A 114,318-nucleotide genomic window follows, 5' to 3' on the forward strand; every position below is an offset into this window, starting at 1 on the left:
CGAAGTCGCCGGCCACGGGCGCGGCCACGGCGGCCGCGCCGAGCGCCGCGGCCCGCCTGAGGCTGTCGGGCCAGGACGCCGACTCCACCAGGCCCAGCGCGAGCCCGGCGACCAGCGAGTCGCCCGCCCCCGTCGGGTTACCCCGCACGGTGTACGGCATGCGCGCGGTGAAGGTGCCCTCCCCGGTGACCGCCAGCAGCCCGTCGGCGCCCATGGACACCACCACGGCCCCGGCGCCCTGGCTGCGCAGCGCCTGCGCGCCCTCGGCCGGGCTGCCGCCGGGAACGGCCCTGGCCAGCTCCTCCCGGTTGGGCTTGACCACGGAGGGGCGGCCCTTGGGGGCGTGGCGGAGCGGGTCGCCGTCGGCGTCGACGATGGCCGGCACCCCCTTGCCGGCGGCGACGGCCGCCAGCGTGGCGTAGGTGTCGGCGGGGACGCCACGCGGGAGGCTGCCCGAGAGGACGACCGCGCCGGCGGCGTCGAGGAGCGTTTCGTAACGCCGGACGAAGGCCGCCAGCTCGGCGGGGGTGACCTCCGGGCCGGGCTCGTTGAACAGCGCGGTACGCGTGCCCGCCTGCTCCGAGACGGCCAGCGTCGTGCGGGAGTCGGCGGCGACGGGGTGCAGGGCGGCGGGCAGGCCGGCCGCCCGCAGGTCGTCCTCGATCGCCCGCCCCGTGGGGCCGCCCGCGAGCCCCGTGACCAGCACGTCCTGGCCCAGCGCGGCCAGGACTCGGGCGACGTTGACGCCCTTGCCGCCGGCGCGCCGGTGCACCGCGCTGACCCGGTTGACCCCGTCCCAGTCGACGTCGGGAACCTGATAGGTCACGTCGAGGGCGGCGTTGAGCGTCACGGTGAGGATCATCAGGGCTCCGTGATCCAGACGCCGTCCTTCATCACCCCGGCCACCTCCAGCGAGTCGGACAGCACCACCAGGTCGGCCGCCTTGCCCACGGCGATCGAGCCGAGCCTGTCCGCCAGGCCCAGCACCCGCGCGGGCGTCAGGGAGGCCACCTGGACCGCGTCGGGCAGCGACATCCCGACCTCCTGGACGCTGCGCCGGAACGCCACGTCCATGGTCAGCGTGGACCCCGCGATCGAGCCGCCCTCGACCAGCCTGGCCACGCCGTCCTCCACCCGCACCCGCATGGGGCCGAGCACGTAGTCGCCGTCGCCGAGCCCGGTGGCCGACATCGCGTCGGTGATCAGCGCCGTCCGGCCGGGACCGGCCACCTCGTACGCCAGGCGCAGCATGGCCGGATGCACGTGCACGCCGTCGTTGATCAGCTCGACCGTCACCCGCTCGTCGTCGAGCAGCGCGGCCACCGGGCCGGGCGCGCGGTGGCCCAGCGGCGGCATCGCGTTGTAGAGATGGGTGGCCACGCTCGCGCCGGCCTCGATGCCCTCGATCGTCGTCTCGTAGTCGGCGTCGCTGTGGCCCACGGCCGCGATCACGCCCTCGGCGGCGGCCATGCGGATGACGTCGAGCGCGCCGGGCAGCTCGGCCGCGATGGTCACCATGCGGATGTGCCCGCGCCCGGCCTTCATCAGCTCCGCGAGCTCCTGCCGGGACGGCTCCCGCAGCAGCGTCGGGTCGTGCGCGCCGCAGCGGGCCCTGGCGATGTAGGGGCCTTCGAGGTGGAGGCCGGCCAGCAGCCCCTGCTCGCACAGCTCGGCCAGCGCCGCCACGGCCCTGGTCAGCCCGTCGAGCGAGTCGGTGACCAGGCTGGCCATCGTCGTGGTGGTGCCGTGGCGGCGGTGCAGCTCGACGGCCTCGCGCGCCTTGTCCTGCTCGCCGGTCGGGAACGAGCCGCCCGCGCCCCCGTGGTTGTGGATGTCCACGAACCCGGGGATGACGTGCCGCCCGCCCACGCTCAGGCCCTGACCCGGGGCGGATCCGCGGCCGACATGCGTGATGCGGCCGTCTTCGATGGTCAGCCACCCCTCGTGGACCCCTTCGGGGGTCACGATCCTGGCGTCGGCAAGAGTAAGGCTCATGAAGAAAGGATCACAGATCGCGTGAGGTGCATGGGCTCGTCCGGGTTCAGCCCTTGGGCGAAGGCCCGGGCGACGGCCACCCGCTGGGCGCGGATCAGCTCGGCCATGGGGTCGAGCGCGGTCTCGAAGAACGTCCCGCCGGTCTCCTCGACCTGCGCGCGCAGGCCCTCGGGCGCGGTGCCGAGCATCCACGTCACGCGGCCGGGAGCGGCGATGCTGATCGGGCCGTGCCGGTACTCCATCGCCGGGTACGCCTCCGTCCACGAGCGGGACGCCTCGCGCATCTTCAGCGCCGCCTCCTGCGCCAGGCCGACCGACCAGCCGGTGCCGAGGAAGCTGAACTGCTCGGCCCGCACCAGCTCGTCGGGCAGCGGCGCGGCCACGGCCGCCTCGGCGTCCTCGACGGCCTTGGCGAGGTCCTCGCCGAGGCTGGCCCGCAGCAGGGCCAGCTGCGTGGTCGCGAACCTGGTCTGCACGACCGACTGCTCGTCGGCGTAGTCGAGCACGACGACCTCGTCGGCGGCCGTCATGATCGGCGTGTTGGGGTCGGCGGTGATGGCCGTGGTCTTCGTGGTCGTCCTGGACAGCAGCTCCAGCACCTCGGTCGTGGTGCCGGAACGCGTCAGCGCGAGCACGCGGTCGTACGAGCGCCCGATCGGGGCCTCAGAGGCGGCGAAGGCGTCGGTCTCGCCGTGCCCGGCCCGCTCGCGCAGGGCGGCGTACGCCATCGCGATGAACCACGACGTGCCGCACCCCACCACGGCGACCCGCTCGCCCCGGCGCGGCAGCGCGTCGGCGGGAACGCTCGCGATGGCGCGGCGCCAGCACGACGGCTGGGACGCGATCTCGGCCTCGGTGTGGGTGGTCACCACTTGCCTCCCCGGCAATTGATTGTTTCTGCTGGTTTTATACCAGGAAAGTGCATTAATGGACACCGGTGGCCCTGGCCTGGCTGCTTGTGCCACGCTTGCCCTTGTCCCCATCGCCTAGGAGGCCTCGTGTCCCGGTACGACCGCTGGAACGCCATCCTCGAGCTGGTGGCCCAGGAGGGCAGAGTGTCGGTGGAGGAGGCCAGCCAGGCGCTCGGCGTCTCCACGGCGACGATCAGGCGGGACTTCGACCAGCTGGCCCAGCAACAGATGCTGATGCGCACGCGGGGCGGGGCGGTCGCGCAGAGCGTGAGCTACGACCTGCCGCTGCGCTACAAGACGGCCAGGCACGCCGGCGAGAAGCAGCGCATCGCGGCGGCGGCGGCCGAGCTGGTGACACCCGGCGCCGTGGTGGGGCTCAACGGCGGCACGACCACCTCGGAGCTGGCGCGCACGCTCGCCACGCTGTCCACGCTGGAGAGCGGGTTCACGATCGTCACGAACGCGCTGAACATCGCGGCCGAGCTGACCGTCCGCCAGCACGTCAAGATCGTGGTGACCGGCGGGGTGGCCAGGCAGCAGTCGTACGAGCTCATCGGGCCGCTGGCCACCGGGGTGCTGGAGCAGGTGACGCTGGACGTGGCGTTCCTCGGGGTGGACGCGCTCGACGTCGAGCTCGGCGCGTCGGCCCACCACGAGGGGGAGGCGAGCGTCAACCACCTGCTGATCAGCCGGGCCGCGCACGTGGTCGTGGTGGCCGACTCCTCCAAGATCGGGAAGCGGGCCTTCTCCCGGATCTGCCCGATCGGGCAGATCGACACGCTGGTCACCGACGCCCAGCTCGCCGACTCGCTGGCCGGGGAGCTGACGGAGGCGGGCGTGAAGGTCATCCGCGCCTGACCCCCCGCGTCGCTGCGTTACAGCCTGACTGCCCTGAGGGTAGGTATCGAGGCGCAGGCGACAAAGCCGTATCAGGGGGAGATATGACGCCGGGAAGGTGCGTGGCTCAACTCGGGCCGGCGGAGCGGACCGCGGCCTTGGAGCGCATGGCCGGGCAGGACTTCGACGTGGTCGTGGTCGGCGGCGGCATCGTGGGCGCCGGGATCGCGCTCGACGCCGCCACCAGAGGGCTCGACGTGGCCCTGGTGGAGGCCAGGGACTTCGCCTCCGGCACCTCCTCGCGCTCCTCGAAGCTCATCCACGGCGGCCTGCGCTACCTGGAGCAGCTCAACTTCGAGCTGGTGCGCGAGGCCCTGCGGGAGCGGGCGCTGCTGCTCCAGCGGATCGCCCCGCACCTGGTCAAGCCGGTGCCGTTCCTCTTCCCGCTGACCCACTACGTGTGGGAGCGGGTCTACGTCGGCGCGGGGGTGGCGCTCTACGACACGCTCGGCGCCGCGGCCGGGACCACCCGCGGCGTGCCGGGCCACCGGCACCTGTCCAGGTCGCGGGCGCTGCGGCTGGCCCCGGCGCTCAAGAAGTCCGCCCTCACCGGCGCCGTCCAGTACTGGGACGCGCAGGTGGACGACGCCCGCTACGTGGTGAGCCTGCTACGCACCGCCGCCACCTACGGCGCGCAGATCGCGCCGCGGGCGCAGGTGCTGGGGTTCCTGCGGGAGGGCGAGCGGGTCACCGGCGTACGCGTGCGCGACCTGGAGCTGGGCGACGAGCTGGACGTACGCGCCCAGCAGGTGGTGAACGCCACCGGCGTCTGGACCGACGACATCCAGGAGCTGGTCGGAGGCCGGGGCCAGATCCACGTACGCGCGTCCAAGGGCATCCACCTCGTGGTCCCGCGGGACCGCATCCACTCGCTGACCGGGATCATCCTGCGCACGGAGAAGTCCGTGCTCTTCGTGATCCCCTGGGGCCGCCACTGGATCATCGGCACCACCGACACCGAGTGGACGCTCGACAAGAGCCACCCCGCCGCCTCCCGCGCGGACATCGACTACCTGCTCGACCACGTGAACTCCGTCCTGTCCGTGCCCCTGAACCACGACGACGTCGAAGGCGTCTACGCGGGGCTGCGCCCGCTGCTGTCGGGGGAGTCGGAGGAGACCTCCAAGCTGTCCAGGGAGCACGTGGTGGCGCACCCGGTGCCGGGCCTGGTCATGATCGCGGGCGGCAAGTACACGACCTACCGGGTCATGGCCAAGGACGCGGTGGACGCGGTGGCGCACGGGCTCGACCAGCGGGTGCCGCGCTCGTGCACCGACCGCATCCCGCTCGCGGGCGCCGAGGGCTTCCAGGCGCTGTGGAACTCCAGGCACCGCATCGCCCACACCTCGGGGCTGCACGTGGCCAGGATCGAGCACCTGCTGCAGCGCCACGGCTCGATGATCGACGAGGTGCTGGAGCTGGTCGAGCGCGAGCCGTCACTGGGCAGGCCGCTGGCGGGGGCCGACGACTATCTGCGCGCCGAGATCGTCTACGCCGCCACCCACGAGGGGGCCAGGCATCTCAACGACGTGCTGACCCGGCGTACGCGCATCTCGATCGAGACCTTCCACCGCGGCCTGGCCGTGGCGCAGGAGGCCGCCGAGCTGATGGCCGGGCCGCTCGGCTGGGACAGCGAGCAGGTGAAAAGGGAGGTGGAATACTACACGAAGCGTGTCGAGGCCGAGCGCCGCTCGCAGGAGCAGGTCTCCGACCAGGAGGCCGACGCGATCAGGCTCGGCGCGCCGGAGATCGTCCCCGTCGTCGCCCCGGAGCAGTCATGAGTGAACCTTCCAAGCAGTCGTCCGACCCCCGCGTGCTGCTGGAGGGCTACCTCGACCACTATCGCGAGGAGATCCTGCGCAAGCTGGACGGGTTTCCCGAGCCCGAGGTGAGCCGGGTGCCGAGCGGGTGGACGCCCGTGGCGATGCTCAAGCACCTGGCGTACATGGAGCGGCGCTGGTTCGTCTGGGACTTCGCGGGCGAGCAGGTCGAGGACCCGTGGAGCGACCGCGACGAGGACGACGTGTTCGTGGCGGCCGAGTCGTTCGAGGAGATCAAGGACTTCTACCTGGCGCAGTGCGAGCGGTCCAGGCAGGCGGTGGCGGGGGCGAGCCTGTCCGACGTGGCCTCGCGGATCGGCCGGTTCCAGCCGCCCAAGGAGCCGCCGACGCTGGCGTGGATCATGTTCCACGTCCTGGAGGAGTACATGCGCCACGCCGGCCACCTGGACATCGCCCGCGAGCTGGCCGAGGCCCAGTAAGGGTCGTCAAGGGAGGGGGCGGCACGCGGCGCTGCGGGATCCGCGTACCGCCCCTATCCAGGGTGGTCTGTCAGTACTGCGTGGCGTCGTGCACGTCGAGCAGGGGCTCCTTGACGCCGTCGCCGGAGTCGTCGGTCCAGTTGGAGTTACCGGTGGAGATCAGCTTGGTCCGTACGGCCAGCGAGCCCGCCCTGGTCGTCGGCTTGCGGGTGCCCGCGGTGAGGATGCCGGCCGCGCCCGCCACGTGGGGGCTGGCCATCGAGGTGCCGCTGATCGTGTTGTAGCCGCCGTTCATCCACGTCGAGTAGATGCAGGTGCCGGGGGCGGTGATCTCGACGGTGGAGCCGTAGTTGGAGTAGAACGCCGAGGTGTCGTCCTGGTCGGTCTCGCTGCGGCACGAGAGCCTGCTGCCGCCCGCGCCGCCGGCCAGGCCGTCGTTGTCGGTCAGCGCCGAGACGGTGACCACGTCGGGGTGGTTGGCGGGGAAGAACGAGGACGTGTTCGCGTGGCTGTTGCCCGCGGCCACCACGACCACGATGCCGGCGTTGACGGCATTGGTGATCGCGTTGCTGATCGCGCTGCTGGTGCAGCCGCTGCAGCCCAGGCTCAGGTTGATGACCTCGATGGTGGAGGCGCGGGCCACCACCCAGTCGATGCCGGCGGCGATCGCGGACAGGGTGCCGGAGCCGGCGGAGTTGAGCACCTTCACGGCGTGGATGCGGGCGCCGGGAGCGACGCCGACCGAGCCGATGGAGTTGTCGATCGCGCCGACGATGCCCGCGACGTGCGAGCCGTGGCCGTTGTCGTCGACGCCGGCGTTGTTCGTGCAGACACCGGACACGCAGTTGGCGCGCGCGACCACGTTCAGGTCGGGGTGGGTGTAGTCGACGCCGGTGTCGATGACGGCGACGTCCGTGTTGATGCGCACGTCGTCGGTGCCGTCGATGTCCAGGTTCGGGTTGCTGGGGCCGAAGATGCGCCGTACGCCGGTGGGCGTGGTCTGCGCGAAGGCGGTCACCTCGGCGTCGGGCTCGACGCTGAGGACGTTCGGGTTCCGCTTGAGCTGCTCGGCCGCGCTCGCGCTCAGGCGGGCGGTGTAGCCCTTGAACGCGTGCTCGTACACGCCGACGAGCTGGCCGCCGGCCTGGGACACCTGGTCCTGGGCCGCGCTGCGGAGCCCTGCCCGCATGGTCGGCTTGAGTTCGACGATGTACGTCCCTTCCGCCGCCTGGGCGTCTTGCGCGGCGGCGGCGGGCGGCGGCGCCATGGCTAACGCCACGGCGCTGACGAGCAATGCGAGCAGGGGGGTGGATGTTCGCATCGGCGTGAGCCCTTCCTGTGTCGCGGACCCAGGAGACCCATGTCATGACAAATCCGCTGAGTCCGACATTACATGGTTAGTAAAGTTTTCATCAGCTATCGGGCATCTGTCCATTAGGAGAAGGGTGCCAATTTCATACGAAATCAGCAGGTTTGGGGGTCAGCGGAGCGGGATCCACGCCTGCTGTGCCAGCGTGGCGGCATCGTTGACCTGGATGCCGTCGTACGAGAGCGTCCAGATCGAGTCGCCGATGACCAGCGCCCGCTCGATCCCGGCCTGATACTCGTCCTTGCCCGGGTGCTTGATCATGCCCAGCTTCGTCACGCCCGAGTCGTCGATCTTCAGGACGAGCCCGCCCGACTCGGTCTGCTGGGTCAGCGGGATCACCGCCAGGCCGGTCTTGGGCCAGTACAGGAACGCGTGCGGGTCCCACTCGGCCGCCGAGCCCGAGTCCTTCTGGAACAGCTGCGACAGCCTGCGCGGAGCGGCCGGATCGCTCACGTCGAACAGCGAGACCTGCGTGCCCAGCGTCCTGCCCTTCTCGCTGGCCTCCTGGCCGATGCCGATCAGCCGGCCCTCGGCGCCGGGGTGCAGGTACGCGGAGTAGCCGGTGATCTTCAGCTCGCCCGTCACCTTGGGCGCCGCCGCGTCGCGCAGGTCGAGCGTGTAGAGCGGGTCGACCTGCCTGAACGTGACGCAGTAGCCGACCGGGCCGATGAACCTGACCGAGTAGATCCGCTCGCCCTCGCCCAGGCCGCCGACCTCGCCGGTCCTGGCCATGGTGTCGGCCTTGAGCACGTAGACGGCGCTGGAGCTGTTCTTGCCGTCCGGGGAGGTGAGCGTGGTGGCGACGCGCAGGTGGCCGTCGTACTCCGACAGCGAGTACTGGTTCAGCAGCCGGCCGGGGACCTTGCCCGAGGCCACGTAGGAGGGCGCGCCGGGCGAGCCGATGTCGAACCGGTGGACCTCGGTCTCCTCGGGCGGGATCGTCGGCTCGGGGCTGGGCGCCGGGGTGTCCGACAGCGGGGGGCTCGTGGGCGTGGGCTCCACGGCCGGGGCGGCCTCTCCGGAGGACGGGGTGGTCGCCGGGCTCTCCACCGCCGGTTCGCTGATCACCACCGGCATCCACCAGCGCGGGTTGCTGGCCACGTAGAGGCTGCTGCCTGTGCCGTACACGATGTCGCCGTCGGCCGCCAGGCTGATCGGGTCGGTGCCCGCGGCGGTCACGCCCTGTGCCAGGTCGATGGTGTGCACGGTCAGCAGCGAGGTGCCGGTGTAGTCGGCCGGGTGGCTGACCCGCTCGCACTTCACCGAGTCCTTCTTGACGGTGCCGGACGCGTCGGTGATCTCGATCTTGGGGAGCCAGGCGTCCGCCGGGGCCTGCCGGACCGCGGCCTGGTTGCGCTGGACGCGCTCGGCCTCGGAGACGTCCTCCTTGAACTCGGGGAAGGCGATGTCCGGCTGGCTGCGGGTGACCAGCCTGACCGTGGAGCCGACCATCCTGGCGTCCACGTACGAGCCCTGCGGCTTGATCGTGCTCAGCACCTTCGGCCGGCCCGACAGGTCGACCAGCACGTACCTGGTGTCGCCCTGAGGGGCGAAGCCGGCCATCCGCTTGTACATGATGTCGCCGCCGCGCATCAGCACCAGCGCGCGGTCGCCCGAGACCAGCAGGTCGGCGGGCACGCCGGGCCCGTTCTCGCCCTCCGTCAGCTTGAGCGAGCCGGTGACCTTCCTGGTGGCGGTGTCGATGATCCGCAGGACGCCGTCCTTGACGGTGATGACCCGGTCGCCGTCGGTCTTGACCACGTCGGGCTCGTCCACCCCGGCCTCGTGCACGTTCGTCGTGGAGTGCTCGGGGGTGCTCGTCTTGGCGTTCGGGGTGACCGAGCGGGCGGAGTCCTCCATGTACGCCAGGGGCATCACGTTGTCGAACCCGTACGGGGTGACGCGCTGGGCGGCGTGCTCGCGCAACCCGGACAGCAGGTCGTCGCAGCCGGTGTAGGCCACCAGGCGGATCGCGCCGAGCGAACTCGTCCTGGGCTTCGGCGGCGCGCCCGCGGTCGTGGAGGTGCAGGCGACCGCGGCCGTCGCGAGCGCCGCGACGGTCGCGGCCGTGCGGATCAGCGTCTTCATGCCCTCATGACGGCTGCCCCGGGCGGATGGTTCAGGAGCCCCTGTTCGGGTTGACGGTGAAGACCGGGCTGAAGTCGATGTCGTCGGGCACCTCGAGCAGCTTGCGCACGAGTTTCCCGGTGAAGTCGACCACCTGGATCTCGTCGTTGGCGCCGTTGTCCTGCTCCCAGCAGTAGAGATGGCTCTCGTCGTAGAAGCCGAGGACCTTGTCGCACTGGGAGGAGAACTTGCGCAGGCGCTCGCCCGACCGGGTGTCCCAGATGCAGTGGTCGCCGTCGCCGCCGTTGGGGCAGTTCGTGACGAACGTCTTGCCGGAGGGCGAGAAGATGTCCTGCGTGCCGGCGGACAGCGTGCCGATCTGGCTCGCCGAGCTCGTGGCCTTGCCCAGGGCGTTGAAGAAGCGCAGGCTGCGGTTCTTCTCGTCGCCGTAGACGTTCACCGCGCCGTCCTCGGTGCCGTCGAAGCCGAAGGCCGTCTGGCGCACGGAGGTGTCGCTGACGTCGACCTGGGTGGCCTTCTTGGCGGCCACGTCCACGATGACGAAGCCCAGGTAGAGCCACTTGCTGCCGACCTTGCGCTCGATGTTGAGCAGGATCTTCGAGCCGTCCCTCGACCACGCCCTGATGCTGCTGATCAGCGGCTCCTTGACGGTCCTGATCGTGGAACGGTCGCCCGTCCGCCGGTCGGTGAGGACGATGAAGTCGAAGTCGTCGGAGCTGTAGCTCCTGCCCCTCTCGGCGAGGTAGCGGCCGTCGGGGGAGGTCCTCGACTCCCAGTTGGCGGCGTACTTCGTGAACGAGCCGCGCAGCGACCCCCTGGCGTAGTCGATCCAGTCGTCCTTCTTCTTGTCGTAGATCTCGTACGAGGTCAGCACGATCGCGTCGCCCGGGTCCTCGTAGAGCGAGATGTTCGCGCCGGGCAGCGCCTTCTTGACGCCCGGCCTCGGCACGGCCTGCCCGGTGGGCGACGGGTTGGCGGTCGCCCTGGTCTTCGTCGAGCTCGCCGCCGGGGTGTTGGCCGGGCCGGCCAGCGTGGAGGACTTGTCGGTCTGGACGTACACGACCACACCGGCGAGGATCAGCAGCGCGACCGCCACCGTGATGCCGGCGACCAGCGGCGCCCTGCTCTTCTTCGACGGCCGCTGCTCGGCCCAGCTCGGGTGCGTGGGCTGGCCGTAGGAGGGCCCGGGAGGCTGCCACGGCGGCTGGGGGGACGGGGCGACGGAGCCGGTGGGCGGGACGGGACCGGAGTGCGCGCCGTGCCCCGGGTACGGGACGGGGCCCGGCGGCGGGCCCGGCAGCGGCCCGGACAGGGGCCCTGACGGCGGCCCCGAGTGCGGCCCGGAGTGCGGCCCGGGGTGCGGACCCGAGTGCGGACCCGAGTGCGGGCCGGGCGGTCCCGACGGCGACGCGAAGGGTGATGACGGCGCGGGGGCGGCCTCGGCGGCGGCCTGCGCGAGGATGCCGGAACCGGCCGGAGGCTGCGGCGCGGCGCCCGGCGCCGGGTGCCGCAGCAGCTGCATGATGACCTGCTCGGCGCTCGGCCGCTGCGCCGGGTCCTTGGACAGGCACGCGGCCACCACGTCACGCAGCTGCCCGTCGAGCATGCCCAGGTCGGGATGCTGGTTGAGGACGCGGTTGATCACCGCGGGCATCGTGTCGCTGCCGAACGGCGCCTGCCCGGAGGCGGCGAAGACCATCGCGCTCGCCCACGAGAACATGTCGGCGGCCGGGCCGACCGTGTGCCCCATGATCTGCTCGGGCGACATGTACGCCGGCGTGCCCACGACCATGCTGCTGATCGTCGAGGTGGCGTTCAGCGCCCTGGCGATGCCGAAGTCGATCACCCGGGGCCCGTCGGCGCCGATGATCACGTTGGCCGGCTTGAAGTCGCGGTGGACGATGCCGGCCTGGTGGATGGCGGCCAGCGCGGTGGCGGTGCCGATGGCCAGGCGGTGCAGGACCGTGCCCGTGCGCGGCCCGTCCTCCTGCACGACCCGGTGCAGCGAGGGGCCCTCGATGAACTCGCTGACGATGTACGGCCGATCCTGCTCGACCCCGGTGCCGAGGACGGCGGCGGTGCAGAACGGCGCCACCTGCTGGGCCACCTGGACCTCGCGCATGAACCTCTCGGTGCTCACCTGGTCGCCCGACAGGTCGGGGCGCAGCCACTTGACCGCCACGCGGGAGTCGTTGTGGCCTTTGGCGAGATAGACGACGCCCTGACCGCCCTCGCCGAGCCGGCCGAGGAGATCCAGGCCCCCCAGCCGCTGTGGATCTCCGGGGCGTAGCGGAGCGAAGGTTGCCATGTAGGGATTCTGTCGCTACGGCGCGAATCCGCAAAAACTACCCGTGGGTAGCCAGGCGGAATATCCTTCTGGCATGCACGTGACGTCCAGCGGTAGGACACGGCACATCATCGCCCCCTTCACCGGCGAAACCCTCGCTGAGCTGCCCGTCTCGGACGTCGATGACGTCCGCAGGGCGTACGAGAAGGCCCGGGCCGCCCAGGCCGAGTGGGCGCGCAGGCCCGTGGCGGAGCGGGCCATACCGTTCCTGCGGCTGCACGACGCGATCCTCGACCGGCGCGCCGAGATCCTCGACATCGTCCAGAACGAGACGGGCAAGGCCCGCAAGCACGCCTTCGAGGAGGTGCTCGACGTCGCTGGCTGCGCCCTCCACTACGCCCGCCGGGCGCCCGGCCTGCTCGCGCCGCGCGCCCGCAAGGGCGTCTTCCCCGGCGCCACCCGCGTCGTGGAGCTGCGCCGGCCCAAGGGCGTGGTCGCGCTGATCTCCCCGTGGAACTACCCGCTCGCGCTGGGCGTCACCGACGCGGTGCCCGCGCTGCTGGCCGGCAACGCGATCGTGCACAAGCCGGACACGCAGACCGCCCAGTCCACGCTGTGGACCATCGACCTGCTGGCCGAGCTGGGCATGCCGCGCGAGATCTGGCAGGTCGTGCTCGGCGAGCCGGCCGAGATCGGCGACGCGCTGCTGGACGACGCCGACTACGTGGCGTTCACGGGATCGACGCGCGGCGGCAGGAAGATCGCCGAGGAGGCGGCCAAGCGGCTCATCGGCTGCTCGCTGGAGCTCGGCGGCAAGAACCCCATGGTGGTGCTCGACGACGCCGACCTCGACGTGGCCGTCCAGGGCGCCATCCGGGCCTGCTTCACGAACGCCGGGCAGCTCTGCCTGTCGATCGAGCGCCTGTACGTGCACGCGTCCGTGTTCGACGCCTTCGCCGAGCGCTTCGTCGAGCAGGTCCGGGGCATGAAGCTGGGCGCGGGCCACGACTGGTCGGTGCAGATGGGCTCGCTCACCTCGCGGCGCCAGCTCGACACGGTCAGCACGCACGTGGACGACGCCGTGGCCAAGGGCGCGCGGCTGCTGACCGGCGGCAGGGCCAGGCCCGACCTGGGCCCGCTGTTCTACGAGCCGACCGTGCTCACCGGCGTCACCGAGGACATGGAGCTGTGCCGCAACGAGACGTTCGGGCCGGTGGTCGCGCTCTACCCGTTCACCTCCGAGGACGAGGTGGTCGAGCTGGCCAACGACACCATCTACGGCCTGAACGCCTCCATCTGGACCTCCAGCCTCCCGCGCGGCCGCGCGCTCGCCGCCCGCGTCAGGGCCGGCACGGTCAACATCAACGAGGGGTACGCCTCGGCCTACGCCTCCTACGACGCCCCCATGGGCGGCATGAAGGCGTCCGGGCTGGGCCGGAGGCACGGTTCGGAGGGCCTGCTGCGCTACACCGAGTCCAAGACCGTGGCCTCGCAGGCGGGCTGGCTGGGGTTCGAGCCGCCGTTCGGGCTGCCGTACGAGAAGTGGGCCGCCACCCTGGCCACCACGCTCAAGACGATGCGGCGGCTGCGGTTGAAGTGACGTCTACGCTGTAAACATGGACGACCAGGGCACGGCCGGGCGCATCGTGGCCGTCGCGCGGCGGATCCTCCTGGAGGACGGCGCCGGCGCGGTCAGTATGCGGCGCGTGGGCGACGCCGTGGGCATCACCGCCATGGCCATCTACCGCCACTACCCCAACCGGGACGCCCTGCTGCGCGCGGTCGCCGACCGCAGCGCCCGCGAGCTGGCCGAGGCGTGGCGGCAGCGGTCTCCTTCGGGGACGTGGGACGAGCGGTGCACGGCCGCGCTGGACGACTTCCTCGACTTCGCGCTCGGGAGCCCGCACCTGTACCGGTTCCTGATCCTGGACGCCTGGGCGGGGGCGCGGCGCTTCCCCGAGGACTTCCGCGACGGGCAGGGGCCGCCGTTCAGCGTCGTCGCCGAGCTCGTGGAGGAGGGCATGCGCACGGGGCGGCTGCGCCAGGACGATCCGCTGGAGACGGCGATGACGATCACGTCGAGCGCGCAGGGGCTGGTCCAGCAGTACCTGAGCGGGCGGATCGGGATGGACGAGGCCGACTTCCGCGCGCTCTGCCACCGCTCGACCGGGCGGATCATCAACGGGCTCGCCGCGGAATAAGCCGTCCTGGGCCGGTGTCGTTGACGTCCATGGAGATTCGTTACCTCGGAGGGCCGACGGCGGTCCTGGAGATCGGCGGGGTGCGCCTGCTGACCGACCCCACGTTCGACGCGCCCGGCGACTACCCGATCGGGAACAGGGCGCTCACGAAGACCGCGGGGCCCGCCTTCGGCGCGGCCGAGCTCGGGGCCGTGGACGCGGTGCTGCTCTCCCACGACCAGCACCCGGACAACCTCGACAGGGCCGGGCGGGACTACCTGGCGTCCGTTCCGCTGGTGCTCTCCACCGGTTCGGCGGCCGGACGGCTGGGGGCTTCCGTGCGGGCGCTGCCCAACTGGACGTCCGTCACGGTGGGCGACGGGCTGCGGGTGACCGGCGTCCCCGCCCAGCACGGGCCCGACGGGATCGAGCACCTGGTGGGCGAGGTGACCGGGTTCGTGCTTGAAGGCGAAGGGCTGCCGACCGTCTACGTGAGCGGGGACAACGCCTCCCTGGACGTCGTACGGGAGATCGCCGGGCGGTTCGGCCCCGTGGACGTGGCGCTGCTGTTCGCGGGCGGGGCGCGCACGCCGCTGGTCGACGGCTACCTGACGCTGACCAGCGACGACGCCGTGGCGGCGGCCGAGATCCTGGGGGCCCGGCACGTGGTGCCGCTGCACTTCGAGCACTGGGCGCATTTCACGCAGGGGCGGGAGACCGTGGAGAAGGCGTTCGCCGGGTTCGGCGACCGGCTCCGGCTGCTCGCTCCGGGCGAAAGCACCCAGATCCCCTGACCGTCGGCCGGATCGGTCGGCTCGTGGCGAACGGCGCCGCCCCGGCCGGGCCCGGCCTGGCAGGGTGGAGCCGTGAGCTGGAACGCGCGCGCCCTCGACGTGCTGGCGGCGGGGGAGCCCACCCCGCTGATCGACTTCCCGGTCCAGGCGCCCGGGATCAGGCTGCTGCTGAAGGACGAGTCCGCGCAGCCGACCGGGAGCCTGCGGCACCGGCATGCCAGGGCGCTGTTCCGGCAGGCCGTCCTCGACGGGCTGGTCACCGAGGGCACGACCGTGGTGGAGGCGACGGGCGGCAACGCGGCCGTCGCGCAGGCCTGGTTCGCCCGGCGGCTCGGGCTGCCGTACATCGTGGTCATGCCGGGCGAGCGCAGCCGGGCGCGGGCCAGGGCGGTGGAGGAGCTGGGCGGGGAGTGCAGGTTCGTGACGCCGCCACTGGCGATCTACGACGCGGCGCGCGGGATCCCGGGCCATTTCCTCGACCAGTTCGGCCGGGCGGCCGAGCACGACCTGGCCGAGGAGCTGTTCGCCCAGGTGCGGCCCGACTGGGTGGTGACGGGCGCGGGCACGGGTGCCACCTCCGCCACGCTCGGGCGGTGGGTACGCGATCACGACGTGCCCTGCCGGATCGCGGTGGCCGATCCCGATAATTCGGCATATTTCCCGGGCTGGACGCTCGACGTGTCCGACTACGCGACCGGGATGCCGTCGCGGATCGAGGGCATCGGGCGGCCCCGCGTCGAGCCGGGGTTCCGCCCAGACCTCGTCGACCTCGTCATCCCGGTGCCCGACGCGGCGAGCGTGGCGGCGGCCCGGCACCTGCGGGCGGTCACGGGGCTCGCGGTGGGCGGCTCGTCGGGCACGGCGCTCTGGGCGGCGCTGGAGCTGGTCGAGCGCATGCGGGCCAGGGGCGAGAGCGGCACCGTGGTGTCGCTGGTCGGGGATGCCGCCGACCGGCATCTGGCGACCTATCACGACGAGGCGTGGGCCGCCGCCAAGGGGCTGGACGCCGGGCCATACGCCGATGAGCTGCGGCGCCGGGTCGCGCTCAGGCCAGGGGGTGAGTGACCCAGACGTTCGGCTCGACGTACACGGCGTGGTCCTGCTCCACGTCGCAGTGCACCGGGGTGAGCGCGCCGGGCACCTCCACCGGGCCCGGGCGGTCGAACGGCAGGTCCGTCCACCGCCGCCACTCCGCCAGCGTGCCCGAGACGACCATCGAGCGCGGTGCCACCTTGACGATCTTCCCGCCCGCCCGCACGTGCACGCGTAACCAGGCGTCGTGGGGCAGGCCGTCGGCGCGGGTCCTGAAGGCGTACTCGGCCATGGGGGTGCGCGGTTCGAGGTGCTTGTTGTTGGGCCTGACCGGCGCCACCAGCTCGCGGTAGCCGAGGCCGGCGGCGCGCTCGCGCATGGCCGCGAGCATCAGGGAGGAGAGTCCCGTGCCCTGGAGGTCGCGGCGGACGGAGATCTCCAGGGCGGAGATGCTGTCGGGCCGCTCGCCGCGCTCGCGGGCCAGCCAGCCCTGCCTGATCACGCCGTCCCACCCGTCGTCGGGCAGCTCGGAGCCCCCGGAGAGGAACGGCATCATGCACCCCCGCGCCGCCAGCCGTCCCGGCTCCTCCTCGAAGTCGGCCACGAGCACGTAGTCGGCGTAGGTCGTGGTGGCGAACGGATAGAACAGGTCCGCGATCGGATCCTCGAGCACGAAAGCGTGCCACGTATGGTCCATCTCGAACAGCGACGGCGCGAACTCCGGACGCTCCGCGAGCGTCGTGATCTTGAGGGCCATGGGAATCATTCTCACATTACGGCCGACCGGTACGCGCTTGTATAAAGCAGGGCGAATGGGGTGCGCTAGCGTCGGCCGCATGACAGAACTTGACGCCAGGCTGCGAGCCATCACCGACCTGATCGTGGCGGAGGCTCGCGAGGGCGGCGGCAGGCACGAGTACGACGGCCGGATCCAGGACCTCTCGCCCGCGGGCGTGCGGTCCGGGCTGGCCCGGCTCGGCGAGGGGTCGCTGCCCGCGGACGCGCATGACGCCGAGCACCTACAGGTGTTCGAGGAGAGCCTGCGCACTCAGTTCGGCGAGCTGGAGCTGCATCGCAAGAACCCGCTGATCCACCTCTCGAACCTCGACCTCGCCTGCTACGACCGCGACTACGCCCCCGAGGAGGAGCGCGAGGCGGCCAAGGCGGCCCACCTCGCGCTCTGGCCCGAGGCGGTGGACCAGGCGATCGCCTCGCTCGACCAGGTCCCGGCCCCCGTCGCGCAGTCCCTGGTCGCCGCGACCAGGGGACTGGCCGCCAGCGTCACCGACGAGGCCGCGCTCAAGGCGCACAGCCTGCTCGTGGCCCACGTCGAGCGGGCCGCGGCCGAGGGCGACCCCGACGCGGCGCTCGGCGGCCAGGCGCTGGCCAGGCTCATGGGCACGGCCGAGGGGCTGCCCGTCGACCTGGGCAGGCTCGCCGAGCGGGCCGACGCCGAACGGGACCGGCTGATGGGCCTGCTCGCCGAATCCTGCGCCAAGCTGGGCGAGCGGGACCGGGCGCCGCTGGACGTCGTACGGGAGCTGGTCAAGGACCACCCCGATCCCGACGGGGTCATCGAGGCGGCGCGGATCGGCACGGAGAAGGCCATCGCGTTCACCCGCGAGAAGGACCTCGTGCCCTACCACGACGGCGAGTGCCTGGTGGGGCTGGCGCCCGAGTCGCGGCGCTGGGCGATGGCCATGATGGCGTGGAACTCGCCCGGCGAGCCCGAGGGCCCGTCCTGGTACTACATCACGCCGCCGGACCCGTCCTGGCCGGAGCAGGACCAGGAGGAGTGGCTGGAGGTCTTCAGCAACGCGACGCTGCCGGCGATCAACGTGCACGAGGTCGCGCCCGGGCACTTCTCGCACGCCCGCGCGCTGCGGCGGGCCAGGTCGGACGTGCGCCGGCTCCTGCAGTCCCTCGCCTTCATCGAGGGGTGGGCGCACTACGCCGAGGAGCTGTGCGTGGAGGAGGGCTTCGAGCCGGACGACCCGCGGTTCGAGATCGGCGTCTGGGTGGAGGCGCTGCTCCGCGTCACCCGGCTGGCCTGCGCGATCGGCGTGCACACCGGGCAGATGACGGTCGAGGAGGGCGCCAGGCGCTTCGAGTCCGACACGCACCTGGCCGGCCCGGCCGCGCTGTCGGAGGCCAGGCGGGCGACCTTCGACCCGACGTACGGGCGTTACACCTGGGGCAAGCTGCTCATCCGCGACCTGCGGGAGCGGGCGCGGGCGGAGTGGGGCGCGGACTTCAGCCTGCAGCGCTACCACAAGGCCCTGCTCGACCTCGGCTCGCCGCCCCTGGGCCTGATCGACCGCATCCTCTAGCTCGGAAGGGGCCTGGGGCGGCGGCGGCAGGTCGGGTAGCGTCGGTCGCGAGCGAGGGGAGGATGATCCTGTGCGGGAGCTCTCCGGCAAGGTCGCCGTGGTGACCGGCGCGGCCAGCGGCATCGGGCGGGCGCTGGCGCTCAGGTTCGCGGCCGAGGGCATGGCGCTGATGCTCGCCGACGTCGATCCCGGCGGCCTCGCCGAGACGGCCCACCAGGCAGGCGACGGCAAGGTGCTCACGCAGGTCACCGACGTCTCCGACGCGGCGGCCGTACGGCACCTGGCCAACCGCTGCTTCGGCGAGCTCGGCGCCGTGCACGTCCTCTGCAACAACGCCGGCGTCTTCCAGGGCGGCCGCATGTGGACCCGCGGCGAGGAGGACTTCGCCTGGCTGCTGGGCGTGAACCTGTGGGGCGTGCTCCACGGCATCCACGAGTTCGTCCCGCGCATGATCGAGCAGGACACCGAGGGGCACATCGTCAACACGGTGTCGGTGGCCGGGCTGTTCACCACGCCGGGATCGGGCGGCTACGCGGTCACCAAGTACGCCGCGATGGCCGCGTCCCAGGCCCTCGCCGAAGACCTGGCCGCCACGGGCGCGAAACTTCGCGTGACCGCGCTCTGCCCCGGCGCGGTCAGGACCCGCATCGCCGACTCCGAGCGCGTCCGCCCGGCCGGGCTGGTCACCACCCCCACCCAGGACGAGGCCGACGCGCGGGAATGGGTCGGCCGGGCGGCCGAGCGCGGCATCGAGCCGGCCGAGGTGGCCGATCTGGTCGTGGCGGCCATCCGCGAGGAGCGGTTCCTGGTGCTGACCGACCCCCGGTACGCCGCCCGGCTGCGCCTGCAGACCGAGACCCTGCTCACCGGGAACCTGCCGCCCTACCAGTGACGCTCGTGGGCCAGCACCCGGTCCACGGCGCCGCTGCGCGGCTTGACCAGCAGCCGGACCTGGTCGCCCGGCAGCACGTCCTGGTAGAGCCCCTGGCTGACCATGAACGAGCGGGCCTTCTCCGAGCTGCCGTCGTGTACCGCGATGTGGAAGACGCATCTGCTGCCCGCCTGGTCGTCGGTCGGCTCGGTCACGACCCAGCGCTTGACGACGTACCCGGAGATCTCCTGCCGTTTGGGGCCGGGCGCGGCGGAACCGGGCGGCTCGATCTCCACGCCACGCCAGCCGCTGCCCGTGAAGATCCACTCGTGGCGCGGGTTGACCGGCGCGGCGCCCGGCTCGGCGATCTCCCGCCCGGCGGGGGTCAGCAGGAACCCCCGCCCGGCCATGAGCAGCCCCACCCCGGCCACGAACGACACCATCGTCGCGATCATGCCCGGCCACGACAGCCCGGCCGCCGAGACCGTGGCGTACCAGGGGACGACGAGCCCGGCGGCGAGCAGCACCGGCACGATCATGGTCGGCCAGCGGCGCCGTGCCAGGCCGAGGTCGATGGCCGTCTGCTGGACGAGCGGGACCAGGCCGCCGTCCAGCTCCGCCCCTTCGGGCATCAGCGCCATCACCGGCGCGTACGGCTTGCCTCCCAGGCGGGCGGCCACCCGGTCCAGGACCCATCGCTCATACGGCAGGAGCGGTTCCTCACGAGGGGACACCAGGGAGAGGCGATCCTCCTCGATCGTCAGGCACCCGCGCCGCTCCAGCTCGAACAGCGTCGAATGGAACACATCCTGCGCCCGCATACCGCGTAAGAGCTCGACCACGGGCTCCGGCGCCTCGTGCCGCGGCGCCCCCTGCGGGCGTTCGCGGCTGGACAGCTTGAAGGCGGCGGCCAGCGTGGCGGCCCACAGGGCCCACGCGGTCACCGGCCAGACAAGATCCATTGTTCTGTGTTAGCACGAGTGCCGGTGGCAGGCCAGGCGTAATGCACAAGGCCGATAGACTGTAGTCACCGCATTTCGCCTTTGGGGGGTTCTCACGGTGTCTGAATTCGACACAGTGCTGGTGGTCGACTTCGGCGCACAGTACGCGCAGCTCATCGCCAGGCGTGTGCGCGAGTGCCACGTCTACTCCGAGATCGTGCCCTCGTCCATGCCGGTCGAGGAGATGATGGCCAAGAACCCCAAGGCGATCATCCTGTCCGGCGGCCCTTCCTCGGTCTACGCCGAAGGCGCCCCGCCGGTGCCGCACGGGCTGTTCGACACGGGTGTGCCCACGTTCGGCATCTGCTACGGCTTCCAGGCCATGGCGCAGGCGCTGGGCGGCGAGGTCGCCCGCACGGGCGTGGCCGAGTACGGCGGCACCGCGCTGGAGGTGCTCAACGAGGGCGTGATCTTCGCCGGGCTGCCGGACGCCCAGACGGTCTGGATGTCCCACGGAGACAGCGTCGCCGCCGCCCCCGAGGGCTTCACGGTGACCGCCTCGACGCGCGAGACCCCGGTCGCCGCCTTCGAGCACCCCGAGCGCGGCCTCTACGGCGTGCAGTTCCACCCCGAGGTGCTCCACTCCGAGCACGGCCAGGTGGTGCTCAAGCACTTCCTCGACGCCGCCGGCTGCCGCCCGTCGTGGACCATGCTCAACATCGTCGAAGACTCCGTCGAGGCCGTGCGCCGCCAGGTGGGCGACGGCCACGCGATCTGCGCCCTGTCCGGCGGCGTCGACTCCGCGGTGGCCGCCGCGATCGTCCAGCGCGCCATCGGCGAGCGGCTGACCTGCGTCTTCGTCGACCACGGCCTGCTGCGCAAGGGCGAGGCCGAGCAGGTCGAGCGCGACTTCGTGGCCGTCACGGGCGTGAAGCTGCGCGTGGTCGACGCCGCCGACCGCTTCCTGAAGGCGCTGGAGGGCGTCTCCGACCCGGAGGAGAAGCGGAAGATCATCGGCCGCGAGTTCATCCGCGTCTTCGAGGACGAGCAGCGCGCCATCATGGCCGACGGGCCGGTGGAGTTCCTGGTCCAGGGCACGCTCTACCCCGACGTGGTGGAGTCGGGCGGCGGCACCGGCACCGCCAACATCAAGTCCCACCACAATGTCGGCGGCCTGCCTGACGACCTGCAGTTCAAGCTCGTCGAGCCGCTGCGCGCGCTGTTCAAGGACGAGGTGCGCCGGGCGGGCGAGGAGCTGGGGCTCCCGTCCGCGATGGTCTGGCGCCAGCCCTTCCCGGGCCCCGGCCTCGGGATCCGCATCGTGGGCGAGGTCACCCGCGAGCGCCTGGCCCTGCTGCGCGAGGCCGACGCGATCGCCCGCGAGGAGCTGTCCCGGGCCGGCCTCGACCGGCAGATCTGGCAGTGCCCGGTGGTGCTGCTGGCTGACGTGCGGTCGGTGGGGGTGCAGGGAGACGGGCGCACGTACGGGCATCCCGTGGTGCTGCGACCGGTGACGTCCGAGGACGCGATGACGGCCGACTGGGCGCGGGTGCCCTACGACGTGCTGTCGCGCATCTCGACCCGGATCACCAACGAGGTCCGGGAGGTCAACCGGGTGGTGCTCGACGTGACGAGCAAGCCTCCGGGCACCATCGAGTGGGAGTAGCGGTAGCTCGCCAGCCGGGGCACTTCAGGGGTTCAAGGGGTTTCGGGGCTCAGGCGGCGACCGCGGCGAGGGCGTCGATGGGGGAGTCGGTCCCGGCGCGGGCGAACACCGGCAGCTCGAACCAGATGGCCTTGCCGCGCGCCGTACGGACGCCGCCCCAGCAGCAGGAGAGCAGGTCGACGAGGAACAGCCCGCGGCCGCTCTCCGCGTCCGCGTCGACGACGCGCATCTGCGGCAGGTCGGGGTTCTCGTCCTCGACCTCGCAGCGCAGCAGGCCGTCCTCGGCGGAGAAGCTGAGGCGGACCGGCCCGTACGCGTGCTCGACCGCGTTGCCGACCAGCTCGCTGACGAGCAGCTCCGCGACCTCCACCTGGTCGTCGAGGCCCCAGCCGGCGAGCTTGTCACGGGTCAGCCGGCGGGCGGCGCACACCGAGCCGAGGTCCGGCGCGAGCCACCACGAGGCCGTGCGGCACGTGGTCTGGCGGCGGCCGGTCACCGCGGTCAGGATGCTGCTCATCGAAAGCCTGTTCATTTCCTACCCCGAGTGGGTCCTCTTCCTGTGAGCCTGGGTTGCTCACACCATCGAGAATGCCTCAGTGAGGTGCCGCAGGAAGAGGTGAAAACTCCCCGTATAGGTACCTATTCCACGTACGTAGGCAGCGCACGGCAGGGACTGGGGATGCTTGCTGATGCCAGGGTGCCTCATGAGGGTACGACGCAGTTGCCGTTCGGGGGCTTTCCCGCCGGCCAGGCGACGCCCTTGAACGCCAGCTTTCCCGAGGCCGGGTCCAGGCGGACGACCGTGAGGGCCTTGTCGTACGGGTTGCCCGCACTGGTCAGGCAGATCAAGCCGCTCGCGCCCTGGATGCGGTAGGCGGCGTGCAGGTCGGCGAGCACGTCCTTGACGTCCTGCCGGGAAGGGACCTCGGTGCTGCTGATCGCGACCGCCTTCGCCAGGGCCCGGTAGGCGGTCAGGACCACGTCGTGGGTGATGATCGTACGCCCGTCCTCGAGTGCCACCGGGCCGACCTTGGCGGTGGCGATCAGGTGCTGGAGCCGGGCCAGCGACTCCTGCGGCTCGGCGAGATAGCGCGGGAGGTCCTCCCGCTTCTTGCGGCTGTTCTTCCCCCACCACTTCTCCACCTCGGCGTTCCAGGCGCCGGGGTGGGCCGGGGCGGCGTACTCGACGGACACGGACGGTCTGCCGCCGCCCGGGTCGCCCCGGATGAGTTCGAGGTCCTCGGCGTCCAGGCGGCGGTCGAGCGTCGTGGCGTCGGAGCCGGTGATCACCGTGTAGGACTTCTTGCCGGAGCAGTAGGTGTTCGCCAGCGTCTTGACGAAGAGCTTCAGATGGTAGGCGCGGCCGGCGAAATAGATGAACCGGGCGTTCGACTGGCAGATGTTCAGGGCGAAGTCCTGGAACCGGTTCGGCGTGCGGCCGGGCTCCTCCAGGCCGGGTGACTCGTACGTCATGTCCTGGACCCCGGTGCCCTTCTTGCCTTTCCGGGCCTCGGTGAAGGCGTCGCGCAGCGACTTGTCGTAGTTGTCCAGCGGCCGGATGTCCGCGACGAGCGCGCTCTCGGCACCCGCCAGCTTCGGGTCGGACCTGAGCAGCGCCTCGGCCTGCTCCTTGGAGGTCGAGACGACGCGGGCCAGGCCGGGGAACGGATCCCGGCTCCGGTCCTGGGTCTCCGGATTGGCGAAGTCGGTCGAGGTGACCAGGCCCGCGACGACGGGGATCCCCAGGTCCTTCGTCAGGTGGTGCATCGCGTTCCACGTGTCGGTCAGGCTGAGATTGAACCCGGCGACGACGCGGAGCTGCGGCTCCCTCGCGGTGAGGTAACCCACGGTCTTCTGCCAGTACCGGTAGTCGCGGCCGGGGTTGGCGAGGACGAGGCGGATCGGAGGCTTGGCGGCGTCGGGGGTGTTGGCCTGCAGCTGGGCCAGATAGGCGCCCTGCACCTCGCTCAGGATCTGCTTGCGCACGGCCGGGATGTCCGACTGCAGAGGGATCATCAACGCCACGGTGGCGTACGGTTTCGCCGCGATCCGGTTGTTCTCCGTCTCGATGCGCGCGAAGACTTCCCGCATGCCGTCGAGATCCGGCATGAGCACGCCGGTGCCGTCCGACACGCCGATGCAGTCCGCGCCCATCACCACGAGCCCTTCACCGCAGCTCGCCGGCTCCGGCGGCGGGAGTATCACCGCGTACGCGACGAAACACAGGACACCCGCGAGGGCGAGCAGCTCGGTGGTGAGGGTCAGCGGTCCGGGCCCCCTGCGGGGCGGGCTCGGTGCCGGGCCCGATCCCAGGGTGACCGGCAGCAGCCGGCTGGGCACCGGATCGGCGCCGCCGGCGATGATGTTCTCGATGGTCTCCTTCCGCCGTGCGAACAGCGCCGGAATCTCTTTGGCGAGCTCGCCCGGGGAGACGGGCGGGTTGGCCCCTCTCGCGACCGGCGCCCCGCCCCGCGCCGAGGTCGCCACGACGACGGGATGGACGCGCAGGCCGCGGGACCCGTGCTCGTACGCGGCCAGGAGGGCGTCCCTGATCTTCCGCCGCGCCGGGACGAGATCGACGTCAGGCAGGAGGATGACGGGACGGCGCACCCGGTTGAGCCGGCGGAGAAGCCCGTAGTGCGCGTCGACATCGGCCAGCAGGGCCTTGACGAGCAGGAGCTCCTTCTCGCCGACGCTGCTCCCGGACGGCTCGCCGCCCGGTTCGATCAGCAGCCGGCGCAGCTCCCTGACGAGCTCCTCGGTGGTCCCCAGCGGCCGCTTGAACGCCTTCTTCCGGTACCAGCGCAGGGTCCAGTGGGCGCGGACCCGGAAAGCGCCGAACACGCCGATCGCCAGGCCGACGATGCCGCTGGCCAGGTTTCCGAGGTAGGAGTTCGTGACCACCTTCTTGATCGCCTTGCGGACCTCCCGCAGGATCTTCTGCCGGGCCCTGTCGATCGCCTCCTTGACCTTCTCCTCCAACTCGGCGTCCAGCTCGCCCAGCTCGGCGAGGCGCTTCTGGTCCGGGTCCCGCAGGTCCCAGGTCGCGAGCGCGTACGCGGCCTCGAAGCGGGGGAAGACGAGGGGAAGCCGGTAGGCGGGACGCGAGAACCTGTGTGCGACGGCCCGCAGTTCCGCCGCGAACCGCGCCAGGTCGGCGGTCCCGCACGGCTCGTTGATCGGCAGGACGCTCGCGTACTCTTCGTAGTACTCCGCGGGCCACGACCGAATCGCCTCGAGGTCGGCCGCGTGATCGGCGGCGTCATCATCTGGGGGCTCCAGCTGGAAGACCAGAGGCCCGGTCCGGCGGCCGAAGCGGACCTTCCTCCGGCGGAACCGGCGGAGGATCACCAGCTCCGCCAGCGCCGCGTTCAGGTGCTGAGCCACCTCGGCCCCCATCGTCGTCATCCCTGCGCCAGCGAGTGGGTTGGACTTTAACCGGTCGTGACCGCGTCGTAACGGGATTTGGGGAAATGTCGAGGCCCGCGGTTCTGTACGGCGGCGGCGTCCGCCGTACAGGACGCGGGTTTTCCGGGGTCAGCCGGCTTTCTTGTCCTTGTCGGCGAGCGTGCCGCAGGTGAAGCCCTTTTCGCGGTCGGGGTCGAGCTGGATGTCGACCAGGATCGTGCTCTCCGAGAACTTGCGGAAGGTCATCAGCTTGTCGCAGTCGTAGAAGGCGTACCCGCCCTCGAACTCGCCCAGCAGCATCATCCAGCGCCCGTCGTAGAGCGTCTTGCCGCTGCTGTCCTGGAGCCTCGCCCACTGGTCCTGGAAGCCGAGGCTGTCGAGCAGGGTGTTGGCCTGCCCGGTCTCCTGCACCTGCACGGCGCCGAAGACCATCTGGATGATGAGCAGGTATCCCAGCCCGACGCCCGTGAAGGCCCCGATGAGGACCTTCATCCCGGCGCGGCCGATCGCCTTGCGGCGCAGCAGCCGGAAGGGCACCACGTAGGCCAGGAAGCCGAGCAGGATCGCGAAGACGACCTCACCGCCGCCCAGGTGCTCTCCCGATGCGGTGTACACGTAATAGAGGAAGCCCAGGTAGGACAGACCTGCCCAGATCGCGGCGATCACGGCGACGATCCACGGGCGCTTCCGGACGGCCTGGAACACGCGCCCGGCCCAGCCGCGGGTGATGCGGTCGAGCAGCCAGCCCAGGCCGATGAGCAGGCCGATGAACGAGGCGGTGATCAGCATCAGCGGCAGCAGGGTGCCCAGGAGCCGCCCGAAGAGCACGGACTGGTCCATGCCGGCCTGCTCGGGCGTGATGCCGAAGACGCTGTACATCTCCTTGAAGCCCATGTACAGCAGCGCGTACAGCGTGACACCGGCCGGGACCACCACCGAGCCGATCTTCTCGAGTACGTCGAGGACGCCGCCGCTGTCCTCCTCGGCCTCTGCGGTCGCCGTCACGGGCTCGGCCGGGGGAGCGGCCGGCGTCGGGGGCTGAGCCGGAGGGGTCTGGTCTAACGGATAAGACTGATAAGTCATGATTAATCGGAATCCATGCCTGTTTGAAGGATTATGGGGGTAATTGCAAGATCATTAGCCGCTGGAGGGCAGTGCTGATTGGTCCCATCCCGATCGCCCTAATGGCGATCCAGCACAAAGCCCTCAAAGCGGGCGAGCCAGGGTCTCGGCAGGAGTAGAGGGACGCGGCGAGGCCGCGGTCGTCACTTCAACTTCTTTCGAAATGTCCCCTGGTCTTCGCTGATCGTCCGAGGTCGCCGCCTCTGCGGCGGCGCTCAGCCCCATACCGTAGCGGTCGAGAGGGCGCGGCCGCGACAGAACCCCCGCGATGCCGATATATGCCTGTAAGTCGCCCGAAACGGCCACGAGCGCGCGGTATTTTCGCCGACTCGCACATTTACCTGACCCGTCCTGTGGTCAGTCGGAGCCATTCGCGTCATGACGTATTCACGGGCAGGGCGTGTCGTCCACATGTTCGCCGATCAGAGGGACGAACCGGGCGGGTGTCAGCAGGCGCTCCTGGACCAGGCGGTCGTGCCGCTTGCCGAAGAGCACGACGGTCTCGTTCAGCTCCTCGTGGATCGGCATGACCAGCCGTCCGCCCTCGGCGAGTTGCTCGGCGAGCGGGGCGGGCACCGTACGGGCCGTGGCGGACACGACGACGGCGTCGAAGGGCGCGTGCTCGGGCAGTCCGGCGGTGCCGTCGCCGACGAATACCTCGGCGCCGGTGATCCCGGCTGCGGCGAGGTTGGCCCGCGCGTGCCGGGCCAGGTCGGCGTGGCGTTCCATCGAGTACACGCGGCGGGCCATACGGGCGAGCAGGGCGGTCTGGTAGCCGTACCCGGTGCCGATCTCCAGGACCGTCTCCGTGCCGGACAGCCGCAGGGCGTCGATCATCTGCGCGATCAGGGACGGCTGCGAGGTGGGCTGGCCGTGGCCGATCGGGATCGGTTCGTCGAAAGGGGCGCGGTCGGCGTGACGCGGCGGCACGAACCGGTCGCGCGGTGTGGTGGCGAGGGCCGCCAGCAGCCGGGGATCTTCCACCCCGGCCCACTGGGCGGCCTTCACCAGCGTCTCGAACTCCATCGGCAGTCACCCGCCGACGCGCTGCTCCGAGCCATGCCCACCTGCTTCCCCACAGGCCGGGCACGATGCTGTCGGTGTCAGCAGTTCTTGCCGTTGTTGATGCAGCGGACGACGGTGTTCATGAGCCTGTGCGACATCACGCCGATGGCGCCGGCGTGGTCGGTGCTCGGGTCGTTCTGCTCGCTCGCGAATCCGTCCACCGCGAAGGGGGCGTCTCCCGAGGTGGGCACGTCGTCGTAGGTCAGCGTCATCCGGAGCTGCGGCACGGCCTCGGTGCCGCTGGGGCAGGCGCCGGTCTCGTCAGGGAAGACGAGGTGCGTGCGGTGGTCGGCGCTGTCGAGGTTCTGGCCGTCCCAGCAGCTGGGCATGTCGAAGACGCGGACCAGGTCGCTGCCGGAGGGGCAGATCGGGTACTTGTCGGTCAGCCGGTCGGTGAAGCCCGTGCAGGTGAACGTCGGGCGGGCGTTCTCAGCGCCGTTGCTGGCCGCCCTGGCGTCGCCGGAGATCATCCTGAGGAACCTCGGCGCCGCCGTCACCTCTGAGGTGAGGTTGCCGCGGTACTCGAGCTTCACCGACGTCGGCTGTACGGGGGTGCCGACGTTGTTCGTGTCGCCCTCGGCGTTCGTGTCGCCCTTGGCGTTCGTGTCGCTCCCGGCGTTCGTGTCGCTCCCGGCGTTCGTGCCACCCTCGGTGTACGTGCCACCCTCGGCGTTCGTGTCGCCCTTGGCCGCGGATTCGTCGTCGGATCCGCGTACGCGCAGGGTCGGCCAGAAGTAGGCGGACCGGTCGTCGCGGGTGCGGCAGGTGGTGTCCGCGGCGGCCAGGCTCTCGTTGGTCGAGAACGCGTCCGTGGACAGGTTGCCCACGTAGTCCTGCCTGAGCTGGGCCCCGTCCGACATGCCCGGGGCGAGGATGAGGTTGTCGGTGTTGGAGTGACCCTGGCGGTTGGTGCCGCACTGGGAGGTGTACGTGCCCATCGAGGCGTTCTCGCCTGCCTGCGGCTGCTCCGCCTTGGGCACGTCACGGATGTCGACGTAGTCCGCGGCCGACAGCCCGGCGTCCGCCGAGTTCTGGCCGGAGTCGCCGAGCGAGCAGGTGGCGAGGTCGTCGAGGCCGGTGGGGCGTTCTGCGACGCGTCCGATGGCTATGGCGATGCGGTCGATGGCGGCGGCGCGTTTGTCGGCGAGCGGGCCGAGGATGGCGTTCTGGACGAAGTTGGGGCCTCCTTGTCCTTCTGAGGTGGCGAGCCGGTCGTTGGCCTCCTGGAGTTGCTTGTCGAGTTGGGCGAGGTTGCGGTCCACCTCGGCCTTGGCGGCGGCGGGGACGTCGGACAGCTTGTCCGCCACGTTCGGGCAGACGATGGTCTGCGCCGCCTGGCCACCGCCGGGATCAGGCGTGGCGGACCCGGTCGGTGGCGGCGCGGTGGTCTGTTCCGGTGGGGTGGATGGGGTGGCTTGGCTGGATGGGGTTGCCTGGTCGGTCGGGGTGGCCTCCTGGGATGGGGCCGCGGAGTCGCCGAGCGAGCAGGTGGCGAGGTCGTCGAGGCCGGTGGGGCGTTCTGCGACGCGTCCGATGGCTATGGCGATGCGGTCGATGGCGGCGGCGCGTTTGTCGGCGAGCGGGCCGAGGATGGCGTTCTGGACGAAGTTGGGGCCTCCTTGTCCTTCTGAGGTGGCGAGCCGGTTGTTGGCCTCCTGGATTTGCTTGTCGAGTTGCGCGAGGTTGCGGTCCACCTCGGCCTTGGCGGCGGCCGGGATGTCGGGCAGTTTGTCGGCCACGTTCGGGCAGGCGATGCCCTCAGCCGCGACCGTGCTCAGATAGACATCCAACCCGGCCTGCGCGTACGGCGGAGAGCCCGACAGCACGAGCGCGACACTTCCGCTCAGGCAGACCGCCCCCAACCACGGCCTGAAACGTCTTTCCCCCGATGGACTCCACATGCGACCACTCCCTCCGGTTTTGTCGTGGGCAAGGAAAGTCCGATCTTCGACAGGTACGGGGGTGTTCACGGCAGGGTTCACCGCCTGCGCCCGGAGGGAGCCGCCAGACCGCCTTCTACCAGGGCGAATGCGTATTTATACACATTCGCGGATTGAACCCGGCGCGCGACGCGGGTCGTATGCTCGCCAGGATCGCGAACAACCCCAAGGGCTGGTACGCCAACCTGCACACGGGCGAGTTCCCCGGCGGCGCCGTCCGCGCCCAGCCAGCTGCTGCTCCACAACGGCGGCTGTTGACATCCACTCCGCCCTAATGGACAGAGATTCCCGTCTGCCACGCGTGTGGCCCCGGGTGGGTTACTGCTTCCTCGCGCGGTGCCGGAACAAGTCCCGGTCTTACCTGCGCTCCACAGTCGTTTAGCCTCTCCGCCTGCCCGGCGGCGAGGACGTTGATCGCTGCGTTGACGTCCCGATCGTGAGCCGCCCCGCACGGGCAGGTCCACTCCCGGATGTTCAGCGGCATCGACTCGGCGATGGTCCCGCACGCCGAGCACAGCTTCGACGAGGGGAACCAGCGGTCGATCTTGCCGAAGTGGCGGCCGTACCTGACGGCCTTGTACTCCAGCATGGCGACGAACTGGGACCAGCCCGCGTCGTGCACCGACTTCGCCAAGCGTGTGCGCGCCAGGCCGGACACCGCAAGGTTCTCCACGTACACCGCTTGGTTGTCGCGGATGATCGTGGTGGAGAGCTTGTGTGCCCAGTCTCGGCGCGTGCTGGCCACTTTGGCGTACGCCTTGGCGACCTTCACCTTGGCCTTGGCCCGGTTCGCCGAGCCCTTCTCCTTACGGCTCAGTGCCTTCTGTGCCTTGCAGAGCTTCTTCGCTGCCCGGCGCAAGGTACGCGGGTTGTCCACCTTCTGGCCGTCCGACATCACCGCGTAGTGCGTCAGGCCCAGGTCGATGCCGATCTCGGAACCCGTCTCGGGCAACGGCTCGTCCGAAGTCTCGACCACGAACGACGCGAAGTACCGGCCCGCCGAATCCTTGATCACCGTCACCGATGATGGATCGGAGGGCAACGAACGCGACCAGCGGACCGGCACGTCTCCGATCTTCGGTAACCGCAGGCGGCCCGACTCGGTGACCTTGAACCGGGCGTTCTTTGGTGAACCGGATGCTCTGCCGGGAGTCCTTGCGTGACCGGAACCGGGGCGGGGCGACCTTTCGGCCCTTGCGCTTGCCTGTCAGGGAGGCGAAGAAGTTGCGGTAGGCGGTGTTCAGGTCCGCGAGCGCCTGCTGCAGGATCACCGCTGAGACCTCGCCCAGCCACGCCCGCTGCGGCGTCTGCTTGGCCGCAGTGATGACCTGTTTGGACAGGTCCCCGTCCGAGAGGTACGGCAGACCCGCCGCGCGGGCGTCGCTCCGCAGGCGCAGCGCGTCGTTGAACACCACGCGGGCGCAGCCGAACGCCCGCGCCAGCATGGCACGCTGGTCGGCGTCGGGATACAGCCGGTAGTTGTAACGAAGCTGCACCCACTGATCATACTTTTTGGTTTATGGCCGAGCATGAAGTCATCAGAACCGGCAGGCACTGTGTTTTCGCCCTCCATGCGCATTTGGCCTTCGTGACCAAGTTCCGGCACGAGGTGTTCGCCGACGCCCACCTGAACAGGCTGGAGGAGATCATGCGGGACGTGTGCGCCGACTTCGAGACCGAGCTGCGCGCGTTCAACGGCGGGAACAATCACGTCCACCTGCTGGTGAACTTCCCACCCAAGATCGCCCCGTCCAACCCGCGTGGGCCTTCACCGCCGGCCTGAAGGCCAGAGCACTGGCCCGCATTCTGGTAGTAGCGCATACGAACGCGCCGCGCGGGATCTCGCCCGCGCGGCGTTCGCGTGTTCCGGCTCAGACGAGGATCGAACCACCCATCACCGCCGTGTGCCGGACGTTCTGCAGCCCGGCATCACCCAGCTCGGGAAGGCGCTCGCAGCCGCCTTCAGCAGCGCCGGCACGTCGATGCGCCGCAGCATCGGGTCGCCCCTTGCGCTCGAAGGCCTTGCGCGGTCTCGTGGCCGCCGGCGTCGAAGTTGATGTTGTGCTCTTTCAGGACGCGGTCGGGGACGCCCTGACGCTCCAGCTCCCGCTCCGCGACCATCCCCGCCTCGCGGCCGTAGCGGTGGCGTACGAGGGGGATGCCCACGAAGGCCAGAGCGATGAGCAACTGCGGAACGGCGGCGAAGGTCATCATGGTGGTGCTCCTCATCGGGGCATCGGGGGGTGCTTGTCCATGAGGAAGACGATGCCGACCACCGCTGCTCCCAGGCTGACCGCGCGCTGTCACGGCCCGGCCGCCACGTATCAGCGCCATCTCACTCCCGGAGTCGGATGGTGGCCGCCCGCTCTTGTTACCGGAAGGTGCGGCTGCCCAGGCCGTCCAGCGGGCGTCCCGTAGGTACCTACGTAGTCCGGAATAGGTGCCTATATGGGGATTTCTCACCTCTTCTCCAGGTAGCACGCCGAGGCATTCTCGTGTTGTGAGCAATCCACGCTCACCTGAAGAGAGGACCGAAGGGAACCGGACGGCAGCCACCTCAGCTGCCACACGGGGTGCAAGGGCAATGAACAGCGTTTCGCGGACCAGCATCTACACGACGGCCACCGGCCACAGCCCGGCGACACGCCGCACGGCCGCGTGGTGGCTGTCGGACGACCTCGGCTCGGTGCGTACCGCACGCCGGCTGACCCGCGACAAGCTCGCCGACTGGGGCTTCGACGACCAGATCGAGGTCGCGGAGCTGCTCGTCAGCGAACTGGTCGCCAACGCGCTGGACCACGCCCACGGACAGGTCCACCTCGGCCTCTCCGCCGAGAACGGCCTGCTGCGCTGCGAAGTCGAAGACGAGAACCCCCAGCTGCCCACCATGCGCACCGTCGACCTCGACGCCGAGCGCGGACGCGGACTCTTCCTGGTCGACACGCTCTCCGGCTCCTGGGGCGGTACCCCCACCCCTCGCGGCAAGGCCATCTGGTTCGAACTGCCGACCTTCGCCGACACCGAAGCCGATCCCCTCGACACCCTCACCGCGATGGCAGCCTGAACCCTGCTCCACCCGCCGGGCCTACTCCCGATCACCCTCTCGCCCAAGCGCCCCCGACCCGCCCGCCCCAGCCCCGTCACCCGCAGCCCCGTCAGCGGCAGCCCCGTCAGCGGCAGCCCCGTCAGCGGCAGCCCCGTCAGCGGCAGCCCCGTCAGCGGCAGCCCCGTCACCGGCAGCCCCGTGACCCGTGGGCTCGTCAGCTGAAGGCGCATCGGGCGCGGTGGCCGGAGGTGCGTCCGGCGCAGGGGCGGCGTTCCCTAGCGGGGTCCGGGGCTCGGAGGGTTTGCGGCGTAGTGCGCGCCCAGCCCCCCGTGCCGAAGCGACCACCACCCGCCCCAACCCTCCCACCAGCAGCGGCACCAGCAGCACCCCCACGAAGATGGGCGTAGCCATGTACCGGAAGTCCTGCGCCGAGATGTTGGCCAGCACCGTGAGCTGCTGCCCCGCCACCACGGCCGCCACCCCCAGCACGTACCGGTTCCGCAGCGCCAGCGCCCCCAGCGCCACGGCCAGGTACGACACGTACGCCCACAACGCCCCCCGCCACAGCACCCAGTCGTACTGCGGCGCCAGCGCCCCGGTCAGCCACGGGTCCGCCACCTGGTTCAGCTCCCACGACTGCGGCCGCAGCGAGAAGACCCACCGTCCGGGGAAGTCGGGCACCTTGTTCGGCCCGACGTAGGTGTCGGCGTTGGGCCGCAGCGAGAACCGGTACGTCATCCCCCCGACGGCGAACTCGTCCTGCACGGGCCGCCACGCGATCGCGCCCCGGCACAGCCGGGTGTCGATGACCATGCGGGGTTCGGAGATCAGCAGCCGCTTCCACAGGTCGAGCAGCTCGGAGGCGTGCGCGTCGGCCTGCTGCCAGCTGAAGTCCCGCCGCCAGATCAGCGGGTTGATCGTGTAGCAGGTCCCGCCGTCCCACCACCGCGTCAGCGGCGCCACGTTGGCCATCAACGCCTTGTCCTGCTCGGTGAACAGCTCGGGATGGTCCCGGTACGCCACCGCGATGTCGCCGAAGGCCGTGTGGTACACGTACGTCTTGGCCGGGGCCATGATGCCGAACTGCGGGAACACGAGGTTCGTGAGCACGAGCGGCAGGGCCGCGGCGAAGGTGCCGGCGAGCAGCAGGCGTACGCGCATGGTCGTGACGATCACCAGCAGCGCGAGGACGGCGACGCCCACGACGAGGAAGCCGTTCGCCCGAAAGAGCCCCAATGCGGTGAAGAGCAGTCCGAGCCCGACGAGCGTGGGCACGGTGACGGCGCGTCTGGCCGCGATCCGGGCGCACACGCCCGCGACGGCGACCGCGCAGATCGTGAACGGCACGTCCTTCCACAGCGTCACCGAGAACGCCCCCACGGGCGGCGCCAGCGGCATGAGCATCGCCACGAGCGTGGTCGGCAGGCGTGGCGCGCCGAGCGCCTTGAGCGACTGCGCCAGGTACGTCAGCGCCGCCGCCATGGCGGTGGTCTGCGCGAACGTGACCGCGCCCAGGTCACCCGTCTTGGTGAAGCTCAGCGACAGCAGCGCGTCGTAGAGCACCGAGTGGTCGCTCACCCAGGGGCCGACGACGGTGTGGCTGAGGTAGAGGACCGAGTCGCGGCTGAACAGGCCGGGGTAGAAGGCCGCCCACCAGCAGGCGAGGACGGCCTGGATGATCAGGAAGGTCGGGATCGCGACCCACGGCCTTGGCTTCGCGGTGCCCATGGCCGGTCAGGGGTAGCTCACTCCGGGCTCGGGTTTCTTGCCGCGTAGCAGGGTCGGCACCGTGACGAGGTGGTAGCCCTGCTTCTTGAGCTCCTTGAGGATCGCGGGCATGGCCTTCACGGTCGCCGGGACCGTGTCATGCATGAGAATCACTCCGTCGCGCTTGGCCAGCCTGAGCACGGCCGCCTTGATCTTCTTGGCGTCACGCAGCTTCCAGTCGAGCGTCGTGCCGGTCCAGAGCACCTGCGCGAGCTCCACCTGATTGGCCAGCCCCAGCACGCGGTCGTCGGTGTGCCCGTACGGCGGGCGGAACATCGTCGGCCGCAGCCCCGTGGCCTGCTGGATGGCCTCCTGCGTGGTCTTGAGCTCGTCGAGGATCTGCTCGTCGAGCAGCGTCGGCAGGGAGGCGTGCGACCAGGTGTGGTTGCCGATCGCGTGTCCCTGCGCCAGCGTCTGCCTGGCGATCCGTGGCCGCCGCTCCACCTGCTTGCCGACCAGGAAGAACGTGGCCTTGACCCCCTCCTGCTTGAGAATCTTGAGCAGGGTCGGGGTGCCCTCGCCCGGACCGTCGTCGAACGTCAGCGCCAGGCACTTGACCCGGTCACAGTCGACCGTCGCCGCCTGGGCGGGCAGCGAGGTCGTGGCCAGTGCGGCCGCCAGCAGGGCATGAATCACCACGGATCACAGCCTAGGGCCAATGCGCGCACACCGTGGAACACCCCTACGTCTCGGTCTGAACACGCTCATCTCCCGAGCCGGGCCCGCAGGAACAGCGTGACGCCCTTGAGCGACTTGACCGGCAGGTAGCGCTCGGCCCGCACGACCGCCGACAGTCCCGCGTTGACCAGGAGCGGCACCTTGCGCAGGTCGCTGCCCCTGGATCGGCGGCGGTGCCGGGCGACGAGGGGGCGGAGCAGCACGTTCCAGCTCCAGACGCGATCGACCTTCAGCCCGGCCTGCTCCACCACGACGGTCAGCGACTCGCGGGCGTATCGGCGTACGTGCCCGACCGCGTCGTCATGGGCCGACCACAGCGCCATGTCGCACGGGACCGCGATCAGCGCGTGCCCGCCGGGCGCCAGCACCCGGGCGATCTCCTCCACGACCAGGTGGTCCTCGCGGACGTGCTCCAGCACGTCGAACGCCGTCACCAGGTCCAGGCTCCCCGGCTCGAACGGCAGCGCCCGCGCGTCGGCGCGCACCGCCTTGAGCCCGCGCTGCCTGGCCACCTCGACCGCCGTCGCGCACGAGTCCGTCGCGGTCGCCTCCCAGCCCGCCTCGACCAGCACTCTGGTGTTCCCGCCGCCGGCCGCGCCGATGTCCAGCGCCCGCCCGGGGCGGCCCAGCCCGCGCAGCTCCCTGCGCAGGATGGCCCGGCGCTCGCGGTACCACCAGTGGGTGTCCTCGAGCGCGATCAGGCGGCGGATCTCAGTGGTTTCCATGATCAGTTCCTCGTACGGGAGAAGGCCCGGCGGTCCAGGGCGGTGAAGCGGATCAAGGTGAGCAGGCAGTACGTGCCGGCGACCGCGCTGACCTCCGCCAGCCGCCCGGCGCCGCGCGGCAGCGCGAGCACGGCCATGGTGGTGAGGGCGTAGTGGGCCAGGAAAAGCGTCGCCGCCCGCGCGTGCATGGCGGTGCGCCGGTGGAATGTCCAGCGGCGGTTCGCCTCGGTGCTGACGACTCCGGCGAGGACGAGCGCGGCGAAATTCGTCAGCGCCGGCGACCAGACATCGCGCAGCGGCAGATAAATGAGCGCGTACAGAATCGCGGAAACAACGCCTGCCACGGCGAACGACGTGAATTTCGCCGTCGTCACCGTGAGGGGCCGCGCCACGACCGCGTCCGGATGCGTGGGCGTCAGCTCGGGCCGCGCCACCTCGACGCGGGCCCGGCCCATCGACATCGACCAGGCGACCCTGGCCAGCCCCTTCAGGTCGTCGACGGCCGTCCTGACGATCTTCACGCGCGAGTCGGTGTCCTCGATCCAGTCCACGGGCACCTCGTGCACGCGCAGGCCGTTGTGCTCGGCCAGCAGGAGCAGCTCGGTGTCGAAGAACCACGAGTCGTCCTCGACCTTGGCCATCAGCGGCCTGACCACGTCGGCCCTGGCCGCCTTGAAGCCGCACTGGGCGTCGCTGAAGCGGACGCCGAAGCCGTACCTGAGCAGGGCGTTGTAGGCGCGCGACACCACCTCCCGGCGCAGCGAGCGGCGGGTGCGCGCGCCGCGGGCGAGCCGCGTGCCGATGGCGATCTCGGAGTGGCCGCCGGCCACCGACGCGACCAGCGGGAACAGGGCGCCGAGGCCGGTGGACAGGTCGACGTCCATGTACGCCACGATGTCGGCGGGGCTGTCCTGCCAGGCCGCGCGCAGCGCCGCGCCCCGGCCCCGGATGTCGAGCCGGCGGACGTGTACGCGCTCGAACTGCCCGGCCAGCTCGTTCGCGACCGGCCAGGTGGCGTCGGTGCTGCCGTTGTCGACGATCGTGATGCGCCACGGCAGCGGGAAGCCGTCGCCGAGGAAGCGCGCCAGCGTGCGGACGCAGCCGGGCAGCGCGCGTTCCTCGTTGAGCACGGGGATGACGATGTCGACGCTCGCCAGCCGGGCCGTGGTGTCGAGAACGCGGGGGCTCGGCTCCGTCGCGGCACGCGTTTTCATGGGAGTCCCTGATCCTGATTGGTGGCCGTACGTCCACGGAAATGGTCCTGGGGCCGTCCAGCGTGGCGCGGGCCGTTTCTCCGCAGCATTCCGTGAGGGGGCGAGACTTTTACCGGGCGGTGAGCCGGTAAACGGAGAAGGACGAATTACGGAAGCGCAGCCGCGCGTATTTCCCCAATTCCGGGTTCATCCCGGTGAAGAGCCACTTGACGCCGTAGTCCTCGGCGAGGCGCCGGACGTTCTCCGCCGTGGGCGTGCGGAAGGCCGCGTCGTTGGCCGTCAGCCGTACGGGATCCGCGAAGGGCACCTCGAGATACGGCAGGACGAACAGCTTCGCCCGCGACAGCGTGCTCTCCGCGTACGCCCACCCCTCGACCAGCACCCGCCGCTCGGTGAACCCCGACACCCAGTAGTGCCGGCTGTCGCACCCCGGCGCTTCGACGGGACGGCAGTGCAGGTCGGTGGCCACCACGTCGCCGGGCGAGGAGTGCGCGCGCAACCACCGCCCCGCACTCAGCGCCCCCGCGGGGATCTCCACCTCCCGGCCCTCGGGCACCACCCGCAGGACCAGCTCGCGCGCGGAGGCCGGCACCGCGTACCCCGCCAGCAGGGCCACCACCGCCAGCACGGCCCCGCGCCGCCACAACAGCACCCCCGCCACCACCACGAGCACGAGGTACGGCACCACCACCCGCACCGCCGCGTCGCCGGGCACCTCGATCCACGCGGCGAGCAGCGCGACCCCCGCCCCCGCCGCGACCATGGCCCACGGCACCCGCCGCCCGGCCACCCCGCACACCGCGGCGACCGACAGGTAGGGCCGGACGCTCTCCAGGAAGTAGAGCTGCGAGTCCGACGGATGCCCGAGCACCACCGCCGCACCGATCCCCGCCGCCCCCATGCCGAGCAGCAGCGACATGGACGGCTCCAGCGCCCGCCGGCCCAGCGCCGCCACCCCGCCCCACACGCAGAGCAGGCAGAACAGGTGCACGACGGTCAGGATCAGCAACGGCGTCACCGGCACGGCGGCCAGCTCGGGCGCCGCCACCCCCGTCACCAGCCCCCAGAGCCCCCGCATCGTCGCGAACGGCGCGATCGTCGTCCCCTGGGACCCCCGCCCGAACACCACGAACTGCGCGACCAGCAGGCACGCCAGCGTGATCCCGGCCGCGCCGAGCCACGCGCCCGGCACCCGCCGCTCCACCGCCCACCGCACGGCCACCACGACCAGCAGCCCCGCCAGCAGCAACGGCAGGAACGTGGCCTTCGCCCCGGTCAGCGCCAGCATCAGCACGACCAGCGCCACCCAGCACCCCCGCCCGCCGGTCACCAGCGGCCCGCCGGTCAGCAGCCGCCCGCCGGTCACCAGCGGCCCGCCGGTCAGCAGCCGCCTGCTGGTCAGCAGCAGCACCACGGGCGCGAACAGCAGCGCCCCGAACGTCTGCGTCGGGCTGGCCCAGGCGGTGAACATCGGCCGCGTCGTGAAGACCACGCCCTCCTGTAGGACCGGGCCCAGCAGGAAGTACGCGACCCCGACCGCCGCGACCCCGGCGCCCCAGCTCCCGCCCAGCCGCCGCCCGAGCACCGCCACCAGCACCACCAGGGCCGCCGTCATCGGCAGCGTGGCCAGCCGGTAGACCAGCGTCACCGGCTCGATCCCGGTCACCCAGCTCGTGGCGGCCAGCTCGGCGTAGACGAACCAGTGGTAGGACAGCCGCTCGCCCAGCACGGACGGCAGGGTGGGCGGCACGTGGTGCTTGACCTCGCCGACCAGCGCCAGGTGGTAGGGCAGGTCCACGTACGCGGCGGAGACCGGCACGCGGTAGAGGTTGAGCGTGCTCCACGCGATCAGGTAGGCGACGACCCCCGCCAGCGCCCACGCGCACCACGCGGGCAGGCGCTCCCTTTCGGCCTCGCCCGCCGACGCGCTCCACGCCGGCGTGCGCTCCCTTTCGGCCCCGCCTCGCCAGTGTCGCCGCTCCCTGGGGGCCTCGCCCCGCCAGTGCCGCCGCAGCCGGGGCACGCAGGTGAACGCGCAGAGCACTCCCGCGGACGGCACCAGCACGAGCAGCGGCGCCCCGGCCGTCCTGGCCGGGAGGTAGGCCAGGACCTCGACCGCGTACCCCAGCGCCAGCCCCGCCGCGACGTCCTCGGCCACCGACCTCCCGCCGCCGGTCAGCGCCCGCCACAGCAGCGTCCCGGGCAGCGCCACCCCCGCCCCCAGATAGGCCGCGAAAACGGCCAGGTCACGGGCGGAGACCCCGCACCACAGGAACACGGCCACCGCACCGGCGCACAGGACCCCCGCGGGCACCCACCCGAGCCACCGCCTGGACGACGCCGGCCGCCGGGCGAGCCAGGCCGCGGGGGGCGCGAACGTCATCTGATCACGGTCACCAGTCGCGTGAACTCGGCCGGGAGATCGAACCCGTCCCACACCCGATGGAAGCTCAGCGCGCTCCCGATCGGCACCATGCGATCGACCCCGCGCCCGCCCAGCTCTCTGGCCAGCCGCTCCAGCTCGCCCCTGGCGAACCCGAAGTGCGTCATCGTCTGGTCGCGCCGCTCGACCAGCGAGCCCAGCTCGGCCAGCGACCCGAGCCTGGCGTGCGCGAACGTACCGGCGCCCAGCCACTGCCTGGGCGCGGCGGCGGCGGCCGACAGCGTCACGTTGGCCAGCGCGTTGCCCCGGAACTCGATGCTCTCGGCCAGCCCGTCGGCGGCCAGGCCGTAGGTGGAGACCCGCTTCTCCACGGCCATCGCGGCGTCGACGCCCCACCCGCGGACCGCGACCACGCGCGACACGTGCTCGCAGAAGTCGGTCCGCGCCGCGTCGCAGTCGCCCTCCGCGCCCACCCAGAACACCGTCCGGGGTGAGGAGCAGGCGGCCTGGTCGAACCAGTAGGTGTCGTTGACGAAGCCCTCGGCCACGGTGACCCGCGCGGCCCGGGGCGCGCAGAGCCAGGCCGCCGCCCCCACGACGGCGAACGAGGAGCGGTCGGGGAAGACCAGGTCGCGGGCGTGCGGGGCGAGCGGGTGGCGCCGCATCTCCTGCACGGTACGGTCGCCGCCCCACACCACCCGCAGGTCGCAGGCCGCGGAGAGCGCGGCGGTGACGCTGTCGCTGCGGCCGTAGGAGACGATGCGCTGGGTCGCCGCTATGACGGGGTCGGCGTCGGCCAGCGCGTCGTGCAACGTCTCCAGGATGACCTCGGCGACCGGGCCGGAACGCGGCGACAGGCGCACGATGTTGCGGTTTCCCATCAGCGCCGACAGGGCCCAGGAGTAGACGAAGACGGTGTCGACGTTGGCGGGCGGGACGTGGAAGACCAGGCCGCGCGGGACGCGTACGTGCTCGTTGGCGAGGCCGTCGACGGTGCGGGCCAGCTCGCTGGGGCGCAGGAAGAAGCCGAGCGAGCCCAGCTCGGGGTGACGCCGCGCCAGCACGGGCCGCAGCAGCCGCCTGCCGAAGGCCGACAGGAACTCGCGTACCCGCTCGTCGCCCACGTCGAGCCCGCCGCGCAGCTCGCCCAGCAGGTCCTCGGCGGAGGCCGGCGCGGCGGCGGGGAAGCGTACGTCGAGCTTCGGGTCGTCCAGCATCAGCCCCGCCCCATGGTGTCGCTGCAGCCGCGCGCCTCGGCCCTGGGCAGCCTGCCCAGCACCTCGAACCGCTTGCCCGGCCAGCACCCGTCGTCGACGCCGCGCACCACGCCCAGGTCCTCGGTCAGCAGGACATGGCCCGGGTAGGAGGTGGGCAGCGTGCTGACGACCTCGATCAGCCCTGGCTCGCCGACGGGGACCTCCTGCCAGGTCTCCGGGTCGCGGACCACGACATCGGCGAAGTCGGGGCAGTAGAGCCCGTCGCCGTCGGGGCCCTCCAGGAAGACGGTCCCGATCTGCTCGACCATCCCGTAGAAGTTGTGCACCCGGGTCAGCCCGCACTCGGCCGCCAGCCGCCGCCGGAACTCGGCGTTGTCGACCGCCTGCTCGGCCAGCCGCTTCCACCCGCCGGAGTGGACCAGCACCCCCTGCGACAGGTCCGCCCCGAGGTCGCGCAGGTGGAGCCAGACCATGAACGTGAATCCGAAGATCAGGAACCGCTCGCCGCCGTAGCGGGCCAGGAACCCCTTGACCGCCTCGGCGTCCACGCGGCCCCGCTCGTCGAGCACGAACGTGTGGTCCCTGCCGAAGTTCATCATCCCGAGCACCCCGGCGCCGCGGGCGCTCAGCGTGGGGTCGCGGACGACCGAGCGGCTGTCCACGACCAGCATCGGCAGGCGCCGCCCGCCCAGCACCTCCCTGAGGGTGGCCGCCAGCATGCGCGGCTGCGTCGCGGCGGCCTCGCGGTCGAGGTAGATCCGGCTCGGCCGCTGCCCGGTGGTCCCGCTGGAGGTCAGCACCCTGAACACCTGGTCCTCGGGCACGCTGCGCAGCTCGTGCGTCTTGAACAGCCGCACCGGCAGCCAGGGCAGGTCCGAGAGCCGCTCGTACGGGGGTCTGGCCTGGATGGCGTCGAGGACCCGCCGGTAGGGGGCGCACGCCCGCCGATGCCGCTCGGTCAGCGCCGCCAGCTCGCTCACCAGCGCCACCTCCCGCTGAGGCTCCGCCAGACTGAAAACGCTCATCATGTGCGGGACTCCAGGGCGCGGTAGTCGATCTTGCCGGTGGCCAGGAGCGGAAGGCTGTCGACGGCACGCACGTCGAACCCGCTCCAATGCACCCGCAGCTCGGCACCCAGCTTGCGGGCCAGCCCCGCCCGGCCGGCCGCGTCGAGACCCTCGGCCCACACCGTCACGCGGTCGTCGCCGCTGGTCACCGCCACCGGGACGGAGCCGCGCAGCAGGCGTTCGACGTCGTCGAGGTTGACCCGCACGCCGAAGATCTTGGCGATGCGTTTCAGCCGCCCGGTGATATAGAGGAAGCCCTCGGAATCGAGCCGGCCCAGGTCACCCGTGCGCAGCACCCCGCCCAGGTCGTCGCCCCTGGCCAGGTCGGCGGCCGTCTCGGCGTAGCCCATCATGACGTTGGGCCCGTGGTAGACGACCTCGCCCTCGTCGACGCTCAGCCGCCCGCCGGGGATGGCCAGCCCGGCGGAGCCTGGTCTGTCGGCCAGCCGGTCGGGAGGCAGGACGGCGATCCGGGCCGTGGCCTCGGTCTGACCGTACATCACGAAGAACCGGTCGGCCTGCCCCGCGAACTCCTGGACCAGGTCCTGGCTCAGCCGCCCGCCGGCCTGCGTCAGGGTGGCGAGCGCGGGGTGCTCGGAGCGGTCGTAACGCAGCCGCCGCAGCATCTCGTACTGGTAGGGGACGGCCGCCAGCGACGTGCACCGGTGGGCGTCCAGATGCGTCCAGAACGAGCGCTCCAGCAGCCCCGCCTCCGTCAGCATCACCGTGGCCCCGGCGACCAGGTGGCTGTTGAGCACGGACAGCCCGTAGCTGTAGTGGAGCGGCAGGCTGGTGGGCGCGATCTCGTCGGGGGCGATGGCCAGGGCCGTGGCGATGGCGGTGGCGTTGGCCAGCACGGCCTGGCGCGACAGGCGTACGAGCTTGGGGTTGCCGGTCGAGCCCGAGGTGGCGAGGAGCACGGCGAGGTCGGGATGCGGCTCGGGCGCCTCGCGGCGCGGCGGCGGCGAGCCGTCGGCCGCGTGCGTGAACCCGAGCAGCGCCGCCGGCCTGAACCGGCCCACCAGCTCGGCCAGCGCCCCGGGAGTCAGGTCGGGGTCGAGCAGCGCGATCGGCCGGCCCGACCGCCAGGCGGCGAGGTAGCGCAGGACGGAGGTGAGGTTGTTGCGCATGCCGCAGAACAGCGGCCCCGGCCGCAGCCGGGTCAGCGCCTCCGCGGTGCGCGCGACGTGGCCGGCCAGCTCGTCGCCGCCGAGGCCCGCCGCCTCTCCCGCGACGACGAGCCGGGCCTGTGGGTGCGGGAACATCACAGCACCAGCCCGCCGTCGACGCCGATGACCTGGCCGGTGACGAAACCCGCGTCGGGCGAGAGCAGGAACGCGGTCACGCGGGCGACGTCGGCGGGCGTGCCGAGCCGCCCGAGCGGGGTCGCGGCGACCGTGGCCGCCCGGCTCTCCTTGTCGAGCGTGGCGAGCAGGTCGGTCTGGATGTAGCCGGGGGCCACGGCGTTGATCCGGATGCCGGTGGGCCCCAGCTCCTTGGCGGCGGCCTTGGTGAGGCCGATCACGGACGCCTTGGTGGCGGAGTAGACCGCCTGGCCCGCGCCGCCCATGCGGCCCATCATCGAGGAGACCAGGACCACCGCCGGGGAGCTGCCCCGCCGCAGCAGCCTGAGCGCGGACTGCAGCGTGTACGTCGCGCCGACCGCGTTGACCTGGAAGAGCCGCTCGACCGTGTCGTGGTGGGCCATGCCGAGCGGACCGGCCGCGTGGACGCCCGCATTGATCACGAGGGCGTCGAGGCGGCCGTGGCGCTGGTAGATCTGCCGCATCATGGCCGAGACGGCGGCGGGGTCGCCGACGTCGCAGGCGACCGAGTCGGTCACCCCGCCGGTCTCCTCCGCGACCTCGGCGGCGGCCTTCGCGGCACGCTCCTCGTCACGGCCGTGGAGCACCACGTCGTGGCCCGCCCCGGCCAGCGTGACCGCCACGGCCCGGCCGATGCCCGCCGTCGAGCCCGTGACCAGGACGACCCTGGCCTCAGATGGCGGCGGCGCCGACGCCATGCTTCTCCAGCAGCCCGGCCGCCTCGGCGAACGAGCTCATGTCGATCATCTCGTCGGTGTCGATCATGACGGAGAACTCGTCCTCCATCGCGGCGATCAACGCCATGTGGGCCAGCGAGTCCCACTGGGGGATGGCGCGGTATTCGAGCCCGTCGACGTCGGCGTCGGCCGGAAGGTTGAGCGCACTGCGGAAGACGGCCCGCAGGCGGTCGAGATGACTCATGATCACTCACTCTCTGTCCTCAAGCCACGACGTAGTGTAGCGGGAATTGCGAGCCAGGAGAAAACCAAGGCCCCCTCTCGGGTAATGGAACCGTATAACGAGGCGTGGCACCCGTTGAGGGCTGGGAATGTCGGACGGGACACGGTCCACCGTACGGGGGGAATGATGGACGAATCCAATCACTGGTACGGGCACTCTCGCATAATCGGCCGATACTGCGGCCTTCCGGATGAGACGCCGAAACGCATCCAGGGCTTCCTTCAGCACGGATGGAACTATCTCCACGGATTTCCGCCCAACGACCACTGGTGCAGCCCTGGTTATCCCCGTTTCATCTGGTCTGACGTGCTACGTCGCCGGGGCTGGTCGATGGGCCGCCGGGGACACTACCTCATCGGCGCGCCGTGGATATACCTCCTTCATCTGGAGCCTGAGCTGGGCGTGGTCCCTGAGCGCAAGGGTACGATCTGGTATCCCTTTCATGGCTGGGAAAAGCATTCCGTCAGCGGTGACCACGCCCGGTTGGCCGACGAAATCCGAAATGTCGAGACCGGTCCGGTCACGGTCTGTCTTTATTGGCTGGAATTCGCGAATCCGGACATTCGGCGAGCGTACGAATCGAGGGGATTCCGGGTCATCTGCCATGGCGAGCGCGGCTCCCGGTGGGAGGGAAAGGGACGCGACTTCCTGCGCAAGCAGCTGGTCCAGTTGCGACGCCACCGCAGGGTGGCCTCCAACCGGCTCGGCAGCGCGCTGTTCTACGGCGCCTCGGTGGGATGCGAGGTGGCGGTGTACGGGGATCCGATGCAGTTCGAGGACGAGCGTCCCGAGTACGGGGGGACGGCGCGCCGCATGCGGCTCTGGCCGGAGCTGCACGGCACGCACGTCGACCGCGAGCTGGCGTCGGAGGTGGCGCGGCGCGAGCTGGGATTCGAGTATCAGGCGACACCGGAGGAGCTACGGCGAATGTTCGGATGGAAACGGGGGGCGCGCACGTGATCACCGGGGAGGCGCCCGAGAACGTTCGGTTGATCGGCGGGGAGATGCTGCTGTGGTCCGACATGTCCAACATGGGCGGCATAACGGACTGGAGGGGCGCGGCGCTGGAGCTGGTCGGCCGGCTCGTCCCCGACAGCGGCCGGGTGCTGCTGGTCGGCCCGCATCCGCAGGTGCTGGTGGACGACGTGGTCGCGCGGGCCCCGTCGGCGGCCGTGCTGCTGCGCTCCTACCCTGACGCCTGCGCCCTGGGCGAACGGCACCCGGGGCTGGCGGTGTTCTGCGGGCGGCTGGAGGTGTTCGCCGCGGAGCAGCCGTACGACCTGGTGCTGGCGCTCGACGGGCTGCTGCGCACCCACTCCGCGGAGGCGCCGGCGGCGGCGTGGAGCGAGTCGCTGGCGGCGCTGGCCGGGCTGGTCGCGCCCGGGGGGCGGCTCGTGCTCGGCGTACGCAACGACCTGGGCGTCGATCGGTTCCTGGAGGCCAGGCCCGCGGACCGGGAGGGCGCCGACGACCAGTGGGCGCCGCACGGCTTCGACCCGAGCTACCCCAGCGGCCCCGAGGCGCTCGACCGCGGGCTGGAGTCGGCGGGGCTGCGCGTGCGGCGGTGCTACGCGGCCTACCCGGGCAGGCAGGCCCCCCGGGCGCTGCTGTCCCGCGAGGCGCTGGCCGCCGACCTGCCGGACGCCCTCGCGTTCCCGCTGAGCGCGCGCGGCGGCGACCGCATGCTGGTGGCGGACCCGCTCCGGCTGACCCGCCTGGTGTTCCGCCACGGCCTGGGCGAGGAGCTCGCGCCGCTCTGGCTGGCCGTGGCCACCACCGCTTCAGACGATGATGACCCCGTGGAGCTGCCGCTGGGGCTGGTCGAGGAGGGCTCCGCCGTGTACGAGCTCACCAGCGGTGGCGCCAGGCGCCTGCCGGACGGCGAGGAGCTGCCGATCCCGGCCGGCCGGGTCGTCGAGGAGATCCTCGTCGAGGCGTGCGCCCGCGAGGACGTCAGGACCGTGCGCGAGCTGCTGGCCCGGCTCGCCGAATGGCTGGAGGCGGGCGGCGACGTGACGGCCGCGACCGACAGCCTGGTGTACGACGGCGAGCGGTTCGCGGCCATCAGCCCCGCCCCCGGCCCGTCCACCCCGCCCGCCCCGAAAGTCGTCCTGTGCCGGATCCTGTGGCGGTTCGCGGTCAGGCTGCTGGCGGCCGGTCACCACCACCCGTGGCCGTGGCCGCTGGAGGCCGACCAGCTCGCGCTGACCCTGTGCGGCATGGCCGACCGGCCCTGCGAGCAGGGCGACCTCGACCGCGCCCGCAAGCTGGACGTGGAGCTGGGCTGCCCCGCCGAGGTGGCGGAGCACGCCCCCACGTACCGGGATCTGCTGGGGGCCCGGGACCGCCTGGCCGACCAGCTCACCGCCGCGCTGGCCAGGATCTCGCGCCTGGAGACCAAGCTCTCCTACCGCGAACGCGAGCTGGTCAGGGCGAAGGCCAAGCTACGCAGGACCCAGCGCAAGGCCAGCGCCTTCCGCAGGACGCTCGGATATCGCCTCTCCCGCCGCCTGGCGCGCCCCCGCAGGGTCGCCCGCAAGGTCATCCGCCTCCTGTCCGGCTGACACGTGCAGCAAGAAGGACGTAGGACAACAGGAAGAGGAATAGGTGTGCCGGTCCTTTCGGTGATCGTTCCGTTCTACAACGTCGAGAAGTACATCGGACCCTGCCTGGATTCCATCGCCGCCCAGACGCTGGGCGATCTGGAGGTGATCTGCGTCGACGACGGCAGCCTCGACGGCGGCCCGGCGGTCGTCGAGGCCAGGCAGGCAGACGACAGCCGGGTAAGCCTCATCAGGCAGGACAACATGGGGGTGGGCCGCGCCCGCAACGTGGGCGTACGCCGGGCGACCGGCCGCTACCTGGCCTTCGTGGACGGTGACGACACCGTGCCGCGCGACGCGTTCAAACGGCTGGTGACCTCGCTCGAGTCCACCGGCTCCGATCTGGCCTGCGGCAACGTCATGCGGCTCTACCGCAACCTGCTCATCCCGTCGTGGGCCCACCGGGAGGCGTTCGCCAAGCCCGTGAAGAGCACCCACATCACCCGCCACCCGCTGCTGATCCGCGACCGCATGTTGTGGAACAAGGTCTACCGCCGCTCCTTCTGGGAGCGCCTGGGCCTGAGCTTCCCCGAGCGCATGTACGAGGACCAGCCGGTCGCGATGGCGGCCCACGTGGGAGCGAGGTCGGTCGACGTGCTGGCCTCGATCGTCTACCACTGGCGGCAGCGCGACGAGCCCGGCAGCTCGATCACCCAGCGCTGCCTGGAGCCCGACAACCTGCGCGACCGCCTGCTGTCGGTGCTGGAGACCGCCTCCCTGCTGGGCCGCGGGGCGCCGGCGCTCAAGCCTGACTTCGACCGCGACACGCTGGACATCGACATGGCCGTCGCCGTGGAGGCCATGGCCGCCATGGGCACGACGGCGGACCCGGCCCTGCTCGACATGATCGTCCGCTACCTCGACGGCGTGTCGCGCGAGGCCTGGCACAGCATCCCGTTCGCGCAGCGCCTCCAGGTCCACCTGCTTCACCAGCGGCGCCTGGGCGAGCTGGCGTACGTGTTCACCCAGGACCGCTGCGGGCAGCTGCAGCCGCGCGTGGGCGCGGCCGGGCTGCTGCGCAGGCGCTGGTACGGCAGGCACCCGTCGATGCCGCCGCACCTGTCGGAGGTCTCCGGCGAGCTGGCCCTGGTCGCCCGGCTGGTCGACCTCGACTGGCGCGACAGCGTGCTCTGCGGCGCGGGCCGGGTGGCGTTGGGCCGGTTCGACGTGGGGGAGCTGCGCCGCATGCGGGTGCGGGTCTGGCTGGAGGAGCGCAGGACCGGCGCGACCATCCCGCTGTCGGACGAGGAGAGCGCGCCCACCTGGGAGAACGTGGTGCAGGAGGACGGCGGCGCGCTGCCGGAGCACGCGTTCCCGTTCCGCTTCGCGTTCGACCCGGCCGTGCTGACGCCCGCGCAGCTCGCCAGGCGCGGCCGCTGGGACCTGCGCGTGCAGCTCAGAGGGCAGGGGCTGCGGCTGGAGGGCCGGGTGGCCGGGCCGCGCTGGCTGCCGCCGCTGATTCCCGCGCCGAGGCGCAGGTCGGGCGTGTGGCTGGTGCCGGTCCGCAGCGCCAAGGGCGCCTGGGGCCTGCGCCTGCGCAAGGCGCGGGCGATCATCGGGGAGTGCCGGGTGGACGGCGGCGACCTGGTGTTCTCGGGGGAGATCACCGACATCGGCGACGGCGAGCCGGTGCTGCGGCTGCGGCGCAGGAGCGACGGCGAGGAGATGTACTTCCCGGTGGCGCTGGCGGGGCGCGACTTCCACGCGCGGGTGCCGCTGGCCGACATCGACGAGAGCGTCGGCCACGAGTCGTGGTGGGAGGTCGTCATCGACCAGGGCACACCCATCCGCCCGCTGGTGCGGACCGGGCAGCGGCCGATCGCGACCGTCGCGGCCAGGCGCTTCCTCGTCGACCGGGGCGAGGACGGCTGCCTGCTGCTGGCGGAGCGCTAGCGCAGGACGGCCGCCAGGGTCTCCGCGACCCGGTCCTGCTGGGCGTCGGTCAGGTCGGGGAACAGCGGCAACGACAGCTCCTCGGCGTAGTACGCCTCCGCCCGCGGGCAGAGCCCACGCCGGTAGCCGAGGTCCTCGAACACCGGGTGCCAGTACGCCGGCAGGTAGTTGACCTGCACGCCGATGCCGGCGGCGCGCATGCGTTCGTAGACCTCGCGCCGCCGGCCGTCGCGGACCCTGACCGGGTAGAGGTGCCAGCTCGGCCGTACGTACGCGCGCTGCGCGGGCAGCGTCAGCCCCGGCACGCCGCGCAGCAGCGCGTTGTAGCGCGCGACGAGCTCGGAGCGCCGCTCGCGGAAGCGCTCCAGCCGCCGCAGCTGGCTGACGCCCAGCGCGCACAGCACGTCGGGCAGCCGGTAGTTCAGCCCGAACTCGTGCACCTCCTGGTGCCACCCGCCCACGTCCGGGTCGCGCTGCTCGGCGGGCTCCCTGACCAGGCCGTGGTTCCTGAAGCGGGCGGCCCGCCGGAACCGCTCGGGGTCGGCCGCCGCCACCGCCCCGCCCTCCGCCGTGGTCACGGTCTTGGTCGGGAAGAACGAGAAGGTCGTCAGGTCGGCCAGCGCCCCCACGGGCCGGTCCTTGTACGCGGCCCCGATCGAGTGCGCCGAGTCGGCCATCAGCACCGCCCCGGCCTGGTCGGCGACCGCGCGCAGCTCGTCGTAGTCGGCGGGATGGCCCGCGTAGTCCACCGCCGTGACGACCCGCGTCCTGGGGGTGACCAGGGCGGCGACGGCGTCGGGGTCGAGGTTGCCCGTGTCGGGCTGCACGTCGGCGAAGACCACCCGCGCGCCCAGCAGCGCCGCCGCGGCGGCCGTGGCCACGAACGTCAGGGGCGAGGTGACCACCTCGTCGCCCGCCCGCACCTCGGCCGCCACGTAGGCGACGTGCAGCGCGGCGGTCCCCGACGTGACCGAGACGCACGGCACGCCGCCCGTCCAGCGGGCCAGCTCCGCCTCGAACCTGCCGACCGCCGGCCCGGTGGTCAGCCAGTCGCCGCGCAGCACCTCGGCGACCGCCTCGATGTCGGACTCGGCGATCGACTGCCGTCCGTAGGGGAGCATCAGCGGGCCACCATGGCGCGCAGGTCGTCCACCGAGAGCCATTCGTCGTTGGTGTCGGAGCGGTAGGAGAAGCCCTCGGGCAGCGGCTCGCCGGTCTGCGGCGGCGTGTAGCCCCAGGTGGCGATCGTGGGCAGGACGATGTAGCGGTCGGCCAGCCGGAGCGTCCTGCGGCCGTCGTCCGGCCCGATCATCTCCTCGTGCAGCTTCTCGCCGGGCCTGATGCCGATCTCGTAGATGGGGCTGTTCGGCGCCAGCGCCTCGGCCAGGTCGGTGATGCGCATGCTCGGCAGGCGCGGCACGTAGAGCTCGCCGCCGCTCATGAGGTCGAACGAGTCCACCACGAACCGGACCGCCCGGTCGAGCGTGATCCAGAACCTGGTCATGCGCTTGTCGGTGATCGGCAGGCTGGCGCCCTGCTCGGCCAGGCGCAGGAAGAGCGGCACCACCGAGCCCCGGCTGCCGACGACGTTGCCGTAGCGGACGACGGAGAAGCGGGTCTCGTGGGCGGCGGCGTAGTGGTTGGCGGAGACGAAGAGCTTGTCGGCGACCAGCTTCGTGGCCCCGTACAGGTTGATCGGGCTGGAGGCCTTGTCGGTGGAGAGCGCGACCACCTTGCGCACGCCGCTGTCGATCGCGGCCTCCACCACGTTCTGTGACCCCGCGACGTTGGTGCGGACGTACTCGAACGGGTTGTACTCGGCCGTGTCCACCTGCTTGAGCGCGGCCGCGTGGACCACGTAGTCCACGCCGTGCATCGCGCGGGCCAGCCGGTCGCGATCCCTGACGTCGCCGATGAACCAGCGCAGGCGCTCGTCGTCGCCGAAGAGCTGCCTGGTCTCGTACTGCTTGAGCTCGTCGCGGGAGAAGACCACCAGGCGCCGCACCCCCAGCGAGTCGAGTGCGTTGCGGATGAACGCCTTGCCGAAGGACCCCGTGCCTCCGGTGATCAGAACCGACGATCCACTGAGAATGCTCACGTGGCCCCCTGGGTTCGCGCTTACGCGCAGTAGTCGTTCGAGCAGGGCGGTAGCATAGCGCGATCGATCTGCGACACACGGTCACACGGGGGATTGGGGCATCGGTGCGCATTGTCGGGATTGTTCAGGCACGGATGGGCTCGACACGCCTTCCGGGCAAGGTGCTCCGGGAGCTGGGCGGCCGGTCGGTGCTGGAATGGGTGGTCCGCGCCGCCCGCGAGGCGGGCACGCTCGACGAGCTCGTGGTGGCCACCACGACGGAGCAGGCCGACGACGCGGTGGTGGCCGAGTGCCGCCGCCTCGGCGTGTCGTGGCACCGGGGGCCGGTGGACGACGTGCTGACGAGGTTCATGGAGACGCTGGCCGGGCGGCGGTGGGACGCGATGATGCGGTTCACGGCGGACTGCCCGTTGCTGGACCCGGCCGTGATCAGGGAGGCGGCGCTGGTGTTCCGCGCCGTGCGCGGGCTCGACTACCTGAGCACCGCTCTGACGCGGACTCTGCCGCGCGGGCTCGACGTGGAGATCGTGGGCAGGGGAGCGCTGGAGCGGGCCGACGCCGAGGCCGCCGGGTTCCACCGCACCCACGTGACCTCCTACGTCTACTCGCATCCGGAGGACGCGCGGCTGCTCGGGCTCGCCTACCAGCCGGTCGCCGGCGATTTGCGGGTGACGCTCGACACCGAGGACGACTGGCGGCTCATCTCCCGGGTCGTGGACGGTCTGGGCGACCGGTGCGTGCCGTTCGGGACGCTGGTGAGCTGGCTGCGGGAGCGTCCCGAGGTCTGCGGGCTCAACGCCCATGTCCAGCAGAAGGAGCTCCAGGACGCGTGATCCGGGTCGGCTTCCGGTGCGACGCCGGGGTGCGCAGCGGGGTCGGCCACCTGGTGCGGTGCGTGGCGCTGGCCGAGGAGCTGCGCGGGCGGGGCGTCGAGGTGGTCTTCCTCGGCGAGGTGCGCGGGTCCGCCTGGGCGCGGGCCCAGTTGCGCGAGCGCGGGCTGCCGCTGGTGCCCGCCCCCGAGGGGCCGGCCCGGCTGGCGGCGCTGGGCCGGGAGCTCCGGCTGGACGCCGCGGTCCTCGACTCGTACGACCTGCCGGAGGGGACGGGGGCGGCGCTGCGGGGCGCGGGCCTGACCGTGCTGGCGATCGTGGACGGCGACCCGCTGGGCCAGGAGGCCGATCTCTACCTGGACCAGAACCTCGGCGCGGAGCTTCGCCCCTTTCCCGTGCCCGCCCGCCGCCTGGCCGGGGCGCGTTACGTGCTCCTGCGTGACAGCGTCCGCCGGCTCGGACGGGCACGCTCGGCGGGGCCGGCGGGGGCGCTGCCGCGCGTGCTGTGCTTCTTCGGCGGCACCGACAGCGCCGGCGTCGCCCCCGCCTGGGCGGGGGCGCTCCTGGCGGCCGGGGTGCCGTTCGAGGCGACGGTCGTCAGCCCCACGCCGTTCGAGGCGGGCGGGCCGATCGCCGTGATCCCGCCGACGGACCGGCTGCCCGAGCTCATGGCCGGGGCCGACCTCGTGGTCACCGCCGCCGGCTCGGCCGTCTGGGAGCTGCTCCACCTCGGCGTACCCACCGCCCTGACCTGGGTGGCGGACAACCAGCTCATCGGCTACGAGGAGCTCGTCGGCCGGGGGGTGGCGGCCGGGCTCGGGCGCGCGGCCGACGCCGCGGCCGCCGGCGTGCTCGCCCGCCTGCTCACCGACCCCGCCGCCCGCGAGGAGCACGGGAGGCGGGGCCGTGGCCTCGTGGACGGCAGGGGCAGGGAACGCGTCGCCGACGCGCTCCTTAGATCAGATCCCAGGTGAACGGCGTGCCGTAGGGCACGTCCTTGGTGAACTGGCGCCCCATGACCACCGTGGCCGTGTCCGGGGGCAGGCCGCCCGCGGGCCGGATCGACCGTACGTTGTCCGGGGTCACCAGGTCGCCCTTGCGCACGTCCTGCACCACGTAGAGCGACCGGCGGAACCGCAGCCCCTCGCGCTCCGACGGCCGGGGCCCGATGATCACTTCGCCCAGCGCCAGCCACGCCCGCCGGCTCTCCACCACCAGCGCCGCCAGCTCGTCCGGCTCCAGCGAGAAGGCCGCGTCCACCCCGCCGTCGGCGCGCGACAGGGTGACGTGCTTCTCGATCATGCACGCCCCCAGCGCCACCGCGGCCAGCGGCACCCCGATCCCGGGCGTGTGGTCGGAGAGCCCGACCTCCACGCCGGTGAGCGCGCTCAGCGCCATCAGCGACCGCAGGTTGCTCTCGTCGGGGGAGGCGGGGTAGCTGGCCGTGCAGGACAGCAGGGCCAGCTGGGTGCAGCCCGCCTCCAGCGCGGCGGCCAGCGCGGCGTGGATCTCGCCGAGCGAGGCCATCCCGGTGGAGATGATCACCGGCTTCCCGGTGGCGGCCGCGAGCCTGATCAGCGGCAGGTCCACGATCTCCGACGAAGCGATCTTGTACGCCGGCACCTCCAGCTTCTCCAGGAACTCGACCGCCGTGGGATCGAAGGGCGTGGAGAACGCGGTGAGCCCGTGCTCGCGCGCCCGCTCGAAGATCGGCTGGTGCCACTCCCACGGCGTGTGGGCGCGCTGGAAGAGCCGGTAGAGGCTCTCGCCGCCCCAGAGATCGTGCCCGTCGCCCACGCGGAAGGCGGGCCCGTCGCAGTCGATGGTCAGCGTGTCGGGCCGGTAGGTCTGCAGCTTCACCGCGTGCGCCCCGGCCGCGGCGGCGGCGTCCACGATGGCCAGGGCCCGCTCCAGGCTCCCGTTGTGGTTGCCGGACAGCTCGGCGACGATGAACGGCGGGTCGTTCCGCCCGATCGGCCGCCCCTCGATGGAGATCATGCCTGCTCCTTCACGAGCCGGATGGCCACGACGTCGCGGGACTCGCCGTCGATGTCGCGCAGGTAGGAGCCGACCTCCAGGAAGCCGAACCGCCGGTGCAGCCGCCTGACCGCCTCGTTGCAGGCCAGCACCTCCCCGCGCAGGGTCGTCAGGCCGAGCGTCCCGAAGGCGTGGTCGATCGCCGCCCGCTCCAGGCCGATCCAGGCCCGCAGCAGCTCCCCCGACTGCTCCAGCCCCTCCAGGTCCAGGTAGAAACCCCACGAGGCGCTCTCGGACGACAGGCCGAAGAAGGTCACCACGCCCGCGGGGCTTCCCTCGTGCTCGTAGATCAGTACGCGCTTGCGCGTGTCGGCCCGGGTGGCCTCCCACCACTGGGCGTGCTCGTCCTCGCCGATCTTGTGCGTGGCGAAGCTGGCCGCTCGTACGCGTGGATGGTTGCGCCATCGCCGCATGGACGGCAGGTCTTTGTCCTCGACGCTTCTCAGCACCGCTCCCCCTACTATTGGTGTCCAATCAATTGCTCAACGTAGCCGATTATGCGTCCGGTAAAGAGCTGATCAGGGACACGGAATCCGCGGAGTGGTCAAGGCATGCTGCCCTCGAACCCACATCCCGAGAGCCAAGGAGCACATCGGATGATCCCCCTGCTCAGCGTGGTCGTCCCGATCTACAACGTCGAGCCGTACATCACGGAATGCCTGAAGTCGCTGGCCGCCCAGACCCTGGACGACCTCGAGGTCATCCTCGTCAACGACGGCTCCGGCGACGGCAGCCGGCGCGTCGCCGCCGACTTCGTCGCGCGGGACGGCCGCTTCGTCCTCATCGACCAGCGCGACAACCTGGGGCCGGGTCCCGCGCGCAACGTGGGGATCCGGCAGGCCCGCGGCACCTACCTCGCCTTCGCCGACAGCGACGACGTCGTGCCGCCGGAGGCGTACGCGCGGCTCGTCGGCACGCTCGCGGAGACCGGCTCCGACCTGGCGTGCGGCGCGGTGGCGCGGCTCGTGGACGGCGTGCTGGAGGAGTCGACCCTGCACGAGAAGGCGTTCAGGCGGCCGGAGCTGTGCACCCACATCACCGACAAGCAGGTGCTGGTCAGGGACCGTACGGTGTGGAACAAGGTCTACCGGCGCGACTTCTGGGAGCGCAACGCGCTGGCCTTCCCCGCCGGCATCTACGAGGACGTGCCCGTCGCCATGCAGGCGCACGTCCTGGCGGGCAGCGTCGACATGGTCGGCGACGTGGTCTACCACTGGCGCAAGCGGGACGCGGGGGAGACCTCGATCACCCAGCGCCGGGCCGAGCTGCCCAACCTCTGGGACCGGCTGGCCGCCATCCGCGCGGTCCGCTCCTTCCTCGACGAGCGCGCGCCCGAGCTGCTCGACGGCTTCGACGCGCTCGTGCTGGAGAAGGACATCGTCTTCCTGTTCCAGGCGCTGGAGGGGAGCGACGAGCCGGGGGCGCTGCTGGAGCTGGCCGACGCGTGGCTGGCCTCGCTGAGCCCGAAGGCGCTGGCCACCGCGCCGTCCCTGCGCCGCCTGGAGCTGCACCTGCTCAGGCGCGGCCTGGTGGCCGAGCTGCGCAAGGTGCGCGAGTTCCGGCGCACCTGCGAGGACGGCACCCGCATCGTGCCGCGCGGGCTGCGCGTCACCAACTGGTACGGCGACTATCCCTTCTTCCGCAAGCGCCGCCGGCTCCGGATCCCCGACGAGGTGTTCGACGCCCGCGACGAGCTCAAGCTGGTCGCCAGGGTCGAGGAGTGCGCGTGGACCGGGTCCGAATACCGCCTGCGCGGGCAGGTGGCGATCCACCGGGTCGAGCGCAGGGTCGGCAAGGTCAGCCTGTGGCTCAGCGACGGCCGTCGCCGGGTGCCGCTGGAGGTGCGGCGCGCCGGCCGCCACGGCGTCTGCGCGTCCTTCGACCCCAAGCGGCTCGAAGGCGGAGGGCCGACCTGGCGCCTCATGGTGCGCGCCGAGACCCGCGGCCTCGTGCTCAAGGGCTGGTTCAGGGACGGGGACGCGAACTCCGCGTGGCGGTTTTCCGTGCCGGGTTGGTCAAGAAGCGGCATGGACATCACCCAGTAGTTCCAGAGAGTAATCGATCAGGCGCGCCGCGTGGTCATGCTGGAGTCCATGAGGACCTATTCGCTCGATGACGTCTTCGAGACACGCAAGCGGAGAGATTCCTGGTGGACCGTCTATTTCGTGGACCCGGTCGCCTGCCGGGTCGCCCTTCCCATCGCCAACCACACCCGGCTGACACCCAACGCCCTCACCGTGCTCTCGCTGGTCCTCGGTGCGGTGTCGGCCACCTGTTTCGCCCTGAACCACCACGTAGCGGGCGCCGTGGTCTTCTATCTCAGCTTCATGATCGACTGCGTGGACGGCAAAATCGCCCGGCTGAAGGGCACGGGCACGCCGTTCGGCCTCTGGCTCGACTACGTGGGGGACCGGGTCAGGGTGGTCCTGTGTGCCGGGGGGCTGGCATACGGGCAGTACGCCCTCACCTCGGACGTGCGCTACGTCGTGCTCGGGGCGGCGGTGGCCGTACTGGACCTCTTCCGGTACGTCAACGCGCCGCAGATGAAGCGCGTCCGCGAGGCCGTCAGGGAGGAGCGGGGGGAGCGCGGGCCGGAGCCCGAGTCCGATGAGGACATCGACTCTCTCGAGCGGGTGGCGCTCGTCCCGAGGGCACGCCGTCCGCGCAGCTTCCCCAGGCGGTTCAACAGGTTCCTGGCCCGGCACCGGGTCCGCTCTCACCTGATCAGCGGTATCGAGTTTCACGCGGCGGTGTTCGTGGTCGCGCCCCTTGCGGGGGCATGGGCGCTGATCCCGCTCGCCGCGGCGGCCGGGGTGCTGCTGCTGGTCAACGAGGTCTTCCTTGTCTACCGGATGTGGCGCTTCACGCGCAGGCACGGCGTGCCCTCCTCTCAGGAGAGCCGAGAGCACGTTCTCGTCTAGTTTTCGGGGGTTACTACGAAATGTCCGACCGGCCAGTCTTCGTCATTGGATGTCCGCGGTCCGGCACCACGATGCTCCAGCTCATGCTCCACTCGCACCCCCGCATGGCGGTGCCGCCGGAGACGCGGTTCCTCATTCCCGCCTACTTTCGCCGCCGGACGTGGGGCGACCTGCGGATCGTCGCCCGCCGCCGCGCGCTGGCGCAGTGGATCGCGACCGACCGCAGCACGAAGTTCCGCGAGCTCAAGATCGACAAGGACGACTTCGTCAGGCAGGCCGTGGAGGGGCCCGGCTCGCTGGGATCGGTGATCGGGACGGCCTTCCGCATGTACGCCGACCGGTTCGACAAGGTCCGCTGGGGCGACAAGCGGCCCAGCTACGTCAAGCAGGTCGACCTGCTGCTCAGGCTCTTCCCCGACGCCCAGTTCATCCACCTCATCAGGGACGGCCGCGACTGCGTGGCCTCGCTGAAGGAGATGCCCTGGTACACGCTGGACTCCTTCCACGCGGTCTCCACCTGGGCCGAGGCCATCGACGCGGGCGGCCGGCTCAAGCGCACGCTGGGCGAGGACACCTACTACGAGCTGCGGTACGAGGACCTCACCGACGACCCGATGACCGAGCTGAAGAAGCTCTGCCACTTCCTCGACGAGGAGTTCTCGGCCTCGATGATCTCCCCGCGCGAGGCGGCCAGCGTGGCGGTGCCCCAGCACAAGGTCTGGCACAGCAACACGCACGGCGAGGTCATCCGCACCCGCGTCGGGAGCTGGGCCAACCGGCTGGACGACTGGGAGATCGCGCTGTGCGAGCACATGCTCGGCGACCGCCTGGAGTCCATGGGCTACGAGCTGACCGGCGCGCCCAAGCCGGCCAAGGAGCACGTGACGGCCTGCCAGAAGACCATGCAGAAGCGCAAGGCCAGCCGCATGCGCAAGCAGATGCGCGACCGGTTCAACCGGCTGCGCGAGCCGAGCCCCGTGGCCGCGATGCTCACCGAGCGCCAGCGGTCCCTGGCGGGCGTGCCGCAGCAGCGTACGGAGCTGACCGAGCCCGTCTAGCGCCGCGACGGCCCTGGTCAGCCCGTCTAGCGCCGGATGTGGGCGAACAGCCGCTCCCAGCCGTCGAGCACGTGGTCGAGGCGGAACGCCTCGGCCCGTGCGCGGGCGCCGGCCCCCAGCCGCCGCCGCTCCTCCCGGGAGGCGACCAGCCCGCCCAGCGCGGCCGCGAACGCGTCCACGTCCCCCGGCGGCACCAGCAAGGACCCGGCGGAGCGCACGCCGCCCGACACGTCGAACGCCACCGACGGCACCCCGTGCGCGGCCGACTCCAGCAGCACGACGGGTAGCCCCTCGTGCCCGCTGGTCAGGCCCAGGACGGAAGCGTTCAGGTATTCGGCGGGCATCCGGTCGCTCGGCACCAGCCCCTTGAAGACCACGCGGTCGCCGACGCCCTCCCCGCGCGCGTGCTCGCGCAGCCGGTCCAGCTCGGTGCCGTCGCCGATCAGGTGGAGCTCCCACGGGGGCGGTGCGCCCGAGCGGGCGAACGCGCTGATCAGCCGGTCGAACCGCTTGACCCCTTCCAGCCGGCCCACGCCGAGGACGCGGGGCGCGTCGAGCGCGGACAGCTCCGCCGGCCAGTGGGCCAGGGGGTTCGGCAGGGCCCAGGCGTTGGGCAGCAGCGCGTGCTCGGAGAAGAGCCGGGCGTCGTCCTCGCTGAGGAAGACCGCCTGGTCGAGCCCGGGGTAGTGCCGCTTGATGGAGCCGAGGTGCCAGCAGCCGCGGGCGTGGTCGTACGAGCCGTGATACTGCCCGATCCGCCGGAACGCCGCGGGCAGCAGCCCCGCCATCCGGGCCACCACGGCCGGGGAGGTCATGACGGCGTAGCCGGGTCTGATGTCCCCGAGCAGCTTCCTGAGCCGCCGGCCGGCTCTCCTGCCTGCGAGGAGGCCCCGCGACTCCATCGGCCGCCGGCTGATCACGTGGTGGTGGTAGAGCGGGCGGTCCACGTACCGGAACGGCGTCGCCGCCCGGTGCAGCCCGATCACGTGCACCTCGTGGCCGCGCCCGGCCAGTCCCTGGGCGAGGGTGTGCGTCACCCGCTGGACGCCGCCGAGCGTGTCGGCGTCCACGCAGGCGAAGACGACGCTCATCGCGCACCTTCGAAGAAGTCGTCCACGATCCTGGCGGCCGCGTCGCCCCGCTCGTCGGCGCACCACAGGTCGCGGAAGGCCGCGTACCGGCCGGCGTAGGCGGCGTGCAGGCCGGGCAGCCGCCTGAGCGCGTCCACCAGCTCGGCGGTGGTCGTCACGCACGGGCCCGGCGCGATGGCGGGCAGGTCGTGGTAAACGCCGCGCTCGGCCAGCCGGTAGTCGTCCCAGTCGTCGATGTAGAACAGCATCGGCTTGCCGGTGAGCGCGTAGTCGCACATCACCGAGGAGTAGTCCGTCAGCAGCGCGTCCGAGGCCAGCATCAGGTCGTTGATCTCGGGGTACGAGCCGGCGGACCGGACGAAGTGCTTGAGGTGCTCGGGCGGGCTGTAGCGCTCGACCGGGTGCGTACGCAGGATCACCACCCACTCGCGGGCCAGCTCGTCGGCCAGCAGCTCCAGATCCACCCGTACGGACTGGCCGCTGCCCTTGGCGTGATCCCTGTACGTAGGCGCATAAAGCAGGATTTTTCGCCCGGGTGGGATCTCCAGCCGCTCCCGCACGTGATCGGCCGGCTCGGCCCGTACCAGCGCGTCGCACCGCGGCGTCCCGCACCGGTAGACCTTCCCCGCATAGCCGTTGGACGGCAGGAACACCCGCGAGAACTCGGCGCTCGGCGAGACCAGCGCGTCCCACCGCGCGACCGCCGCCCGCCACTGCGCCCGCGGACCGTCGAAGTCGGTACGCAGGTCGGGCGCGTCGAACCCGATCGACTTGATCCCCTGCCCGTGCCAGGTCTGCAGGTAGCGGGTGCCGTGCGGCTTCGGGTAGTCCAGCGGGAACCCGTGGCTGTCCACCCAGATCCCGGCCCTGGCCATCGTCCAGACGTAGGCCCAGCTCCCGCGCCGGACGAGCCGCGCGTCGGGCGGGAAGTTCCGGCGGCCCCTGGCCACCGACCAGACCACGTCGATCGGCAGGTCGCGGCGGCGCAGTTCCTCGTAGATGGCCCGGGGGCTGCCGCTGTAGCCCTTGCCGACGTCGGACTCGAACAGGGCGAGGTTCTGCCGGGGCGGCACCACCTTGATGAGCAGCTTGTAGGCCCGCAGCTTGTTCGCCGGCGTGTTGAGCCGGCTCATCAGGGCCCGCTTGACCCGCCGCAGCGCCGAGCGGGTGACGGAGTCGGGGCGTACGCACAGGTACGCGGCGTACCCCTCGGCCTTGACCGTGCACCCCGGCAGCTCGACCGGCCGCAGCCGCGGGTCGGCGAGGATGCGGTCGGCCGTGGTGTGCCCGTCGGAGGTCCTGGTGAAGACGATGCGCGGCTCGCACCTGCCCGTGGGCCTGCAGACGACGTCGGTGACGTACCCTCCGCCGCCGGACGGCTGCGGCTTTATCGGGATTTTTAGGGATCCGAGCGCCAAGTGCGCCGTCCAGCCCAGCGGCAGCGCCCCGAACGGGTCGTACGTGCGTATGGTCATCCGCACCCGGTCGCCGTCCGGGATGATCTCTGTCAGCTCGTGCCGCAGCCTGGACTCGGAGAAGGGCAGCTCGGCCAGCCGCAGCTTCGTGATGTCCATGCCGGGCGAGACCGTCGTCCCCCAGTACGTGCGCCCGTTCAGCCGCACCGCCGACCGCGGGGCGGCCCTCGGCCCGGTCAGCGAGGCCGCGGCCACCCGCAGGTCCTCGGCCCGGTCGTCGAGGATGAGCTGGCAGCAGACCCGGTCCAGCGGCTCCAGCTCCTCCAGCACCCAGCGGGGCATCTCCTCCAGGTACGGCCGGACCACCGCGGCGAACTCCTTGATCCACACCAGCTCCCGCGCCGGCAGCGGGTTGAGATAGACCCGCAGGTCCTGGCGCACGAACCGGCGCTGCCGCTGGGGCACCAGGTCCCCGGCCCCCTGGGCGCGCAGGACGTCGTCGCTCCGCCGGGCCGCGATGACCCGCTGCCGCACGTTCTCCAGGTCGTCGACGCCCAGCGAGATCGAGTCGTTCGTCGCCGCCCGGTGCCAGAGGTAGACCGTCCACGGCACGATCGCGAACCTGCGCGAGAGCGCGTACAGCCCGGTCGAGAAGACGTGGTCCTCGTAATGGATGTCCTCGGGGAAGCGCAGCGCGTGGTCCCGCAGCCAGCCGACGTCGTAGAGCTTGTTCGTGCTGAAGCAGTCGAGGAACAGGTCGGGCTCCTGGCGGATCCCCGCCACCACCCTCCGCCTGGCGAACAGCCCGGGATAGTACGGTCTCAGCCGCCCGCTCGACTCGAACAGCCGCGAGATCTGCCCCGACACGAAGTCGGCCCCGGTCCGCTCGATCTCGGTGAGCAGGCTCTTGCAGGCGTGCCGGGGCAGCTCGTCGTCGCTGTCGAGGAACATCACGTACGGCGAGGCCGCGGCGTCGAGCCCGTCGTTCCTGGGCGCGCCGCAGCCCCCGCTGTTGACCTGCCTGCGCAGGTAGAGCACGCGCGGATCGCTGTCCATGAGCCGGGCGGCCACCTCCGGCGTGCCGTCCGTGCTCGCGTCGTCCACGATGATCACTTCGAGGTCGCGCAGGGACTGCCCGAGCACCGAACGCACGGCCCTGGGCAGGCGGGCCGCGTCGTTGTAGGAGATCACGACCACCGTGCAGTCCGGCATCCCACGTCCCCCCGCTGGTCCAACCACCTGCGGAAATGGGACTTCCCCCAGCTCGGGCGAAGTGTCCGGACTTGATGGAGTATTTGCTGAAAATCAGCCCTTCAAGGCGATCAGCGCCGCAGCCGGCGGATCACCCACACGATCACCAGCAGCGCCACGAGCGCGCCCGCGACGGGCGCCAGGCGCTTCACCAGCGGCTGCCCGGCGATCTCCAGCAGGTCCAGCGCCTCCTCGTCGGCCGTGCGGGAGGTGCGGGTCGTGCCCGCGGGACGCGACTCCGGCTCTGGCGGCGCCGGCACCGCGGTCAGGTGCCGCTCTTCCTCGTGCCGCTCTTCTTCTGGGCCCGGCGCGGGAGTGACCTGCTCCACCGTGGGCTCGGACAGCAGGTCGGCCAAGTTGGCCGCGAACTTCTCGATGAGCCTGCCGCCGACCTCGGCCATCACGCCGCGCCCGAACTGGGCGGGCCGGCCGGTCACGTTGAACGACGTCTCCACGGTCACCTTCGTGGCCTCCTCGACCGGCGCCAACCGGGCCTTGACCGTGGCCGAGGCCGTGCCGGAGCCCCGGGCCTCCTTGCCGGACGCCTGGATGGTGAGCGTGTAGGAGTCCTTGTCGACGTCCTCGAACCTGGCCGAGCCCTTGTAGGTCACCACGATCGGGCCGACCTTGACCTTCATCCGGCCGGTGAACTCGTCACCCTCGAAGATGTCCAGCGTCGCCCCCGGCAGGCAGGGCGCGACCCGTTCGACGTCGAGCAGCACCGCCCACGCCTGCTCGACCGGAACTGGAACAGTGAATTCGTGCTCGAACCGCATCGCCATCGATCCGCTCCTTTTCCCGCTGGTTGCGACACTACGTCGAGGCGGGGGCGCCCCGGAAGAGGCGCCCCCGCTGACCTGGGTGGTCAGGGAGCTCCGGCCGCCGTGCGTACCGCGCGGTGGGTCAGGACCCTGGCCAGATGCCGCCGGTAGTCGGGCTGTGCGTGCAGGTCGGACGGCGGCGAGGTGCCGGCCGCCGCCTCCTCGCACGCCTGGCGCACCTGGTCGCCCAGCTCCACGCCCTCCAGGGCGGACTCGGCGGCGTGGGCGCGCAGCGGCGTCGAGCCCATGTTCGTCAGCCCGATCCTGGCCTCGGCGATCGACCCGTTGGAGCGCCTGACGGCGGCGGCCACGCCGACGATCGCCCACGCCTGGGCGGTCCGATGGAACTTCTCGTAGTGGAAGCCCCAGCCCGCCCCCAGCTTCGGGAGCTTCACCCCGGCCAGGATCTCGCCGGGACCCAACGACGACTCCCAGTAGTCGACGAAGAACTCGGCGGCCGGGATCTCCCGCTCACCCTCCTGCGACCTGGCCACGAACACGCCGTCCAGCGCCAGCACCACGGCCGGCAGGTCGCCCGCCGGGTCCGCGTGGGCCAGCGAGCCGCCGAACGTGCCGAGGTGCCTGATCGCCGGATCCGCCACCTGGGCGGTCGCCAGCGCGACCAGCGGGCAGTCGGCCCGGACGACGCCGGAGTGCAGGACCTCGTCGTGCGTGGTCATCGCGCCGATGAAGACGTGGTCGCCGCGGTCGTGCACGCCCTTCAGCTCGGGCAGCCGGCCGACGTCGACCAGCTTCGACGGGTACGCCATCCGCAGCCGCATCAGCGGCAGCAGCGACTGCCCGCCCGCCAGGACCTTGGCGTCCTCGTCGGAGGCGAGCTCCTGGCAGGCCTCGGCCAGCGAACCCGGCCGCACGTAGTCGAACTGCGCGGGGATCATCGCCGTGCTCCTTCCAGCGTCCGATCCTGCGGCGCCCGATCCTGTAGGGCCCTCCAGACGCGTTCGGGCGTGCACGGCATCTGCACGTCGCGGATGCCGCGCGGGCGTAGCGCGTCCACGACGGCGTTCACGACGGCCGGGGTCGAGGCGATCGTGCCCGCCTCGCCCACCCCCTTGACGCCCAGCGGGTTGCTGGTCGCCGGCGACTCGGTCCGGTCGAGCTGGAACGCCGGCAGGTCCGCCGCCGACGGCAGCAGGTAGTCGGCCATCGTCGTGGTCAGCAGGTTGCCCTCGGCGTCGTAGACGGCCTCCTCGAACAGCGCCTGCGCGATGCCCTGCGCGATGCCGCCGTGTACCTGGCCCTCGACGATCAGCGGGTTGACGACCTTGCCGACGTCGTCGACCGCCACGTACGAGCGGATCTTCACCATGCCCGTCTCGGTGTCCACCTCCACCGCGCACAGGTGGGTGCCGTGCGGGAAGGAGTAGTTCTCCGGGTCGAACGTGGCGTCGGAGTCGAGCCGCGCCTCCACGCCCTCCGGCAGGTCGTGCGCCGTGAACGCGGCGTAGGCCAGCTCCTGGATGGTCTTCTGCGCGTCCGTGCCCCGTACCTTGAACGCCCCGGCCGCGTACTCCAGGTCGTCGGGCGAGCACTCCAGCACGTGCGCGGCGAGGCGGCGGGCCTTGTCCTTGACCTTCTCGCACGCCTTCAGCACGGCGATGCCGCCGACGACGAGCGAGCGCGAGCCGTAGGTGTCCATGCCCTTGTGCGCGATGGCCGTGTCACCGTGCAGCACCGTGACGTCGTCGAACGGCACGCCGAGCGCGTCGGCCGCGATCTGGCTCCACGACGTCACGTGGCCCTGCCCGTGCGGCGAGGTGCCGGTGATGACCTCGACCTTGCCCGTGGGCAGCATGCGCACCGAGCCGTGCTCCCAGCCGCCGGCGCCGTAGTTCGCCTCGCCGAGCATCCTGGACGGGGCCAGCCCGCACATCTCCGTGTACGTGCTGACGCCGATGCCGAGCTGCACCGGGTCGCCCCGGTCACGCCGGTCGGCCTGCTCCGCGCGCAGCTTGTCGTAGCCGAACAGGGCCAGCGCCTTGTCCGTGGCCGCCTCGTAGTTGCCCGAGTCGTACGTCAGGCCGGAAATGGTGGTGTACGGGAACTCGTCGTGCTTGATCCAGTTGCGCCGGCGCACCTCCACCGGGTCCAGCTTCAGCTCGGCGGCCAGCTCGTCCATCACCCGCTCGATGCCGAACGTGGCCTCGGGCCGCCCCGCGCCCCGGTAGGCGTCCGTGGGCATCTTGGTGGTGAACACGCCCGTGCAGCCGAACTCGTACGCGTCCATCTTGTAGATCGCGTTGAACATCGACGCGCCGAGCAGCGGGATGCCCGGCGTGACCAGCATCAGGTACGCGCCCATGTCGGCCAGCAGGTCGACCTGCAGCCCGCGGATGCGCCCGTCGGCCTCGGCGGCCAGCCGGATGTGCTGGATCTGGTCGCGGCCGTGGTGCACGGTCAGGTTGCCCTCGGAGCGGGACTCGGTCCACTTGACCGGCCTGCCGAGCTTGCGGGCGAGCAGCAGGCAGAGCACCTCTTCCGCGGTGACCTGCAGCTTCGAGCCGAACCCGCCGCCCACGTCGGGCGCGATCACGCGGATCTTGTGCTCGGGGATGCCGGTCACCACGGCCAGCATGACCCGCAGGACGTGGGGGATCTGCGTGGCCGACCAGATCGTGAACGCGTCGCCGTCGGTGTCGGCCAGGACCGCCCGCGGCTCCATCGCGCTCGGGATGAGCCGCTGCTGGATGTAGGTCCGGTCGATGACGACGGGGGCGTCCCTGAACGCGGCCTCGATGTCACCGGAGTTGATCTTCACGCTGAACGCCTTGTTGCCCGCCTCGTGCACCTTCGGGCTGCCGTCCGTCAGCGCGTCGTTCATGTCGAGGACCGCGGGCAGCTGCTCGTACTCGACGTCGATGGCCTCGAGCGCGTCGGCGGCGCGGTAGCGGTCGGTCGCGATCACGCAGGCCACGGCCTCGCCGACGTACCTGACCTCGGACACCGCCATCGGCGGGTGGTCGGGGATGACGATGTCCTCGCTCACCGGCCACGCGCACGGCAGGCTGCCCTGCTCGGCGGCGAAGTCCTGGCCGCTGAAGGCCGCCACGACCCCGGGCAGCTCGCGCGCGCCCGAGACGTCGACCCTGGTGATCCGGGCGTGCGCCATCGGGCTGCGCAGGAACATCACGTGCAGCAGGCCCGGGCGGGACAGGTTGTCCGTCCACTGCGTGCGCCCCGTGAGGAGCCGTGCGTCCTCCTTGCGCCGGCGCGGCCTGCCCACCTCGGACGTGCCCGCGGGCTCGTTGATCTGATCGCTCTGCTCTATCTGCTCGGCGACCATGCCGGTGTCGATCTCGCTCATGGCGCCGTCACCGCCCGCCCCATCTCCTGCGCGCCCCGGCGCACGGCCTTGACGATGTTGCAGTAGCCGGTGCAGCGGCAGAGATTGCCCTCCAGGCCCTCCCTGATCGCCTCCTCCGAAGGCTCGGGATCCTCCCTGAGCAGGTCTATCGCGGCCATGACCATGCCGGGGGTGCAGTAACCGCACTGCAGCGCGTGTTCTTCGTGGAAGGCCCGCTGCATCGGGTGCATCGACCCGTTGACGCCCAGGCCCTCGATCGTGAGGACCTCGCAGCCGTCGGCCTGCACGGCGAGCACGGAACAGCTCTTGACGCTCTTGCCGTCGAGCATGACCGTGCAGGCGCCGCAGTTGCTGGTGTCACACCCGATGGGGGTGCCGGTCTTGCCCAGCCGCTCTCGTAGCAGATGTACGAGCAGGAGCCGCGGCTCCACGTCCTCCTCGTACTTGATCCCGTCGACGGTGACGGTGATTCGGGGCATACGTCCTCCCTCAGGAGCAGGGGATCGGCGGACACACCCGAACCTACGCCGGTGTCTTTCCCGGTCAAGGGTTACTTACCGCGAACCACCCTGGCGATGATCGCCACCAGCCCCGCGAACGCCAATCCCAGCACCAACACCCCGATCAGGACCAGCGGATCCGTGATCGCGCGTGTCACTATGAGAATGCCCAGAACCACGAAGAGCACACCGCTGAGCAGGGCCATCCAGTCGGTGCGGTGGAGGCGTCGCGGCCTGTCGACCTCACGCGGCACGCCGCACCTCCATGTCGCCGAGCCCGCCCCGCAGGTTGAGGACGATGGTCGAGACCTTGCCGTCCGGCTCGACCTCCGGCTCCAGCACCTTGTCGTACCGCACGTCCACGCCGCCCCTGACCGAATGGTCGAGCTTGATGTCGCCGACCTTGTTCGTGGCGTGCACCTCGATCCTGGCCGTCGGCGGCACGACCACCACCAGCTCGCCCATCGTCACCGCCGCGTTGAACGTCACCTCGGCCCCCGGCGTCAGCTTCAGCTCCGACAGGTCCAGCCGCCCGTCGCCGACGCCGACGTCGTACAGGATGCTCGACTGGGTCACGCTGGTCGGCGTCCAGTCCGACTCGCCGATGTTCCTGGGCACGCCCCCGAGCACGAAACCCAGGGCCACGACGACCGCCACCAGCGTCCCCGCGGCCACCAGCCCGGCTCCGCGGCCCCACCAGGCGGCGACCAGCAGCCCGGCGCCGATCGTGATGAGCAGGGCGCCGCCGACGATGGTCGGGCTCACTCCGGCGGCCGACCTGGCTTGGACCGCCACGACGATCCCTCCAATGATGATTGCCAGCAGGATGGTGATGGCGCCGATGAACGACTTCGGGCGCGGCTTCCGTTCCTTCTTGGGGACCGGACGGCCGTACAGGACGGGGTCGTACGGCGAGTAGCCTGCTGCCCGCTTGGCCGGGTCGAGCGGCTGGTAGGGGCCCTTCGGCGCGAACGGCTCGCCGTAGGGGGAGTAGTCGGCGCGGGTTCTGGGCTGCGGCTGGTACGAGGGGACGCGGTGCTCGGCGGTGACCTTGGTGTCCTCACCGGTGGGCGCCGGCGGCACGGCCTCGTGCATCCGGGTCGGCGGCTCCGGCCCCCGCTCCTCACCGACCTCCCGAGCCGTCTCCGCTTCCTGGACCGGCTCCGCTTCCTGGACCGTCTCCGCTTCCTGGACCGGTTTTGGAACGGCCGGCTCCTTGACCGGCGGTGGCGCCGCGGCGGGCGTGGCGACCGGGGGTGGCGCCGGCCGTGCTCCCTCCGGGGAAGGCATGGACGCGACCGGCGAGGGCCCTGCCGGGGGCGTGGGCCTGACCGGCGGGGCCTCGGTGGCAGCACTCGTCTGCCTCCTGCTCAACCGTTCGGGCATCGAACGGGCCAGCCCCAGCAGGTCCACCCCGCTGGAGTGGGCGGCGAGCAGCGAGACGGCGAGCAGCACGGCCACCACCAGGGTGCCGGTGTCGAGCCACACCGTCGCCAGGTTGAGCGCCAGCCCGAACGCCATCACCGCCGTCATCAACGCCATCACGGTTTCGGCGTCGAAGTCCCGGCGCGTCCACTGCTCGATGATCCCCGGCTTGCCGTTCGGCTCCTTCATCAGCAGGAACGCCGCGAGATAGAGGAACAGGCCGATGCCGGAGCCGAGCAGAAGCACGGCGAAACCCACGCGGAACACCACGGGGTCGATGCCGGTGTGCCGCCCGAGACCGGAACAGACACCCATGAGAATGCGCCCCTCGCTGCTACGTTGCAGCGACCGGGGCGGGGCGGCCGGTTCTCTGGGTGGAGCTTCTGTCATGTCACCATCGTGGACCTACGCGTGGTGTGCTCGCATCCGGGACACCCCTGACCCGACCCGGGGGTTGTTCCCTGATGCCCGAAGTGCCCCCGACATGTGACTATGGCGATGTTATGGCTGACCAGAAGACTCTCGCCGAGCCGACCGGCGACGCGCCCTATCGGCGCCTGATGCGCCCCATGGAGGGCCGCCTCCTCGGCGGTGTCGCCCAGGGCCTCGCTACGCAGCTCTCGCTCGATCCCGTGGTGATCAGGCTGATGTTCGTGCTGCTCAGCGTGGTCGACGGGGCCGGCATGGTCGCGTACGCCGTGTTGTGGATGGTCACGCCCCGGCAACCGTACGAGGGGCAGCCGCCGCAGCGGGACTGGAGCCAGCTCGCCGCGTTCAGCGCGATCGGGGTGGCGCTGTTCGCGTTCAGCTGGCTCACGGGGGCGTCCAAGGGCGGGATCGGCATGCTTCCGTTCGCCGTGGGCGGGATCGGGGCGCTGATCCTCTGGCAGCAGGCCGACCCGGAACGCCGCAAGAGCTGGGTCCAGGGCGCTACCACGAGCATCAGGAAGAACCGGGTTCGCACGCTGCTCGGCGTGACGCTCGTGGTGATCGGCGCGGCGGGCTTCCTGTACGCCGAGGGCGAGCTGGCCCAGGCCAGGCCCGGTCTGATGTTCACCGTCGTGGTGGTCGGCGGCCTGGCCGTCATCGCCGCTCCCTGGCTCGCCGGCCTGTGGAAGGAGCTGCAGCTGGAGCGGCGCGAGCGCATCAGGCAGGAGGAACGCGCCGAGGTGGCCGCCATGGTGCACGACTCGGTGCTGCACACGCTCACGCTCATCCAGCGGGTCGCCCACGACCCGCGCGAGGTCACCCGGCTGGCCCGCTCCCAGGAGCGCGACCTGCGCAACTGGCTCTACCAGCCCGCCCAGGACGCCGACGCCACCGTGGCGGCCGCCGTACGCCGGATCGCGGCGGAGGAGGAGGATGCCCACGGGGTGCCCATCGAGGTCGTCTGCGTGGGGGACATCGCCCTCGACCCGGCGGGTAAGCTGGCCGCCCAGCTCAAGGCGGCCCGGCAGGCGATGGTCAACGCGGCCAAATACTCTGAGAGTCCGGCCATTTCCGTCTATGCCGAAGTAGAGGGTGAAGAGGTCACGATTTTCGTGAAGGATCGTGGCAAGGGGTTCGACCTCGACGCGGTGCCACTCGACAGGATGGGCATCAGGGAGTCCATCATCGGGAGAATGGAACGCCACGGAGGCACGGCCCGGGTACGCACCTCCGTCGGTGAGGGCACGGAAGTGATGTTGACCATGAAGGTGGAGAAGGCATGACGCGCGTGTTGATCGTCGACGATCACCGGCTGTTCCGCTCCGGCGTACGCGCCGAGCTGGGCGACTCGATCGAGGTGGTGGGCGAGGCCGAGGACGTGGAGACGGCCGTCAAGGCGATCGCCGAGCACCAGCCCGACGTGGTCCTGCTGGACGTGCACATGCCGGGCGGCGGGGGCCAGGAGGTGCTGCGCCGGGTCCTGGGCGCGGGCTCCCAGGTGCGCTTCCTCGCCCTGTCGGTCTCGGACGCCGCCGAGGACGTCATCGGCGTGATCCGGGGCGGGGCGCGGGGCTACGTGACCAAGAACATCAGCGGCAAGGAGCTGACGGACGCCATCCGCCGGGTGGCGGAGGGGGACGCGGTCTTCTCGCCCCGGCTGGCCGGGTTCGTCCTGGACGCCTTCGCCTCGTCGGAGGCGCCGTCCATCGATCCCGAGCTGGACTCCCTGACGCAGCGGGAGCGCGAGGTGCTGCGCCTGATCGCGCGGGGGTACGCGTACAAGGAGATCGCCAAGGAGCTCTTCATCTCCGTCAAGACCGTGGAAACCCACGTCTCGTCGGTCCTGCGCAAGCTCCAACTCTCCAACCGCCACGAACTCTCCCGCTGGGCCACCGCCCGCCGCCTCGTCTAACCCACCCACCCCACCAACTACCCACCCAGCGCCTCCACTCCACTCACCCCAGCGCCGCACCTCATCTCACCCAGCGCCGCACCCGACCCAGCGCCCCACCCCATCGACCGCTCCACCCCCACTCCCTCCGCCCCTCACCGGGCAGCCCTTCACCTCTCCACCACCGCTGCCCCGCGCCCGTCGCCACGCCCACCGCCGTGCCGCGCTGTCCGCCCGTCCCGTACACCGCGTCGCGCGCGGGTTCCCCGAGGGGCAGGAGTTCATCCGTGCCAGGTTTGGAACGTTACGGGATAGTTATCGTGGATACGCCCACAAAACTCCCGCCTCAGTTGTCACACATTAAGGAGAAAAAGCACATAGCCCAGGAGTAGCCCCCTTGAATCGCGTCCCCCGGATGCTGCCGGCCCTGGTCGCATTGGCCGCCATGACGGCCTGTGCGGCGGAGAGCGGCCACGTTGTTCCGCAAACGCAGCAAGCCTCGGTGGTCCGGGCCGCCGGCGCGGCGAGCGTCACGGCCCCGGTGCAGGTCACCGACCCGGCTAAGCCGGAAAAGAAGGTCAAGCTCGATATAGCCGACATAACCCCGATGGGGGAGAAGTCGGAGAAGGTAGGCGTCGGCTTCCCGATCATCGTCACGTTCGACCGCGACGTGAAGGACCGGGCGGCCGTGGAGGCGCTGCTCGAGGTGGAGGCGGAGAAGCCGGTCGACGGCGCCTGGCGCTGGGTGTCGGCGCGCAAGGTCATCTACCGGACGAAGACGTACTGGAAGCCTCACCAGAAGGTCCTCTTCACCGCCCGCCTGTCGCAGCTCCCCGGCAACACCGGCACCAAGGACGTCTCCCGCCGCTTCGCCGTCGGCGCGTCGCACATCTCCGTGGTCAACACCCGCAACCACCAGATGAAGGTCTACCGCGACGGCAAGCTGGCCAAGAAGATCCCGATCAGCGCAGGCAGGGGCGGGCTGATCAAGAACGGTGTGGACGTCTACCTCACCACCAGCGGCGTCCACCTCACCATGGGCAAGAAGGCCGTGGAGACCATGACCTCCTCCTGGATGGGCGTGACGGATCCCAAGGACCCGCGCTACTACAAGGAGGAGATCCCGTGGGCGGTCCGCATCTCCGACAGCGGTGAGTACGTCCACCAGAGCGCCGGCTACTACCAGTTCCTCGGCCGCTCGAACCAGAGCCACGGCTGCGTGCGGGCCACCCCCGCCGGGGCCAAGTGGTTCTACGGCATCGCCCAGCGCGGCGACGTCGTCAAGATCACCGGTACGAAGCGCAAGCTGCAGTGGAACAACGGCTGGAGCTACTGGCAGCTGAACTGGACCCAGTGGAAGAAGGGCAGCGCCCTGAAGGGCTGACCCCGTAAAGACATCAGGGCCGCCCCCCATGACCAGGGAGGGCGGCCCTCCGGCCGTCAGGGGCCGGTCAGAGCTTGTCGATGGGCGCGTACGCCAGCAGCAGCGTCTTCTCCCCGCCACTGCCGAAGTCGATCTTGACCTTGGTCTTCTCCGCCACCCCGTCCACGGACACCACCGTGCCCAGCCCGAACGCGTCATGCGTCACCCGGTCACCGGGCGCCAGCGAAGGCACCTTCCGCCCGCCGCTCTTGGCGGGCGCGGGGCGGGCGGCGGGCTCCTTGCGGGTGGCCGCGCTCCAGGCGGACTTCTCCGGATCCGTACGCCAGTCGATGAGCTGCCCCGGCACCTCGTTCACGAACCGCGAGGCCGGGTTGAACGACGGCGCCCCCCAGGAGCTGCGCACGGCCGCCCGCGTGATGTAGAGCCGCTGCTGCGCCCTGGTGATCCCCACGTACGCCAGCCGCCGCTCCTCCTCCAGCTCCTTGGGCTCCCCGAGCGAGCGGATGTGCGGGAACACCCCGTCCTCCATGGCCGTCAGGAAGACGACGGGGAACTCCAGCCCCTTGGCCGTGTGCAGGGTCATCAGCGTGACGACCCCCTGCCCGCCGTCGGCCTCGGGGATCTGGTCGGCGTCGGCCACGAGCGACACCTGCTCCAGGAACTCCACCAGCGTCCCCTCCGGATTGGCCTCCTCGAACTCGGAGGCGACGGAGATGAGCTCGTTGAGGTTTTCCAGGCGCGACTCGTCCTGCGGGTCCTCCGACGCCTCCAGCTCGGCGCGGTAGCCGGTGGCCACCAGCACCTCCTCGGCCAGCGCCGACGGCGGCATGCCCGCGGCCTTGGCGATCAGCTCCTCGATCAGCGCGACGAACTCGCGTACCGCGTTGAGCGAACGCGTGGCCATCCCGTACGCCTCGTCGGCCCTGCGCAGCGCGTCCCAGAACGGGATGCGCTCGCGCGACGACAGCGCCTCGATCATCGCCTCGGCGCGGTCGCCGATGCCGCGCTTGGGCACGTTGAGGATGCGGCGCAGCGAGACCACGTCGGCCGGGTTGGCCAGCACCCGCAGGTACGCCAGCAGGTCCTTGACCTCCTTGCGCTCGTAGAAGCGCACGCCCCCGACCACCTTGTACGGCAGCCCGGTGCGGATGAAGATCTCCTCGAACACGCGGGAGGCCGCGTTGGTGCGGTAGAAGACGGCCACCTCGCCCGGCTTGACGCCTTCCTCGTCGCTGAGCCGGTCGACCTCCTGGGCCACGAACATGGCCTCGTCGTGCTCGTTGTCGGCGACATATCCCACGATCTTGGGCCCGTCGCCCTGGTCGGACCAGAGGTTCTTGGGCTTGCGCGACTCGTTGCGCGCGATGACCGCGTTGGCGGCGGCCAGGATGTTCTGGGTGGAGCGGTAGTTCTGCTCCAGCAGGATGGTGCGCGCGTCGGGGTAGTCGCGCTCGAACTCCAGGATGTTGCGGATCGTCGCGCCGCGGAAGGCGTAGATGGACTGGTCGGCGTCGCCCACCACGCACAGCTCGGACATGTCGGCGCCCGTCCGGACCAGCTCGCCGTCGGTCGTGCGCAGCTCGGGGTGCCCGACCAGCTCCCTGATCAGGATGTATTGGGCGTGGTTGGTGTCCTGGTACTCGTCGACCAGCACGTGCCTGAACCGCATCCGGTAGTGCTCGGCCACCTCGGGGAAGAGCTGGAACAACGTCACCGTGTTCATGATGATGTCGTCGAAGTCCATCGCGCCGGCCTCGGTCAGCTTGAGCTGATAGGCCTTGTACGCCTCCGCCAGCGTCTTCTCCAGATGCGAGCCCGCCTTGTCGAGCGCGCTCTCGTAGTCGATCAGCTCGTTCTTGAAGTTGCTGACCTGGGCCGAGAAGGAGCGCGGCGGGTAACGCTTGGGATCGAGCTCCATCTCCCTGCAGACCATGGCCATGAGCCGCTGCGAGTCGGCCTGGTCGTAGATCGAGAAGCTCGACGGGAACCCCAGCCGCTTGGCCTCCCGCCGCAGGATGCGCATGCAGGCGCTGTGGAACGTCATCACCCACATCGCCCTGGACCGCGGGCCGACCAGCTTGTCGATGCGCTCCTTCATCTCGCGGGCGGCCTTGTTGGTGAAGGTGATCGCCAGGATCTCGCCCGGGTGCGCCTCACGCTCGGCCAGCAGGTACGCGATGCGATGCGTGAGCACCCGCGTCTTGCCGGAGCCCGCCCCCGCCACGATGAGCAGCGGACTGCCATGATGGATCACGGCCTCGCGCTGCTGAGGGTTGAGGCCGTCGAGCAGAGGGTGGTCAACAGAGACTTGGGTCGGCACCTAACTAGGTTAAGACGCCCCACCGACAATCGGCGCCCGGAATGCCTTCGGCGGGGGGCCGGTTGTCTCTCCGTAGAACATCAGAAAGGGGAGCCATGCTGCCGGAAACCGAGATCAATCGGGTCCTCGTGGTTACCGCCCATCCGGACGACGTCGACTTCGGCGCGGCGGGGAGCGTGGCGCTGTTCGTCGACAAGGGCGTCGAGGTCACGTACCTGCTGGTCACCGATGGCGACGCGGGCGGCAACGAACGCACTCTGGACAACTCCGGCATGGCCGAGCTCCGCAGGACCGAGCAGCGGACCGCCGCCAAGGCGGTCGGCGTCACCGACGTGCGGTTCCTCGGCTACAAGGACGGGCTCGTGGTGCCGTCGATCGAGCTGAGGCGCGACATCTCCCGCGTGATCCGCCAGGTCAGGCCGGACCTGGTCATCACCCACCACCCCGATCGCAACTACCACAACGTCGCCCCCAGCCACCCCGACCACCGGGCGGTGGGCGGCTCCGCCCTGGACGCCGTCTACCCGGACGCCCGCAACCCCTACGCCTTCCCCGAACTGGTGCGGGAAGAGGGCCTGGAGGCGTGGACCGTACGCGAGGTATGGCTGACGGGCGGCTCGACCCCCAACCACTGGGTGGACATCACCGAGGCCATGGACCGCAAGCTCGCGGCCTTGCAGTCACATGTGAGCCAGGTCGCCCACGTGGAGGGCTTCGTCGACTTCCTCAAGACCCGCTTCGCCGCCTGGGCCGACCAGGCCGGCTTCCCCTCGGGCCACTACGCGGAGGCCTTCCAGGTCGTCCCCACGGCCTGACCCTTCCCGGGGCACGGACGGGTCCCCATCCGCATACTCCGGCTTGATGCCGGAGACCACGGGCTGACCCTTCCTAGGGCACGGACCCCGGGGACACGACCCAGAGCGAGGGCTGGCCGGTCACCTCGGAGATGACGTCGAAGTCCCGGTCGTAATGCAGGATCGTCGCCCCGTGCACCTCGGCACAGGCGGCGATCAGCAGATCGGTCGGTCCGACGGCCCGGTGGTGCGATTTGCGCGCGAGGATCGCCTGAACGTCCAGCGCCCGGGCGGCCACCTCCTTCTCATGGATCGACAGGAGGCGGAAGCCCTCGCGCAGGTAGTGGGCGTCGCGCTCGTAGCCCGCCGGGTCACGCGCGCTGAAGAGGACCTCGAGCTGCGTGACCTCGCAGATGGCCAGCATCTTGTCGAGCATGAGCGGCTCGAGTGCGCGGTGGACCGCCGGGTGCGGCATGCGTGCCAGTGCGCTCTTGTCGATGAGGTAGACCACGCCGGTGGCTACCACGCATGCTTCATGATCTCCGGATCCAGCAGATCGGAATTGTCCCGGGTACGCCAGTATTCGAACGCTTCGCGACGCTTTGCCCGTTCGGCGATCTCCTCCAGTGCCGCGTTGACCGTCTCCTTCATGGTCGAAGTCCCCAACTCGTGCTGGGCGACTTCCAGTAGCTCCTTGTCGATGTCGATTACCGTACGCATGCAACACCACCTCCGTGCCTCCATCGTATATCAGAACTACTGATCTTGATATACGCATTTCCCGACCGCGGGAAGCGCGCCCTGGAGACGTTAAAGCATCGAGGTGGGACGTGTATGGAACGCTCCAATCGAAGGTGAAGGATCTTCCTCCTTCGAGCCAGGAATCCTCATCCCCGGCTGATCAAAGACCCACCGGAGTGCCGGAAATGCTCACGTTCCGTCACTTCCGTCTGGCGGCGAGGCGGGCGAAGAGATAGCCGAAGGAATTGGTGGCCAGGTGCAGCATGGCCGGGGTCAGGAGGCCGCCGCGGCGCCGGAGCTCGCAGAACAGCACCCCGGCCGCCGCCGTGGACACCACGCTCCCCGCCACCACCCGGGCCGTGTCCAGGCGGCCCGGGGAATCGGCCGACGTCAGGGCGCCGAGGGCGGGGTTGGCGTGGGCCATGTCGATGGCCGGGAGGATGTGCCAGAGGCCGAACAGGGACGACGAGATCGCCGTGGCGGCCACCGTGCCGTGATCCTTGCGCAGCATCGCGTACAGGGCGCCCCGGAAACCCACCTCCTCCAGCAGGACCGTGCCCAGCGGGACCTGGAGCAGGGCCTCCTCCAGTACGCGGGCGCGCGAGAGCGACAGGGCGCGCTCGTCGCGGAAGAGCTGCCTGGTGCGGGGGTTGGCGATGCCGACGGCGTACACGGCGGCCACCGCGGCCGCCAGCGCGCCTCCCGCCACGGCACCGCGGCGGCCGTGCTCGAACCCGAGCTCCTTCCACGACAGGCCGGACCTGCGGGCCGTCGCCACCAGGGCGGCGGTCGCGGCGGCCGAGGTCAGGGGGGCCAGGCGGGGTATCACCTTGTTGTTCAGGAGGTTGGCTGCGGCGAGGATCGCAATCGAGCGGAGCAACACCCTTGCCAGGCTACGTCGCCCACCCCATCTTCGCCCGCGCCGCCGTCTTCCCCATGCCGCCTGCTTCGCCCGCGCTGCCACGTCGCCCGCGCTGCCACGTCGCCCGCGCTGCCACGTCGCCCGCGCTGCCACGTCGCCCGCGCTGCCACGTCGCCCGCGCCGCCCGCATCGCCGGTGCCGCCCACGTCGCCCGCGCCGCCGTCTTCCCTCATGCCGCTCGCGCCGTCCGCGTCGCTCGCGCCGTCCGCGTCGCTCGCGTCGGCAGCGCCGCCGGCGTCGCCCAGGTCGTCCGCGCTGCCCGCGCCGCAGTTCACTCGTGCGGCCGGTTGGTCCGAAGTCAGGAGGCGGCTGGGCGGCGCCAGCCGCTGGGGAAGCGACTGCGGCGGCGCTCCTCCGGGGTGAGGCCGCCCCAGATGCCCTCCGACTCGCCCGAACGTAACGCGTACGCGCGGCACTCCTCGATGACCTGGCAGCGCGCGCAGACCGCTTTGGCGCGGGCCTCCTGCAAGGGGGTGGGGGCGAGGGGGAAGAAGAGGTCAGGGTCGCTGGATCTGCACGCACCCCTTCGCAGCCAGCCGATCTCCTCCAATGGCATGGGTCAACGGTAGAGCGTGGGCATGATCAGATACATCATCCTCTCGGTTGACCCGCGCATACATCCTGGGGTCTGATCCGCGCCCCTCGTGTACGCCCTCGGTCAGCAGGCGCTCACGCCGTCCCGGTAGCCGGTCGCGAACGACGTCTGGCGCTGCTCGGCCGTTCCGTGAGCCGACGGGTTCAGCCAGTCGTCCGTCGGGTCGCCCGCCGCCTCCAGGCTCGTGAGCAGTTCGTCCTCGTCGCCGGGCTGCGTCTGGAGCACGCCCGAGCCGACGAGCGCCGAGAGGGTCCCGCCCGCGTAACAGTCGGCCTGGAGCTCCATTTGTACGTTGAGCTGGAAGTCCGTCTGGAGCTGGGCCTGGATCGCGTGCCCGAACTCGTGAGGAATGATCACATAGACCGACCCGTCGCCCATCTCGTTCCAGAGCGATTCCATCCAGGTCTGGTCGAAGGCGATGAAGTGGCCGATGGGGCAGTAGAAGGCGTTGTTCGGGACGGCGGGCTCGTCGCCGCAGCGGGGTCCGGAGTTCCCGGAGTAGGGGACGAAGTCGGCGATAGGCCGATAAGTTCGCCCGTTCTGCTGGAACTGCTGCGTCCAGAACGCCTCCGTCAGCGTACGGGCGGTACGCACATCGTCCTCGAACGAGTCGGCCCCCTGAGTGTCCATGGACGGCCGCCTGGCGAGGCCGCAGGCGCCGAGCAGGAGGACCAGGACGAGGATCAGGACGCGCTTCACGGGTTTCACACGTCCCAAGTGTGCACGGGCTCATTGGTGTGCATCCGCTCGATGTACTCGAGCGTCATGGACCGCAACGCCTCGTGCCGGTCCCCGGAGGCCCTTTCATGCGCGCGTACGCGTTCCACCTGCCAGCTCGCCCCCGTACGGCCGGTCAGGCAGCGCCCCTCGATGATGCCGAGCAGCCGGTCGGCAACGGGACCGTCCACGCCCCACCTGGCCAGCCCCTCGCGCGCCATGGGCAGCAAGCGCCGCAGGATCAGCTCGGCCGCCGGCACCTCACCCATGCCCGGCCAGTACAGCCGCGCGTCCAGCCCGTGCCGGGCCGCCGCCCCCAGGTTGTCCTCCGCCGCCTGGAACGACATCTGGCTCCAGACCGGCCGCTCGGCGTACGGCAGCACGCGCATCAACCCGTAGTAGAACGCCGCGTTCGCCGCGACGTCGGCCACGGTGGGCCCGGCGGGCAGCACGCGGTTCTCCACGCGCAGGTGCGGCACCCCCTCCACCACCGCGTACACCGGCCGGTTCCACCGGTAGATCGTGCCGTTGTGCAGGGTCAGCTCGTGCAGGTGGGGGATGCGGCCCTGTTCGAGCTCGGTACGGGGGTCCTCGTCCTCGCACAGGGGCAGCAGGGCCGGGTAATAGCTGACGTTCTCCTCGAACAGGTCGAAAACGCTCGTGATCCACCGCTCCCCGAACCACACCCTCGGCCGCACGCCCTGCGCCTTCAGCTCGGCCGGCCGCGTGTCCGTGGCCTGCTCGAACAGGGCGATCCTGGTCTCGCGGTGCAGCTCCTTGCCGAACAGGTACGGGGAGTTGGCCGCCACCGCCACCTGGGGCCCGGCGATGGCCTGGGCCGCGTTCCAGTGCGAGGCGAACGCGTCGGGGCTGACCTGCAGATGCAGTTGCACGCTCGTGCACGCGGCCTCGGGGGCGACGCTGTCCGCGTGGGTGTCCAGGTGCTCGACGCCCTCGATGGCCAGGTGCAGGTCCTCCCCCCGGGCCGCGAAGATCTGCTCGTTGAGCAGGCGGTAGCGGGGGTTCGCCGAGAGCGTGCCCTCGCCGATGTCCTGCTCGCGCAGCGTGGGCAGGATGCCGATCAGTACGAGGTGGCCGTCCTGGGAGCGGGCGCGTTCCTCGGCGTGGTTGAGCCTTGCCCTGACGTCGTCCTCCAGGCGGACCGCGCCGTCGCCGCCCAGTTCCTGCGGCTCGATGTTGATCTCGATGTTGAACTGTCCCAGCTCCGTCGCCCAGTCCGGCTGCTCGATCGCGGCCAGCACCTGGGCGTTGCGCATGGCCGCCTCGCCGTACGCGTCCACGATGTTGAGCTCGATCTCCAGGCCGGCGAGGGGGCGCTCGATCTCAAAGCGGGACTCGCGCAACATCTGGGCGAAGACGTCGAGGCATCGATACACCTTTTCCCGATATTTCCGGCGGTCGTCCCGGCTGAAGACGACGCTTGGCACGTCTCTGCCCATATCAGGAAATGTCGCACGCCAACACAAACCCAACAAGCCCAGACCACCACCCCTTTTTCACCACCGCCCCGGCCAGGCGATCCCGACGCCCTGACTCCGTGATTTCGGCGGGAAGGCAAGCGCTGCCGCGGGCGGGGGCATGCGGGCGAGGGTGGCGGTGCGGCTCTCCTGGGGTGGTGGAGCTTCTGGAGGGTGGTGGCGAGAACGGCTGCGGGCTCTGGGGGCGCAGGGCCGCACTGGGCGAGGCTCGGGCGGGGCAAGGCGAGCGGGGGAATGGTGGGCGAATCTCGGAACGGGGCATGACGGGGCGAGTACTGGGCGGGTGTGGCGGGCGAGTCCCGGGCAGGGGACCGGCGGAGGTCCGAGGTGGGGCCCGCCGAGGAGTTCGGGATGGCGTGTGGCGGGCGAAGGCCGGGGGTGGGGTGTGGTGGGCGGCGAAGGCTGGGATGGGGTGTGGTGGGCGGCGAAGGCCGGGATCGGGTGTGTTGGGCGGCGAAGGCCGGCGTGGGGTGTGGTGGGCGGGTCTGGGCCGGGAGAGCGAGTGGGCGGGATCCCGCCGTACAAGATGATTACGGGGTTTAAGGTGCTGGGATGCGTGTATTGATTACTGGCGGGGCGGGATATATCGGGAGCACGGTCGCGTCGGCGTGCCTCGATGCCGGGATCGAGCCCGTCATTCTCGACAACCTCATCACGGGCAGGCGCGAGTTCGCGAAGGGGCGGGCGTTCTATGAAGGGGATATCAGCGACGGCCCTCTGATTGACAAGATATTTGCCGAATATCCGGATATTGGGGCCGTAGTCCACTGCGCCGCGCTCATCGTGGTCCCCGACTCCGTCGCCGACCCCATCGGCTACTACCGCGCGAACGTCACCAAGAGCCTCGAGTTCGTCGATCACCTGATCCGCAACGGCTGCACCCGGATGATCTTCAGCTCCTCCGCGTCCATCTACCGCACGGGCGACGACCACACGGTGAACGAGGACTCCCCTCTGGACCCCCAGAGCCCGTACGCGCGGACCAAGGCGGTCTGCGAGGCCATGTTCGCCGACATCGCCACGAGCCGCCCGATCAAGATCCTCTCCCTGCGCTACTTCAACCCGATCGGCGCCGACCCCGAGATGCGCACCGGTCTGCAGCTGCGGCGGCCCAGCCACGCCCTCGGCAAGATGATCGAGGCGTACGAGGACCGAGTCCCCTTCCGGATCACCGGCACCGGCTACCCGACCAGGGACGGCACGGGCATCCGCGACTACGTCCACGTCTGGGACCTGGCGACGGCGCACGTGGCGGCGCTGCGGCGGTTCGACGAGCTGGACGTCGACGTGATCAACCTGGGCACCGGCGCGGGCACCACCGTGCGGGAGCTGGCCGAGGCGTTCAACCGCGTCGTCGACCGTCCGATCGAGGTCGTCGAGACCGACCCGCGCCCCGGCGACGTGGCCGGCGCCTACACCCGCAGCGACCGCGCCCGCCGCCTGCTGGACTGGCAGGCCCGCTACTCCGTCGAGGAGGGCATCAGGCACTCGCTCGAATGGGCGAGCCTGCGGGAGTCCAGGCTCGGGTAGACCTCCGCCCGGCGGCGAAGGCGTCGGACAATGCCCCGGGAGCGCGCAGGGCTCGTCACCGGGCTCCGGGCGCTCCCTCAAGGGTGAAGATCCAGGAGAGGACGAGCCGTGAACTGTCAGAGCCGCGGAACGCGGACCGCCGACGACCACCGGAGGTACGCGTCATGAAGATCCTCGGCGTCGACAACATCCTGGTCGGGGTGGGAGACCTGGCGCGGGCTCGGGAGTTCTACGGGGGCGTGCTGGGGCTGGAGGAGAAGTTCGCGACGGGGGAGCTGGCGCTGTTCGCGATCGGGGAGGAGACCCCCGGGCTGCTGGTACGGGTCCAGGAGGGCAGGCCGGGCTCCATGCGCGTCTGGCTGGAGGTGCCCGACGCCCGCGCGGCGGCCGATGAGCTGGGGATCGAGCCGTTCGAGGTGTTCACGGGCTGGACGGTCGAGGTCGCCGACCCCTGGGGGAACGTCATCGGCCTGACCGACTACACCAAACAGCCTCACCTGGGCCGCGCGGGCTGAGGACGCCTTACCAGGAGGCGAGCGCCGCGTTCGGGAGGATCTGCAGTCGCAGGCCGTTGGAGCCGGTGCTCAGCCGATAGTCGACAGGCAGGCTGCCGCGCCGCAGGCCGGAAGGGGGCGACGGGTTGAGAGGAGGCGCTCACGTTGGTCGTGCTGCCGACGCGCACCCAGGTCCTGCCGTGGAGAAAGCCTCCTCCCGCCCGGCGGGCGGAAGGAGGCAAGGCAGGGCTGCTAGTTGGTGAGCGAGTTCAGGGCGTTGTTCGGGATCTCCATCGGAACGTCGCTGTCCTCGTCGAGGCCGTCCACGTCGATCCACAGGTCCTTGGCCGGAGCCTTGATCTTGACCTTCGAGCCCCACCCGAGGTACCGGGTCTCGGTCTCGGAGCGGGTCTTGCCCAGGACGCCGAAGTCCAGGCTCCAAGCCGAGGTGAGCGTGGTGACCAGGCCCTTGGAGTTGACCTTCAGCGCGTAGTCGATCTTGATCTTGCCGATCCTGCCGGACAGCTTCTGGCCGTAGGCCTTGGCCAGCTCGCTGTAGGTGAGGGCGCCCTTGTAGGTGCCGCCCTTGAAGCTCTTGGCGCGCGACACCAGCGTCTTCAGCACCTTCGGCTCGAAGATGTCGAGGATCTGGTTGTAGGTGCTGCCGCTCGCCTCACCGCCGCCGTAGCGGACCCACTTCTTGCCCTCGGGCAGGTCCTCGGTGAACAGCCCGCCCTGAACGTAGCTGTAGCCGCCGACCGTGATGATGCGCGGCGGGGCGAGCGCGGCCGAAAGGCTCTTGTCCTTGCTGGAGCGGTGGGTCCGGACATCGCTCGCGACGATTCCCGACTTGCCGAACTCGAAAGAACCGGTCGTCCTGCTGAGCCCGATGCTCTTGCCGTCGATGGACATCCGGGTCTTCTCCGAGATCCGTACCCCGTGCCCCGCGACGAACTGCTTCTTGAGCGCCTTCACCGGGTCCACCGACGCGGCCTGCGCGGCGGGTGTGGCGGTAACGAGCGCCGCGGCCGTGGTTAACGCCAAGCCCGCGAGAATTCGCTTCATACGATTTCCCCGTTCGATTCAAAAGGAGAGGGAGCAGAAGCCTGCCAATAGAAGATCACGACCATATATCGACAGCCGGGTCAGGCGATGCCAAAACGGTGCATTTTTCGTGCAGGGTCCGTCCTGGGGAAGTGAGATGACCGTCACAGAGCGGAAGAACCATGCCCCCATGACCTGTGCAGGTCAAGCTTCGGGCTAGGCTTTACCGGCGGAAACGCCCGGCACGCACCCCTGAGCGTAGGAGCTCGCCGTGAGAGAGCGAGGCACGATGCCAACGAGCGGTGAGCGGACGCGACCGTCAGCGCAGTTGCCCGGGCCGTCGAACATCAGTCGGAAAAGCAGGGCGCGAACCCGACAGAGGGTGAGCGACCAAACGGAAGAGGACGGACCCTCGTGGACCTGTTCGAACATCAGGCGAAGGAGCTCTTCGCCGACTACGGCATCCCGGTGCCACGCGGCATCGTCGCACACAACGTGGAGGAGGCGCGGTCGGCCGCCGAGGAGCTGACCGGCCGCGTTGTCGTCAAGGCCCAGGTCAAGACCGGTGGCCGAGGCAAGGCCGGAGGCGTCAAGGTGGCTGACGACGCCGCCGACGCCGTGACCAAGGCCGAAGCCATCCTCGGCATGGACATCAAGGGCCACACGGTCCACAAGGTCCTCGTGGAGGAGGCCAGCGCGATCGCGGAGGAGTACTACTTCTCGTTCCTGCTCGACCGCGCCAACCGTACCTTCCTCGCCATCTGCTCCGCCGCGGGCGGCATGGACATCGAAGAGGTCGCCCACACCGCGCCCGAGAAGGTCGCCAAGGTGCCGGTCTCGGCGCTGGACGGCGTCGACCGCGCGAAGGCGCGCGAGATCGCGGTGGCCGGCGGCCTGCCGGAGAAGGCGCTCGACGGCGCCGCCGACCTCATCGAGAAGCTCTGGTGCTGCTTCGTCGACGAGGACGCCACGCTCGTCGAGGTCAACCCCATGATCCTGTCGGCCGACGGCCAGGTGAAGGCCCTCGACGGCAAGGTCACGCTCGACGACAACGCCGGCTTCCGCCAGACCGACCACGAGGCGCTCGCCGACAAGGCGGCCGAGGACCCCCTCGAGGCCAAGGCCAAGGAGAAGGACCTCAACTACGTCAAGCTCGACGGCGACGTCGGCATCATCGGCAACGGCGCGGGCCTGGTCATGTCCACGCTCGACGTGGTGGCCTACGCGGGCGAGCAGTTCCCCGGCAAGCCGTCCCCCGCGAACTTCCTCGACATCGGCGGCGGCGCCTCGGCCGAGGTCATGGCCGCGGGCCTGGAGATCATCCTCTCCGACCCGAGCGTCAAGTCGATCTTCGTGAACGTCTTCGGCGGCATCACCGCCTGCGACGCCGTCGCCAACGGCATCGTCTCGGCGTTCAAGCTGCTGGAGAGCCGCGGCGAGGCCGTGACTCACCCGCTCGTGGTCCGCCTCGACGGCAACAACGCCCAGCTCGGGCGGCAGATCCTGGCCGACGCCGCGCTTCCGCGGGTCGAGCTGGTAGACACGATGGACGACGCGGCCAAGCGTGCCGCCGAGCTCGCTGCGGTAGGTGCGTGACCCATGGCCATCTGGTTGACTGAGAACAGCAAGATCATCGTTCAGGGCATGACGGGTGGCGAGGGCACCAAGCACACCCGCCGCATGCTCGCCTCCGGCGCCCGTGTCGTCGGCGGCGTGAACGCCCGCAAGGCCGGCATCACGCACGAGGGCCTGCCGGTGTTCGGGACGGTCGCGGAGGCCATGGAGAAGACCGGCGCGGACGTGTCGGTCGTGTTCGTGCCGCCGGCGTTCACCAAGGACGCGGTCATCGAGGCCATCGACGCCGAGATCCCGCTGTGCGTGGTGATCACCGAGGGCGTCCCGGTCCACGACAGCACCGCCTTCTGGGCGTACGCCGTCTCCAAGGGCAACAAGATTCGCATCATCGGCCCCAACTGCCCCGGCATCGCCTCCCCCGGTGCCTCCAACGCGGGCATCATCCCGGCCGACATCACCACCGCGGGCCGCATCGGCCTGGTCTCGAAGTCGGGCACGCTGACGTACCAGCTGATGTACGAGCTGCGTGACTTCGGCTTCTCGACCGCTGTGGGCATCGGCGGCGACCCCGTCATCGGCACGACCCACATCGACGCGCTCCAGGCGTTCCAGGAGGACCCGGGCACCGACGCGATCGTCATGATCGGCGAGATCGGCGGCGACGCCGAGGAGCGGGCCGCCGCCTACATCGAGCAGCACGTCACCAAGCCGGTCGTGGCCTACGTCGCGGGCTTCACCGCCCCCGAGGGCAAGACCATGGGCCACGCCGGCGCCATCGTGTCGGGCTCGGCGGGCACCGCCCAGGCCAAGAAGGAGGCCCTGGAGAAGGTCGGCGTCCGCGTCGGCAAGACCCCCTCCGAGACCGCCCGTCTCATGCGCGAGATCATGCAGGCGCGCTGATCGCCGGCTTTCCGGAAGGTGTTTCGAAAGCCCCGTGCGGCTCTCCCGCACGGGGCTTTCCCTTCCCCACCTTTTACGCTTACGGCGGGCGACCCACCCGCCGCACGTGGCCGGCCCCCGTCCAGGGAGACGGTCACGAGGTGCGCGGGGCCGGCCGCCGTTACGCCGCCACGTGGGCCGTCTCCGTGGCCGATCCGGGGCCGAAGGACAAATCAGGCGTAATTCGACGTCACAAAGTGGATGGGCGGCGGCGCGTCAACCAAGCGCCGGTCGGGAAACCTTGAGAAAATCGCCTACTGTGACGGCGATTCTCGACCAGTTGCGTGCGGCCCCCCGGTCGATGCTGGGCAAGCTCCCCGGGAGCTCAGGCGACGACGACGAGACGAGGCGGCCGCTACCCGTGTCCGGGATGCTGGCCGCCGCCGCCACGCTGGGCGTCGGGCTGGCCGCGCTCACCACGCTCACCCTCGTCGGCTGGATCGCCGCGCCGCGCGGCACGCTGGGCACGGGGCTGCCGGGCGTCTTCCGCACGGCGGCGCAGCTCTGGCTGGCCGCGCACCACGCCGGGTTCGCGATCGAGGGCGGGCGGGTCGGGCTGCTGCCTCTGGGGCTGATCGTGCTGCCCGCCGTGCTGCTCTACCGCGCCGGGCGGTGGATGGCCCGCGACGCCGACCTGCGGCTGCGGCTGCCCGCCCGGCTGCCGAAGAACAGCCCCAAGGAGCAGGCCGGGGCCCGGCGCCGCGCCCAGCTCGCCGTGGTCGTCCAGGCCGGGGTGTCGCTGGCGGCGCCGTACGCGCTGCTCGCGGGGTTGATCGCGCTCGCGGCGAGCAACGAGATCACGCAGCCGTTCATCGGTGAGGCGTTGCTCAGCCACTTCGTGCTGGCGTTCCTGGCGGGGGCGCTGGCCACGGCGCGGATGATCGGGCCCTGGCGGGTGATGCTGCGGCTGCTGCCCGAACGGGTGCGCGCGCTCACCGTCGGCACGGCGGTCGCCACGGCGTTGCTGCTCGTGGCCGGGCTCGTGCTGGTGCTGGTCGCCGTCGTGCTTAACTTCGGGCAGGTCAAGGAGCTGTCCGACGTGCTCTCGCCGGGGCTCGTCGGCGGCGTTCTGCTGTTGCTGCTGCAGCTCCTCTACCTGCTGAACGCCGTCGTCTGGGCCTCCTCCTACATCGCCGGGCCCGGGTTCGCGATCGGTGCCGACACCCTGGTCGCGCCCACGGGCGTGCAGCTCGGCACGGTGCCGAGCCTGCCGCTGCTGGGGGCGTTGCCGGAGAGCGGGCCCGTGCCGGGGTGGATGATGGCGGTGGTCGCGGTGCCGTTCGCGGCGGGGGCCGTCGCGGGGGTCATGGTGGCCCGGATCTCGCCGTCGCCCTCCTACGAGGCGGCGCCGATGTGGGGGTTCCTCAGCGGGGTCGTCACCGGGCTCGTGGCGGGACTGCTGGCGGCGCTGTCCGGCGGGCCCATCGGCGGCGGGCGGCTGGCCACGATCGGGCCCTCGCCCTGGGAGGTGGCGCTCTCCGTCGCGGTGGAGGTCGGCGTGGCCGCGGGCATCTCCGCCGGCGTGGCCAACCTGCTGCTGCTCAACAAGCGCGCCCGTACGCCGCTCGACAAGGCGGCCGCCCCCGTACGCAAGGCCGGGGCCGCCCTCGCCAAGGCGGCGAGCAGGGTCGGCCTGGCCGAGTCGGACCCGCGCCCGCTGCCCGGCCACTGGATGGACGCCACCGAGGCCGACACCCAGGAGATCCCGGTCATCAGGGACGACTGGCAGGACGAGCACGCCTCAGCCGAGGCCGAGACGCTGGCCCAGGCCCGGCCGCGCCTGCCGGAGCCCGACCGCCCGCCCCGCAAGGACATCGTGGACGAGTCGGACGACCGCGGCGGCCACGTCATCTACGTCGACCCGTACGCCTGGGACCGCGACTGATCCGCGTCCGGCTCAGGGTTGCACGGTGCCGAGCAGCTGCAGCACGTCGGAGGGCAGCTTGCGCTGGGCCGCGTCCCTGAACTGCGTGAAGCACTCGCCCTGGGCCGAAACGGTCCCCGCGCCCTTCATGCACTCCTGGTAGGCGGAGTATTCGTCCATCAGGTACAGCTGCATCCCCGTGGCCATGGCCGACAGCGCCAGCGCGATCGAGGAGATCGTGATGCCGCCGACGGCGATGCCTGTGGACCGGCCCGCGGACTTCAGCTGCGGCAGCGCCCGGATCCCCGCCACGAGCGCGAACAGCGCCATGACCAGGCCTGCGAGCGGCAACATGAACGTCATGGCCAGCGCTGCGATGGACAACCAGATCGCTCGGCGACCCGCCGAATCGGCGGGCTGCTGGCCTGCCGGTGCTTGCACCGGTGTCGACACCTGACCTCCTCTGCGTCGCCGGGCGAGGAACAGATACTCTGGCACCCCCACCCTGTTTCCTCATTGGAGTGTGCGTGTCTAAGGCTGGGCGGCTCGTCGTCCTCGTCTCCGGCTCTGGAACCAACCTACAGGCCCTGCTGGACGCTTCTGCCGACCCGTCATACGGGGCTCGTGTGGTCGCGGTCGGTGCGGACAGGGATGGGATCGAAGGGCTGGCCAGGGCGACGAGGGCACAAGTCCCAACTTTTGTTGAAAAATTGGGCGATTATGCGACGCGGGCGGAATGGGATGCCGCCATCGCGGCCAGAATCGCAGCGTACGAGCCTGACCTGGTGGTGTCGGCGGGTTTCATGAAAATTCTGGGTCCGCCGACCCTCGACGCCTTTCCCGTGCTGAACACGCACCCGGCGCTGCTGCCGTCGTTCCCCGGCGCGCACGGCGTGCGGGACGCGCTCGTCCACGGGGTCAAGGTGACCGGCTGCACGGTGATGCTGGCCGACTCCGGCGTCGACACCGGGCCGATCGTCGCCCAGGAGGCGGTGCCCGTACTCCCGGACGACGACGAGGCGGTCCTGCACGAGCGCATCAAGACCGTCGAGCGGCGGCTGCTCGTCGAGATCGTCGGCCGGATGGCTCGCGAGGGCTGGACGGTCAGCGGACGCCAGGTCCGCATCGGCAACCTAACAGGAGGGGAGTCCACGTGACACGCATCGCCATCCGGCGCGCGCTGATCGCTGTTTACGACAAGTCCGGGCTCGAGGAGCTGGCCAGAGCCCTCGACGGCGCCGGGGTGGAGATCGTCTCGACCGGTGGCACGGCCGCCGCGATCTCGTCGTTCGGGATCCCGGTGACCAAGGTCGAGCAGCTCACCGGGTTCCCGGAGTGCCTGGACGGGCGGGTCAAGACGCTGCACCCGCGCGTGCACGCCGGCCTGCTGGCCGACGTCACCAAGCCGCACCACGTGGCCCAGCTCGAGGAGCTGGAGATCGACCCGTTCCAGCTCGTCGTGGTCAACCTCTACCCGTTCCAGGAGACGGTGGCCTCCGGCGCGTCCGACGAGGAGTGCGTCGAGCAGATCGACATCGGCGGGCCCGCCATGATCCGGGGCGCCGCCAAGAACCACAACACCTGCGCCGTCGTGGTCGATCCCGGGTCCTACGGCGACGTGCTCAACGCGCTGGCCGAGGGCGGCTTCACGCTGGAGGAGCGCAGGCGGCTGGCGGGCGTCGCGTACGCGCACACGGCCTCGTACGACGTGGCGGTGGCCAACTGGTTCGCGCGGACGTACGAGGAGGACCGGTTCCCGGCGTTCACGGGAGCGACGTACGAGCGCAAGGCCACCCTGCGCTACGGCGAGAACCCGCACCAGAGCGCCGCACTCTACGTGGGCCGCGCGGACGGTCTGGCCAACGCCGAGCAGTTGCACGGCAAGGAGATGTCGTACAACAACTACCTCGACTCCGACGCCGCCTGGCGGGCCGCCTGGGACTTCAGCGAGCCGTGCGTGGCCATCATCAAGCACCAGAACCCGTGCGGCATCGCCATCGGCGCCGACGTGGCCGAGGCGCACCGCAAGGCGCACGCGTGCGACCCCGTCTCGGCGTACGGCGGCGTGATCGCCGTCAACCGCGAGGTCACGGCCGAGCTGGCCCGGCAGATCTCCGAGATCTTCACCGAGGTCGTCATCGCGCCGTCCTACGCGGCGGAGGCGCTGGAGGTCCTGCGCGCCAAGAAGAGCCTGCGCCTGCTGCAGTGCCCGGAGGGGCCGTCGCGCCAGGTGGAGCTCCGCGAGATCGACGGCGGCGTCCTGGCGCAGTCGGTGGACAAGGTGGACGCCTCCGGCGACTCAGCCGCGCAGTGGGAGCTCAAGACCGGCACTCCCGCCTCGCCCGAGCAACTGGCGGACCTGGAGTTCGCCTGGCGCGCCTGCCGCTCGGTGAAGTCCAACGCCATCCTGCTGGCCAGCGACGGGGCGACGGTGGGCGTGGGCATGGGCCAGGTCAACCGGGTCGACTCGTGCCGCCTGGCGGTCTCCAGGGCGGGGGAGCGCGCGGAGGGGGCGGTCGCGGCCTCTGACGCGTACTTCCCGTTCCCGGACGGGGCACAGGTGCTGATCGACGCGGGTGTCCGGTTCATCGTGGAGCCGGGCGGATCGATCCGGGACGAGCTGGTCATCGAGGCCGCCGAGAAGGCCGGCATCACCCTCTACTTCACCGGCACCCGCCACTTCTTCCACTAGCCCATCGCCGGCGTCCTGCCCCTTCACCGCACCAGGGCCAGAACCCCCCTCTGGCCCTCAACCCACCCTTCCCGCACCAAGGGGACGCGCACGGGCACCGCGATGGCGGGGCACGGCCGACGCGCACACCACCTTCGGCAACACGGACCGCAACACTCCGCCCAAGGCGCCTTTGCCGCGCACGGCTTCGTCACGTGCAGGTTTGCCACGCACGGCTTGGTCACGCACCGCTTCGTCGCATGCGGCGGGCCGCTGCACCACTCAGGCCCTGACCACCTCATACGGCGAAGGTCGTCGTTTCGCTCGGGGCGTCCGTCGGGTGCGGCGGGGGATCGCCGTGTCGTTCGGGGGCGCTCATTGCGTGATGATCGTCCGATGGCGTCTCAATCGTCCGCTAAAGAGCGGCATAGACGATCATGTTGCCGTTTGGCCGTTTCATGGGCAAGCACATGCCGGCTGCGGTTACCCTGAGTGCCACCCCTTGCTCGCCAATCCCACGGAGCTCCTCTTGCTCGAGTTGATGCTGCAGGCCTTCGTCACCATGAACGGCTTTGCCACCAGCCCCTTCGTCCTCCTGGTGCTCGCCGTGATCGGGGCTTACCTCGGGAGCCGCGTAGTGGAGATCATCCCGATCACCCGCCGGATCATCGAACGCCGCGAAGCCCAGGCCGCCGAACGCGAGTAACCCACCGCTCCACCGTCTATGGGCTGAACGTAATCGTCCCCCGAGGCCTGAACGTGGTCGTCCCCCCAAGGCCTGAACGTCGCCGGTGCCCCTCACCTCCTGCACGTTCCTCGCCCCTGCCATAGCGCCGGCTGCTTGGGCATCCTTCATCCAGCGCGGCTCGCTCACCAGAACCAGCACCTCCCGCCGTACACCATCGCGTACCGGTAGGAGGCGCTCAAGGGGCGTCTAACGGGCCATGGACGCCAAACGGGCTGCTCCCGCCAGGGCTGCGTCCACGCCGAGAGTGCTCTGATGGACCTTTACCGCCCGGACGAACGCCAGCCCGGCCACGTCATCGAGGATGCGTTCCAAGGGGTCGAACAGCACCTTCCCGGCCGCCGACACGCCACCCCCGATGACCACCGTGGTGATCTCGACCGCGGCCGCCGTGGAGGCGATCATTCCGGCCAGCGCCCGCGCGCCGCGTTCGAACGCCGCCACCGCGACCGGGTCGCCCGCTGCCGCGTCCCTGGCGAGCGTTCGGGCGTCCGCCTGCTCCTGCGATCCGTCGAAGGCGGGGGACCAGCCGTTGTCCAAGGCCCAGCGGGCGAGGTTGGGGCCGCTGGCGTAGCGCTCGACACAACCTCGGCCGCCGCACTCGCACCGCTCGCCGTTGGGGTCGATGGACATATGACCGACATGTCCAGCATTCCCGGTTGGCCCCAGGAGTGGCATGCCGTCGATCACCAATCCGCCGCCGATCCCGGTGGACACGACGATGCCGAGCAGGGACGTACTGTCGCGTCCCGCTCCCAGCCAGTGCTCGCCGAGCGCGAAGCACTGTGCGTCGCCGGCGAGCACGGTGGGCAGCCCTGTCAGCTTCCGCACCTCCTCGCGCAAGGGGAATCCGCGCCAGCTGGGCATGTTCACAGGGCTCACCGTTCCGGCGGCCAGGTCCAGCGGTCCGGCGCATCCGATCCCGACGGCGTCCGGCGGCGGGCCGCCCTCGGTCACCTCCGTGATGAGAGCCGCCAGGGCGGACATGACGTCCGTGCGCGGCGTGGGCCGTGTACCGGAACGCAACACGGAACCTTCCTCGTCCACCAGCGCGGCGGCGAGCTTGGTTCCTCCGATGTCAATGGCAAGTACGTAGTTCATCAATGTCTGTGGGGGTTGTCGGGCTGGCGGGGGTCGCCAGGGTGTTCCAGTCCGGGCACTTGTTTGACCTTCTTGGCGCGTATGTCATCGTCGGTCGACGTGGAACGGCAAGGGGACCTCCTACCTCCGTGAGCATGTTGCCGGCGCCCGCAACACTAAGCCCTTCCAAGATCAATGACAACGATGTCAACGATTGCCTGTGGATAACCGGGGCTGACTGCCTGGTATCTGTGGATAACTTGTGGATGTTGGCGCCCGGGGAGTCCTGGGTCAACGTGGGGAAACGGTGGGCTGCTGCATGGGCAAGGGTGGGTGGCGGCTGCCGGGAGTGGCGTGCTGAGGGCATGGGGGGACATGGAAGGATTGCCGCATGAGCGCAGTGAAACTCGACGGCAAGGCAACCGCCGCCAAGATAAAGGCAGACCTCACGACCCGAGTGGCCGCGCTCAAAGAACGCGGCATCACGCCCGGCCTGGGCACCGTCCTCGTGGGTGACGACCCCGGCAGCCAGATCTACGTCGCGGGCAAGCACCGCGACTGCGCCGAGGTGGGCATCGCCTCCATCCGCGTCGACCTCCCGGCGACCGCCACCCAGGCCGAGGTCGAGGCGGCCATCGACGAGCTCAACGCCTCGCCCGAGTGCACCGGCTACATCGTCCAGCTCCCCCTCCCCAAGCACCTCGACGCGATGGCCCTGCTCGAGCGCATGGACCCGGCCAAGGACGCCGACGGCCTCCACCCGATCAACCTGGGCCGCCTCGTCCACATGGTCGACGCCCCGCTGCCGTGCACCCCGCACGGCATCGTGCTGCTCCTGCAGGAGTACGGCGTGCCGATCAAGGGCGCCGAGGTGGCCGTGGTCGGGCGTGGCATCACGGTGGGTCGCTCGCTGGGGCTCCTGCTCACCCGCCGCAGCGAGAACGCCACCGTGACCCTCTGCCACACCGGCACCCAGGACCTGGCCGGACACGTGCGCCGGGCGGACATCGTGGTGGCGGCGGCGGGCGTACCCGGCCTGATCACGCGTGACATGGTCAAGCCCGGCGCGGCCGTCCTCGACGTGGGGGTCTCCCGGGTCAACGGCAAGATCGCCGGTGACGTGGCGCTGGACGTGGCGGAGGTCGCGGGGTTCCTGACGCCCAACCCGGGCGGCGTCGGGCCCATGACCCGGGCCCTGCTGCTGTCCAACGTGGTCGAGGCGGCCGAACGCGCCTGACGGACGGGCTGCGCGCGGGGCAGGTCCCCGCGCGAGCCGTCCCCGCGCGAAGTCTCCGCGAAGTCCCTAGAACGGGTACGCGGCGATGTCCCCCTGCATGGTGACCCACTGCGTCTCGGTGAAGGCGTCGACGTTCGCCCCCGTGCCGCCGAACCGCGCCCCCGTCCCCGAGGCCCCTACCCCGCCGAACGGCGCCACCGCCTCGTCGTCCACGGTCTGGTCGTTGATGTGCACGATCCCCGTCGGCACCAGGTCGGCCAGCGCCATCCCCTTCATCACGTCCCGCGTGAGGATGCCCAGCGACAGGCCGTACTCCGAGTCCGCCGCCAGCGCCGCCGCCTCCTCCAGCGTGGAGAATGTCGTCACCGGCGCCACCGGCCCGAACACCTCTTCCGCGTACGCCGGCGCGCTCACCGGCACCTCGGCCAGCACGGTCGGCCGGTAGAACAGCCCCTCGTACGTCCCCCCGGCGGCGAGCCAGGCCCCGGCGGAGACGCTCTCGGTGACCAGCCGGTGCACCCGGTCGCGCTGCCCGGCGTCGATCAGGGGCCCGAGCGCGACCTGCCCGGTGGCGGGGTCGCCCACCGGCAGCCCCGTGGCCTTGGCGGCCAGGCGCTCGACGTACTCCTCGGCCACGGCCTGGTGTACGAGGTGCCGTCCCGAGGTCATGCAGATCTGCCCCTGGTGGAAGAACGACGCCCACGCGCCCGCCGACGCGGCGGCCCCGAGGTCGGCGTCGTCGAACACGACCAGCGCCGAGTTCCCGCCCAGCTCCAGGTGGACCCGCTTGAGCAGGCGCGCCGCCGCCTCGCCGACCTTGCGCCCGGCGGCGGTGGAGCCGGTGAAGGAGATCACGGGGATGTTCGGGTCGGCGACGAGCGCCTGACCGGCCTCGGGACCGCCGGGCAGGACGTGCAGGAGCCCGCTCGGCAGCCCGGCCTCCTCGAAGACCCGCGCGATCGCGAACCCGCCGCACACGGCCGTCCGCTGGTCCGGCTTGAACACCACCGCGTTCCCCAGCGCCAGCGCCGGGGCGACCGACCGGATGCCCAGGATCAGCGGGAAGTTGAACGGCGCGATCACCCCCACGACCCCGACCGGCACCCGCCGCGCGAAGCTGAGCCGCTTGCGGGCCGTCGGCAGCACCTCGCCCAGGGGCTGCGAGGCCAGCGCCGCCGCCTCGTAGCACTCCTGCGCCGCCACGTGCGTCTCGAACCCGGCCTTGCCCGGCACGCCGCCGGACTCCCGGACGATCCAGTCCTGGATCTCCTGCGCGTGCTCCTCGAACAGCCGTCCGGCCCGCCGCAGCAGCGCCGCCCGCTCCTCGTACGGCGTGGCGGCCCACGCCCGCTGCTCGGACCGGGCCCGTACGGCGGCCGCCGCCACGTCGTCGGCGCCGGCGGTGCCCGCGCGGCCGAGTTCGTCGCCGGTGGCGGGCTCGATGACGGGCGCGTCCCCGGCGCGCGAGGCCGTCCATCCGCCGTCGAAGATCGATCCCGTCCAGATCTTGGGGTCGAGGAACGTCATGGTGAGCCTCCTAAGGCTGGAAGTCCGGATCCACGGTCACGGTCACGTCGAGCAGCAGGGGCTCCTCGCGGGCCGCGAGCGACGGCAGCACCTCGTCGAGTGCCGCCGTCAGCTCGTCGTACGAGTCCACCCGCCTGGCGGGGCAGCCCAAGGACCTGGCCAGGCCGCCCATGTCCACCTCGGTGAACGGCGGCCACGGCGCCTTGCCGCCCTGCTTGTCGGCCAGCCGGTCCATGATCGCGTACCGGCCGTTGGAGAGCACGACGAACAGCGCGCCCACCCGGTAGTGCCTGGCGCTCCAGAGCGCGTGCACGCCGTAGAGGGCCGACCCGTCGCCCACGACCGCGACCACGGGCCGGTCGGGGAGCGCCATCCGCAGGCCCACCGCGGCGGGCAGGGCGAACCCGAGCCCGCCCATGGCCGCCGACAGGAAGCCGAGCGGGGTCCTGGCGGGCACGAGCCGGTGCAGGTCGGGGCGGGACGAGGGGGTCTCCTCGACGAGCACGGCGTCGGCGGGCAGCCGCAGCGCCAGCTCGCGCAGCACGTGCGCCGCCCGCAAGGGCCGCCTCCCAGCCGGGACTTCGAGGGCTGGCACTTCGAGGGATGGCGCTTCGAGGGCCGCAGCCGGTGACGAAGCGGCCGGTGACGAAGGGGGGAGCAGCGCGGCCAGCCGGGCGCAGACCGCCGACGGCGAGGCGAGGTAGGCCAGGTCGGCCGGGCTGCGATGCGCCTCGGCCGGGTCGTCCGTGATCACCGCGATCGACGTCCCCGGCATCACCAGCGGACCGGGCGCGTACGGGTACTGCCGGAAGACGGGAGCCCCCACCGCGAGCACCACGTCGTGCCCCGCCAGCGCCTCCCGCAGCCGGGACCGGTCGGCGGGCAGCACCCCCGCGTACTGCGGATGGTCCTGCGGGAACCCGGCCCGCCCCCCGAACGACTCCTGGAACACGGGACACCCGAGCCGCTCGGCCAGCGCCACCAGCGCGTCCCACCCGGCCCCGGCACCCGCGACGACCGCCGCCGACCGGGCCCCCGTCCCAGCCCCCGCGCCCGCGCCCGCGCCCGCGACGATCACCGGCGACCGAGCCCCCGACAGCAGCTCCACCAGCGACGCGAGGTCGTCGTCCGAGACTCCGGCGGGCCGCACCATCCGCGCGGGCGCCGCCACCGTCTCCCCGGCGAAGGGCGCCTCCCAGTCGTCCATCGGCACCACGACCAGCGCCGGCCCGCGGAAGGTCGTCGCCTCGTGAACGGCCCGGGCCACCGCCCCGGGCACGTCCTGCGCCCGCACCGGCTGGTCCACCCGCACCGGATAGTCCCCGGCCAGCCCGCTCAGGTGCCCGGCCAGGAACGGCTCCAGCGCCAGGTGCCGCCGGTCCTGCTGCCCGACCAGGATCACCAGCGGCACCCGGTTCACCCGGGCGGTGGCGATGGCCCCCACCGCGTTCCCCAGCCCGGCCGTGGTGTGCAGCACGGCCAGTGCGGGCGTCTCGTGCCCGATCGCCCACCCCGTGGCCATCCCCACCACGGACCCTTCGTGGAGCGCGAGCACGAAACGCAGGTCGTCCGGGAGCCCGGTCAGCAGGGTCACCTCGGTGGAGCCGGGGTTGCCGAAGATCGTGGTCAGCCCGTACCGCCTGAGCATGTCGAACGTGGCGTCCCGGACGGTCGTCATCGCCCGTCCCCGGCTCGTTGGAGCTGCCGGTAGACGTGCCCGCGCAACTCGCCGAACCGGGGCAGCGAGCGGGTCGTCGGCTGGTCGCGTTCGGGCGGCAGATCCACCTTCAGGTCCTCCAGGATCACGGTCGGCGACGACGACAGCACGATGACGCGTTGCCCCAGGTAGACCGCCTCGTCGAGGTCATGGGTGACGAACAGCGCGGTCACCTCCAGATCGGATGGGCGTCGGCGGCGTCGCCGAGACCGACCGCGCTCAAGGAGCTGCGGACCAGCTCGTGCCGCCGCAGGCGGTCGTGAACAAGGCGGCGAGGACGATGAGAGCCCGACGCACGGCTGCTCCTATTTGTTCGCGATGCGCACATGTATTCTCTGACCGAACAACCCCGTATCGCGGAACCTACGCTCTTGCCGGCTCATGTCAAGGGGATCACGATGGTTGATCACGTGCAGTCGCTGGCCCGGGGGCTCGCGGTGATCCGGGCGTTCAGCGCCACCGACCCTGAGCTGACGCTCAGCCAGGTGGCCCGCGCGACCGGCCTCAGCAGGGCCGCGGCCAGGCGATTCCTGCTCACGCTCGAAGATCTCGGGTACGTGCGCAGCGACGGGCGGCTGTTCTCGCTCACGCCCCGGGTGCTGGAGCTGGGGTACGCGTACCTGTCGAGCCTGTCGCTGCCCGAGGTCGCCGACCCGCACCTGGAGCGCCTGGCGGCCGAGGTGCACGAGTCGGCCTCGGTGGCGGTGCTGGACGGGGAGGACGTCGTCTACGTGGCGCGGGTGGCGACGGCCCGGATCATGCGGGTGGCGATCAGCATCGGGACCCGGTTCCCCGCGTACTGCACGTCGATGGGGCGGGTCCTGCTGGCGGCCCTCCCGCCGGACGAGCTGGACGCGTACCTGGAGGGGGCCTCGTTGCGCCGCCTCACCTCGCACACGATCGTGCTGCCGGCCGCGTTGCGGGCGGAGCTGGGCAAGGTGCGCGGGCGGGGCTGGGCGATGGTGGACCAGGAGCTGGAGGAGGGGCTGCGCTCGATCGCCGCGCCGATCCGGGACCGTTCGGGGCGGACGGTGGCCGCCGTGAACGTCTCGACCCACGCCAGCCGTACGACCCTGCAGGCGGCCCGCCGCGACCTCCTGCCGCCGCTGCTGGCCACGGCCGCCAAGATCGAGGCCGACCTGGCCGCCCTGTCGGCCGCCCGCCCCTGACCACCGCCCGCGACGGCGTCTCCCAGGCGACGGCAACTGACAACGGGGGTCGGTGGGGGCGTCTCGCCGCTCCCTCTCCCCGAAGGACGGCAACCAACGACGGGGGTGGGTGGGGGCGTCTCGCCGCTCCCTCTCCCCGAAGGACGGCAACCAACGACGGGGGTCGCTGCGGGGTCGTTGGTCAGCGGTTGCGGTAGCGGTCCGTGGCGTCCCGGGTCGCGCGGATGGCCGCGTCGGCCGCATCGTACGTCCGCTGCGCCAGCCCCACGAAGATGCAGTCCACGATCAGCAACTGGCTGATCCGGCTCGCCAGCGCCCCAGGCCGGAACGCCGTCTCCCGCCCCGCCGACACCAGCGTGTGATCGGCCAGCTCCGCCAGCGAGGAGCGGGGGTTGTTGGTGATGCCCACGACCAGCGCCCCGCCGTCGGCCGCGGTCCTGGCGGGCACCAGCACGTCGGGCGTCTCGCCGCTGCAGCTGATCGCCACCACGACGTCCCCTTCCCGCAGCAGCGCCGCGCTGGTCAGAGCCAGGTGCGCATCGCTGAACGGATGGCTGGACAGCCCGATCCGCAGCAGCTTCTGCGACATGTCCGCCGCCACCAGCCCCGAGGCCGCCACCCCGTACACGTCCACCCGCCGCGCCACCGAGATGGCCTTCACCACGTCGCCCAGCTGGTCGGGGTCGAGCTGCGCGGCGGTGTCGGCCAGCGCCTCCGACTCGGCGCGGGCGACCTTGGCGATCACGTCGGTCAGCGGGTCGTCGGGCCCGAGGTCGCCGGGCACCAGCCGTTCCGGCTCCTTGGCCACGGCCGCCGCCAGGGCGAAGCGCATCTGCGAGTATCCCGCGAACCCGAGGGCCCGGGCCGTGCGCACGATGGTGGCCTCGCTGGTCCCGGAGACGCCGCTGAACTCGGTGATCGTGCTGCGCACCACCAGCCCGGGGTCGTCCAGGATGATGCGGGCGATGGCCTGCGCCGCCGGGGTGAGCGAGGGCAGCACGGCGCGTACGGCGGCGACCGGGTTCGCGGGTTCGGCGGTCACTGGGTCAGCCATTCTGCCGCCGCCTGCGCGGACACGCGGGAGATGCCGTGGGTGGCCACGTGGACGGCCCCACCGGGCGGCGCCGGCACGCCGGTGTCCACCACGATCACGTCGGGCCGCACCGCCAGCGCCTTGGCCACCGTCGAACGCACCCAGTCGTAGCGGGCGGCGTCGTGCACCACCAGCACGACCGGCCGCCCGTCGGAGGCCAGGTCCGGCAGGTCGCCCATGGGTTCGAGCTGGAGCCGGGCCGTGTTCGGCAGGAGGGCGGTGAGGGCCGCGGTGATGCCGGTCGGCGTCGAGGGGTCCACGGCCTTGCTCAGGCGGGTGTTGACCTCGACCACCAGCGGGGCGCGGTCGAGCCTGGCGGTGCCGGAGGTGGTCAGCGCCGCCCTGGCCGCCTCCAGGCCCACGCCCTCGTCCACGTCGCCCCGGGCCTTGTCGCGCAGCGCCGCCTGCGCCCCGTACCACTGGGAGAGTGCGAGCACCCGCGCGGCCGCCTCCGCGAGCCGCTCCTCGGGCAGTTCCCCGGCGCGTACGGCGGCCACGATCGTGTCGCGCATCGCGTGCAGGCTCTCCTCGGTGGCCAGCCCCACGCAGATGGCGTCCACGCCCGCGCTCAGGGCCCGCACCGCGATCTCGCCCGGCGTGAACATGGCGGCCACCGCCTGCATCTCGATCGCGTCGGTGACGAGCATCCCGTCGAAGCCGAGCTCGCCCCTGAGGAGCTCGGTCATGGCGGTACGGCTCAGCGTCGCCGGCATCGACGGATCGAGAGCGGGGACGAGCAGGTGGCCCGACATGATCGAGCGCACGCCGGCGGTGATCGCGGCCCGGAACGGCGGCAGGTCGCGTGCGAAGAGCACCTCGCGCGAGGCGTGCACGGTGGGCAGCGCCAGGTGGGAGTCGGTGACGGTGTCGCCGTGGCCGGGGAAGTGCTTGGCGCACGTGGCCACGCCCGCGCCCTGGACGCCGTTCACGTACGCGACCGTGTGCCGGGAGACCAGGTCGGGCGCGGGGCCGAAGGAGCGGATGCCGATGACCGGGTTGGCCGGGTTGGAGTTCACGTCGGCGTCGGGCGCGTAGTTGAGCGTGATGTCCAGCTCGCCGAGCATCCGGCCGATCTGGCGGCCCACGCGCTCGGTGAGCGTCACGTCGTCCACCACGCCCAGGGCCCGGTTGCCGGGGAAGGAGCTGCCGGCCAGGACCTCCAGCCGGGTGACCGCGCCGCCCTCCTCGTCGATCGCGACGACGGTGTCCGGGTTCTCGGCGCGCAAATGCCGTACGAGCTGCGCATTTATGTCATTGCGGGCGAACAGGACGACCCCGCCCAGACCCTCACCCAGCGCGCGGCGCAGCCAGTCGGGGACCGAGGTCCCCTCGTACCCTGGGTGCAACACTGTCATCGCCAGTCTGGACAGGTCACCGCTCATCGGCACTTTCCTTCACGGTTGTTGATCTGAAGGTAATTTTCTGTCATCGTCGCCTTCGATACAACCACTTTCCGAGAGGCCACCCCCCATGCCGAGCAGACGGACTCTCTTGAAGGGCCTCGCCCTCGCCGCCGCCGCTTCCGCCGTTCCGATGCCCGCCTTCGCGCAGGACTACGTGCCGCCGTTGCGTCAGATGCGTGGTATGTGGATCGCCTCGGTGGTCAACATCAACTGGCCGTCGAAGCCAGGGCTGACCGCCGACGAGCAGAAGGCCGAGTTCGTCGCCTGGCTGGACGTGGCCGTGCAGCGCAAGCTCAACTCGGTGTTCGTGCAGATCAGGCCGACCGCGGACGCGTTCTGGCCGTCACCGTTCGAGCCCTGGTCACAGTATCTGACCGGAACCCAAGGTCAGGACCCTGGCTACGACCCGCTCGGCTTCGCCGTGGAGGAGACGCACAAGCGCGGCCTGGCCTTCCACGCCTGGTTCAACCCGTACCGCGTCTCGATGCAGCCCGACCCCGCCAAGCTGCACCCCGACCACCCCGGGCGCAAGCACCCCGACTGGATCCTGCCGTTCGGCGGCAAGCTGTACTACAACCCGGGCCTGCCGGAGGTACGGAAGTTCTGCCAGGACGCGATGATGGACGCGGTCACCCGCTACGACATCGACGGCCTGCACTTCGACGACTACTTCTACCCCACGAACACCACGGCTTTCGACGACAGCGCCACGTTCGCCAAGTACGGCGCCGGCTTCCCCGACCTGGCCACCTGGCGGCGCAACAACGTCGACCTCATGGTCCAGGAGATGCAGCAGCGCGTCCTGGCGGCCAAGCCGGAGATCGCATGGGGGATCAGCCCGTCCGGCATCTGGCGCAACAAGGCCTCCGACCCGCTCGGCTCGGACACCAGCGGCGGCCAGTCGTACGACAGCCTGCACGCCGACACCCGCGGCTGGGTCAAGAAGGGCTGGCTCGACTACATCGCGCCCCAGCTCTACTGGTACATGGGTCAGCCGCCGGCCGACTACTCCAAGCTCGTGCCCTGGTGGTCGGACGTGGCGAGCGGCACCAACACGCTGCTGTGGATCGGCCAGGCCGCCTACAAGGCGGGCGACCCGGCCCAGGCGGCCCAGTGGCAGGCCCCCGGCGAGCTGTCCGCGCACCTGACGCTCAACCGGAACCACCCCGAGATCAGCGGCGACATCTGGTACAACGCCAACGACGTCAAGGTCGACCGGATCGGCTCCATCACGACCGCCGTCAACGACCACTACCAGCGTCCCGCGCTGGCTCCCGTGCTGCCCCGGCTGGCCGGCGGCGAGCCGCCGCGCAGGCCGGTCCTGGCGTACGCGCTGCGCAAGCCCGGCGGGGTCGAGGTGCGCGCGGTGGCCACCGGCAGGGACGAGCCGTTCCAGTTCGCGATCTTCCGCTTCGGCGGGCACGCGTCCTCGCGCGACTTCGCCGACGCCCGCAACCTGGTCGCGGTCGTGCCCGGCGACCGGCAGGTCCGCTGGACGGACCCGGACGGGAAGCGCGGCGACCACTACTACGTGGTCGCGGTGGACCGGGCCAACCGGACCAGCAAGCCGAGCAACGGCTTCAGGGTGATCTGACGGCGTGCTCCGCCGACGCGCGTCGCCGGCCGGCTTCCTGGCCGGCGACGTGCCCGTTTCCCGCGGGTCGCGGGCACGCTGACGCCCGGGTTCCGACGCTGCCGGAACCCCTCGCCGAAGCCCCGGTCGCGATCAGGCCCCAAGAACCGTCGTCAAGAAGCCCTTCGCCCAGCCGCCGACGGCTGTTCGGCCGGGGTGGCCGTCGACCGCTGCGGTGGCACCACGGGGGTCGGACGGACCAGACCGAGCGCGACGACCTCATTGGCCAGGCGCGTGCGCCGGTTGGTGCCCTCGGGGATCCTGAACTTCTGGTAGAGCCGCAGCAGATGCTGCTTGACCGCGGCCTCGGTCACGACCAGGTCGTCGGCGATCTCGCGAGCGGTCGCCGGGGCGACGAACGCCTCGTCCGACAGCGCCGGCCTGCAGAGCGAGGTCAGCACGTCGACCTCGCGCCTGGTCAGCTCGGGCGCGGCCGCCCTGCGCAGCTCGACCTCGGGGGTGAAGTCCTCACGGGGGACTCCACCGATGCGACCCCGCGCCGCGCCGAAGGAGACGACGTCGCCGTCGTCAAGGACCCTCCGGGCGATCGGCCTGCCGTTCACCCGCGTGCCGTTCCTGGACAGCCCCAGGTCGACGACGTACAGGTAGGGTCCTCGTCTGACGAACTCGGCATGGAGTCGAGACACGCTGGGATCGGTGAGCCGGATGTCGACTCCTCGTCCCCTCCCGACCGTCGTGATCTCGGGGCGCAACGGGACCACCTCGCCAGTGTCCTCGATGCGTATGAACGGCCCCTCCACTGGCGGTTCCTCCCCTTGTGAGGCAGCGTATGAACGGCACGCCTCCTCCTGGGCACGGCAGTTCCTCCCCAGGTAGCCCGCCGTAACTATTACTACAGCTCCGGCTTACCCAAACGAGGGGATGCGGAATCGCCTTTGCCGAAAGGAGAATCCGGCGTGAAATTGGTCTGGACCTTTGAGGCCGGTTTTGCCTGCTCACGGGTAGACTTCGGACGAAGATAAGCGGAGGAAACACTCATGGCGGACAAGCCCACGAAAGGCCTGGCCGATGTCGTTGCCGCGTCCACAGCGCTGAGCGACATTGACGGAAAGGCCGGCCGGCTCTTCTACCGTGGATACGACATCCACGACCTGGCCGGCCGCGCGACGTTCGAGGAGACCGCACACCTGCTGCAGCGTGGCAAGCTGCCCGACCGGTCCGAGCTCGACGCGTACGTCGGCGAGCTGGCGCAGGGCCGGGAGCTGGGCGCCCTGGCTTCGGCGAACATCGCGGAGATCGCCGAGAAGCAGAAACCGATGGAGGCGCTGCGCAGCCTGGTCTCGCTGTCCGGCGCCGACGACCCGGACAAGGACTCCATCGCCCCCGACGCCAACCTGCGCAAGGCGGCCCGGCTGACCGCGCAGCAGCCGCTGCTGGTCGCCCGCTACCACGCCGCCCGCACCGGCGGGAGCGTTCCCGAGCCGGACCCGTCGCTCAGCATCGCCGCGAACTTCCTGCACGAGGTCACCGGCCGCGTCCCCGACCCCCGCGCGGTCGAGATCTTCGACGAGTGCCTGGTGCTGCACGCCGACCACACCATGAACGCCTCCACGTTCGCCGCCCGCGTCTGCGCCGCGACCCTCTCGGACATGCACTCCGCGATCGTCGCCGCCATCGGCACCCTCAAGGGCCCGCTGCACGGCGGGGCGAACGAGCAGGTCATGAAGCTGCTGGAGACGATCCCGCCGGGTCAGGTGGCCCAGGTCGTGCGTGACAAGCTGGCGGCCCACGAGAAGATCATGGGCTTCGGTCACCGCGTCTACAAGACCGAGGACCCGCGCGCGACCCATCTGCGCAAGATGTCCGCCGAGCTGGCCGAGGCCGGCGGCGACGACACCTACTACCGGATGTCCAAGGAGATGGAGGAGGTCGTCTTCGAGACGAAGGGCCTCTACCCCAACGTCGACTTCTACGCGGCTTCGGTCTACCACTATCTCGGGATCCCGACGGACCTGTTCACGCCGGTCTTCTCGATCAGCCGGATGTCCGGCTGGACTGCCCATGTCATAGAGCAGCATGCAGACAATAGGCTGATCCGGCCTGACAGTGAGTACATCGGTGAGACCGATCAGAAGTGGAAGCCGATAGAAGAACGTTGAGCCACGGGACCAAGCGTGAGAGCTGGGGGCCGTACCCGCTGATCCTGGCGGGTGCGGTCATCGGCGTACTCGTGATCTTTTTCGTGAACCCGCGCTGGGGCGGGTTCACGCTGGGCGCCGTCATCATGATCGCCGCCGCCCTCCGCTTCGCCGGTTTCGGTGGGCAGCTGTCCATCCGCAGCAAGAAGGTCGACGTCGTCACGCTGGCCGGGTTCGGGTTCGTGCTGGTCCTGACCTCGCTCCTGCTCTACAACAACGAGCTCAAAGCGTTGATACTGTCCTTTTTCGCCTGATGACCGGACGGTCCGATAGCCTCAACGCATCAAAACATTGAAGGGGAACCATTCGCATGCCCAAGATCAAGGTGGAGGGTCCGGTCGTCGAGCTTGACGGCGACGAGATGACCCGGATCATCTGGCAGTTCATCAAGGACCAGCTGATCCTTCCCTACCTCGACGTCGACCTGAAGTACTACGACCTCGGCATCCAGTACCGGGACGAGACGGACGACCAGGTCACCATCGACGCCGCGAACGCCATCAAGAAGTACGGCGTCGGTGTGAAATGCGCCACCATCACCCCGGACGAGGCGCGCGTCGAGGAGTTCGGTCTCAAGAAGATGTGGAAGTCCCCCAACGGGACCATCCGCAACATCCTCGGCGGCGTGATCTTCCGCGAGCCGATCATCATGTCGAACGTGCCTCGCCTCGTCCCCGGCTGGACCAAGCCGATCGTCGTCGGCCGTCACGCGTTCGGTGACCAGTACCGCGCCACCGACCTGAAGATCCCCGGCGAGGGCACGCTGACCCTGACGTACACGCCGAAGGACGGCTCCGAGCCGATCGAGCTCGACGTGTACGACTTCCCCAGCAGTGGCGTCGCGCTGGCGATGTACAACCTGGACGAGTCGATCCGCGACTTCGCCCGCGCCTCGATGCGCTACGGCCTGGCCCGCAACTACCCGGTCTACCTGTCGACGAAGAACACGATCCTCAAGGCGTACGACGGCCGCTTCAAGGACATCTTCGCCGAGGTCTACGAGACCGAGTTCAAGGCCGACTTCGAGAAGGCCGGGCTCATCTACGAGCACCGCCTCATCGACGACATGGTCGCCGCGGCGCTGAAGTGGGAGGGCGGCTACGTCTGGGCCGCGAAGAACTACGACGGCGACGTGCAGTCCGACACGGTGGCGCAGGGCTTCGGCTCCCTCGGCCTGATGACCTCGGTCCTGATGACCCCCGACGGCAGGACCGTCGAGGCCGAGGCCGCGCACGGCACCGTGACTCGCCACTACCGCGAGCACCAGAAGGGCAACCCCACCTCCACCAACCCCATCGCCTCGATCTTCGCGTGGACGCGCGGCCTGGCCCACCGGGGCAAGCTCGACAACACCCCCGCTGTGACCGACTTCGCCAACAAACTGGAAGAGGTCTGCATCGAGACCGTCGAGGGCGGCCAGATGACCAAGGACCTGGCGCTCCTGGTCGGCGGCGACGCCAAGTGGCTCACCACCCAGGACTTCCTGGCGGCGCTGGACGAGAACCTCAAGAAGAAGATGGCGGTCTGACCGTTTCAGCATAAAGGGCCGCCTGCGGGCGGCCCTTTCGCTTGTCCGCTTCCCAGACCATCTCTTGACAGTGGCGCGGCGTGGCGCAGTTGATCAGCTGGGTAAGAGCCACCTCGTAACAGTCGTACGCGTCTCGGGGGGTTCGGATGCGACTGCGTATTTTCGGTGGGGTGGGGCTGCTGGCCGCCGCCGCCCTCCTGAGCGGCTGCGACTCGCAGCCCACCACCGTCAAGATGGCCGACACCAAAGCCGACGCCGCTGCCAAGCTCAGGGCGAGCCAGGCCGCGAAGGTCAAGATCGCCGCCCAGGTCAAGGCGAACGAGCTGGGGCAGATCCCGGTGCTGATGTTCCACCGGGTGATCGACAAGCCGGGGTCGACGGACGACAGGACACCGCAGCAGTTCCGGGCGGACCTGGAGCGGCTGGCCAGGGAGGGGTACGTGCCGATCACGGCCGCCGAGATGGTGGCCGGGAAGATCGACATTCCGGCGGGCAAGCACCCGGTGGTGCTGACCTTCGACGACTCCTCGCCGTCGCAGCTGACGCTCAACGAGGTAGGCGTCCCCGCCCCGAACACCGCCGTCGCCATACTCAAGGACGTGGCGGCCAAGCACCCGGGCTTCCCGGCGAAGGCCACCTTCTACGTGACGCGCGACATGTTCGGCAAGACCGTACGCGAGGAGCAGGCCCAGATGCTGGGCTGGCTCAAGGAGAACGGCTTCGAGATCGGCAACCACACCCGCGACCACATCAACCTGCGCGGACGCTCGCACAAGGAGGTCGACGAGCAGATCAGCACGATCGCCCAGCAGATCGACTCCCTGTCCGGCGTCCACCCCACCACGATCGCCCTGCCGTACGGCAACCAGCCGAGCAACAAGGAGTGGGCCATGCACGGCAAGGCATACCACCACCAGGGCGCGTTCCTGGCCGGTTACACGCCCGCGCCGGCGCCGTTCAGCAAGGCGTTCGAGCCGCAGGGGATCCCGCGGATCAAGGTCATGGAGAAGAAGGGCGACTGCAAGCAGTTCTGCTCCGAGGCGTGGCTGGACTGGCTCAAGAACAACCCGGACATGCGCTACACCTCGGACGGGGACGTGCGGACCGTGGCGTACCCGAAGTTCAAGAACCCGTACCTGCGCAAGTCCTTCTCCAAGTGGGGCCTGCCCTACTGACGGACTTTTCCGAGGACGACTCCCAGTTCGGCGGGCTCCAGGAGCCGGTCGGCCACGTCACCCATGCGTACGTCGAGTTGCCGCGCCGCCCCGGTGGCGAGGTCCACGACGTGGTACGCCGTCTCGCCACGAGGACCGGAGGTCCGCAGGACGACGGCGTCCTCGCCGTCCCAGCGCAGGACGCTCGTGGCCTGCCGGTCCGCCGGCAGCCGGGGCGCGACGGTCCGCGCCGGCTTGCCGGTTGACGTGTCGGTGAGCACGATGCCGTGCCCGACGACGCCGTCCGGCGTGATGTCGCGGGCGAGCGTGGCCGTCGTGCGTCCGGACGGCGACGGCACGGCACCCGCCGCCAGGTTGCCGGGCAACGTGAACCGCCCGACCGCCTCGCCCTGGGGCGACCAGACGGTGAACGAGGCCGACGTGGTGTGCCCGGGCAGGCTGTTCGTGCGCCGGCTCGTCATGGTCATGAGCCCCGCCGACGTCCAGCCGACGACCTGCCCGACGGCGGGCAGGTGACGGACGGCGCCGGTGCCGAGGTCCACGATCATCGGGTTCTCCAGCACGATCTCGTCGTCCTTGTCCAGGTGGTCGCGCTGGATGAGCAGGTGGCGGCCGTCGAGGGAGAACAGCGGGACCTGGGCGCCGAACATCTCGCCGACCGTGCCGTCCTTCTGCCGCACGGGGAGCGCCCTGACCGCTCCGGTGCGCAGGTCGGCCACGGCGTACGCGCCGTCGCTCGTCCGCAGGTAGGCCGCACGCGTGCCGTCCGGGCTGAGAGAGAGCGAGTCCGCGGCGTCGGTGCCGGGCAGCGCGCCTCGCTCGCCGTCCCACGCGACGAGGATCCAGGGGCCGCACGGGACCGAGCTGTTGTCACAGGCCGGGCTGTACGCGTACCGGATGGGGGAGGCGTACCTGCTGAGTCCCCGCGGTGCGGCGACGGCGCCGGCCGGCTCGGGGCGGGCGAACTGCACCGGCGGTTTCTCGCCGGTCGGGCCGATCACCCACGCGGTGGCCAGGGCCAGCGCCGCCGCGGCAAGGGCGTACCACCACCGGCTCACTGGACCCTCCCGAACACCGCGCCGTCGAGGTCCGCCGGCAGGCCTCGCACCGGGCTCGCCTTGCCGGTGCCCGGATCGAGCAGGTGGAACTCCTTCTTGCCGGCCACATCGATCTTGATGAGGAGCCGCCCGTCCCGGGCCCAGGCGAGTGCCTTCGGCGGGCCGTACTGCTCGGGCACGTCCAGCTCGGCGTGCCCGCGGATCTCGGCCGTTCGGGGATCCATGGTCAGCACCTCCTCCTCGGTGAGGACGACCAGCGCTCGGGCGTCGGGGGAGGCGGCCACCTCGAGCGCCGGATCGAAGGGCGCCCGGGTCCGGACCGTGCCGTCGTACCCGATCGTGAGGAGCTCGGTGTCGGGGGAGCCCGCCAGCGCGCGGCGGCCGGTGGTCGCCACGACGCCGTCGGGGCCGAAGCCGAGCACGCGGCCGACGCCGGGCAGGCGGGTACGGGCTCCGGTGCGGTTGTCGATCACTTCCGGGCCGACGCTCACGTACCGGCCGTCCTGGGACAGCGCCACCTCGGGGAGGGGCCCGCCGGTCAGCGGCCCGGTCAGGTCGCGCCGCGCGCCCCGCCTGCTGCCACACCGACCGGCCCATGGCCAGTCCCATGCCGGCCAGTGCCACACCCGCGGTGACCCAGAGCCAGGTCGTCCTCCTGCCCGCGGCGCCGGGTCGCCAGGTGTTGGAGGCCAGGGCCAGCGCCAGGAGCGGCAGGCCGACGAGGGCCAGCACGCCCACCTCGTGGAACTGCCGGATGGGCAGGGCGATCACCGACGTCCAGAGGGTCACGGACGCGCCCACTCCGAGCAGCCAGCGGGCGGAATGGGACCGCGTGGCCAACTCGCCGCCCACCAGGTCCGCCGGCCCCGGGAGCAGCGCCCGCCGGTGCAGGCCGCCGACCATGAACTGCACGACGGCCACCACGCCGAGCACGGCCGCGGCGCCGAGCCGCCGGTCGACGGTGGTCTCCGCGGAGAAGGAGCGTTCGACCGTGCTCAGGGCGACTCCGCAGGAGAACGCGGCGCAGATCAGCCAGGTCGCGGTGAGCTGCGGCGGGACGAGCCGTATTCCCGGCGCGCGCCGAATTGGGCCCCGCCGGCGGCCGAATGCGATTTCACCGGCCAGGACTCCCAGCAGCCAGCCGATCAGCGCGGAGTAAGGAGCCAGAAAAACAGCGCCGGACGTCGCGCTGAAAACCCCCGTGGCCAGTCCCGCACTTGTGCCCATCCACCGATATCGCCGCGTCACCTGTAGATATCGCAGAACGTGAGGGCCGTTGAACGCGGTGATGTCCACCATTTGGCGGTGTCCGAAACGGTCCGCGTCCACGCGATGCAGAGGTGAGTTGACGGCCGCGGCGGCCATCGGTGTCACCAGTAACAGGAAAACCAGAAAACCCGTCAGCAACAACGGTCGTCTTTCGCCACGTCCGGAAAAGTAGCAGAATGCGGAATCGCCAAAAAGGGGGCTGGAGTGATTTCCGATGACGTCTGGGCGCGCCTGGATCCGCGGGTGGGAATGGTGCGCGGGATCGCCTACGGACGCTGGGTCCTGGCCGCGATCGCGGTGCTCCTCGCCGGGGTCACCTGGATGAGCGGAGCGATCGTCCCCCGCCTGTCTCACGACGTGAGTGATGGCGCCGGCGCGGTGTCCGGATGGCGCTGAGCCTCGTCCTCGGTGTCACCGACTGCCGGGCCGCCCTGTCGGAGGACGTTCCCCTCGTGGTGGAGGTGGAGCAGTGGTGGGGCCGCACCACCGCCGAGGTGCGGTCCGAGGAACGCTGGCACACCCTCTCGGTCGAGTCCGCCTGCCGACTCAACCCTTCCTGACGAACGAGATGCCCGCGGCGCGCAGGCGGTCGATGAGCGGCAGGCCCATGGCCGAGGCCGTCGTGAGCTGGCCGGCGCGGTCCGGGAGGTCGTCGAAGGCGAGGCAGAGGGCCGACTCCGCGAACATCCTGGCCGTCGCGCCGTAGCCCGGGTCCCCGCCCGCGACCTCCGTGACCACGCGCTCGCCCCCGCCCTCGCCCAGGAACGTGACCTTGAACCAGTTCCGGGCGCGGCGCTCGGCCGACGGGCCCTCGCCGGGCTTCAGCCGGTCCTGGATCCAGCCGCGTACGGGCGGGAGCTGCGCGAGTGCGGCGAAGGCGCCGGCGGCCGTCACGGTGGCCAGGGCCTCGGGCAGGGTGCGGACGGCGTAGTGCTGCCGGTAGGTGAAGTCGGGGCCGTAGCGGTCAAGGAGGCGGGCCGAGTAGCCGACGACGAACGGGTCGAGGCTCGGCATCGGGAGCGCCCAGCCGCCCACGTAGCGGACGCCGCCGGGCAGCGAGCTCACTCTGCGGCCGGCGGGCCGGGGCTCGGCGGAGCGGCGCTGCGTGCCCTGCTGGACCGTCTGGCGGGCGCGGCCGAGGATGGACATCATCGTGGCCAGGGTGCCGCCCGACGGGGCCATTTTCGCCCGCAGGAAGCCGCTCACCCTGAGCGGGACGCCCTCGGGGAGCTGGGTGACGGTGTGGAGCACGCCCAGGTCGTACGGGATGGAGTCGAAGCCGCAGGCGTGCACGAGCTTGGCGCCGCTCCTGGCCGCCCGGTCGTGGTAGCGCACGTAGACCAGGTCCACGAACTCGGGTTCGCCTGTCAGGTCCAGGTAATGGGTGCCGGCCTCGGCGCACGCGGCCACCAGCGGCTCCCCGTACGCCACGTAGGGGCCGACCGTCGTGGCCAGGACGCGCGTCCGGCGGGCGAGCGCGGCCACCGAGGCGGGGTCCGCGGCGTCGGCGAGCAGGATCGGCACGTCGAGCCCCAGCCGCTCCAGCTTGGCGCGGTCGCGCCCGGCCAGCGCCCACCGCGTGCCGGGTCCGGCGGCCTGCGCGAGGTAGGCGGCCGTGAGCGCGCCGGTGAAGCCGCTCGCTCCGAAAAGTACGATGTCGTAGGGGCGCTCCATGATCCAGAGCCTTCCCTCGACGGCCCGCCCGCGCAACTCCACGCCGGTAAAACCGTGACGTCACGAACGCTTAACGGATCCCTGAGGAGTTGCTGAACGTCGTAAAGTTTGCGTCGATGGGGTTAGCACACGTGGGGATGACGAATGCCGCAAATCTCGCCGCTGGTCGCCGGCGATCCCACACAGCTGGGGTCCTTCCGGCTGTCCGGACGGATCGGGGAAGGCGGTCAGGGCATAGTTTACCTGGGCGTCAACGACAAGGGGGAGCAGGCGGCGATCAAGCTCCTGCACGTGAAGTTCACCGGTGACACGATCGCCAGGTCGCGCTTCGCGAGGGAGCTGAAGGCGGCCAAGCGGGTGGCGTCGTTCTGCACGGCCAGGGTGATGGAGGCCGATCTCGACGGCAACACGCCGTACATCGCCAGCGAGTACATCGACGGCCGGGCGCTCAGGGACATCATCGAGACCGACGGGCCGCTCAGCGGCACGGTGCTCGACCGGCTGGCCATCGGCACGGCGACCGCGCTCACCGCGATCCATCACGCCTCGATCGTCCACCGGGACTTCAAGCCCGACAACGTGCTGATCGCCGCCGACGGGCCGCGCGTGGTGGACTTCGGCATCGCCCGGATCATCGACTCCACCGGGACGATCACCAGCCGGGCCATCGGCACGCCCGCCTACATGGCGCCCGAGCAGATCGCCGGCGACGACGTCGGGCCCTACACGGACGTGTTCTCCTGGGGCGCCACCATCGCGTTCGCGGCCACGGGCAAGCCCGCGTTCGAGGGCAAGTCCATCGCCGTGGTGCTCAACCGGATCCTCAACCACGAGGTCGACGTCGGCATGATGCCGGAGCCGCTGCAGGGCGTGGTGCGCTCCGCGCTGTCCAAGTCCCCGGCCGACCGGCCGTCCGCCGACCAGATCCTGCTGCGGCTGCTCGGACAGCCGTCCACGGTGGGGGCCTCCACGGCGGTGCTCACCCGGGGCGTGCAGGTGGCCAGCGACGACACGACGCCGTTCAGCAGGGTGTCGGCGGGGTCGATCACGGACCTGCCCCGGCCGCAGGCCACGACGGCCTCGTCCGCGACGACACCGCCTGCGACGACACCGCCTGCGACGACACCGCCCACGACGACACCGCCTGCGACGACGACGGCGCCTCCGGCGCCCGTGCCTCCCGTGACGACGGTGCCGCCCGAGGGGGGCGGGGCGCCGTACCCGGCGACCGAGCCCGCCCTGCCCGGGCGCTCGCGCCGCGCGAGGGTGTGGATCGCGGTGGGCACCGCCGTCGTCCTGCTCGCCTCCGCCGCCGTCGCGCTCGCGATGAACGGCGGCTGGCCGCTGGCGTTCCGCGGAGGGCCCGAGCCCACGCGGACCGCCGAGCAGGGGGTGCCCTCGACCGCGTTCGCCACTGTGGTCGACAAGGTGGCGCAGACCGGGAAGGTCGTGATCGGCGTCAAGGGCGACCTGCCCGGCGTCGCGCTGCAGAACGGCGACGACTTCCAGGGCTTCGACATCGAGGTCGCCAAGCGCATCGCCGCCGAGTTAGGAGCGAAGGACACCGCGCTGGTCAAGGTCAGCAGGGGCGACCGGGACGACGCGCTGGCCGAGGGCAGCGTCGACCTGGTGGTGGCCACCTACTCCGTCGACAATTCCGAGACCCAGTTCGCGGGGCCGTACTACGTGGCGCACCACGACGTCCTCGTCCGCTCGGGCAGCGGCATCGACTCCGTGGACGACCTGGAGGGCAAGAGGCTCTGCGCGCCCGACAGCCCGTCCGTCCGCGAGGTGCAGGAGAAGGTGAAGGTCGAGCCGGTCTCGGCCGGCGACTACGCCGTCTGCATGCAGCTGCTCAGGGACGGCAAGGTGGACGCGGTCCCCGGTGACGACCTGATCCTGGCCGGGTTCGCCGCCCGCGAGAACATGCGCTACAAGATCCTCGGCGCGAAGTTCAACAACGAGCGGTACGCCGTCGGTATCAGGAACGGCGACGTGAAGACCTGCAAGGCGGTGAAGGCGGTCATCGCCGACCTCTATCGCACGGGCCTCATGAAGCAGCTTCTGAGCAAGTACTTCGCCAAGGTCGAATTCGATCCGGAGCTGAAGGTGCCCGCGATGGAAACCTGCGGATGACGAGCAGGTAGCATCCCAAAGTCAACGAATATCCTGCGAGTGAGGGGAAGGCCATGGCGTCGTCAGCCAACGGGCCCGTCAAGGTGACCGTCACCGGAGCAGCCGGCCAGATCGGCTACGCACTGCTGTTCCGCATCGCGTCGGGGCAGCTGCTCGGCGCCGACGTCCCGGTCAAGCTCAGCCTGCTGGAGATCCCGCAGGCGGTGAAGGCCGCCGAGGGCACCGCCATGGAGCTCGACGACTGCGCGTTCCCGCTGCTGTCCGGCATCGAGATCACCGACGACCCCAACGTGGCCTTCGCCGGGGCCAACGTCGCGCTGCTGGTCGGCGCCATGCCGCGCAAGGCCGGCATGGAGCGCGGCGACCTGCTCGGCGCCAACGGCGGCATCTTCGGCCCCCAGGGCAAGGCGATCAACGACCACGCCGCCGACGACATCAAGGTCCTGGTCGTGGGCAACCCGGCCAACACCAACGCGCTCATCGCCCAGCAGAACGCGCCCGACGTGCCCGCCGACCGCTTCACCGCGATGACCCGGCTCGACCACAACCGCGCGCTGTCCCAGCTGGCCGCCAAGCTCCAGGTCCCGGTCACCGAGATCAAGAAGATGACGATCTGGGGCAACCACTCCGCGACGCAGTACCCCGACCTGTTCCACGCCGAGGTGGGCGGCAAGATCGCGGCCGAGCAGGTCGACGGCGAGTGGCTGCGCGAGACGTTCATCCCGACGGTGGCCAAGCGCGGCGCCGCCATCATCGAGGCCCGCGGCGCCTCCTCGGCCGCCTCGGCCGCCAACGCGGCGATCGACCACGTCTACGACTGGGTCAACGGCACCGAGTGGACCTCCGCGGCCGTCGTCTCCGACGGCTCCTACGGCGTGCCCGAGGGGCTCATCTCGTCGTTCCCCGTGCGTGCGGCGAACGGCAAGTTCGAGATCATCCAGGGGCTCGAGATCGACGCGTTCTCCCGCGACCGGATCGACGCCAGCGTGCGCGAGCTGGAGGAGGAGCGCGACGCGGTCAGGGAGCTCGGCCTCATCTGACGACCGTCCCTGCCCCCCCGCGCGAAGCGGGGGGCTTCAGGGCGGGCAGGACACGGGCTGCACGGCGGGGGCGGCCGGCGGGGTGGCGAAGATCACGCCCGCGGCGGCCAGAAGACTACCCGTCAGGATGAGGACACCGAAGAGCAGCTTCGTGACCCTTGGTGAAAAGTTCCTCACATTTCGGTATCACAGCACATTTCCGGTCGCGGTATCACGCATTTGCGGAAAGCGCCTCCCATGCGTCGGAAACGATGTCGCGCAGCGCGGGCCGTTCGGCCTTCCAGCCGAGCTCGCGCTGGATCTTGGCGGACGAGGCGACCAGCACGGCGGGATCGCCGGGGCGCCGGTCCGCGACCACGGCCGGGATCTCGTGCCCGGTGACCTCGCGGCAGACCGAGATCACCTCCTGCACGGTGAAGCCGGCGCCGCTGCCCAGGTTGTAGATCTTGTGCTCGCCCGGCGAGATGGCGCCCAGTGCCAGCAGATGCGCCCGCGACAGGTCGGACACGTGGATGTAGTCGCGCACGCAGGTGCCGTCGGGCGTCGGGTAGTCGGTGCCGAAGACGCTCACGGACTCGCGCTCGCCGGTCGCGACCTTCAGGACGTTCGGGATGAGGTGGGTCTCGATCGTGTGCCGCTCGCGGTAGCGGCCGTAGGCGCCGGCCACGTTGAAGTAGCGCAGGCTCACCGCGCCCAGCCCGCGGATCACCGCGAACGCGCTCAGCGCGGTGTCGACGGCCAGCTTGGAGGCGCCGTAGGGGTTGGTCGGGCGCGTGGGGTCGTCCTCCTCGATGGGTGAGCGCTCGGGCTCCCCGTACGTGGCCGCGGTCGAGGAGAACACGATCCTGCTCACCCCCTTGTCCCGCATGGCGTCGAGCAGGGCCAGCGTGCCGCCGAGGTTGTGCGACCAGTAGAGGCCCGGCTTCTCCACCGACTCGCCCACCAGCGACTTGGCCGCGAAGTGCAGCACCGCGTCCATGCCGTCGAGCACGTCGTGTGCCTCGGTGATGCTTTTTTGGACAAATCGGGCACCTTCCGGCACTGCGTCCTGATGCCCGGTTGACAGGTCGTCGAGTACGGTCACCTCGTGCCCTGCCTCGATGAGCTGCGCCGCGACGACACTGCCGACGTATCCGGCACCCCCGGTGACCAATAGCCTCATGTGTACTCCTGTTCAAATATGTTGGATTTTGTACGGCTTGCCGCCCAGCATACGCGCGAAAGCCGCCGAGTACGCTGCCAACCACCATGTTTGACACCCTCGTGGCCAACATCGCCCTGGTTCTGGTGTTCATCCTGATCGGGGGGTTCTTCGCCGCCGCCGAAATCGCCATGGTCTCCCTCCGGGAGAGCCAGGTCCGCAAGCTCTCGCAGCGGGGCCGCCGCGGGGAGCGGGTGGCGAAACTCGCCCATGACCCCAACCGCTTCCTGTCCGCCGTCCAGATCGGCGTCACCGTCGCCACCATGTTGTCGGCCGCCTTCGGCGCCGACCGGCTGGCCGCGCAGCTCGTACCCGTGCTGGAGCGGTGGCAGGTGCCCGAGGCCGTCGCCCCCGTGCTCGGGCTCGTGCTGGTGACGCTGGCGATCTCGTACGTGTCGCTCGTGCTCGGCGAGCTGGCGCCCAAGCGCCTGGCGCTGCAGCGGGCCGAGGGGCTGTCGCTGTACGTGGCGCCGTTCCTCGACCGGATCGCGTCCCTGTCGCGGCCGATCATCTGGATGTTGTCGAAGTCCACCGACCTCGTGGTCCGGCTGCTCGGGGGCAATCCGGAGGCCGACCGCGAAGAGGTCACCACCGAGGAGCTGCGTGACATGGTGGTCGGGCACACCGACCTCACCGCCGACGAGCGCCACCTGATCGCCGAGGTGTTCGCGGCGGGGAAACGGCAGCTCAGGGAGGTGATGCTGCCGCGCACCGAGGTCGAGTTCATGGACGCCGACACGCCGCTGGACGAGGCGGCCCGGCTCGCGGCGGGGCTGCCGCACTCGCGCTTCCCCGTCTATCGGGAGACGTACGACGAGGTCATCGGGTTCGTACACGTACGGGACCTGCTGGACCCCGAGCTCACCGGGCGGACCGAGCCGATCAGCGCGGTGGTGCCGATCCGCCCGGCCAAGTTCGTGCCCGCCTCGAAGCGGCTGCTCAGCACGCTGAACGAGCTGCGCGACGAGGGCCAGCACCTGGCGATCGTGGTGGACGAGTACGGCGGCACGGCGGGCATCGTGACCTTGGAGGACCTGGTCGAGGAGCTGATCGGGGACATCAGGGACGAGTACGACGAGGAGGAGGAGGTCGTGATCCTGCCCGCCGGGGAGATCGAGATCGACGGCCTGACGAACCTCAACGACTTCGCCACCGAGACCGGCATCCGGCTGCCGGACGGCCCTTATGAGACCCTTGCCGGATTTGTCATGGCAATGCTGGGGCATGTGCCGGTTGTGGGGGAGAAGGTGGAAATATCG

General features: G+C 70.9%; 101 protein-coding genes and 1 pseudogene (2 of these 102 running past the window's edge). 45 read left to right on the forward strand and 57 right to left on the reverse strand.

What is annotated here, in order from left to right; genetic code table 11:
• The 3 genes in view from HD596_RS19050 to HD596_RS19060 are tightly spaced (each overlapping or abutting the next) and all read right to left on the reverse strand, a layout consistent with a single transcriptional unit that may run on beyond the window.
• On the reverse strand, nt 1–862 hold the 5' portion of the coding sequence (locus HD596_RS19050) for a 1-phosphofructokinase family hexose kinase (protein ID WP_185070706.1). The gene continues 47 nt to the left of window position 1, outside the view; only the first 862 of its 909 coding nucleotides appear in the window; it begins with the start codon at nt 860–862; its stop codon lies beyond the left edge, outside the window.
• Nucleotides 862–1,995 (reverse strand): N-acetylglucosamine-6-phosphate deacetylase, encoded by a 1,134-nt coding sequence (gene nagA, locus HD596_RS19055; protein WP_185070707.1) that lies wholly within the window; start codon nt 1,993–1,995, stop codon nt 862–864. The genes HD596_RS19050 and nagA overlap by 1 nt, the downstream gene beginning before the upstream one ends.
• Nucleotides 1,992–2,864, reverse strand: a complete 873-nt coding sequence (locus HD596_RS19060; protein ID WP_185070708.1) for an SIS domain-containing protein — start codon at nt 2,862–2,864, stop codon at nt 1,992–1,994. Before HD596_RS19060 ends, nagA begins: the two co-directional genes overlap by 4 nt.
• Nucleotides 2,865–2,993: 129 nt before the next feature.
• Here HD596_RS19060 and HD596_RS19065 point away from each other — a divergent pair, with 129 nt between their 5' ends.
• From HD596_RS19065 to HD596_RS19075, 3 genes are all read left to right on the forward strand, one after another.
• Nucleotides 2,994–3,764, forward strand: a complete 771-nt coding sequence (locus tag HD596_RS19065) for a DeoR/GlpR family DNA-binding transcription regulator (protein WP_185070709.1) — start codon at nt 2,994–2,996, stop codon at nt 3,762–3,764.
• 146 nt (nt 3,765–3,910) lie between these two features.
• The gene (locus tag HD596_RS19070) at nt 3,911–5,584 is read left to right on the forward strand and encodes a glycerol-3-phosphate dehydrogenase/oxidase (protein WP_376776148.1); all 1,674 of its coding nucleotides are present in this window, start codon (nt 3,911–3,913) and stop codon (nt 5,582–5,584) included.
• Nucleotides 5,581–6,063: a DinB family protein gene (locus HD596_RS19075; protein WP_185070711.1), complete on the forward strand. Its 483-nt coding sequence runs from the start codon at nt 5,581–5,583 to the stop codon at nt 6,061–6,063. Before HD596_RS19070 ends, HD596_RS19075 begins: the two co-directional genes overlap by 4 nt.
• 70 nt (nt 6,064–6,133) lie before the next feature.
• Here HD596_RS19075 and HD596_RS19080 read toward each other — a convergent pair whose 3' ends face one another.
• The 3 genes from HD596_RS19080 to HD596_RS19090 form a co-directional block, all read right to left on the reverse strand.
• Nucleotides 6,134–7,384 (reverse strand): S8 family peptidase, encoded by a 1,251-nt coding sequence (locus tag HD596_RS19080; protein ID WP_221519396.1) that lies wholly within the window; start codon nt 7,382–7,384, stop codon nt 6,134–6,136.
• Between the two features lie 159 nt (nt 7,385–7,543).
• The gene (locus tag HD596_RS19085; RefSeq protein WP_185070712.1) at nt 7,544–9,520 is read right to left on the reverse strand and encodes a beta-propeller domain-containing protein; all 1,977 of its coding nucleotides are present in this window, start codon (nt 9,518–9,520) and stop codon (nt 7,544–7,546) included.
• 31 nt (nt 9,521–9,551) lie between these two features.
• On the reverse strand, nt 9,552–11,828 hold the full coding sequence (locus HD596_RS19090; protein ID WP_185070713.1) for a WD40 repeat domain-containing serine/threonine protein kinase: 2,277 nt from the start codon (nt 11,826–11,828) through the stop codon (nt 9,552–9,554).
• Nucleotides 11,829–11,901: 73 nt separating this feature from the next.
• Between HD596_RS19090 and HD596_RS19095 the strand changes: the two genes are divergently transcribed.
• From HD596_RS19095 to HD596_RS19110, 4 genes are all read left to right on the forward strand, one after another.
• A complete protein-coding gene (locus HD596_RS19095) occupies nt 11,902–13,407 on the forward strand; it encodes a succinic semialdehyde dehydrogenase (RefSeq protein ID WP_185070714.1) in 1,506 nt (501 codons plus the stop codon).
• A gap of 16 nt (nt 13,408–13,423) precedes the next feature.
• Nucleotides 13,424–14,008, forward strand: a complete 585-nt coding sequence (locus HD596_RS19100) for a TetR/AcrR family transcriptional regulator (RefSeq protein WP_185070715.1) — start codon at nt 13,424–13,426, stop codon at nt 14,006–14,008.
• A gap of 29 nt (nt 14,009–14,037) precedes the next feature.
• Nucleotides 14,038–14,781, forward strand: coding sequence for an MBL fold metallo-hydrolase (locus tag HD596_RS19105; protein ID WP_185070716.1), 744 nt, complete (start codon nt 14,038–14,040; stop codon nt 14,779–14,781).
• Between the two features lie 72 nt (nt 14,782–14,853).
• Entirely contained in the window at nt 14,854–15,846 is a 993-nt protein-coding gene (locus HD596_RS19110) for a PLP-dependent cysteine synthase family protein (protein WP_185070717.1), read from the forward strand.
• Here the strand turns inward: HD596_RS19110 and HD596_RS19115 are convergent.
• Nucleotides 15,827–16,570, reverse strand: coding sequence for a GNAT family N-acetyltransferase (locus HD596_RS19115; protein WP_246554574.1), 744 nt, complete (start codon nt 16,568–16,570; stop codon nt 15,827–15,829). The two genes, HD596_RS19110 and HD596_RS19115, sit on opposite strands and share 20 nt — an antisense overlap.
• A gap of 79 nt (nt 16,571–16,649) precedes the next feature.
• Between HD596_RS19115 and HD596_RS19120 the strand changes: the two genes are divergently transcribed.
• Both HD596_RS19120 and HD596_RS19125 read left to right on the forward strand, forming a co-directional pair.
• Nucleotides 16,650–18,143 (forward strand): DUF885 family protein, encoded by a 1,494-nt coding sequence (locus HD596_RS19120; protein ID WP_185070719.1) that lies wholly within the window; start codon nt 16,650–16,652, stop codon nt 18,141–18,143.
• Between the two features lie 70 nt (nt 18,144–18,213).
• Nucleotides 18,214–19,035, forward strand: coding sequence for an SDR family NAD(P)-dependent oxidoreductase (locus HD596_RS19125; RefSeq protein WP_185070720.1), 822 nt, complete (start codon nt 18,214–18,216; stop codon nt 19,033–19,035).
• Here the strand turns inward: HD596_RS19125 and HD596_RS19130 are convergent.
• A complete protein-coding gene (locus HD596_RS19130) occupies nt 19,026–19,976 on the reverse strand; it encodes a DUF2207 domain-containing protein (protein ID WP_185070721.1) in 951 nt (316 codons plus the stop codon). The two genes, HD596_RS19125 and HD596_RS19130, sit on opposite strands and share 10 nt — an antisense overlap.
• Before the next feature lie 97 nt (nt 19,977–20,073).
• On the opposite strand from HD596_RS19130, the gene guaA reads away from it, so the two are divergent.
• Nucleotides 20,074–21,621, forward strand: coding sequence for a glutamine-hydrolyzing GMP synthase (gene guaA, locus HD596_RS19135; protein ID WP_185070722.1), 1,548 nt, complete (start codon nt 20,074–20,076; stop codon nt 21,619–21,621).
• A gap of 49 nt (nt 21,622–21,670) precedes the next feature.
• Here guaA and HD596_RS19140 read toward each other — a convergent pair whose 3' ends face one another.
• From HD596_RS19140 to HD596_RS19165, 6 genes and pseudogenes are all read right to left on the reverse strand, one after another.
• A complete protein-coding gene (locus HD596_RS19140; RefSeq protein ID WP_185070723.1) occupies nt 21,671–22,138 on the reverse strand; it encodes an ATP-binding protein in 468 nt (155 codons plus the stop codon).
• A 185-nt stretch (nt 22,139–22,323) separates the two neighbouring features.
• Nucleotides 22,324–25,020, reverse strand: coding sequence for a hypothetical protein (locus HD596_RS19145; protein WP_185070724.1), 2,697 nt, complete (start codon nt 25,018–25,020; stop codon nt 22,324–22,326).
• A 138-nt stretch (nt 25,021–25,158) separates the two neighbouring features.
• Nucleotides 25,159–26,034 carry a hypothetical protein gene (locus HD596_RS19150; protein ID WP_185070725.1) on the reverse strand — a complete coding sequence of 292 codons (876 nt, stop codon included), beginning with the start codon at nt 26,032–26,034 and terminating at the stop codon, nt 25,159–25,161.
• 504 nt (nt 26,035–26,538) lie between these two features.
• Complete coding sequence (locus tag HD596_RS19155; protein WP_185070726.1) at nt 26,539–27,177, reverse strand: protein-L-isoaspartate(D-aspartate) O-methyltransferase; 639 nt, start codon at nt 27,175–27,177, stop codon at nt 26,539–26,541.
• Nucleotides 27,178–27,254: 77 nt separating this feature from the next.
• Entirely contained in the window at nt 27,255–29,042 is a 1,788-nt protein-coding gene (locus HD596_RS61840; RefSeq protein WP_313044575.1) for a DUF1996 domain-containing protein, read from the reverse strand.
• A 385-nt stretch (nt 29,043–29,427) separates the two neighbouring features.
• A pseudogene (locus HD596_RS19165) lies at nt 29,428–30,652 on the reverse strand (RNA-guided endonuclease InsQ/TnpB family protein).
• 23 nt (nt 30,653–30,675) lie between these two features.
• Here HD596_RS19165 and tnpA point away from each other — a divergent pair.
• Complete coding sequence (tnpA, locus tag HD596_RS19170) at nt 30,676–30,939, forward strand: IS200/IS605 family transposase (RefSeq protein WP_246554577.1); 264 nt, start codon at nt 30,676–30,678, stop codon at nt 30,937–30,939.
• 179 nt (nt 30,940–31,118) lie between these two features.
• Here the strand turns inward: tnpA and HD596_RS19175 are convergent, their stop codons facing one another.
• Nucleotides 31,119–31,370, reverse strand: a complete 252-nt coding sequence (locus HD596_RS19175) for a hypothetical protein (RefSeq protein ID WP_221519397.1) — start codon at nt 31,368–31,370, stop codon at nt 31,119–31,121.
• 370 nt (nt 31,371–31,740) lie between these two features.
• Here HD596_RS19175 and HD596_RS19180 point away from each other — a divergent pair, with 370 nt between their 5' ends.
• Nucleotides 31,741–32,220 carry an ATP-binding protein gene (locus HD596_RS19180; RefSeq protein ID WP_185070727.1) on the forward strand — a complete coding sequence of 160 codons (480 nt, stop codon included), beginning with the start codon at nt 31,741–31,743 and terminating at the stop codon, nt 32,218–32,220.
• Between the two features lie 21 nt (nt 32,221–32,241).
• Here HD596_RS19180 and HD596_RS19185 read toward each other — a convergent pair whose 3' ends face one another.
• The 10 genes from HD596_RS19185 to HD596_RS19230 form a co-directional block, all read right to left on the reverse strand.
• Entirely contained in the window at nt 32,242–33,930 is a 1,689-nt protein-coding gene (locus HD596_RS19185) for a hypothetical protein (RefSeq protein WP_185070728.1), read from the reverse strand.
• 6 nt (nt 33,931–33,936) lie between these two features.
• A complete protein-coding gene (locus tag HD596_RS19190; RefSeq protein WP_185070729.1) occupies nt 33,937–34,608 on the reverse strand; it encodes a polysaccharide deacetylase family protein in 672 nt (223 codons plus the stop codon).
• A gap of 65 nt (nt 34,609–34,673) precedes the next feature.
• Complete coding sequence (locus HD596_RS19195; RefSeq protein WP_185070730.1) at nt 34,674–35,372, reverse strand: class I SAM-dependent methyltransferase; 699 nt, start codon at nt 35,370–35,372, stop codon at nt 34,674–34,676.
• A 2-nt stretch (nt 35,373–35,374) separates the two neighbouring features.
• Nucleotides 35,375–36,586 (reverse strand): glycosyltransferase, encoded by a 1,212-nt coding sequence (locus tag HD596_RS19200; protein WP_185070731.1) that lies wholly within the window; start codon nt 36,584–36,586, stop codon nt 35,375–35,377.
• 109 nt (nt 36,587–36,695) lie between these two features.
• Nucleotides 36,696–38,969, reverse strand: coding sequence for a hypothetical protein (locus HD596_RS19205; protein WP_185070732.1), 2,274 nt, complete (start codon nt 38,967–38,969; stop codon nt 36,696–36,698).
• A complete protein-coding gene (locus HD596_RS19210) occupies nt 38,966–40,186 on the reverse strand; it encodes an acyl-CoA reductase (protein WP_185070733.1) in 1,221 nt (406 codons plus the stop codon). The genes HD596_RS19205 and HD596_RS19210 overlap by 4 nt, the downstream gene beginning before the upstream one ends.
• Entirely contained in the window at nt 40,186–41,214 is a 1,029-nt protein-coding gene (locus HD596_RS19215) for a LuxE/PaaK family acyltransferase (RefSeq protein WP_246554580.1), read from the reverse strand. The genes HD596_RS19210 and HD596_RS19215 overlap by 1 nt, the downstream gene beginning before the upstream one ends.
• Entirely contained in the window at nt 41,211–42,518 is a 1,308-nt protein-coding gene (locus HD596_RS19220; protein ID WP_185070734.1) for an AMP-binding protein, read from the reverse strand. The genes HD596_RS19215 and HD596_RS19220 overlap by 4 nt, the downstream gene beginning before the upstream one ends.
• Nucleotides 42,518–43,276, reverse strand: a complete 759-nt coding sequence (locus HD596_RS19225) for an SDR family NAD(P)-dependent oxidoreductase (protein ID WP_185070735.1) — start codon at nt 43,274–43,276, stop codon at nt 42,518–42,520. The genes HD596_RS19220 and HD596_RS19225 overlap by 1 nt, the downstream gene beginning before the upstream one ends.
• A complete protein-coding gene (locus HD596_RS19230) occupies nt 43,251–43,499 on the reverse strand; it encodes an acyl carrier protein (protein ID WP_185070736.1) in 249 nt (82 codons plus the stop codon). Before HD596_RS19230 ends, HD596_RS19225 begins: the two co-directional genes overlap by 26 nt.
• A gap of 162 nt (nt 43,500–43,661) precedes the next feature.
• Here HD596_RS19230 and HD596_RS19235 point away from each other — a divergent pair, with 162 nt between their 5' ends.
• The 3 genes from HD596_RS19235 to HD596_RS19245 are packed head-to-tail and all read left to right on the forward strand — an operon-like array spanning nt 43,662 to nt 48,034.
• Nucleotides 43,662–44,498 (forward strand): hypothetical protein, encoded by an 837-nt coding sequence (locus HD596_RS19235; protein ID WP_246554583.1) that lies wholly within the window; start codon nt 43,662–43,664, stop codon nt 44,496–44,498.
• Nucleotides 44,474–46,102 (forward strand): hypothetical protein, encoded by a 1,629-nt coding sequence (locus HD596_RS19240; protein ID WP_185070737.1) that lies wholly within the window; start codon nt 44,474–44,476, stop codon nt 46,100–46,102. The genes HD596_RS19235 and HD596_RS19240 overlap by 25 nt, the downstream gene beginning before the upstream one ends.
• 60 nt (nt 46,103–46,162) lie before the next feature.
• Nucleotides 46,163–48,034: a glycosyltransferase family 2 protein gene (locus HD596_RS19245; protein ID WP_185070738.1), complete on the forward strand. Its 1,872-nt coding sequence runs from the start codon at nt 46,163–46,165 to the stop codon at nt 48,032–48,034.
• Here HD596_RS19245 and HD596_RS19250 read toward each other — a convergent pair.
• Together HD596_RS19250 and pseB are read right to left on the reverse strand one after the other, a co-directional pair.
• Nucleotides 48,031–49,155 (reverse strand): DegT/DnrJ/EryC1/StrS family aminotransferase, encoded by a 1,125-nt coding sequence (locus HD596_RS19250; RefSeq protein ID WP_185070739.1) that lies wholly within the window; start codon nt 49,153–49,155, stop codon nt 48,031–48,033. The two genes, HD596_RS19245 and HD596_RS19250, sit on opposite strands and share 4 nt — an antisense overlap.
• Nucleotides 49,155–50,132: a UDP-N-acetylglucosamine 4,6-dehydratase (inverting) gene (gene pseB, locus HD596_RS19255; RefSeq protein ID WP_185070740.1), complete on the reverse strand. Its 978-nt coding sequence runs from the start codon at nt 50,130–50,132 to the stop codon at nt 49,155–49,157. Before pseB ends, HD596_RS19250 begins: the two co-directional genes overlap by 1 nt.
• Nucleotides 50,133–50,236: 104 nt before the next feature.
• On the opposite strand from pseB, the gene HD596_RS19260 reads away from it, so the two are divergent.
• Complete coding sequence (locus tag HD596_RS19260) at nt 50,237–50,965, forward strand: cytidylyltransferase domain-containing protein (RefSeq protein ID WP_185070741.1); 729 nt, start codon at nt 50,237–50,239, stop codon at nt 50,963–50,965.
• Nucleotides 50,962–51,936 carry a PseG/SpsG family protein gene (locus HD596_RS19265; RefSeq protein WP_185070742.1) on the forward strand — a complete coding sequence of 325 codons (975 nt, stop codon included), beginning with the start codon at nt 50,962–50,964 and terminating at the stop codon, nt 51,934–51,936. Before HD596_RS19260 ends, HD596_RS19265 begins: the two co-directional genes overlap by 4 nt.
• On the opposite strand, the gene pseI is transcribed toward HD596_RS19265, so the two are convergent.
• On the reverse strand, nt 51,917–52,960 hold the full coding sequence (pseI, locus tag HD596_RS19270; RefSeq protein WP_185070743.1) for a pseudaminic acid synthase: 1,044 nt from the start codon (nt 52,958–52,960) through the stop codon (nt 51,917–51,919). The two genes, HD596_RS19265 and pseI, sit on opposite strands and share 20 nt — an antisense overlap.
• Entirely contained in the window at nt 52,957–53,448 is a 492-nt protein-coding gene (gene pseH / locus HD596_RS19275) for a UDP-4-amino-4,6-dideoxy-N-acetyl-beta-L-altrosamine N-acetyltransferase (protein WP_185070744.1), read from the reverse strand. Before pseH ends, pseI begins: the two co-directional genes overlap by 4 nt.
• Nucleotides 53,449–53,595: 147 nt before the next feature.
• Between pseH and HD596_RS19280 the strand changes: the two genes are divergently transcribed.
• The 3 genes from HD596_RS19280 to HD596_RS19290 are packed head-to-tail and all read left to right on the forward strand — an operon-like array spanning nt 53,596 to nt 56,978.
• Nucleotides 53,596–55,044 (forward strand): glycosyltransferase family 2 protein, encoded by a 1,449-nt coding sequence (locus tag HD596_RS19280; protein WP_185070745.1) that lies wholly within the window; start codon nt 53,596–53,598, stop codon nt 55,042–55,044.
• Between the two features lie 48 nt (nt 55,045–55,092).
• A complete protein-coding gene (locus tag HD596_RS19285; protein WP_246554585.1) occupies nt 55,093–55,920 on the forward strand; it encodes a CDP-alcohol phosphatidyltransferase family protein in 828 nt (275 codons plus the stop codon).
• Nucleotides 55,921–55,940: 20 nt separating this feature from the next.
• Nucleotides 55,941–56,978, forward strand: a complete 1,038-nt coding sequence (locus HD596_RS19290) for a sulfotransferase family protein (protein WP_185070747.1) — start codon at nt 55,941–55,943, stop codon at nt 56,976–56,978.
• A gap of 26 nt (nt 56,979–57,004) precedes the next feature.
• On the opposite strand, the gene HD596_RS19295 is transcribed toward HD596_RS19290, so the two are convergent.
• The 8 genes from HD596_RS19295 to HD596_RS19330 form a co-directional block, all read right to left on the reverse strand.
• Entirely contained in the window at nt 57,005–58,069 is a 1,065-nt protein-coding gene (locus HD596_RS19295) for a glycosyltransferase (protein ID WP_185070748.1), read from the reverse strand.
• Nucleotides 58,066–60,696: a CDP-glycerol:glycerophosphate glycerophosphotransferase gene (locus HD596_RS19300; RefSeq protein WP_185070749.1), complete on the reverse strand. Its 2,631-nt coding sequence runs from the start codon at nt 60,694–60,696 to the stop codon at nt 58,066–58,068. Before HD596_RS19300 ends, HD596_RS19295 begins: the two co-directional genes overlap by 4 nt.
• Nucleotides 60,697–60,806: 110 nt before the next feature.
• Nucleotides 60,807–61,517, reverse strand: coding sequence for an SRPBCC family protein (locus tag HD596_RS19305; protein ID WP_185070750.1), 711 nt, complete (start codon nt 61,515–61,517; stop codon nt 60,807–60,809).
• A gap of 83 nt (nt 61,518–61,600) precedes the next feature.
• Entirely contained in the window at nt 61,601–62,455 is an 855-nt protein-coding gene (locus tag HD596_RS19310) for an FAD binding domain-containing protein (RefSeq protein ID WP_185070751.1), read from the reverse strand.
• Entirely contained in the window at nt 62,452–64,881 is a 2,430-nt protein-coding gene (locus tag HD596_RS19315; RefSeq protein WP_185070752.1) for a xanthine dehydrogenase family protein molybdopterin-binding subunit, read from the reverse strand. Before HD596_RS19315 ends, HD596_RS19310 begins: the two co-directional genes overlap by 4 nt.
• On the reverse strand, nt 64,878–65,360 hold the full coding sequence (locus HD596_RS19320) for a (2Fe-2S)-binding protein (protein WP_185070753.1): 483 nt from the start codon (nt 65,358–65,360) through the stop codon (nt 64,878–64,880). The genes HD596_RS19315 and HD596_RS19320 overlap by 4 nt, the downstream gene beginning before the upstream one ends.
• 71 nt (nt 65,361–65,431) lie before the next feature.
• On the reverse strand, nt 65,432–65,635 hold the full coding sequence (locus HD596_RS19325; protein ID WP_185070754.1) for a hypothetical protein: 204 nt from the start codon (nt 65,633–65,635) through the stop codon (nt 65,432–65,434).
• Nucleotides 65,625–67,196 (reverse strand): PspC domain-containing protein, encoded by a 1,572-nt coding sequence (locus HD596_RS19330; protein ID WP_281398258.1) that lies wholly within the window; start codon nt 67,194–67,196, stop codon nt 65,625–65,627. The genes HD596_RS19325 and HD596_RS19330 overlap by 11 nt, the downstream gene beginning before the upstream one ends.
• Nucleotides 67,197–67,309: 113 nt before the next feature.
• Between HD596_RS19330 and HD596_RS19335 the strand changes: the two genes are divergently transcribed.
• From HD596_RS19335 to HD596_RS19345, 3 genes are all read left to right on the forward strand, one after another.
• Nucleotides 67,310–68,518: an ATP-binding protein gene (locus tag HD596_RS19335; protein WP_185070756.1), complete on the forward strand. Its 1,209-nt coding sequence runs from the start codon at nt 67,310–67,312 to the stop codon at nt 68,516–68,518.
• Nucleotides 68,515–69,147: a response regulator gene (locus HD596_RS19340; protein ID WP_185070757.1), complete on the forward strand. Its 633-nt coding sequence runs from the start codon at nt 68,515–68,517 to the stop codon at nt 69,145–69,147. Before HD596_RS19335 ends, HD596_RS19340 begins: the two co-directional genes overlap by 4 nt.
• Before the next feature lie 376 nt (nt 69,148–69,523).
• Nucleotides 69,524–70,510 carry a L,D-transpeptidase gene (locus HD596_RS19345; RefSeq protein WP_185070758.1) on the forward strand — a complete coding sequence of 329 codons (987 nt, stop codon included), beginning with the start codon at nt 69,524–69,526 and terminating at the stop codon, nt 70,508–70,510.
• Nucleotides 70,511–70,577: 67 nt separating this feature from the next.
• Here the strand turns inward: HD596_RS19345 and pcrA are convergent, their stop codons facing one another.
• Nucleotides 70,578–72,830: a DNA helicase PcrA gene (gene pcrA / locus HD596_RS19350; protein WP_446685863.1), complete on the reverse strand. Its 2,253-nt coding sequence runs from the start codon at nt 72,828–72,830 to the stop codon at nt 70,578–70,580.
• Nucleotides 72,831–72,925: 95 nt separating this feature from the next.
• On the opposite strand from pcrA, the gene HD596_RS19355 reads away from it, so the two are divergent.
• Nucleotides 72,926–73,645: a PIG-L deacetylase family protein gene (locus tag HD596_RS19355; RefSeq protein ID WP_185070759.1), complete on the forward strand. Its 720-nt coding sequence runs from the start codon at nt 72,926–72,928 to the stop codon at nt 73,643–73,645.
• Between the two features lie 73 nt (nt 73,646–73,718).
• On the opposite strand, the gene HD596_RS19360 is transcribed toward HD596_RS19355, so the two are convergent.
• The 6 genes from HD596_RS19360 to HD596_RS19385 all read right to left on the reverse strand — a co-directional run bounded on the left by HD596_RS19360 (nt 73,719) and on the right by HD596_RS19385 (nt 78,047).
• Nucleotides 73,719–74,150, reverse strand: coding sequence for a PIN domain nuclease (locus HD596_RS19360; protein WP_185070760.1), 432 nt, complete (start codon nt 74,148–74,150; stop codon nt 73,719–73,721).
• Nucleotides 74,144–74,344 (reverse strand): type II toxin-antitoxin system VapB family antitoxin, encoded by a 201-nt coding sequence (locus tag HD596_RS19365; RefSeq protein ID WP_185070761.1) that lies wholly within the window; start codon nt 74,342–74,344, stop codon nt 74,144–74,146. The genes HD596_RS19360 and HD596_RS19365 overlap by 7 nt, the downstream gene beginning before the upstream one ends.
• A 220-nt stretch (nt 74,345–74,564) precedes the next feature.
• Nucleotides 74,565–75,248, reverse strand: coding sequence for a CPBP family intramembrane glutamic endopeptidase (locus HD596_RS19370; RefSeq protein ID WP_185070762.1), 684 nt, complete (start codon nt 75,246–75,248; stop codon nt 74,565–74,567).
• A gap of 337 nt (nt 75,249–75,585) precedes the next feature.
• Nucleotides 75,586–75,843 carry a WhiB family transcriptional regulator gene (locus HD596_RS19375; protein ID WP_185070763.1) on the reverse strand — a complete coding sequence of 86 codons (258 nt, stop codon included), beginning with the start codon at nt 75,841–75,843 and terminating at the stop codon, nt 75,586–75,588.
• Between the two features lie 102 nt (nt 75,844–75,945).
• On the reverse strand, nt 75,946–76,590 hold the full coding sequence (locus HD596_RS19380) for a neutral zinc metallopeptidase (RefSeq protein WP_313044592.1): 645 nt from the start codon (nt 76,588–76,590) through the stop codon (nt 75,946–75,948).
• On the reverse strand, nt 76,587–78,047 hold the full coding sequence (locus HD596_RS19385; protein ID WP_313044593.1) for a glutamate-cysteine ligase family protein: 1,461 nt from the start codon (nt 78,045–78,047) through the stop codon (nt 76,587–76,589). The genes HD596_RS19380 and HD596_RS19385 overlap by 4 nt, the downstream gene beginning before the upstream one ends.
• 603 nt (nt 78,048–78,650) lie before the next feature.
• Here HD596_RS19385 and galE (HD596_RS19390) point away from each other — a divergent pair.
• Both galE (HD596_RS19390) and HD596_RS19395 read left to right on the forward strand, forming a co-directional pair.
• Nucleotides 78,651–79,628, forward strand: a complete 978-nt coding sequence (gene galE, locus HD596_RS19390) for a UDP-glucose 4-epimerase GalE (RefSeq protein ID WP_185070765.1) — start codon at nt 78,651–78,653, stop codon at nt 79,626–79,628.
• Between the two features lie 164 nt (nt 79,629–79,792).
• A complete protein-coding gene (locus HD596_RS19395) occupies nt 79,793–80,143 on the forward strand; it encodes a VOC family protein (protein WP_185070766.1) in 351 nt (116 codons plus the stop codon).
• Nucleotides 80,144–80,374: 231 nt separating this feature from the next.
• Here HD596_RS19395 and HD596_RS19400 read toward each other — a convergent pair whose 3' ends face one another.
• Nucleotides 80,375–81,187 carry a hypothetical protein gene (locus tag HD596_RS19400; RefSeq protein WP_185070767.1) on the reverse strand — a complete coding sequence of 271 codons (813 nt, stop codon included), beginning with the start codon at nt 81,185–81,187 and terminating at the stop codon, nt 80,375–80,377.
• Between the two features lie 393 nt (nt 81,188–81,580).
• On the opposite strand from HD596_RS19400, the gene sucC reads away from it, so the two are divergent.
• The 3 genes from sucC to HD596_RS19415 all read left to right on the forward strand — a co-directional run bounded on the left by sucC (nt 81,581) and on the right by HD596_RS19415 (nt 85,565).
• On the forward strand, nt 81,581–82,762 hold the full coding sequence (gene sucC, locus HD596_RS19405; RefSeq protein WP_185070768.1) for an ADP-forming succinate--CoA ligase subunit beta: 1,182 nt from the start codon (nt 81,581–81,583) through the stop codon (nt 82,760–82,762).
• Nucleotides 82,763–82,765: 3 nt separating this feature from the next.
• A complete protein-coding gene (sucD, locus tag HD596_RS19410; protein WP_185070769.1) occupies nt 82,766–83,641 on the forward strand; it encodes a succinate--CoA ligase subunit alpha in 876 nt (291 codons plus the stop codon).
• Nucleotides 83,642–83,939: 298 nt separating this feature from the next.
• Nucleotides 83,940–85,565 (forward strand): cell division protein PerM, encoded by a 1,626-nt coding sequence (locus tag HD596_RS19415; protein WP_185070770.1) that lies wholly within the window; start codon nt 83,940–83,942, stop codon nt 85,563–85,565.
• 12 nt (nt 85,566–85,577) lie between these two features.
• Here the strand turns inward: HD596_RS19415 and HD596_RS19420 are convergent, their stop codons facing one another.
• Complete coding sequence (locus HD596_RS19420) at nt 85,578–85,898, reverse strand: hypothetical protein (protein ID WP_246554591.1); 321 nt, start codon at nt 85,896–85,898, stop codon at nt 85,578–85,580.
• Between the two features lie 173 nt (nt 85,899–86,071).
• On the opposite strand from HD596_RS19420, the gene purN reads away from it, so the two are divergent.
• The 3 genes from purN (at nt 86,072) to HD596_RS19435 (ending at nt 88,921) form a co-directional block, all read left to right on the forward strand.
• Nucleotides 86,072–86,701 (forward strand): phosphoribosylglycinamide formyltransferase, encoded by a 630-nt coding sequence (gene purN / locus HD596_RS19425; RefSeq protein ID WP_313044595.1) that lies wholly within the window; start codon nt 86,072–86,074, stop codon nt 86,699–86,701.
• Nucleotides 86,698–88,236, forward strand: a complete 1,539-nt coding sequence (purH, locus tag HD596_RS19430; RefSeq protein WP_185070771.1) for a bifunctional phosphoribosylaminoimidazolecarboxamide formyltransferase/IMP cyclohydrolase — start codon at nt 86,698–86,700, stop codon at nt 88,234–88,236. Before purN ends, purH begins: the two co-directional genes overlap by 4 nt.
• Before the next feature lie 481 nt (nt 88,237–88,717).
• Nucleotides 88,718–88,921, forward strand: a complete 204-nt coding sequence (locus HD596_RS19435) for a hypothetical protein (protein WP_221521417.1) — start codon at nt 88,718–88,720, stop codon at nt 88,919–88,921.
• A 228-nt stretch (nt 88,922–89,149) separates the two neighbouring features.
• On the opposite strand, the gene HD596_RS19440 is transcribed toward HD596_RS19435, so the two are convergent.
• Nucleotides 89,150–90,061 (reverse strand): ROK family protein, encoded by a 912-nt coding sequence (locus tag HD596_RS19440; RefSeq protein ID WP_185070773.1) that lies wholly within the window; start codon nt 90,059–90,061, stop codon nt 89,150–89,152.
• Between the two features lie 370 nt (nt 90,062–90,431).
• Here HD596_RS19440 and HD596_RS19445 point away from each other — a divergent pair, with 370 nt between their 5' ends.
• Complete coding sequence (locus HD596_RS19445; protein ID WP_185070774.1) at nt 90,432–91,277, forward strand: bifunctional methylenetetrahydrofolate dehydrogenase/methenyltetrahydrofolate cyclohydrolase; 846 nt, start codon at nt 90,432–90,434, stop codon at nt 91,275–91,277.
• 66 nt (nt 91,278–91,343) lie between these two features.
• Here the strand turns inward: HD596_RS19445 and HD596_RS19450 are convergent, their stop codons facing one another.
• The 3 genes from HD596_RS19450 to HD596_RS19460 are packed head-to-tail and all read right to left on the reverse strand — an operon-like array spanning nt 91,344 to nt 94,694.
• Nucleotides 91,344–92,804 (reverse strand): aldehyde dehydrogenase family protein, encoded by a 1,461-nt coding sequence (locus HD596_RS19450; protein ID WP_185070775.1) that lies wholly within the window; start codon nt 92,802–92,804, stop codon nt 91,344–91,346.
• 10 nt (nt 92,805–92,814) lie between these two features.
• Entirely contained in the window at nt 92,815–94,482 is a 1,668-nt protein-coding gene (locus HD596_RS19455; protein ID WP_185070776.1) for a thiamine pyrophosphate-dependent enzyme, read from the reverse strand.
• Complete coding sequence (locus HD596_RS19460) at nt 94,479–94,694, reverse strand: hypothetical protein (RefSeq protein ID WP_376775859.1); 216 nt, start codon at nt 94,692–94,694, stop codon at nt 94,479–94,481. Before HD596_RS19460 ends, HD596_RS19455 begins: the two co-directional genes overlap by 4 nt.
• Nucleotides 94,695–94,919: 225 nt before the next feature.
• On the opposite strand from HD596_RS19460, the gene HD596_RS19465 reads away from it, so the two are divergent.
• Nucleotides 94,920–95,690, forward strand: a complete 771-nt coding sequence (locus HD596_RS19465; protein WP_185070777.1) for an IclR family transcriptional regulator — start codon at nt 94,920–94,922, stop codon at nt 95,688–95,690.
• Between the two features lie 181 nt (nt 95,691–95,871).
• Here HD596_RS19465 and HD596_RS19470 read toward each other — a convergent pair whose 3' ends face one another.
• Both HD596_RS19470 and HD596_RS19475 read right to left on the reverse strand, forming a co-directional pair.
• Nucleotides 95,872–96,744, reverse strand: coding sequence for a MurR/RpiR family transcriptional regulator (locus HD596_RS19470; protein WP_185070778.1), 873 nt, complete (start codon nt 96,742–96,744; stop codon nt 95,872–95,874).
• Nucleotides 96,729–98,165: a glycoside hydrolase family 3 protein gene (locus tag HD596_RS19475; RefSeq protein ID WP_185070779.1), complete on the reverse strand. Its 1,437-nt coding sequence runs from the start codon at nt 98,163–98,165 to the stop codon at nt 96,729–96,731. The genes HD596_RS19470 and HD596_RS19475 overlap by 16 nt, the downstream gene beginning before the upstream one ends.
• A 109-nt stretch (nt 98,166–98,274) precedes the next feature.
• Between HD596_RS19475 and HD596_RS19480 the strand changes: the two genes are divergently transcribed.
• Complete coding sequence (locus tag HD596_RS19480; protein WP_246554594.1) at nt 98,275–99,780, forward strand: glycoside hydrolase family 10-like protein; 1,506 nt, start codon at nt 98,275–98,277, stop codon at nt 99,778–99,780.
• Between the two features lie 152 nt (nt 99,781–99,932).
• Here the strand turns inward: HD596_RS19480 and HD596_RS19485 are convergent, their stop codons facing one another.
• Entirely contained in the window at nt 99,933–100,580 is a 648-nt protein-coding gene (locus HD596_RS19485; RefSeq protein WP_185070781.1) for an FHA domain-containing protein, read from the reverse strand.
• Between the two features lie 237 nt (nt 100,581–100,817).
• Here HD596_RS19485 and HD596_RS19490 point away from each other — a divergent pair, with 237 nt between their 5' ends.
• The 4 genes from HD596_RS19490 to HD596_RS19505 all read left to right on the forward strand — a co-directional run bounded on the left by HD596_RS19490 (nt 100,818) and on the right by HD596_RS19505 (nt 104,681).
• Complete coding sequence (locus tag HD596_RS19490; protein WP_185070782.1) at nt 100,818–101,939, forward strand: citrate/2-methylcitrate synthase; 1,122 nt, start codon at nt 100,818–100,820, stop codon at nt 101,937–101,939.
• Nucleotides 101,936–102,232, forward strand: coding sequence for a DUF3017 domain-containing protein (locus HD596_RS19495; RefSeq protein ID WP_185070783.1), 297 nt, complete (start codon nt 101,936–101,938; stop codon nt 102,230–102,232). Before HD596_RS19490 ends, HD596_RS19495 begins: the two co-directional genes overlap by 4 nt.
• A 56-nt stretch (nt 102,233–102,288) precedes the next feature.
• Entirely contained in the window at nt 102,289–103,506 is a 1,218-nt protein-coding gene (locus HD596_RS19500) for an NADP-dependent isocitrate dehydrogenase (protein ID WP_185070784.1), read from the forward strand.
• A gap of 146 nt (nt 103,507–103,652) precedes the next feature.
• On the forward strand, nt 103,653–104,681 hold the full coding sequence (locus HD596_RS19505) for a polysaccharide deacetylase family protein (protein WP_246554596.1): 1,029 nt from the start codon (nt 103,653–103,655) through the stop codon (nt 104,679–104,681).
• Here HD596_RS19505 and HD596_RS19510 read toward each other — a convergent pair.
• Entirely contained in the window at nt 104,675–105,739 is a 1,065-nt protein-coding gene (locus HD596_RS19510; protein WP_185070785.1) for a hypothetical protein, read from the reverse strand. The genes HD596_RS19505 and HD596_RS19510 overlap by 7 nt on opposite strands.
• Nucleotides 105,736–106,365 (reverse strand): hypothetical protein, encoded by a 630-nt coding sequence (locus HD596_RS19515; protein WP_185070786.1) that lies wholly within the window; start codon nt 106,363–106,365, stop codon nt 105,736–105,738. The genes HD596_RS19510 and HD596_RS19515 overlap by 4 nt, the downstream gene beginning before the upstream one ends.
• A gap of 5 nt (nt 106,366–106,370) precedes the next feature.
• Here HD596_RS19515 and HD596_RS19520 point away from each other — a divergent pair, with 5 nt between their 5' ends.
• From HD596_RS19520 to HD596_RS19530, 3 genes are all read left to right on the forward strand, one after another.
• Complete coding sequence (locus tag HD596_RS19520) at nt 106,371–106,898, forward strand: hypothetical protein (RefSeq protein ID WP_185070787.1); 528 nt, start codon at nt 106,371–106,373, stop codon at nt 106,896–106,898.
• Between the two features lie 314 nt (nt 106,899–107,212).
• Complete coding sequence (locus HD596_RS19525) at nt 107,213–107,404, forward strand: hypothetical protein (RefSeq protein ID WP_185070788.1); 192 nt, start codon at nt 107,213–107,215, stop codon at nt 107,402–107,404.
• Nucleotides 107,395–107,568 (forward strand): hypothetical protein, encoded by a 174-nt coding sequence (locus tag HD596_RS19530; RefSeq protein ID WP_185070789.1) that lies wholly within the window; start codon nt 107,395–107,397, stop codon nt 107,566–107,568. Before HD596_RS19525 ends, HD596_RS19530 begins: the two co-directional genes overlap by 10 nt.
• Here HD596_RS19530 and HD596_RS19535 read toward each other — a convergent pair.
• Nucleotides 107,555–108,682 (reverse strand): saccharopine dehydrogenase family protein, encoded by a 1,128-nt coding sequence (locus tag HD596_RS19535; protein WP_185070790.1) that lies wholly within the window; start codon nt 108,680–108,682, stop codon nt 107,555–107,557. The genes HD596_RS19530 and HD596_RS19535 overlap by 14 nt on opposite strands.
• A 144-nt stretch (nt 108,683–108,826) precedes the next feature.
• Here HD596_RS19535 and HD596_RS19540 point away from each other — a divergent pair, with 144 nt between their 5' ends.
• Nucleotides 108,827–110,818: a serine/threonine-protein kinase gene (locus tag HD596_RS19540; RefSeq protein ID WP_185070791.1), complete on the forward strand. Its 1,992-nt coding sequence runs from the start codon at nt 108,827–108,829 to the stop codon at nt 110,816–110,818.
• A gap of 53 nt (nt 110,819–110,871) precedes the next feature.
• Nucleotides 110,872–111,858, forward strand: coding sequence for a malate dehydrogenase (locus HD596_RS19545; protein ID WP_185070792.1), 987 nt, complete (start codon nt 110,872–110,874; stop codon nt 111,856–111,858).
• A 211-nt stretch (nt 111,859–112,069) separates the two neighbouring features.
• Here HD596_RS19545 and galE (HD596_RS19550) read toward each other — a convergent pair whose 3' ends face one another.
• Entirely contained in the window at nt 112,070–113,020 is a 951-nt protein-coding gene (gene galE, locus HD596_RS19550) for a UDP-glucose 4-epimerase GalE (protein ID WP_185070793.1), read from the reverse strand.
• A gap of 86 nt (nt 113,021–113,106) precedes the next feature.
• Between galE (HD596_RS19550) and HD596_RS19555 the strand changes: the two genes are divergently transcribed.
• Nucleotides 113,107–114,318, forward strand: the 5' portion of a protein-coding gene (locus HD596_RS19555) for a hemolysin family protein (protein ID WP_185070794.1). 102 nt of this gene lie beyond the right edge of the window; the window shows 1,212 of its 1,314 coding nt (coding positions 1–1,212); it begins with the start codon at nt 113,107–113,109; its stop codon lies off the right edge, out of view.

The organism is Nonomuraea jabiensis (genome assembly GCF_014204795.1).
Classification (GTDB): domain Bacteria; phylum Actinomycetota; class Actinomycetes; order Streptosporangiales; family Streptosporangiaceae; genus Nonomuraea; species Nonomuraea jabiensis.

Coding starts and splice junctions, on each gene's coding strand:
- nagA (WP_185070707.1), bottom strand. CDS start 1,995: ATGAGCCTTACTCTTGCCGACGCCAGGATCGTGACCCCCGAAGGGGTC.
- HD596_RS19070 (WP_376776148.1), top strand. CDS start 3,911: ATGGCCGGGCAGGACTTCGACGTGGTCGTGGTCGGCGGCGGCATCGTG.
- HD596_RS19075 (WP_185070711.1), top strand. CDS start 5,581: ATGAGTGAACCTTCCAAGCAGTCGTCCGACCCCCGCGTGCTGCTGGAG.
- HD596_RS19080 (WP_221519396.1), bottom strand. CDS start 7,384: ATGCGAACATCCACCCCCCTGCTCGCATTGCTCGTCAGCGCCGTGGCG.
- HD596_RS19085 (WP_185070712.1), bottom strand. CDS start 9,520: ATGAAGACGCTGATCCGCACGGCCGCGACCGTCGCGGCGCTCGCGACG.
- HD596_RS19090 (WP_185070713.1), bottom strand. CDS start 11,828: ATGGCAACCTTCGCTCCGCTACGCCCCGGAGATCCACAGCGGCTGGGG.
- HD596_RS19095 (WP_185070714.1), top strand. CDS start 11,902: ATGCACGTGACGTCCAGCGGTAGGACACGGCACATCATCGCCCCCTTC.
- HD596_RS19100 (WP_185070715.1), top strand. CDS start 13,424: ATGGACGACCAGGGCACGGCCGGGCGCATCGTGGCCGTCGCGCGGCGG.
- HD596_RS19105 (WP_185070716.1), top strand. CDS start 14,038: ATGGAGATTCGTTACCTCGGAGGGCCGACGGCGGTCCTGGAGATCGGC.
- HD596_RS19115 (WP_246554574.1), bottom strand. CDS start 16,570: ATGGCCCTCAAGATCACGACGCTCGCGGAGCGTCCGGAGTTCGCGCCG.
- HD596_RS19120 (WP_185070719.1), top strand. CDS start 16,650: ATGACAGAACTTGACGCCAGGCTGCGAGCCATCACCGACCTGATCGTG.
- HD596_RS19130 (WP_185070721.1), bottom strand. CDS start 19,976: ATGGATCTTGTCTGGCCGGTGACCGCGTGGGCCCTGTGGGCCGCCACG.
- HD596_RS19140 (WP_185070723.1), bottom strand. CDS start 22,138: ATGAGCAGCATCCTGACCGCGGTGACCGGCCGCCGCCAGACCACGTGC.
- HD596_RS19145 (WP_185070724.1), bottom strand. CDS start 25,020: ATGGGGGCCGAGGTGGCTCAGCACCTGAACGCGGCGCTGGCGGAGCTG.
- HD596_RS19155 (WP_185070726.1), bottom strand. CDS start 27,177: ATGGAGTTCGAGACGCTGGTGAAGGCCGCCCAGTGGGCCGGGGTGGAA.
- tnpA (WP_246554577.1), top strand. CDS start 30,676: ATGGCCGAGCATGAAGTCATCAGAACCGGCAGGCACTGTGTTTTCGCC.
- HD596_RS19175 (WP_221519397.1), bottom strand. CDS start 31,370: ATGATGACCTTCGCCGCCGTTCCGCAGTTGCTCATCGCTCTGGCCTTC.
- HD596_RS19180 (WP_185070727.1), top strand. CDS start 31,741: ATGAACAGCGTTTCGCGGACCAGCATCTACACGACGGCCACCGGCCAC.
- HD596_RS19185 (WP_185070728.1), bottom strand. CDS start 33,930: ATGGGCACCGCGAAGCCAAGGCCGTGGGTCGCGATCCCGACCTTCCTG.
- HD596_RS19195 (WP_185070730.1), bottom strand. CDS start 35,372: ATGGAAACCACTGAGATCCGCCGCCTGATCGCGCTCGAGGACACCCAC.
- HD596_RS19200 (WP_185070731.1), bottom strand. CDS start 36,586: ATGAAAACGCGTGCCGCGACGGAGCCGAGCCCCCGCGTTCTCGACACC.
- HD596_RS19205 (WP_185070732.1), bottom strand. CDS start 38,969: ATGACGTTCGCGCCCCCCGCGGCCTGGCTCGCCCGGCGGCCGGCGTCG.
- HD596_RS19210 (WP_185070733.1), bottom strand. CDS start 40,186: ATGCTGGACGACCCGAAGCTCGACGTACGCTTCCCCGCCGCCGCGCCG.
- HD596_RS19215 (WP_246554580.1), bottom strand. CDS start 41,214: ATGATGAGCGTTTTCAGTCTGGCGGAGCCTCAGCGGGAGGTGGCGCTG.
- HD596_RS19220 (WP_185070734.1), bottom strand. CDS start 42,518: ATGTTCCCGCACCCACAGGCCCGGCTCGTCGTCGCGGGAGAGGCGGCG.
- HD596_RS19225 (WP_185070735.1), bottom strand. CDS start 43,276: ATGGCGTCGGCGCCGCCGCCATCTGAGGCCAGGGTCGTCCTGGTCACG.
- HD596_RS19230 (WP_185070736.1), bottom strand. CDS start 43,499: ATGAGTCATCTCGACCGCCTGCGGGCCGTCTTCCGCAGTGCGCTCAAC.
- HD596_RS19235 (WP_246554583.1), top strand. CDS start 43,662: ATGATGGACGAATCCAATCACTGGTACGGGCACTCTCGCATAATCGGC.
- HD596_RS19240 (WP_185070737.1), top strand. CDS start 44,474: ATGGAAACGGGGGGCGCGCACGTGATCACCGGGGAGGCGCCCGAGAAC.
- HD596_RS19250 (WP_185070739.1), bottom strand. CDS start 49,155: ATGCTCCCCTACGGACGGCAGTCGATCGCCGAGTCCGACATCGAGGCG.
- pseI (WP_185070743.1), bottom strand. CDS start 52,960: ATGATCTCCATCGAGGGGCGGCCGATCGGGCGGAACGACCCGCCGTTC.
- HD596_RS19280 (WP_185070745.1), top strand. CDS start 53,596: ATGATCCCCCTGCTCAGCGTGGTCGTCCCGATCTACAACGTCGAGCCG.
- HD596_RS19285 (WP_246554585.1), top strand. CDS start 55,093: ATGAGGACCTATTCGCTCGATGACGTCTTCGAGACACGCAAGCGGAGA.
- HD596_RS19290 (WP_185070747.1), top strand. CDS start 55,941: ATGTCCGACCGGCCAGTCTTCGTCATTGGATGTCCGCGGTCCGGCACC.
- HD596_RS19295 (WP_185070748.1), bottom strand. CDS start 58,069: ATGAGCGTCGTCTTCGCCTGCGTGGACGCCGACACGCTCGGCGGCGTC.
- HD596_RS19300 (WP_185070749.1), bottom strand. CDS start 60,696: ATGCCGGACTGCACGGTGGTCGTGATCTCCTACAACGACGCGGCCCGC.
- HD596_RS19305 (WP_185070750.1), bottom strand. CDS start 61,517: ATGGCGATGCGGTTCGAGCACGAATTCACTGTTCCAGTTCCGGTCGAG.
- HD596_RS19310 (WP_185070751.1), bottom strand. CDS start 62,455: ATGATCCCCGCGCAGTTCGACTACGTGCGGCCGGGTTCGCTGGCCGAG.
- HD596_RS19315 (WP_185070752.1), bottom strand. CDS start 64,881: ATGAGCGAGATCGACACCGGCATGGTCGCCGAGCAGATAGAGCAGAGC.
- HD596_RS19320 (WP_185070753.1), bottom strand. CDS start 65,360: ATGCCCCGAATCACCGTCACCGTCGACGGGATCAAGTACGAGGAGGAC.
- HD596_RS19330 (WP_281398258.1), bottom strand. CDS start 67,196: ATGACAGAAGCTCCACCCAGAGAACCGGCCGCCCCGCCCCGGTCGCTG.
- HD596_RS19335 (WP_185070756.1), top strand. CDS start 67,310: ATGGCTGACCAGAAGACTCTCGCCGAGCCGACCGGCGACGCGCCCTAT.
- HD596_RS19340 (WP_185070757.1), top strand. CDS start 68,515: ATGACGCGCGTGTTGATCGTCGACGATCACCGGCTGTTCCGCTCCGGC.
- HD596_RS19355 (WP_185070759.1), top strand. CDS start 72,926: ATGCTGCCGGAAACCGAGATCAATCGGGTCCTCGTGGTTACCGCCCAT.
- HD596_RS19365 (WP_185070761.1), bottom strand. CDS start 74,344: ATGCGTACGGTAATCGACATCGACAAGGAGCTACTGGAAGTCGCCCAG.
- HD596_RS19375 (WP_185070763.1), bottom strand. CDS start 75,843: ATGCCATTGGAGGAGATCGGCTGGCTGCGAAGGGGTGCGTGCAGATCC.
- galE (WP_185070765.1), top strand. CDS start 78,651: ATGCGTGTATTGATTACTGGCGGGGCGGGATATATCGGGAGCACGGTC.
- HD596_RS19395 (WP_185070766.1), top strand. CDS start 79,793: ATGAAGATCCTCGGCGTCGACAACATCCTGGTCGGGGTGGGAGACCTG.
- HD596_RS19400 (WP_185070767.1), bottom strand. CDS start 81,187: ATGAAGCGAATTCTCGCGGGCTTGGCGTTAACCACGGCCGCGGCGCTC.
- sucD (WP_185070769.1), top strand. CDS start 82,766: ATGGCCATCTGGTTGACTGAGAACAGCAAGATCATCGTTCAGGGCATG.
- HD596_RS19420 (WP_246554591.1), bottom strand. CDS start 85,898: ATGTTGCCGCTCGCAGGCCTGGTCATGGCGCTGTTCGCGCTCGTGGCG.
- HD596_RS19440 (WP_185070773.1), bottom strand. CDS start 90,061: ATGAACTACGTACTTGCCATTGACATCGGAGGAACCAAGCTCGCCGCC.
- HD596_RS19445 (WP_185070774.1), top strand. CDS start 90,432: ATGAGCGCAGTGAAACTCGACGGCAAGGCAACCGCCGCCAAGATAAAG.
- HD596_RS19450 (WP_185070775.1), bottom strand. CDS start 92,804: ATGACGTTCCTCGACCCCAAGATCTGGACGGGATCGATCTTCGACGGC.
- HD596_RS19455 (WP_185070776.1), bottom strand. CDS start 94,482: ATGACGACCGTCCGGGACGCCACGTTCGACATGCTCAGGCGGTACGGG.
- HD596_RS19465 (WP_185070777.1), top strand. CDS start 94,920: ATGGTTGATCACGTGCAGTCGCTGGCCCGGGGGCTCGCGGTGATCCGG.
- HD596_RS19470 (WP_185070778.1), bottom strand. CDS start 96,744: ATGGCTGACCCAGTGACCGCCGAACCCGCGAACCCGGTCGCCGCCGTA.
- HD596_RS19475 (WP_185070779.1), bottom strand. CDS start 98,165: ATGAGCGGTGACCTGTCCAGACTGGCGATGACAGTGTTGCACCCAGGG.
- HD596_RS19490 (WP_185070782.1), top strand. CDS start 100,818: ATGGCGGACAAGCCCACGAAAGGCCTGGCCGATGTCGTTGCCGCGTCC.
- HD596_RS19500 (WP_185070784.1), top strand. CDS start 102,289: ATGCCCAAGATCAAGGTGGAGGGTCCGGTCGTCGAGCTTGACGGCGAC.
- HD596_RS19505 (WP_246554596.1), top strand. CDS start 103,653: ATGCGACTGCGTATTTTCGGTGGGGTGGGGCTGCTGGCCGCCGCCGCC.
- HD596_RS19530 (WP_185070789.1), top strand. CDS start 107,395: ATGGCGCTGAGCCTCGTCCTCGGTGTCACCGACTGCCGGGCCGCCCTG.
- HD596_RS19535 (WP_185070790.1), bottom strand. CDS start 108,682: ATGGAGCGCCCCTACGACATCGTACTTTTCGGAGCGAGCGGCTTCACC.
- HD596_RS19540 (WP_185070791.1), top strand. CDS start 108,827: ATGCCGCAAATCTCGCCGCTGGTCGCCGGCGATCCCACACAGCTGGGG.
- HD596_RS19545 (WP_185070792.1), top strand. CDS start 110,872: ATGGCGTCGTCAGCCAACGGGCCCGTCAAGGTGACCGTCACCGGAGCA.
- galE (WP_185070793.1), bottom strand. CDS start 113,020: ATGAGGCTATTGGTCACCGGGGGTGCCGGATACGTCGGCAGTGTCGTC.